Raw genomic sequence first — 85,211 nt, forward strand, 5'->3', positions numbered from 1 at the left:
GTAAAAAATTCTGGTTTTCCTAAAACCCTTCCTGCTTCTGTCCCAATTTCTGTCAGCGACACACTTCGCGTCATACGAACGCCCACTGATCTGGAGGCCTTTCCGGAGCCAAAATCGATCCTCTCCTGACAAAACAGCATGCCGTTGGGGAAATCGATGCAAAGTGTTTCTGCATTTTTGGTATGGTGCAGCACATTTTCACAAGGATTGATCTTTCATCCGCAGGACGCGGCGTCGACCTTCTTCAACGAGATGCTGTAGAAATGCCTGAACCGATACCGATCAAAGATCACGAAAAAGAAAACCGCCTGGTCAACAAGCGTTTACTCGCTTGCGCGCTGTTGGTGATTGGCATCACCTGTGCGCTGGTCGGGCGTATGTATTTCCTGCAGGTGGTGCAGTACGACTATCACTCGACGATTTCCGAAAACAACCGCGTCCACGTATTGCCGATTACGCCGACTCGCGGGCTGATTTATGACCGTAATGGCGTGGTGCTGGCCGACAACCGTCCCAGCTATAACCTGACTATCACTCGCGAGCGCACCACCGACCTCAAGGGCGAACTGGACGCCATCGTCAACTTGCTGCATTTGCCGGCCGAAGATCGCGCTGTGTTCGACAAGGCGCTGAAGCAGGCCCGACATCCTTTTGTGCCCGTTACGTTGTTCTACGAATTGACCGAAGAGCAGATCGCCTTATTGGCGGTTAACGAGTTCCGCCTGCCCGGTGTCGACGTCGAGCCGCAATTCGTGCGCCATTACCCTCTGGGCGCGCATTTCGCCCATTCGATTGGCTACGTCGGCCGAATCAATGAAAAAGAATCCAAGGCGCTTGATTCGGTGGAGTACCGTGGCACCCAGTCCATCGGCAAGACCGGTATCGAGCGCTTCTACGAGTCCGAACTGCACGGCCATGTCGGTTATGAAGAGGTCGAGACCAATGCCCAGGGTCGCGTATTACGCGTGCTCAAGCACACCGATCCGATCCCCGGCAAAAACATCGTCCTGAGCCTCGATGTCAAACTCCAGGAAGCCGCCGAAGAGGCCTTGGGCGACCGCCGTGGTTCGGTCGTCGCCCTCGACCCGCAAACCGGTGAAGTGCTGGCCATGGTCAGCAAGCCGAGCTTTGACCCGAACCTGTTCGTCACCGGTATCAGCTTCAAGGAATACGCTGCGCTGCACGACTCCATCGATCGGCCGCTGTTCAACCGCGTGCTGCGCGGGCTTTACGCGCCGGGTTCGACGATCAAGCCGGAAGTGGCCATCGCCGGTCTGGACAGTGGTGTGGTTACCGCACAAACCCGGGTGTTCGACCCCGGTTACTACCAGTTGCCCGATTTCGACCATAAATACCGCAACTGGAACCACAGCGGCGACGGCTGGGTGGACATGGACGCGGCCATCATGCGCTCCAATGACACCTACTTTTACGACCTGGCTCATAAACTGGGCATCGACCGCCTGCACGACTACCTGGCCGAATTTGGCCTCGGTCAGAAGGTCTCCCTCGACATGTTCGAAGAGTCGGCCGGCTTGATGCCTTCCCAGGCCTGGAAACGTGCGACACGCCGTCAACCCTGGTTCCCGGGCGAAACCGTAATCCTTGGCATTGGCCAGGGTTACATGCAGGTCACGCCGTTGCAGCTCGCGCAGGCCACAGCGTTGATCGCCAACAAAGGTGTATGGAACCGGCCGCACTTGGCCAAGACCATCAATGGCGTGCCGCCGGTCGACGAAAACCCCATGCCCAATGTGGTTCTGAAAGATCCGCGTGATTGGGAGCAGGTCAACCACGGCATGCAACTGGTGATGCACGACCCGCGGGGTATCGCCCGTGCGGCGGCGCTTGGCGCCCAATACCGGATTGCTGGCAAAAGTGGTACCGCGCAGGTGGTGGCGATCAAGCAAGGTGAGCGCTACAACCGTAACAAGACCCTTGAGCGCCATCGTGATAACGCGCTGTTCGTTGGCTTCGCGCCGGCTGAACACCCGAAAATCGTGATCTCGGTGATGATTGAGAACGGCGAGGCCGGTGGCCGCGTGGCAGGTCCCGTGGTGCGGCAAATCATGGACGCCTGGCTGCTCGACCAGGAAGGCCACCTGAAGCCGCAGTATGCGACGCCCGCCAAAGCGCCAGGTGACCCGCACGTTTAAGTCAGGCTTTCCACTCACCCCATTGTTCCAGGCTTTCATAAGCCAGCCAGGGCACGTCATGGGCTGTCCAGATGTGCGAGGTGGGCCGGACACCCGGATCATCATCCAGTGTCGCCACCCGCACGATCACATGGGGCTGATGCCCGCGCTCTGCCACCAGATGTGAGCCGCAGCGCGAGCAGAAATGCCTGAGTTTGCCCGGCGATGACTCAAACGCCGACAACAGGTCTTCACCCTGCGTCCAGCGAAAGTGCTCGCGCATCACCCCGGCCGTGCTCACAAATGCGGCGGCATGCACCTTGCGGCAGCTGTCGCAATGGCAGTGGCTGATGGGCATATCCAGGCTGTCAATTTGATAGCGCACCGCTTTGCAGAAGCAACTTCCATTCAATGGGTCAGTCATAAACGTAGTGTCGGATCAAGGATAGGGTCGTCATCATTGCGCACAATCCAAGGTTGCGCATTGGTCGATGTCGCCTACTGTCAATGGAGGAGGTGACTTATGCATGTATTAGATCGCATCGAACGAAAGGTCCTGCTCAACGCTTCACGCAAACAGGTCTGGGAAGCACTCACCGATGCTGAGCAATTCGGTAGCTGGTTCGGCATTGCCCTCAAGGGTAAAACCTTTGCTGCTGGGGAAACCATCGAGGCGCCGATAACCTACCCCGGCTACGAACATGTGGTGTGGAAGGCCAGGATCGAACGCGTCCTGCCACAAACGCTGTTCTCTTTCCGCTGGCATCCCTACGCGGTGGAGAAGGACGTGGACTACGACAAGGAAACACCGACCCTGGTCGAATTCACCCTCGAAGATCGTGCGCCCGGCATCCTGCTACGGGTAGTCGAATCAGGCTTCGATGCGGTGCCCGAGGCCCGACGCCAGAAAGCGTTCAAGATGAATTCCCGTGGCTGGGATGAGCAAATGAGCAACATCGAAACCTATCTCGGCCAGGCCCGTCGGGCTTGACCCAAACGGGCATCTCTAGGATGCCCGTCTTCGTTACTGTCAGCCTTCTTGAACCGTGGTGCCGGGTGACTAGAAATCCACCGTCGCCGACAACTTGGCCACCCGCGGATCGCCCTGGGTCAGATAGCCCCCCAACGCTGACTCCCAGTACTTGGTATTCGCCACGTTTTCCACGGTAGCGCCCACTGTCACATCGCGCTGAGCCACTTTGAAGTTGTAGCGAGCACCCACATCGAAGCGGTTCCAGGTCGGCAGGCTCAGGTTGTTTGCCGCATCGGCGTACTGGCCGCCGGTGCGTAACATGCGGCCGTTTACGCTCACGCCTTGCAGGCCGGGCACATCCCAGTCCACACCGGCGTTGAGTTGGAACGTCGGCACACCGATAGCACGGTTGCCGTCGTTGGCGCCGTTTTGCGTGCCGTTGACTTCAGTGTGAATAACCGTCGCGCCGCCCAGCAGGCGCAGGCCGTCGACCGGCTCACCGAAGACGCTCAGTTCTACGCCCTTGTTGACTTGCTCGCCCTGGAACACGAAGGTCGCACTTTGATCTGCGTTCAGTTGGGAGTAACCCTGAGTCGGTTGCTCGATTCGGTAGACACCCAAAGTCGCCCCATAGGCGCCCATATCCAGCTTGACGCCGGCCTCGGTCTGTTTCGAACGAGCCGGTGCAAAGGTCTGGTTGGCGTTGGTCACGGTGGCGCTGCCAAACGTGGTTGGCGCGGTTGGCCCTGAAGCCAGGCCTTCGATGTGGTTGGCGTAAAACGACACGTGGTCCCAGGGTTTGAATACCAGGCCATACACCGGCGTTGTGATGCCTTTGGCGTAGTTGGCGGTGCGCGTGCCTGTACCTTACGCATAGCCCTGAACCACCAGTTCCTGACGGCGCAGACCGGCAGTGAACAGCAGGCGGTCATCCATGAAACCAACGGTGTCTGACACCGCCGCGCTGCGGGCGAATGTCTTGGCAGTGATACCTGGATTGTTCAGGTCGCTGCCGGCGTTATAACCGCCCTTGGCGGGTGCGGCCACCTCGACAGGGTTGTACAGGTTGGTCGCCTGGGTGCCGGAGGCAAAGTCAAAGGCGTTGCGTGCCTGGGTCCAGATGCCAGTCAGGCCCAGGTTCAATTGGTGGCTGACCGATCCTGTCTGGAACTTGCCGTTCAGGCCGGCCATCAGGCTGGTGTTGTCTTCCTGGTGAGCAATGTTCGAGCCGCTGACGGTGGCATTACCCAATGCGTCTTTCAGGGTGACCGACGAGTAACGCCCGATCTCGTTGGTGTGCTTGGCGCCGCCAGCGATATAGGCGCTCCAGTGGTCGTTGAGGTCGTACTCGCCGCGCAGCATGCCGAAGGTGTCCTCGAGGCTGGTGGTGCCCCAGTTCGGCGCGTAGTTGGTAGCGGCGGATGGGGCGTTGGGGAGATGGGTCAGCCCACTGCCCAGCAACACCGTATTGCGGCCGCCGTTGACCTGTTGCTTCTGATAAACAAAGTCACCCGACAAACGCAGTGCATCACCGCGGTAATCGAGGCCGACGGAGAACAGCTTCGAACGCTGGTTCTCATCGTCGACCGCAGTATCGCCTTCACGCTGGGAAAGGTTCACCCGCGCACCAAAGCGGTTGTCCTCGCCAAAACGCTGTCCGATGTCGAGGTGCTCGCCAACTCGCCCATCGCTGCTGATATCCGTGCTGAAACGGCGCAGCGGCACCTCATCGGCGCGCTTGGGTTGCAGGTTTACGCCGCCGCCAATGCCCGAGCCGCCGGGCGTTACACCGTTGATAAAAGCGTTGGGGCCCTTGAACACTTCAACCCGTTCCAGGGCGTCGGTGGACATGATCTGGCGCGGCAGGATGCCGTACAAACCGTTGAACGAAATGTCGTCGCCATTGAGTGGCAAGCCGCGAATCACGAAGGCCTGGGCCTGGTTGGCATAGCCCGATGCCTGGCGCACGGAGGCGTCGTTGAGCAACACATCGCCGACGGTTTGCGCCTGCTGGTCGCGGATCAATTTTTCGGTGTAGGAGGACATGCTGAAGGGCACATCCATGATGTCCTGGTTACCCAGAACTCCCAATTGGCCACCGCGTGCAACCTGACCGCCAGCGTAAACCGGGGGCAGGGCATTCGGCGCGGGCGCATCGGCATCGATGCGGGTGGCGCCCAATTCCAGTGGCTTGCTATCCGAACGGTTGTCCGCATCCTGTAGGGGGGTTGCAGCATGAGCTGCGAGGCTCAGGGAGCAGCAAAGGGCGAGCAGGGTCGGGCGAAACGGTAAAGAAGGTCGGCTGCAGGTGGGCATGGTCGATCCTGACGGCTAACCGTCAATGTGAGGAAAAGGGCAACAGCGTTGCGCTTCCTCGCTGCGCGGATACGACTCCGGCGCGAATGATAGTGATTGTTATTAATGTTCTGCAACAAATTTGTGGGATTGCAGTCTGCGTGCGCGTTAACGTGCCGCGTTTGGCCGGATGCCGAGTAGAATCACGCCCTGAAAGCGATTCCTGAGGTGCGGTACGGTGGATTTACAGCAGGGTTTTGTCCTGACCCGGCATTGGCGCGACACCCCGGCGGGCACGGAGGTCAGTTTCTGGCTGGCCACGGATCTCGGGCCGCAGTGTATCCGCCTACCCATGCAAACCTCGGTCATGTTTATCCCCGAGGCCCATCGCAAGCATCTGGATTGGCTGCTCAAGGACGAGCGCGATATCGAACTGCGCCCGTTGCAACTGTGTGACTTCCATCATCGCCAGGTCCTGGGCCTCTACACCCGCCAACACCGCCAAATGATGGACCTGGAAAAACGCCTGCGTGCCGCGGGCGTTGATGTGTACGAAGGCGACGTGCGGCCGCCCGAGCGCTACATGATGGAGCGTTTCATCACCGCACCGGTATGGTTCGGTGGCACACCGGACGCCGATGGCACGGTACTCGACGCCCAGATGAAACCTGCGCCCGACTACCGCCCGCCGCTGAAACTGGTGTCCCTGGACATCGAGACCACCGCCCAAGGCGACCTGTATTCCATTGCCCTCGAAGGCTGCGGCGAGCGCCAGGTCTACATGCTCGGTCCGCCGAACAAGACCGACGCCGTCGACTTCAAACTCGACTACTGCGACACCCGCGCCCAATTGCTCGAACGCCTCAACGTGTGGCTCGCCGCCCATGACCCCGACGCGATCATCGGCTGGAATGTGGTGCAGTTCGACCTGCGTGTACTCCATGAACATGCCCAGCGCCTCAATGTGCCATTGCTGCTCGGCCGTGGAGGTGAAGCCATGGCCTGGCGTGAGCATGGCAGCCGCAATCACTATTTTGCTGCAGCAGCGGGGCGCCTGATTATCGACGGCATCGAAGCCCTGCGTTCGGCCACCTGGAGTTTCGAGTCCTTCAGCCTGGAAAACGTCGCACAAACCCTGCTTGGCGAAGGCAAGGATATCTCCACGCCGTACCAACGCATGGATGAGATCAACCGCATGTTCGCCGAGGACAAGCCCGCGCTGGCACGCTACAACCTCAAGGACTGCGAGCTGGTCACGCGGATTTTCGAGAAGACCGAGCTGCTCAAGTTCCTGCTGGAACGGGCCAGCGTCACCGGGTTGCCGGCCGACCGCAACGGCGGCTCCGTCGCCGCGTTCACCCATCTGTACATGCCGTTGATGCACCGCCAGGGCTTTGTCGCGCCGAACCTGGGCGACAAACCACCGCAGGCCAGCCCTGGCGGGTTTGTCATGGACTCGCGGCCCGGCCTCTACGAGTCGGTGCTGGTGCTGGATTACAAAAGCCTCTACCCGTCAATTATCCGCAGCTTCCTGATCGACCCGGTCGGTCTGATCGAAGGCCTCAAGCACCCCGACGACAGCGAGTCGGTGGAAGGTTTTCGCGGTGCGCGTTTTTCGCGTAGCCGGCACTGCTTGCCGTCCATCGTCGCACGCGTTTCCGAAGGGCGCGAAGTGGCTAAGCGCGAACACAACGCGCCACTGTCCCAAGCCCTGAAAATCATCATGAACGCCTTCTATGGTGTGCTCGGGTCCAGCGGCTGTCGGTTCTTCGACACCCGGTTGGCGTCGTCAATCACCCTGCGTGGCCACCAGATCATGCGCCAGACACGTGAGTTGGTTGAGACCAAGGGCTATGAGGTGATCTACGGCGATACCGACTCCACGTTCGTGTGGCTTGGCGGCGCTCATTCCCAAGAGGACGCCAGCCGCATCGGCCAGGAATTAGTGCAGTACGTCAATGCCTGGTGGCGTGCGCACTTGCTCAATGAGTTCGGCCTGCAAAGCGCCCTGGAACTGCAATACGAAACCCATTTCAGCCGCTTCCTCATGCCGACCATTCGCGGTGCGGAGGAGGGCAGCAAAAAGCGTTACGCCGGCTTGGTCGTGCGCGCCGATGGCAGCGAAGACATGATCTACAAAGGCCTGGAAACCGTGCGCAGTGACTGGTCGCCCCTGGCCCGGCAATTCCAGCAGGAACTCTACCAGCGCATCTTCCATCGTCAGCCTCACCAAGACTACGTGCGCGACTACGTGCGTCGAACCTTGAGCGGCGAACTCGACGACCTGCTGATCTACCGCAAGCGCCTGCGGCGTCAGCTGGATGACTACGAACGTAACGTCCCGCCCCATGTGCGTGCTGCGCGTCTGGCGGATGAATACAACGACCGCCTCGGGCGCCCACGTCAATACCAGCGCGGTGGCTGGATCCGTTATGTGATCAGCGTCAACGGCCCGGAACCGCTGGAGGTGCGGCAGGCGCCGATCGACTACGACCACTACGTTACGAGGCAATTGCAGCCGGTTGCCGATGCGATCCTGCCGTTCGTAAATGATGATTTCGGCACCTTGGTCGGCGGGCAAATGGGCCTGTTCTAAATCGCTTGCCTGGAGACGGTGAGAGCCTGCACTCTTGACCTCTGAACACCCCTCGGACGGCGCACCTTTCCATGACCCAGATCACGCTGACCGGCACTACGGTCGAACTCCAACCCCTGCAACGTGAACATGCGGCTGCGCTGGTCGAAGCTGCCGCCGACGGCGAGCTTTGGAACCTCAACGTCACCAACGTGCCCGGCCCCGAAACGGTCGGCAAGTACCTAGACCTCGCCCTGGCCGGGCGTGCGGCCGGCACCATGATCCCGTTTGCCATCGTGCGTCGCGACGGCGGCCAGGTGGTCGGCAGTACACGCTTCTGGAAGGTTGACCGGGTGAACCGCAAGCTCGAGATCGGCCATACCTTTTTGGCGCAATCGACGCAAAAAACCGCGGTCAACACCGAATCCAAATTGTTGCTGCTGACCTACGCCTTCGACGTGCTGGAGTGTGTGCGGGTGCAGTTCACCACCGATGAACTCAACGAAAAATCCCGTGCCGCCATCCTGCGTCTGGGGGCCGTGCAAGAAGGCATCGTGCGTCACGAACGCATCATGCCCGACGGGCGCAAGCGCAACTCGGTGCGCTTCAGCATCATCGATTCGGAATGGCCGCAGGTGAAGGCCAATTTGCAGGCCAAGCTGCTGCGATAAGGAGGAAACGCGCATGTACACGCTCTACGGCATTGATGAGTCCGGCTCCTGCATGATCGAAATTGCCCTGCAGCGTTGCGCAGTGCCGTGGCGCCGCATCGACGCCAGCTCCTGGGAACACAGCGAGGGCAGCGAAGCCCTCGCACGGATTAACCCGCTCAAACAGATACCGACCCTGGTCACCCCCGATGGGCAGGTGCTGACCGAAAGCGCCGCTATCCTGATCCACCTGGGCCTGGAATTTCCCGCTTCCCAGCTGCTGGCCGGCAACCGCGCGCAGATCCTGCGTGGCCTGGTGTACATCGCCGCCAATTGCTACTCGGCAATCGGCATCATCGACTACCCGCAGCGCTGGCTGGGGGATGCGGATGACGCGGTGCAGGCGCAATTGATCAGCGGTACGCGCCGTTATCTGCATCATGCGTGGGTGGTGTTCGCCGAGCAGTTTGCCGACCAGTTGTTCGCCCCGAGCGCGTTGCCGAATGCGCTCGGCATCATGGCCGCCGCGGTGTCGCGTTGGGACGAGGCGCGCGAGGTGTTGGGCAACTTGGCGCCAGGCTTTGCCCAGACACTGGCCCATGTGGATAGCGACCCGGTCGTGGCGCCCGTCTTTGCGCGACATTGGCCGGACTGGGACGTCTCGTAATGTTTCTGCAATCAGAAGAAACAATGACCGTTACCCCCACGCGGCCCCTTGCGTCGCGGGCGTCCTGACCTACGCTTCTTAACGTGGTGTAGGAATCATCCTTGAATTTGACTGTCGCAGACATGAAACTCAAGAACCCTGCATGGAATTCAAAGGAGGTGCGCATGCTCATCCGGTCGCTGACCCTGGCTACCTTGATGGCTTTTACGGGGCCGCTGTTGGCCGCGGATGATATCAACCCGCTCAAACAGGACTTGGGCAAGTCCCGTCCGTTGGTGGTGGTGGAGTTGGATTCCGGCAACGAAACGTTGGCCACCCTCAAGAAACAGCTGGACGAGCCTGCCAACAAGCAGTCCTTTGAAGAGCGCAGCATGGTCTTCTACACCGTCAAGTTCGGCAGTATCGGTGCTGAAGGGGAGAAGTTCGCCAAGGACCCGAAGGACAACAAAAAGCTCACGCCGCCTGAAACCAACGCGTTGATCCGCGCCCTCAAGTTGGGTGCCGGCAGCGGCACCAAGGTGATTCTGGTGGGTAAGGACGGCGAGAAGAAAGTCGAGAAAACCGTGCCACCGGATACCCTCGATCTGAAGGCGTTTTTCAGCGCCATCGACCAGATGCCCCAGGCCGAAAAAGACTTGGCCGCGCCTGCCGAACCGGAGCCTGCCGCCCCTGCTCCAGCCAAGGGTGCCAAAGCTGCCAAGCCGGCAAAACCCGGCAGCAAGCCTGCCGCGCAACCACTCGATGATTGAACACACCTAACCCCTGTGGGAGCGGGCTTGCCGGCTCCCACAGTTGTTTTGCGGCGGTTTCAGGTTTTTGGGGCTTTACGCACCGGGAACGGAAAGTAGAAAAACCGCAAGAACGCCACCCGCTTGATCACTTCGCCGATCAGCAACGGCACGACCACCGCCACCACCAGGCCCAGGCAAGCGGCCAGGAGGGGGTGCAGACCCAGGCGCTCCATCAGGTCGACGGTCTTGTGCTGGATTTCACCATGGAAGATCAACAGGATCAGGGTCGATTGGCCGATATACGTCATCGCCCGCGTGATCACGGCCGACACCATCAGTACCCGCGCGAATGCCCAGCACGCGTACACGCCAATCACCGCCAGCAGGCTGGTCCACAACCAGTGGTCGTAGCGCCGTTGTGCCAGGTCCATGGTGGCGTGGCTGTAGAGGAACACGGCGGCAAACAACGCTACCGCAATCACCATCGTCAGCAGCGAGCCCTCATGCCTGCGCAGCCAGTCGCGCAACAGGTAGCCGTAGATGAAATAGGTGCTGCTGATCAAGGTGATCTCAAGGCTGAAGGGCAGGCCGGGCAGCGTCCAGGTGTGCCCGCCGACGGTCACCGGGATTTGCCAGAACCACGGCAATACCCAAATACCGATCAGCAATTGCGCCACTATCAGCAGGCAGCTCACCGGCAGTGGCAGTTTCAGACGCTGGATCAGTCGCAGGATCAACCAACTGAACAGAATCGCCACCCAGAAATGCGGCAGAAACCACAGGGCTTGCCACGGAATGGTGTCCACCGAGGCGTACAGCACACCGCCGATATCCGGCAGCAGCGGTTGCCCGCGCAACACCGCGCGTACGATCACGTACACCAGCATGGTGAAGAAAAATGGCTTGAGCAGGCCGTCGGCCTTGCGTATCGCCATTTCCACAAACGGTTGTTCGGGCTTGAAGAACACCCCGGACAAGAAAAAGAACAACGGCAATATGAACGAGGCAATGATCGGATACTGCAGGTCCGGCGAGTTAGCGACAAACCAGCTGTGGCCATACACGATCATCAGGATGCCGATGCCTTTGGCAATATCCATCTGTATCCAACGATGTTTCACGTGACCACCCCCAAACGCTCATTCATGCCTTGCGCCATGGCTTTAGCCACAGCCCCATACTCAACAACACCACGGCGCCGGCCAGGGTGCTCAGACCCAGTTGCAGCCACACGCCTTGAATTCGAAACAACCCCAGCGCCGCCAGGCCCATCAACCCTGCGCTGAGCAGCCATTGCCGCGCCCAGGGCAGGGCGCCGAGCAACGACTGGCGCTGCATCAGCAGCAATGCGGTGCAAATCACACCTGCCAATGCGGCCAATGGAATACCCGCCAGGCCAAACACGAAGGGCAGGGCCCCGAGCAACAGCATATTGACCAGGCTACCGAGTAACTCGCAACGCAACGGCTGGCGTGTATCGCCGGCGGCATAGGCATACCGCGCCAGTAGCGCGTTCCACGCGCCAAATACCAGCGGCACGGCAAACCAGGCCAGCAGCAGGGGCAAGGGCGAGTCGGCCGATTGCTTGGGCAGCAACAACGCCACCAGGCTGGGGGCTGCGGCCACCAGGCCGACGCCGGCCGGCAACGTGAGCACGCTGGCGGTTTCCAGGCCGCGTTTGAGCAAGGCCAGGCGCTCATCGCCCTGGCGTCGGCTCATCATGCCCAGCAACACTTGGTTGAGGCTCATCAGCGCAATCAGCGGCAGGTTCATCAGTTTGCGGGCGAGGTTGACCCAGGTGACGGCGCCTTCGCCGAGCAACGACGCCACCAGGCGTTCGATCAACGCCAACCCCTGGCTGGCACCATTGCTGAGCAGCAGCGGCCCGATGCGTTGGCCGAGCTCGCGCAACGGCGTGAACGCCAACTGCCAGTGCCACGGCCGCCAGCCCTGACGCCAGATCGACGGCAGCAGTGCCAGTGGCATCAACAGGCTGCCGGCCAGGCACGCCAGCGCGAGGGCGTGCGGTTGCGTCGCGGTGCCCGCCAGGGCGAGGTATGTCACCGGCGGCAGGTTGAACAGCAGTGAACCCAGGCCCGCCAGCACAAATCGCTCACTGGCCTGCAACGGAATACTGAACAGCGCATGCAGCATCAACCCCGGCACGCACCAGGCCACGATCTGCAGGTTGCTGGCGGCAAGCGTGGTTGCGCTGGCCGCCAGACCCGGCCCCAGTAACTGCACCAGCCACGGCGCCAACAGTGTGAGCAACAGGCTGGTGACCAGCGCGATCAGCACCAGTGCCGGGAACAGCACCGCCAGCCAATCCAGGCGTTCAGCGTCCTTGCGTTGCAGGTACAGCGGCAGCGCGGCGGCGCTCAATACGCCACCGGCCAGCGACATGCGCAACGCCTCAGGCAAAAACAGCGCGATCAGGAACGCGTCGCTGCGTTCGCCCGCGCCCCAGGCGGCCACCAGCAACCACTCGCGGGCAAACCCAAGGCACAGGCCAAGCAAGGTCGCAAGCGTCAGCCAGACGGCAGAACCGAGCATGGCTAAGGCCGCGCGCCGTCAAGGATCGGTTTGCGATACACCACGGTCTTGAGCTGTGGCAGGCGTGCCGGAAACAGTCGGCGTGCCTCCAGCACGTTGAGGCCCACCATCAGCCAGAACAGCGCCACCATCACCACCGCGAAGCTGAAGTAGTGGTCAAACAAACCGCTGACCAGCGCCGAGAGAATCCCGGCCGTGCTGCCCAGCCACAACGCGTTGTCCTTGGTCAGGCGAATAGGGCCTTTTTCCGGGCGCGCCTCACGCCACCAGCGCACGGTGACGGCGACAAACAGCAGCATGCCGACAATGCCGATCTTGTAGATGAGGTTCAGCCACAGGTTGGAGATCCCCAGCAACAAAGTGCCCGGCACCGGAGGGTCGACCTTGAAGCCAATGCCGAACGGATACGCCGCCACCGCCTGCGGGAACATGCGGTATTCATCGACGCGCACTTCGGTACTGGCGTTGCTCGAGGAAAAAATCGTCGCCAGGCGATCCTGCAACGGTGGGTAAGCGATCACCAGTGCCACCGTCAGGGCGGCGCCGATCATCAACAGGCGCCCGGTGTACGGCACGCGGCGCGTCGCCATCCACATCAGCACCAGCGCCAGGCTGACCATCGCGCCACGGCTACTGGCCAGCAGCAAGGCCGCAGCGCCCAGGCACGCCACGCCCAGGCCCAGCGCGCGTTTCCAGCCTTGTTCGGTCATGCCGTAGCAGAACGCCAGGGGCAGCAGCAGCGCCATGATCCCGCCGATGGCATTCGGGTGCATCCACGGCGAGCCCATCCGCGATGCCATCGCCTCCAGGCCGAATTTCAACATGTCGAAGTTGCCGTAATTGAACACCGCCAGGATCGGCGCAATGCCCGCTCCCGAGCGGGTACGCACAAACACTGCAATCGACAGCACCAGCATCGCCAGCGTGCCCAGCAGCAGGGCGATGACCAGCGATTCGCGCTGCTTGTAGCCGGTCAGCAACTTGGCGCAGAGGAACACGCCCGAGAGGTTCAGCAACCAGCGCAGCCAGTTGGCCGTGCCGCTGGTGTCGGCGTGGATGCTGACCTGGCCGACGATAAACGGGAACACGCTGAACAGCATCAGCCACAACAGTGCCTGGTCGGTGGGGCGCCGTGACAGCCTGGGTGTCTCAGGCACGCGCGACAGAAAACTGTGCCACACCACCGCGCCCCAGGTCAGCGCGAGGACGGCTTCGCTCACCGTACTGCGAATGCCCAGGTTGAGGGTCGAATACGGCATAAAGGTCGCGACCCCGGCGAACAGCAACAAACCCCAGAACGGGAAGCGCAGGATGGTGACCGCCGCCGCCAGGCCGATCACGGCGAGGAACGCTTTGGCTGGCGACAGCATCAACGCGAGTGCGCCAAACAGCAGGCCGAAGAGGATGGCGACGAGGCTTGCCAGGGAGAGTCTCATTTCAATTCCTCGATCAGTTCGGCCAGGCGTCGACTGTAAGCCTGGTGGTTGAAACGTTGTGCCCACAGCTTGCGTTGTTCGGGGGAATCTTCGGTGGCACGACTCACCAGTTCGACCATCAATTGCACCAGCGCGGGGCCGTCGCTGGGCGAAAAGCGCGGGGCCGAAGGCGGCGTGATCTCATCCAGCGACGTGCCGCTGGCCACCGCTACCGGTGTGCCGACACTGAGGGCTTCAATCACCGGCAAGCCAAAACCTTCGGCATAGGACGGCTGCCACAGGCGCGACGCCTTGCGGTACAGCCCATGCAGTTGCGCATCTGACACCCCGCTCAGGGCGCGAATACCCGGCAGGCTGCGCTGGGCTTCGGGCAGGTGATCGAGGCTGCCTACCAGCACCAGCTCGGGTACGCGAGGAGACAGGCGCCGCGCCTGTTGCCAGGCGTCGACCAGAAACGGCACGTTCTTGCGCAACTCGCGGGTGCCGACCAGCAGCCAGTAATGTTCCGGCAACTGGCGTGCCAACAGGTCCGCAGCCAGGTCGACAAAACCCTCCACTTGATTGGGCAATACGCGAATTTTGCCCGCCGCCTTGGGGAACAGCCGCGCGGTTTCATCGGCGCTGTACTGCGAGGGCGTCCACACCCGATCGGCGCTGCGCACCGCATAGGCGATCGAGAGTCGATCGCTGGTCTTGTAGATCAGTGCCTTCAAACGGTTGGCGTGGTAGTTGTTCAGGGTGATCTGGAACAGGTCATGCAACAGCACCACGGTGCGCAGACCCTTCGGCTTGGGAGGCAGCGGCAGGCCCATATTGAACGTGCTGATGTACAGGTCGATGTGCTGCTCACGCAACGCGCGTGGCAGAAAACCAGCCTCGAAGCGCAGGCGATTCTGCGGCTGGTGCATGGCTGTCTTCGCGCAGCCCCACGCCGGGCAGTGGGCCTGCAGGCGGGTTTCATCGCCCAGCGGGGCCACCGTAAACCGTTCCAGCTCGACATCCGGCAGCGCGCGCAGGGCATTTTCCAGCGCGTACACCTGGCGACTGATCCCGGATTGCGGCGAGGTGCCGACGGTGCGGTAATCCAGGCCTATACGCATGCGGGTGCCTTTTGGCTTAGCGGCGACAGGCTTGCGTACACCTGCTCCAGTTGGCTGGCGGCGACGCTCCAGTCATGGGCCCGGCGCACATACGCGCGGCCCGCTTCACCCATCGGCGTGGCGGCGTCGGGAGATTGCAGCAGGCGCACCACCGCGTCCGCCAGGCTGTCGGCGGTTTGCCCGCCGAGGTAATCCAGGCCCTCCACCAGATCCAGGCCCGACACGCCTTGTTCGGTGCTCGCCAACGGCAACCCGGCGGCCAGCGCTTCCAGCACTTTCAATTTGGAACCGCCGCCATGGCGCAAGGGCGCCAGAAACACCGAACAGCTCGACTGCAGGCTCAACAGGTTCGGCACAAACCCTTGCCACTCAATGCGCGGGTCCTTCCAGCGTTCACGCCAGCTGTCGGGCATGCCGAAACCGCACACACTCATGCGCGCATCCGGGCAGCGTTCCCAGACCTTGGGCAGGATTTCATCCAGGGCCCATTCGATGGCGTCCACATTGGGCGCGTATTCATAGTTGCCGAGGAACAACACGCGGCGCGTCGATGGGTCGGGGTGAGCCGCAGCAAAGTGATCACAGTCCACGCCGTTGACCACCACCGGCACCGGTTTGCCGGCAATCCTGGCCAGCACCTGTGCATCGCTTTCGGTGACCGCCACCACCTGCGCTGCCTGGCGCATCACGCGGTGTTCCCAGCGCGCGTAGCGCCATTGATCGTAGCGAATGAACGGCAGCGCCCAGCGCGGCAGGCGATCGTAAGTGGCCGCGCCCAGCGCCGACTCAACGTTGTGTTCTGTCAGCACGAAAGGCTGGGATGTGCGTGCCAGGGCGTCTTCATAGGGCTGGAAGGCGTAGGTGTGCTCGATCTGCACCACGTCCCAGTGCTCTTTGAGCAATTGATTGAAGGTGTCTTGCAGCGCGCCCGACAAACCATTCACGCTGGCCAGCAGCGGGTAGGGCGCAAACAGCCCGGCCATCAGGGTTTTCACGCTGCGCAGCGGGCGGCGTGGCAGTACGATCAGTTGCTCCAGGAACGCTTCGAGTACGTGGCGGTCGGTCAGCGACACCGGGTGCTTGTCATGCAGCAGCAAGGTGATCCGATGCCCACGTGCAGCCAGGCTGCGCAGCAGGTGGAACTGGCGCGTCTTGCCGCCGCTTGTGGCGGGCCAGGGCGAGTAGGGCAGGATCCATAAAATGCGCATGGCGGGCTTTAATCCCATAACAGAATTTGCAGGTTCGACTTGACCGCAACGGTCAGCCCATTTGTGCCACTCACCGGCGTTTGCGTGCCGCGCAACGGGTCGTACAGGGTGGCGCTGGTGAGGTTGGGCAAGTGCGCGTTACCGCCTTGGGCCGACCAGAAAAACCATAGTTTGTGACCGTCGGCGCGGGTCCAGCCGATGCTGAACAGGCCGTCGGGCAATTGGTCGGCAGTGGGCGGGTCGCCGGGGGTGAGTTGTGGCCCACTCACGTCGAGGAAATTCTTCAAGGCGGTGTAGACCGGCTTGGGGTTGGCGTCGATGTCGAGTAAGCCATAAGACTGGTCGCGCACGCTGGCGCGTTGATCCAGGTCGCTCAGGGTGAACAGGAAGATCTTGTCGAAATCCATCGCGCTCATCAGCGCTACCCGGCGCACCACGTAATCGGCCTGGCCCTGCAAGGTTATGAGGTCCTGGGCTTCTTTCGGCCCAGGGTAGTTCGACCAGCCCCATTCGGTGCTCCACAGGGTTTTTACACCGCTGGCGCGCAGGGTCTGGTTGAGCGCGGTGGTCTTGGCGATAAAGTCCAGGTTCGCCGGGTCGTTGCCTTCGGGCAACTGGGTGTAGGGGTGATAGGAAATCACCGTGTTCAAGCCGGTCACACCCAGTGCGCCGAGGGCGGCGAGCATGGTTTGGCCGTTGGGCATTTCGCTGAAGAACGCCATGCCGGCAGCCACCACGGGTTTGTTGGCATCCACAGTGCGCAATGCAGCAGCGGTGGCGGTCAACAGGCTGGCGTAGCCTGCCGGGTCAGCTGCCGGGCGCCAAAACCCGAGCAGGTTGGGCTCATTCCAGACTTGCCAGGCATCCACGCTGGGGTAGCGTTGCGAGAGCAGTGCCATGCGGTTGGCGAAGACGTTCGGGTCCTTGGGCGGATACTGGTCCTGATACGGCGCGCCGGCCGGTGCGGTGGTGATGAAGGGCGCCGAGCCCACCAGGTAGAACACCGATTTGAGCTGATTGTCTTGCAGCTTGCCCACCAACTGATCAAGGGTTGCGATCTGATACTGGCCTGCGGCGGGTTCCAATTGATCCCAATGCAAATCCAGGCGTACCCATTGCAGGCCCAAGGCCTTGAGGCGGTCGATCTGCAACTGATACAGCGTGGGGCTGAACCACAGGAACTGCGCGTTCACGCCCAGGAAGTCCTTCCACACCACCACTTTGTTGCCCTTGAGTACATGGTTCTCGGCGTCAGCCTGGCGCCCCCACATGAAGGCCGTCAGGCCGAGCGCGGCAATCACCGCAAGGGTGGCGAGATAAGTCCGTTTACGCACCATAAGGGGCTCCTGCAATCGCCTGCTCGAAGAGTTGCTTGAACTGCTCTGCGGTCAACGGCCACAGGCGGTCACGGCCGATTTGCGCGGCGCGTTCGGCCCAGTCGCGCGCCAATGTCGGTGTGCGCGCCAGGCGCAAGAGTTGTTCACTCAACGCGGTCACATCGCCTTGGGGATAGATCGCGCCATTGCCACTGGCGACCTCTTCGGCAAACGCCCGCGCATCCGAGGTGATTGCCCCGCGCCCACAGGCGGCGGCCCAGGACAGCGCGCCACTGGTGCCGCGTTGGCGCCCCAGCAGGCCGAGCTTCTTCGATTCGCGGTACGGCAGCACCATCACGTGGTGTGCCTGGATGGTTTGGGCAATCTCGCTGGCCGGCAAGTTCAGCCGCCAGTCGATGGCGCCCGCCAGGCCGAGTTCGGCAATCTGGCTGTTCAACTGTTCCAGGTAGTTGCCGCCTGCGCCAAACGCCATTTCGGCGGCCGTGCCACCGGCCAGGGTCAGGCGCACACGGTCACGCAATTCGGGGGCTTGCTTGAACACATCGGCGAGGGCCTGCAACAGGTCTTCAATGCCTTTGCCACGGTAGATAAAACCGAAATACAGCAGGTGTAAGGTGTCCAGCGGCGGTAAGGGCGCCGGTGCAATCGCCAGGTTGGCGTGGTTGATAACCGCCACTTTGCCGGTCGGCAGGTGCATGCGCTGGCTCAGGCAATCAGCGCCGAGGCGGGTCAGGGTAATCAGCCGCGTCAGGCCTTGGGCGACATGGCGCTCTTCGCGCAAGGTGAGCGGGTCGGCGAGCACCACGGCCGCCTGCGGCAATGGGCTGGGCAAATGTTGCAGCAGGTTCAGCGGGAAGGGCAGGTGCTCGCGCCGCCACACCATGCGTTCCGGGTCATGCACGGTGGCGGTCAGCGGTAGCCTGGGGTAAGCCTTGCGCAACTCGCGCAGGGCCAGAAACTCCCCAAGCCGGCCGCCACCCAGCTCAGCGTGGACCAGGTCCACGCTGTGCCAGTCGAACGCGGCGATGGCCTGTTTGATCGCTTCGCTAGTGCCTTCCACGCCACTCAACGGTGTCGCCACCGTCACGCCCAGCTGTTCCAATGCCGTCTTGAAATGGTTCGCGTAGTCGGCGATACCATTTTTTTCCGGAGGCAAAGGCGCAAGCAAGGCGATGTGCATCAGAACGCTCCCCGGTACTTGGCGATCGTTTTAAGCACCTTGGCCGGCACTTCGAATTTGCGTCGGTTGATGATGATGCCATCCACCTTGCCGAACGCCGTGTTGAGGATCGACAGGGCGTGTTCCACCACCGGCACCGTGCTTTTTTGCGCTTCTACCACCAGGGCGATCAAGTCGGCACGGCGCAGGTTGATAAACGCATCGCGGTTATCCAGCAGCGCCGAGGCATCCAGCAGCACCAGTTCGCCCGGTGCAGCAGGCTCCGCGCCGCCGACCCGCACGGCAATGCCGTTTTCCTGCAGCAATTGGCGCAGTTGCTCGACCACGAAGGTCACCCCTTCACCATGACGCGCCGAGGTCAGCCCCAGGGTCATGCCTCGCTCGGCAATACGGTCCAACTGCAGCAACCCGTACAGCCGGTAAATACTCGCATTGAACGCGTTGGTACTTTGCGCGGTGCTGGTGTCCAGCTCCGGCAACGTGGTCCACAGTGGCAGACCGAACTTGCGCTCCACCAGGCCGCCGTCATGAATACGCTGGTCCAACAGGTAGCACAGGTAAATCACCAGCAAACCGACGACGATGGCAAACGGAATCGCCAGTAGCAGCATCACCAGGGTTTTCGGAAAGATGCGACCCGGGTTCAGGGTGGCTTCTTCGATCACCGCAATATTGCTGATCTGGCTCTTGTCCAGTTCACGGTCGATGCGTGACTTTTCCAGGTTGTCCACGTACAGCGCGTAGTTGCGTTCGGTAGCGCTCAGCTCGCGTGCCAGACGCGCCAGTTCCGGTTCGATCTCCATGGCCTCTTTGCGTTGGGCTTCGAGGTTCACCAGTTGTTTTTGCTGCTGCACAAGTTGGGTGCGCAGCGCCAGGTTGTTGCTCGACTCGTCCAGCAGCACGCGCTGCAAGTGGATTTCCAGGGTGTTCGGCGCCCGGTTTTCGGAAGATTGCACCGTGTTGCTCTCACTGGCGACCTGGGCTTGCATCGCACGAATCGACGCATCCAGGGCTTTGACCGGCGGCGCGTTGTCGGTGTAGGTACGCATCATGTCGGCTTTTTCCAGCAGCTTCTGGTTCAGCAGGCGACGCAAATCCTGCTGCTGCGGGTTCAGCGCGATCTGGCGTACGGTGGTGACTTCCTTGGGTTGGGTTTTCAGTTGATCGCGTGTGCTCTGGAGCGCGCTGTCGGACGAGGCGATCAGGCGGCTGGTGTTGAAGGTCTCGCCGCGCAGCACGTTGATGCGTTCGGACAAGTCTTCCAGGCGATCAGTGATGCTCGCCGCGCCGATCTCATTCAAGTGCTTGAGGATCTGCTCCTTATAGCTCTTGATCTCGGTGGCGCTGGTGTTCACCTGACCTTCATAGAACGCGTACAGGCTCTTGCGACCCAGCGCCTGGGTGCGTTCGGTGATGTAGGTCTCGACCCAGTCTTTGACCACGGCCTGGGCAATTTCCGGGTCGCCCCACCTGAAGCTGATATCCATCACCGTGGAACCTGCGGCGTGGCTGACCTCGAAGTTTTTTTCCAGGCTCGCGGCCAGGCGTTCCACCGGCGTGGTTTTTTCCACAATGCCAACGGTTTCAAGTACCACGCGAATACCATCGAACACCGCACCCACGCCGGCCTTGACGTAGTACTTGGTGCGCTTCCAGAAGCCTTCAGGCGGCGGCGCGTTGTCGATCAGTTCCAGATAATGCTCGGCGACGGTGCGCACAATCGGGCGCCCGGTCAGCAAGCGTTCCTCGTCGACAATCGGGTCGCGCTGGGTGCTGGGCATCACCAGCGCCTGACGGTTGCTGATCTCGATCGGCAAGGTGGAATCACGCCCCGGCTTGACCAACAGGCGCGCGGTGGATTCGTACTTGGCCGGCAGCAAAAATGCACCCAGCAGAATGATCACCAGCGCCGCGATGGCGGCCAGTTTGAACTCTTGCCGGAAGATGAAGAACAGGCGCAGAAGATCACGAAAAGAACGGATCTCGATCATGGGATGTCGCTCCTTTAGTTACTGGAACTGCTGCTGGTTCGCGTGTAGTTGTAGCCAACCCCGATCGACTTGGTGAACGGGATCAGTTGGTTCAAGTAGGTGTCCACGCCTTGGATACGCTCGCCCACGTTGGATTTAGGTACGAACACCACATCCCCGCGTTGCAGGCGCACCGATTTACGCCCGTTGGGACCGGGTTTGAGGTATTGGCTGAAATCCAGGAAGTAGGCGTGATAGGCGCCCTGGGCATCTTCACGCAGCAGTGCAACCATGCTCGCATCGCCCGAGGGGTTCACCCCGCCGGCGCCGACAATGGCTTGCTCCAGGGTGTTGGCCGTGCCGATCTGCACTGCGGTCGGGTTGTTCACCGCGCCGCCGACGATCACCGAGTTACCCGGAGCCTGGTTGATGTTCACCGTCACCCGTGGCTCGCGGTACACCGGCGCCAGCTTGTTAGTCAGCTCGCTGGCCAGTTCCGAGGGTTGGCGACCGGCGACCTGGATCGGGCCCAGGAACGGGTAATTGATCTTGCCGTCCGTTTGCACCGTGTACAGCGTCAGCTCGTAAATCGTGCTGACGTTGAACGCGGACAAGGTCGGCATCTCCCCGGCATCACGCACGATACGCAGCTGGTCGCCGACGCGGATGCGTTCCACGGCCACTGGCAGCTGTGCGAGTTGGTCGAGGGCGCGCTTGCCGTCTTCGATGGTCTGGTCGTCCGGTGGGACGATGCGTGCGGGCGTATTGCAGGCGGCCAACGCCATCATGGCCAGGACGAGCAAGGTTCTTTTCATCAAGGGGGACTTCCTGTGGGTCATGATGCTCACCTCCAATAACCGGGGAACATGCTGATGCGCCGCTTGAGGGCGAGGGGGAGCCGGCGTTCCAACTGGCCCAGCCGATAGCCGAGCAGCTTGAACGCGCTGCGCACCAGTACTTCGGGTACGCGGTGCAATGCACCGGCTGCGCGCAAGGCCGCGATCTCAGCCAGTACATAGCGTTTACCTTCACCACCTGCATCGCCAAAGGCCTGGCGAATCCACGTCTCGCGACCGTAGAACACGCCAATGTCGAAGTAGCGGTGAAACTCATCCATGAGTCGGTAATCGTGGGAGTGATACACCCGCGCGGTGGCGGCGTAGCGCACTGTGTAGTCCTGGAGAAGCATGCGCGCAGCGACGTAGGCGTCTTCGCTGCCGATCACATCGACGGGAAAGCCGCCGACGGCCTGCAATGCGCTGCGTCGGTAGACGCAAAAAGAGTCGGAGCTGAAGCAGGTCTTGATGCCCAGCTCCGGCGCATCGGCCAGGCGCTTGCTGCGACTCTGGGCCGGGTAGTTGAAATGCCGCGACTGCGCGCCCAGCACACCGGCGCCGGGGTGTGGCAATTGCCGGCCGTACGCCACGCCGCTGCGCGGGTCTTGCTGCAATTCGTCAAGCAGGTTGGCGAAGGTCTCGGGGCTGTCGGGGATCGCGTCCTGAGTCATCATGATCAGCGCATCACCACCCACCTGTTCACTGGCCCAGCGGCGCGTGCCGCCGTGGTTGAAGTCCCGCGCGTCGATCACCTCGACCCGGGCGCCGAAGTCGCGAAACCGCGCCACGGTGTCATCGCTGGAGGCGCTGTCGACCACCAGCATTTCGTCCGGTTGCAGGGTCTGCATTTTCAGCGCAGGCAGCAGGCGCGCCAGGTGACTGGACGCGTTGCGGGTCGGGATGATCAACGAAGTACGCATGTCACTTTTTCACGTCAAGGGGCGCACGCCCGTAGATGTCGTCAAAGCGCACGATGTCGTCCTCGCCCAGGTACTCACCGCTTTGCACCTCAATCATCACCAGGTCGATGATGCCGGGGTTGGTCAAGCGGTGCTTGTGCCCGGCCGGGATGTAGGTGGACTCGTTGGCGTTGATCAGAAATTCGCGGTCGCCATTGGTGATCTGGGCGGCGCCGCTGACCACCACCCAGTGCTCGCTGCGGTGATGGTGCATTTGCAACGACAGCGATGCCTGGGGCTTGACCACGATGCGCTTGATCTTGAACCGGGTGCTTTCCTCCAGCACGGTGTAGGTGCCCCACGGCCGCGTGACGGTGCGGTGCAGGCTGTACGCGGGATGATTCTGACGCTTGAGTTCGGCGACGATAAAACGCACGTCCTGGCTGCGGTGGGCGTCGGCGATCAGCAGCGCATCGGGGGTGTCAACGATGATCAGGTCGCGCACGCCGACGGCGCCGAGTACGCGCTTGGGCGAGTCGATGTAGCAGTTGTGCACGTCATGCAAAATCGCTTCGCCATTGACCTGGTTGCCATGCGCGTCGCTGGGTGTGAGTTGGCGCAAGGCTTCCCAGGAACCGATGTCGCTCCAGCCGATGTCGCACGGCACGACGGCGACTTGCTTGGACTTCTCCATTAACGCGACGTCGATGGAGATATCCGGCGCGCTGCCGAATGCGTCGGGGTCCAGTTCACGCTGGCGCGAGGTTTTGTTTTGCAGGTCATGGCTGTGTTCCAGTGCCGCGTTGGCCGCGGTCAGCACATCGGGGGCATGGGCGGCGAGTTCGTCGACCAGGGTGCTGGCCTTGAAGCAGAACATGCCGGCATTCCACAGGTGCTTGCCGCCGTCGAGGTAGCCTTGCGCGGTGGCCAGGTCGGGTTTCTCGACAAAGCGTTTGACCTGGAAGCCGGTGCCCAGCGCATCGCCTTTTTCGATGTAGCCGAAGCCGGTTTCCGGGTGGTCGGGCTGGATGCCGAAGGTGACCAGGTAGCCGGCTTCGGCCAGGTCGCGGGCCTGGACCACCGCTTCGGCGAACGCGACTTCATTGAGAATCAAATGGTCGGCGGGCATTACCAGCAACTGCGCGTCGTCGCCAAAATGCGCCTGCACATGCAGGGCCGCCACTGCAATGGCCGCCGCCGTGTTGCGGCCGAACGGTTCCAGCAACAGGTCCAGGGGCAGGTGAGCCTTGTTGACTGCGCGGTAGTCATCCAGGGTGCGAAACAGCAGGTCGCGGTTGGTCACGGTCAGCACGCTTTCCACGCCGGGCAGTTTGGCCGCGCGCTGGAAAGTCTTTTGCAACAGGCTCTGGCCGTCACGCATGCGCATGAAGGGCTTGGGCATGTTCTGACGGGAAACCGGCCACAGCCGTGTGCCCGAGCCACCGGAAATAATGCAGGGAATTAATCCGTTGAGGGTATTCATCAATAGACTTCCTTGGTGGAGAGGACGGCCGGGATCGTCATGAAGACGATGTACAAGTCAAACCACACCGACCACTTGGAGATGTACTCCAGGTCGTACTCGACACGTTTCTGGATCTTGATCAGGGTATCGGTTTCACCCCGGTAGCCGTTGATCTGCGCCCAGCCGGTGATGCCCGGCTTGACCCGATGCCGCGAACTGTACTCGCTCACCGCGACTTCGAACGGAATACCGGCGGCCTTGGTCGCAGTGGCGTGGGGGCGCGGGCCGACCATGGACATATTGCCCAGCAGCACATTGAATAACTGCGGCAGCTCGTCAATGCTGGTCTTGCGAATGATGCGGCCCACACGGGTGATGCGCGGGTCTTGGCGAGTGGTCTGTTGCTCAGCGGTGAAGTCGCTCTGGTCGGTGAACATCGAGCGGAATTTGAACACGCGAATCTCGTTGTCGTTGTAGCCGAAGCGGTTCTGGCGAAACAGCACCGGGCCTTTGGAGTCGAGCTTGATGGCGATTGCCGTCAGCACCATCACCGGTGACAGCGCCACCAAGGCAATGCTGGCCAGCAGCAAATCTTCACAGCGCTTGATGAATGGCGACCAACCGCGCAGCGGCAACTGCGAGGTGTTGAACATCAAAATGCCGCCCACGTCGGTGATGCGGCTGTGGCCATAGCGCAAGGCCGCCATGTCGGGCACCAGCATCACGTTCACCGACATCTGGCGCAGGCGATTGACCAGCCCGTGGATGCGTTGCTCGGCGGCCCACGGCAAGCAGATCATCACTTGGTTGACCTGTTCGGCACGGATCAGCTTTTCCAGGTCACGGGTATTGCCCAGTAAGGGCAGACGACTCAATTCCTTGGGAATGCGCTCGGTGCGGTCATCGATAAAACCGATCAGGCCGGAACGGATATCGCCGTTGCGTTGCAGGTGGTCGGCGACGTGCACGGCGGTGTCGGTGAAGCCCAAAATCACCGTACGTTGCAGGTATTTGCCTTTGCGCATCAGGTTGCGATACAGGCGCAGCATCACCAGGCGCTCAAGGCAGAACAGCCCGAGGCTGGCGAAGTACCACGCCACCAGGTTGCGCGGCGTCAATTGCGGGAAAAACTGCAGGATCTGGTACATGAACAGCAAGATGCAGAACGCCGAGGACCAGGCCACGATGCTGGTCCGCAGGCGCAGACGATTGCTGAACAACTCCTCTGAATAGATCCCCAGTGCATGGAAAAGAATCACGCTCAGCACTGCAAAAAACAGCAGCAGGCCGAGGAAGTGCGCACGCAACTGAGGGGCCATTGTGTCGAGGAAAAATACCAGGACCAGCGGTGGCAAGATAGCAGTCAGGCCGTGTACCAATTTGACGAAAACCACAAAAAATTCAACAAAACCCGCACGGGTCAGAAACAGGCTTACGACTGACGACTTTTCTCGCATAAAAACATCCCTCATTGCACTCCAGGCTCTCTGTTTCGCTGCTTTTGAGGGCACGCGAACGATGGCAACGCTGGGTAAAACGCAAGCCTTTCTCTTCCGAAACGAAGGAAATGCGTGGGGGCAGTGGCTAAAGGAGTTTTCTGGCTATTGGCTTTGTCAGTCAGAGAAAACGCCTTTTTGCTGGCCTTGTCAATAACTTGACTTTTTTTCGGATGGGCTGCCGCAGACACCTTGTTTAGTCTTCTTATGTGTCATTTTGTTGACTTTCCTTGTCAGTTCACTCGTTATTTGGGTGTGATTTTGAGTGTAGAAACAAATGTGAGAATTTTCCTGCCGGGCAGTAAAACCTTTTTTGGATGGAGGTAGGAAAGAGGGACAGGGAGTGATTTGAAAGGCGCGCCAAGTGCCCTGAAATGGGCGTTATAGCCAGTATGGGCGGCGTTGCAAACGCACGCGTAAAATTCGGGGAACTGGCTGTAAAGTGGCCCAAAAAGCCGTGCAGCCGGCCTGGCCGTCGCGCTGAATCTGTCACTTCTGAGCGCTGGTGCCGACCAGGGGATTTTTATTCAAAAGTATCAGCGCAATTTTTTGTTGTATCCGTTTGACTACTTTACCGGTCGCGCGCTCGGACGGTTGACGTGGAAGAAATGATCGATTTCGCGCATTCAGCCTTTTCTTCGCGCGCTACCGCGGCGCCAGGTCCGATTAACGGGCCGGGCGCTGATGAGAGGGGGCGGGCAAATCAGCGCAGCCGTGCAGCGGCGCGTGCCACCACCTCGGCACGCACCCGACGCGACTCCGCCGTGCGCTGGTTGGCGTCCTCCAGTACGTGCTTGGGGGCGGTCTGCGGGCTGCCCGCGTCGAAGGGCGGCGCCGGTGCGTATTCGATCTGTAGTTGCACGCGTTGCGCGACGTCCTCGCTGTACAACTCGGCGGCCAGGGTCAGGGCGAAGTCGATCCCGGCGGTGATGCCACCCCCGGTAAACAGGTTGCCGTCACGCACCACCCGCGCCTGCACCGCAATCGCGCCGAGCGGGGCGAGCAGGTCGTGGTAAGCCCAATGCGTGGTGGCCTTGCGGCCGCGCAGCAAACCCGCCGCGCCGAGTACCAGCGAACCGGTGCATACCGATGTTACGTAGCGCGCGGTCTGTGCCTGGTCCTTGAGGAAATCCAGGGTGTGCGGGTCCTCCATCAACGCGCCGACACCGGCTCCGCCGGGCACGCAAATCACATCCAGGCGCGGGCAATCGGCATAGGTCATGGTCGGGGTGAACACCAGCCCGGTGCTGGACGTGACCGGCGCCAAGTCTTTCCACAGCAGGTGCAGCGCCACATCCGGCAGTGAGCCCAACACGTCATAGGGGCCGGTGAGGTCCAGTTGCTGGATACCGGGAAACAAGAGAAAACCGATCTGCAGGGTCATGAGTGAAACTCCGATTACACGAGAGGTAGACGGCTTCACTCTAGAGGCCTAGGCTTTGGCGTATACGCCATTAAGCCCACCAATTACGCCAATCATGACTCGAATAATCCACGTACTCGCGTTTGATAACGCCCAGGTGCTCGACGTAACCGGGCCGCTGCAGGTGTTCGCCTCGACCAACGACCTGGCGCGTCAGCGCGGTTTGCCATTGCCCTACGCGGCCTCGGTGATCGCCGCGCAGACAACGCCGGTGATGACCTCCGCTGGCTTGGCGCTGTTGGCCGAGCCTTTGCCGGCGGCCGACACACCGTGCGATACGCTGGTAATCGCCGGCGGCTGGGGTGTGTACGGTGCCGCCGAAGACGCTGAGTTGGTGGCGTGGGTGAAGCAAAAAGCCCAGCACACCCGGCGCATGGCCTCGGTATGCACGGGCGCTTTTTTGCTGGCCGCCAGCGGCTTGCTCGATGGCTGTCGGGTGGCCACCCACTGGACCCGCTGTGAAGAACTGGCGCGCAAGTACCCTTTGCTGACGGTGGAGTCCAACCCGATTTTCATCCAGCAAGGCGCGGTGTGGACCTCTGCCGGTGTAACGGCCGGCATCGACCTGTGCCTGGCCCTGGTGGAGGAGGACCTTGGTCGGGCCGTCGCCCTGGAAGTCGCGCGGCATCTGGTGGTGTTTCTCAAGCGCCCGGGGGGCCAATCCCAATTCAGCGCGGCCTTGTCCCTGCAAAAAGGCGACACTCGCTTCGCCGATTTGCACGCCTGGATCGCCGAAAACCTCAGCCTCGATCTGAACATTCCCACACTGGCTGCCCAGGCGGGCATGAGCGAACGCAGTTTCGTACGCCACTATCGCGCTGAAACCGGGCAAACCCCGGCGCGTGCGGTCGAGTTGATACGCGTCGACGCCGCGCGCCGACAGTTGGCCGACAGCACCGCCTCGGTCAAGCGCATCGCCGTGCAGTGTGGTTTCGGTTGTGAGGAGACCCTGCGCCGCAGTTTTCTGCGCGCGCTGGACGTTACGCCCCAGGCCTATCGTGAACGCTTCTGCCAACCGGCCTGAATCAAACCGTACCGGGTTCAACCCAGGTAATGAGTTATCGCAGCGCTTTCAGAGCCGGCGCTTTCAGAAGATGAAATGATGTGTTTCGCCCAGTCCTGTCGCTCGTGCCACGCAGGTTGGTGTCGTCAGTTTCAGGCGCGCGGCAGCACGCTGACGTCACGTCCGATCCAGCAATTCGCAAATCGCTGCAAGGGTCGTCAGCGGTGCTTCCTGGGGAATATTGTGACCGACGCCGGGCAAGACTTCGCGTCGATAAACGCCGGTAAAATGTTCCACATCGTCATCCTCAACCGGGGCTGGGCCCACGCCATCATCGGCGCCGCATAACGAGATGCTCGGCACCGAAATGCACGGCTGCAACGCCAGGGCTCGCTCGATGGGCTCCAGCGCCGGGTCGCCGGGGACGTACATGAAACGGTGGCGGTAGGAATGAATCACCACCTCAACAAAGTCCGGGTTATCAAACGACGGCGCGCTCTTGTCATACTGGGCGGGTCCTTCGGCCCAGGTCGGCGACCACAGCTGCCACAATAACTGGCAGAGCTCGCTACGATTGGCGGTCAGACCGTCGACGCCGCGCTGGGTGTGAAAGTAGAACTGATACCACAGCCTATGCTCAGTCTCTGGCGCGCTCGGCGTCGGCGACTGGGCGATATCCTGAATGTTGTAGCCATCGCCGGTCACCAACCCGCGCACCCGCTCCGGCCACAGTGCCGCGACGATACAGGCGGCGCGCCCACCCCAGTCATAGCCTGCCAGGGTCGCTCGCGGGATACGCAGCGCATCCATGAAATCCAGCAAGTCCTTGGCCAGCGCCGCCTGTTGGCCCGAACGCATCACCTGCTCATCGATAAACTGCGTCGGGCCATAACCGCGCAGGTAGGGCACTAACACCCGGCACCCGCGCGCGGCCAGGGCCGGCGCAATCTCATCGTAGCCGCGTGGGTCGTAGGGGAAACCATGCAACAGAATAACCGGCTCACGGTCGTCGGGGCCGTGGGTTTCATAGGCCACATCCAGCATGGACGTGCGCACATAAAGCAGTGGGGCGAGTGGGGTCATGATGCGCTCGAACGAGGTGGCCGAAGGTGCTGGAACTCTAGCCGAAAGCGAATCACGATGGGGCCTGTACTTGTGGGCAATCGCTTTGCTGGTCTGACGCGGTAACCAGCAGGCCGGCGATTTTCACCACCGGCCAGGGTTCTCTGGCGGCGCCCCGTTCAGGGTTGCCAGACGGTCTTCTCGCCGCTGAGTTTGCGGTCCAGAAAGGTCGCCGCGCTGATCAGCGCCAGGTGGCTCAGCGCTTGCGGCGTATTGCCCAGGTGCCGGGCCTGGCTGTCGAACTCCTCGGCGTACAACCCCAGGGGGTTGGCGTAGCGCAGCAGTTGTTCGAACTCCAGGTGGGCTGTTTCGACTTGACCGGCCCGCGCCAGGCATTCGACGTACCAGAACGAGCAGGCGGCGAACGCGCCTTCGGTGCCTTGCAAGCCGTCGATCTGGCTGTCGTCGTTGCGGTAGCGATACACCATGCCGTCGCGCACCAGGCTTTTCTGGATCGCCTCCAATGTCGACAGCCAGCGTGGGTCAGTGGCCGCGACGAAGCGCACCAGCGGCATCAGCAACATCGAGCCATCGAGGGCAGTGCTGCCGATATGTTGCACAAAGTGCCCGCGTTCTTCGTTCCAGAAGTTGCTCCAGATATCCGCATAAATCGCCTGCCGCGTCTGATCCCAGCGCGCGAACGGGGCGGGCAGCGAGCGTTTGGAGGCCAGGCGGATTGCGCGGTCCAATGCCACCCAGCACATCAGGCGTGAGTGCAGGAAATGATGCTGCTCGCCGCGCATTTCCCAGATACCGACATCCTTCTGATTCCAGATTTCGCACACCTGGTCGGCGACTTCCACCGTGTGTTTCCAGCCTTCGTGGGAGATCGCTTCGCCGTATTTGTTAACCAGGTACACCGCGTCCATCAGCTCGCCGTAGATATCCAGCTGGACCTGGTCGAAGGCCTCGTTGCCGACGCGCACGGGCTTGGCGCCACCATGCCCGCTGAAGTGATCCAGCTCGGTTTCCGGCAGTTCCTGGCGACCGTCTATGCCGTAGAGGATGTTGATTTTGGTCGGCTGGCCGCAGCAGTCACTGACCCGGCCTTTGAGCCAGCGCATGTAGCTGTTGGCTTCCTCGGTAAAGCCCAGGCGCATGAATGCGTAGACGGTAAACGAGGCGTCGCGGATCCACGTGTAGCGGTAGTCCCAGTTGCGTTCGCCACCGGGTGTTTCCGGCAGGCCGAAGGTCGCGGCAGCGATGATGGCGCCGTGTTTGCGTGAGGTCAGCAGCTTGAGCGCCAGGGCCGAGCGGTTGACCATTTCGCGCCAGCGCCCGCGGTAATTCGACTGCGCGATCCAGCTGCGCCAGAACTTCAGGGTGCGCGCCAGGTACAGGTCGGTACAGTGGTTGGTCACGCGCAGATCGTCCTCACCGCCGAGGACAAATTCCGCGCCTTGCTCCTGGGTCAGGGTAAAGCTGGCGACTGCTGCATCATCGTCGAGGCTTAACGGGTGGCTGCCGACCAGGCGCAGGCCAGGCTGGCCATCGGCGGTGAACAGCACGCCGCCGTTGTCGGCCACGGCGTGCGTCGCCGCGCGCGCGTAGTCATGGCGCACGGCGCAGCGCAGATGCATCGTGGCCTTGCCGCTGACAACGCGCACCCGGCGGATCAACAGCGGCAGGTCATCGATTTCTTCGGTGACCGCCAGCAGGTCGGTGATTTCCACCACCGCTTCATCGCTCAGCCACCGGGTCTGCAGGACGTTGGTGTCGGGCAAATAGATTTGCTCACGGCGGGCGTTTGGCAGGTCGGGGGTGAGCTGGAAAGCCCCGGCCTCAGGTGTGTCCAGCAGCGAGCAAAAGATCGACGGGCTGTCGAATTCCGGCCAGCAGAAAAAGTCGATGCTGCCGGTGTCATTGACCAGCGCCGCGCTGCGCATATCACCGATGATGCCGTGGGCATCAATCGCGCTTTGGGGTTCGTTCTTGAAATCAACCATTGCCACGAAACTCCGGATAGAGGCTCATGCCGCCATCGATGAACAGGGTACTGCCGACCACGTAATCGGAGGCGTCGCTCGCCAGCCAGACCACTGCATTGGCGACGTCTTCCACGTCGCCGACCCGGCCATAGGGAATCAGCTTCAACAACGCCTGCAGCGCCGCGCCTTCAGTGGCCGCACGGTTGATCGCCGTACGAATCGCACCCGGTGCAATGCCATTGATGCGGATGCGCTGCTCACTGACTTCCTGGGCCAGGGTGCGCATCAGCATCTCGACGCCACCTTTGGAGGCTGCGTAATTTACGTGCCCGGCCCACGGGATAATTTGGTGCACCGAACTCATATGAATGATCTTGCCGGCTGCGCGCGACACGCCTTCGCGCACACCTTGGCGATTGAAGATACGTACGGCGGCGCGGGCGCACAGGAACTGGCCGGTGAGGTTGACGCCGATCACGCTGTTCCAGTCGTCGAGGGTCATGTCGACCAGGTTGGCGTCTTTTTGCAGGCCGGAGTTGGCGACCAGAATGTCCAGGTGGCCGAAGGTGTCGAGGGTCTGCGCGAACAGGCGTTCCACGTCGGCCTCTTTTGACACATCACCACCGATGGCCACCGCTCGACCGCCGTCGGCGTTGATCTGGGCAGCGAGCGCCTCGGCCGGTGCCGCCTGGGAGTTGTAATTGAGCACCACGGCCGCTCCCGCCTCAGCCAGGGCCTTGGCAGCGCCAGCGCCGATGCCGGAACTGGCGCCGGTGACCAGGGCCACTTGTTGTTGCAATGAAATCTGCATCGCCCACCCACCGTTTTATGAGAGTCCTTTCTGCTGACTGACGGCGCGGCGAGGAAGTTCATCCTCTGTTTTGGCGGTGTGGCGCCGCAGCATGGGCCGCGAGCTGTTAGTTCTGACAGTAGACGTGCGCTGTCAGCAGGATGAGCCTGACGGCATTTCGCGGCCCATAGGAAAGACGTCATGAACCCCCATTGGTTACTTGGGCTGTTTATTTGCCTTTGCCTTTGTCCTTTCGGCGTTGGCGCACAGGAGAACGCTTCGAAGGGCGTTTTTATCGACAACCTTTTAGGTCAAATGACGCTCGACGAAAAGGTTGGCCAATTGAACATGCTCGACCTGGACGCTATTGATCTCGACTCCAATGGTCCGGAGCTGATTGCCAAGGGCACGGTTGGCGGGCTCGGTGGCGTGCCCTTTGCCCCGTATGGGCATGTCTTGCAGCGTATTGCCGTGGAGCGCAGTCGGTTGAAGATACCGTTGCTGTTTGCTCAGGACGTGGACCATGGGTTGCACACAATCTTTCCGGTCAGTTTGGCCCTCGCTGCGAGTTGGGATATGCGGGCTATAGCCCTGGCGAGCAGGATCAGTGCCGAGGAGGCAAGTGCCGAGGGTATCAATCTGACCTTTAGCCCTATGGTCGATATCGCTCGCGACCCTCGCTGGGGCAGAGTCTCTGAAGGCTACGGCGAGGACCCTTTCCTGGTTTCACGCATCACCAAGACCGTGGTCGAGGCCTATCAAGGCAAGGACCTTGCTGCCGCTGACAGCTTGATGGCAACTGTCAAACATTTCGCCTTGTATGGCGCAGTGGAGGGGGGCAGGGATTACAACAGTGTCGATATGAGCACGGCTAATATGTATCAGTATTACTTCCCGCCGTATCGCGCTGCCGTCGAAGCAGGTGCTGGTGTGGTGATGATCGCGCTCAATAGCATAGGCGGCGTTCCGGCCATGGCCAATCCCTGGTTGATCCGGGACGTGTTGCGGCATGAATGGGGATTCGCCGGCGTGACCCTGGGAGACTGCGGCGCAATAGGTAATTTGGTTGACCATGGTGTGGCAATTGATCCAAGCCATGCGGCTGCCTTGGCATTGCGATCCGGTGTCGATATGGCGCTGTGCGACAGTGCAAATGTGGAGACGTTGCCAGGGTCGGTCAGATCGGGAAAAGTGCCGGTAGAGGTTCTGGATACGGCCGTGCGCCGGGTCCTGGGTATCAAATATGACATGGGGTTATTCGACGACCCTTATCGCAAACTCAATCCAGCGCCGTTACCGCCCATTGAGTCTCGGTTGCAGCGCGATGTGGCCCGCACGGTTGCCCGAAAAACCTTCGTGTTGTTGAAAAATCACCGCCAAACCCTGCCGTTGCGCAAGCAGGGCACAATCGCTTTGGTCGGCCCTTTGGCCAAAAGCCGGCGGGATCTGCTGGGCAGTTATTGTGGCGATTGTGAAGACACGCGCGTGGTGAGCATCCATGAAGGAGTCGCCCGCGCCGTTGCGGGCAAAGCGACGCTGCTCTATGCCAGAGGCGCCAATGTCAGCGACGACACGGCGTTGATCGCACGAATGAAGCAATACAAGTCCCCCTTGGATATCGACCCTCGGTCGTCGAACGAACGCTTGAACGAAGCGGTAGCGATCGCCCGCCGGGCTGATGTCATTGTGGCGGTGGTCGGCGAGCCTTGGGGGTTTAACGATGAAGCGACCAGTCGCGCGCGCATCGACTTGCCTGCCAGTCAAAAACAGTTACTCAGGCGCTTGAGGGCATTGGGTAAACCGCTGGTGATTGTCCTTGTGAACGGCCGTCCGTTGGACCTGACGTTGGAGCAAACCCAGGCCAGCGCGCTGTTGGAAACCTGGTACAGCGGCACCGAAGGGGGGAATGCCGTTGCTGATGTGCTGTTCGGCGACTACAACCCATCGGGGAAACTGCCGATGACCTTCCCCCGATCTGTTGGCCAGATCCCGATGTACTACAACCACTTAAACACTGGCCGGCCCTACAACAACGTTGCGCCCTATAAGTACACCACGCAGTACATCGACGAAGACGAGACGCCGCTCTATCCCTTTGGCTATGGCTTGAGCTACACCCGGTTCAAACTGTCGAAGCTGCTGTTGTCCACGCCCATTTTGCGCCGAGGAGACCGACTTGACGTCAGTGTCGAGCTGACTAACACCGGCACGCGGGCAGGCGATACGGTGGTCCAGCTTTATCTGCAGGATGTGGTGGCCTCCATCAGCCGACCGGTCAAAGAGCTGAAAGGTTTTCAGAAAGTGATGCTCAAGGCGGGAGAACGCACACTCGTCACGTTCACTCTGGATGAAAATGATTTGAAGTTTTACGACGCCCAATTGCGCTACGCCGCCGAGCCGGGTGAATTCAAGGTACAGATAGGCCTGGACTCTAACGACGTCATTGAGCAGGGCTTCGAGTTTCGGGACGCAGACCTCGATCATCAGTAACGCGCCGGGATTCAATTGCCCCGCTTAATAGGAAGCATTACTATTCACGCCCCGCCTCTCCAGTGCTCTCGCGATGATTCCTCAGCCGCCCCGCAGAACAGGCTTTTTCGAGCATTACGAAGAGTTGATCGGCACCTGGACACGTCGCCTGAAAAACCGTCATCAGGCCGAAGATCTGGCCCACGACACCTTCGTACGGGTGCTCGAGTCACGTTCGACCGAGGTTGAGCAACCGCGCGCTTATCTGCATCAAACAGCACGTAATATCGCCGTTGACGCTTACCGTCGCGAAGATCGCCGCGAGGCGCTGGCGCTGGAAGCCTTTGATCAGCGTTCGCCCCATAGCGGCGACCCGGAGCATTTCATGCACGCGATCCAGTTGGCGGGCTCTGTCGAGCGGGCCTTGGCCGAGTTGCCAGTCAACTGCCGCAAGGTTTTCATCTGGCAGAAGATCGAGGGCCTTACCCAGCAGGAAATCGCCGTACGCCTTGGGCTGTCAAAAAACATGGTGGAAAAGTATATGATCCGCACCTTGCGGCATCTGCGTGACCGCCTGGATACGATGGCTCCATGACCCGCTTTGAAACAGGATCTTCCATCATGGATAACCGTTCTCGCGACGAAGCCGCGCAATGGTTTGTACGCCTGCAAGAGGCCGAGTTGAGCGTCGAAGAGCGCCAACGTTTCGACGCCTGGCGCACTCAGTGTGCGGAGCACCAATACGAATTTGACCTGCTGCAAGGCATGTGGAGCGCCACCGACCTGTTGCCCAAGGCGCGTTTGCAGGCCTTGTGCGACGTACCGGTGGAGCGCCCTGAGCGCCGGGCAATCTGGCGTTATGCCGTCGCCGCGAGTGTGGTCGCCGCTGCCTTGGGGTTGGGATTACTCAGCACGCTTGATCACCCGAAACCCTACAGCGCGCAGTTCAGCACTCGCCTGGGCGAGCATCGCCAGGTGGCCTTGCCCGACGGTTCGACGATAGACCTCAACAGCCGCAGCGTCGTCGCAGTGCACTATGAAAAGGGGCGGCGCAGCGTCGAGCTGAAGCAGGGCGAAGCCATGTTCAGCGTCGAACATGACGCCCATCGGCCGTTTATCGTCGCTGCCGGGGCCGGGCAGGTGACGGTTACCGGTACGCGTTTTGATGTGCGCCGCGATGACGACCAGACCCGCGTGGTGGTCGAGGACGGCACGGTCAAGGTACAGGGGCGCGCGTCGGCTCAAATCGTCACGCTCACGGCAGGGCGGGGCACGCATGTCGATCCCCGTGGGCAAGTCGCAGCGGCGTATGCGGTGAATGCCGATGAGCTGACGGCCTGGCGCAGCGGCAAGTTGGTGTTCAACAACGCCACCCTCGGCGAAGTGGTGCGGGAAGTGTCGCGCTACCGCGAGCAACCGTTGCGGGTCAACACGGCTGCGGTCAGCAACCTGCGCCTGACCAGCGTGTTCAACTCCAGCGACACCGACGCCTTGCTCAAAGCCTTGCCGCACATCCTGCCGGTCGCGGTGCGTGCCTTGCCGGACGGCAGTCAGGAAATTATTTCGCGCTGAGATTCAGGTTTTTTTCGAGTTCTTCGTCTTCTCTTGTAACTGCAACTGGTTTGCATTAACAGCCGCACACCCTTGCGATCACAGGATTAGGTTCGACGTGAAAAAACTCGCCGTGTACAACAATAAAGTGAGCCAGACTAAACTCGCCTGCTGGGCTCCACTGGCCCTGGCGTTGGCTGTCAGTGCTGCGTTGCCTGCCGCCTACGCGGCCGATGGCATCCATATTCGGGCCCAGCCGTTGGGCGCAGCCTTGAGCCAGCTGGGCCAGCAAACCTCCCTGCAGGTGTTTTTCAGCCCTGAGATGGTCGCGGGCAAACAAGCCCCTGCGGTAGAGGGCAATGTCTCGCCGGAACAAGCACTGGGCCAATTGCTGCAAGGCAGCGGCCTGGCTTATCAGATGGACGCAGGCTCAGTGACCCTGCGCCCGCTGCGCAACGGCACCGGCGAAGCCGGCTCGCCGCTGGAGCTGGGCGTCACCGACATCAAGGTGGTCGGCGACTGGCTGGGCGATGCCAATGCCGAAGTGGTGCAGAACCACCCTGGCGCGCGGACGGTCATCCGCCGCGAAGCCATGGTGGAGCAGGGCGCGATGAACGTCGGTGACGTATTGCGCCGTGTGCCTGGCGTACAGGTGCAGGAAGCCAACGGCACCGGCGGCAGCGACATTTCCCTGAACGTAGGCGTTCGCGGCCTGACCTCGCGTCTGTCGCCACGCTCCACCGTACTGATCGACGGCGTGCCGGCGGCGTTCGCCCCGTATGGCCAGCCGCAACTGTCGATGGCACCGATTTCTGCCGGTAACCTTGACAGCATCGACGTGGTGCGCGGCGCCGGCTCAGTGCGGTATGGGCCACAGAACGTCGGTGGTGTGATCAACTTCGTGACCCGCGCCATCCCGGAGAAGTTCTCCGGCGACGTCGGTACCACCCTGGAAACTTCGGCCCACGGCGGTTGGAAACACATTGAAAACGCCTTTGTCGGTGGAACGGCCGACAACGGTATCGGCGCAGCGCTGCTGTATTCCGGGGTCAAGGGCGATGGCTATCGCAGCAGTAACAACGGCAACGACATTGAGGATGTGATCTTCAAGACCCACTGGGCACCGACCGATCAAGACGATTTTTCGCTGAACTTCCACTACTACGATGCCAGCGCCGACATGCCCGGTGGCCTGACCCAGCAGCAGTTCCGCGCCAACCCGTACCAGTCGGTGCGTGACTGGGACAGCTTCAGCGGCCGGCGCAAGGACGTGTCCTTCAAGTACATCCGTCAGATCGACGACCGTACCCAGGCCGAAGTGCTGACTTACTACGCCGACAGCTTCCGCGGCAGCAACATCGCCAACCGCGACCTGAAGACCATCAGCTCCTACCCGCGCACTTACTACACCTTCGGCATCGAGCCACGGGTATCCCATGTGTTCGACGTGGGGCCGAGCACCCAGGAAGTCAGCCTGGGTTATCGCTACCTCAAGGAAGGCATGCACGAACAGGCCACCAGCCTGAACCTGGTCAATAACGTCCCGACACCGGGCGGCCAGAACGATGGTCATGTGTATCAGGACCGCACCGGCGGCACCGAGGCCAACGCCTTCTACATCGATAACAAGATCGATATCGGTAAGTGGACCATTACCCCGGGCATTCGCTTCGAAGACATCAAGACCACTTGGCACGACCGCCCGGTAGTCGCCTTGAACGGGGTGCGCACCCAGGAAAAAAATCGCGAGGTCAGCAACAACGAACCACTGCCGGCCCTGAGCGTGATGTACCACGTCTCCGATGCCTGGAAACTGTTCGCCAACTACGAAACGTCCTTCGGCAGCCTGCAGTACTTCCAACTCGGGCAGGGCGGTAACGGCGACCAGACCGCCAACGGTCTGAACCCGGAGAAAGCCAAGACCTACGAAATCGGCACGCGCTACAACGACAGCGTCTGGGGGGGCGAAGTGACGCTGTTCTACATCGACTTCTCGGATGAGCTGCAATACGTCAGCAACGACGTGGGCTGGACCAACCTCGGCGCCACCAAACACCAGGGTATCGAAACCTCGGCCCACTACGACCTGTCCAGCCTGGACCCGCGCCTGGACGGCCTGACCGCCAGCGCCGGCCTCACCTACACCAAGGCCACCTCCGAGGGCGATGTACCGTTCAAGGGCCGCGACCTGCCACTGTACTCTCGTAAAGTGGCTACGCTGGGCCTGCGTTACGACATCAACCACTGGACCCATAACCTGGACGTCTACGCCCAGTCCGGTCAACGCGCGCCAGGCACCGGCAGCACTTACCTTACCCAGGGCACCGCCGATGGCCAATACGGCGATATCGCAGGTTATGTGTCAGTGAACACGCGTAGCGGGTATGACTTCGGTGAGCAACTGTCGAACCTTAAACTGGGGGTGGGCGTGAAAAACGTTTTCGACCAGCAGCACTACACACGTTCCAGTGACAACAATTCCGGTTTGTACCTCGGCGAGCCGCGTACGTTCTTCGTGCAGGCAAGCGTCGGGTTCTGACCGGCCGCGGAAATGAAAAATCGCAGCCCATGGCTGCGATTTTTTTTGCCTGTTGACCCTGCGGCCAGCCACCTGCCTATGGGCTGTGCAGGAACTGTTTTTGTGGGTTTTGCCACACAGCCTGTAACCAGCGGATTTGATCGTACTGGTCGCTTTTCAGACGCTGAGCCAAGGTCCAGACATGACTTCAACTTCGTTTCAATCCGGCCAATCCGGTGGCTGTGGTGCATTTCACAGCCAACATATCCTGGCTTGCTCAACCTCGGTAAACGCGCAAGGGGCCTCAGCAGCGCTGCGCAAGGTGTACGCCAGCGAAGCGCTGCGCGTGAAAGCCTTTGTGGGCCAGCGCAAATTCCAGGCGCCTGTCGCGGACGATTTTATCCGTGGCTTGCGTGCGCCGGGGCAGGCAAGCCACCCGGATGCCCAAGTGGCGAGGCAAGCCCATTGGGTGTGGGGGGCGCTGACCAATGGCCTCGCCGCCTGGTGGCGTGGGTAAAGGCCCGCTTGATGCGGCGGCTCAGGGCTTTTTACATGCTGTTATTGGTATTCGGCTGTTGACCGGAACTATTGCGCGCCACTCACCACACATCCGCTGCTTGCTGCCCAGGCGTCAATTCGATGATTGGGGGCTCCTTGAGGGTGACTTTCAGGCAAGCACATATCTGCAACAGGTGGGAGATGACGTATGAAGATTGAGGGTGCAATACCGTGCGGGCAGTCAATGACGATGGGCGGGCCAGAGGCACGTTGGGGTTCGCCGCAACCCGTTTTTCATCCGCCTTGCGACGCGCAATACGCAACGAAGGGAGGGCGAGTACGGCGGCCGGCCTTGTGGCGTGCGGGCTTGACTTCGCTGCGCCATCAGGCGCTGCAGAATGTACCCGCTGCTCGCGCGAACACCACACCGCCCGGTCCGAACTCGACGGACAGCCAATTGGCGGGCGAGTTGGAGAGACACTTTGGCGACCTGCATGCGTTCTTGAAAGCAGGTCGCTTGACGCAGGCGTCGCTGCGCCAGATCGCAGCCCAAGCGTTGACGGGAGAGTAAGGTGCGGGACCGCATAATCCTGGTGATCCGGGAAATTCTCAATCGCCCGTCGCTGAACGACGCGATCATCGATTGCGCGGGGTATATCACCCGCGACAGCTTGAACGCGGCCGCTGCCGTCTTAAGGGGTAACAGTTCCTCCAGCGCCTTTAGCCAGGACCCTTTTCATGGCCAGGGCAACGCCGAGGTCGTGCAGGCTTTACAAGGCTATTTCAAGCCACTGAGGGACACGTCCAAAGACCGCACGGTTTTTTTTGAAAGCGTTGAATACTTGGACATTGCACTGCTTGAATGGGTGATGAGTGACCCCGACGATACCGATTCACGGGGCTTGCCCATTCTGGAGCCCGCCACCGGGTTGCCCAAAAAGAAGTACAGCGAACACTGCGTGTACACGGCAAAAAACATCATTGAGCGCCCGGGTTTACTACGGTCATTGGAGCGCGCCACTCACATGCGTATGTTCGGGCGCCCCAGGCACGAGGGATGGCTTTGCAACAGAGGCCTCGAGCGCTGGCTGCAACAGTACGCCGCACGCAAAGCCAGGTAACGCCCTGGCGTTGCGCGCTGAGCGGGTTTACACCTTGAGAATTTTGCCGCTGATAGCCACACCGGCCAACAGCACTGCAATCAGCACAAAGGCGCTGCTCAAACTGCTGCCGTGAGCAATAAAACCGATGACTGCAGGGCCGGCGAGAATGCCGGCATACCCCAGGGTGGTAATGGCCGGCACTGCGATGTGTTCCGGCATGACCGTCTGCTTGCCGACGGCGGTGTACAGCACCGGTACGATATTCGAACAACCGGCACCTACCAACGCATACCCCAGCAGTGCTGTTTCCCAGGACGGGATTAATGTCGCGAGCAACATGCCGGCGGTGGCCAGCGCGCCGCCAGTCACGATCACTCGGGTGGCGCCGAGGCGTCGGACAATAGCATCGCCGGTCAGGCGCCCCGCAGTCATGGTCAAGGCGAACGCCGCATAACCCAGGCCGGCATACGCCTCATCGAGGCCACGCTCGGCACTGAGGAACACGGCGCTCCAATCCAGCACCGCACCTTCGGCCAGAAACACGATGAAACACAGGCAGCCGATAAACAGCACCACACCGTGCGGTACGGCAAACGCCGGGCCTGAGCTTTCACTGCCATAGGGCAACAGGTGCGGTCCGGCTTTGAGCAGTGCCGCCGCCATGATGACGATCACTACCAGAGTCGCCTGCAGCGGCGACAGGCCCAGCCCCAGCAACCCGGCCACTCCCGCCGCGCCGACAATGCCGCCGAGGCTGAACAAACCGTGAAAGCCCGACATCATGGTTTTGCCGCTGGCGCGCTCAACGATCACCGCTTGCAGGTTGACCGTCGAATCCACGGTACCCAGGCCTGCCCCGAACAGGAACAGCCCGGCCATCAGCAATGGAATCGAACTGACCGTGGCGAGCATTGGCAGCGCAAGGCAGATCAGGATCGTGCCGGCTGTCAGTACGCGTCGGCAGCCATAGCGGGAGGCCAGGGCGCCCGCGACCGGCATGGCGATGATTGACCCGACGCCCAGGCACAACAGCAACAGGCCCAGCGTGCCTTCATTCAGATTTGCGCGCGCTTTGGCATACGGCACCAGCGGCGCCCAGGCCGCGATGCCGAAGCCGGCGATGAAAAACGCGATACGGGTCGACATTTGCTCCAGCCGCCCGGGAACCACGGGCGCTGGAGTGGGGATGGCAGTCATGAAAAATCCTTGGTTTTGCGTTCAGCGAACGATGTCCGGCGCGACATCCTTGCACATCAGGCCCTGTCGAGCGAGCCGGGTTCCCTAGGCGATCGGGATTGGCGCTCAGGTGGGGAATTTATGTTTAGACCCTCGGAACGCATTCGAGGGTCGCGACCACACACAGGCTATCGAGTGTTCAGGCGGTGCTCTGGAAGGTGCGTAATCTGCGCGAGAATGGATGAACCCCAGCTATCTTGCGTTGGATTACCACCTTCCAGCTCACCTCCCACGGGACGAGCGTTCTGTAATACGCTGCCGCCAAGTGTGTATGCAATTGGACGGATGGGCCGATGAAGATTTTCAGTCAGGTAGCGATATGACCCTGTTCTACGACGCGCGGGGTAATATCTATGGGGTGGTCAGCCCGGGTTATTTGCGCAACCGGGGCGTCGATGTGCCCGAGCGTGCCGACCTTGCCGCGCGTACGCGCAAGGACTGGGCATCGGCGGCCATTGCGTCCGAATGTGGATGGGGCGCGTTGCCGCGTGCAGCGGATGCCAAGGCACACCGCTGCGATGGTTTGTTGGTCGGGCCGTTCCAGGCGGCGCCGCCGTTTGACGTGTTGATCGTCAATACGGACGGCACACTCGCCGAGCGCAGTGGTAATGGGCTGACGATTTTTTCTCAGGCGCTGACGGATCAGGGCTTGATAACTCACGGCTGTGAGTTGCGGGTGCATCACGACAACGCGGGTACCGCATCACCCCTGGCGACCTCTGTGGAACCTGCGGTTTACGAACAGCGTGCGGGATTCTGGCTGGCCCTGGGGCAGCCGATGTTTGGGCCATCAGCAGTGGGTGCTTGCGATGTCGATCCGGTTGCCATGGGGGCGCGTGAATTCAGCCACGTCGCCGCGTTGGCGGTGATCAACCGGCAATGGGCGCGAAGCCAGTTTGTCCGTGTCGGAAATCCCCACTGTGTGACGCTTGTCGAGCACGCCAGCGCGTTACCTGACAATCAGTCGATGCACCACCCCTCGCTGTTTGAGCCGTTGCAGGCAATTGCTTTTGCGCCACCTGTCGGGCGCGGCCAACCGTGTTTGGCCGGGGTTAATCTGCAATGGGCCGCCCGGTCTACACGCAATCAGGTTATCGCGCGCGTGTTTGAGCGAGGTGAGGGGCCCACCGCGTCCTCCGGGACCAGCGCCAGTGCAGTGGCATGCGCCGCGTGGCGAGCAGGGTGGGTCGAGGCGGGGGACGTGGCGGTGGTCATGCCGGGTGGCACGGCGCCGGTACGCTTGCAGAGTGAAGGTGAAACGCTGCTGAGTGTCAGTTTGTTCGGGGCTGCACGCCCGCAAACCTGAAGTTGGAAGTGCAGCTGATATCTTTAACAAGTGTCAGCTGTTTCCTCGTCTGTTAGTTAATTTTGTAAAGTTGATGTGGGACTGTTCTCGTTGTTGGAGGCGGGCGGTTAACTATTTGTCTTATTCTGTAAAAGACACTTCCGTCTGCATCGTACGAAACTTCTTTTTTATTTTCAAAGGGTCGTTTTTCGCCTGGAATCGCTAAGCTTCAGAGCGTTCAGGCGCTTTTTCCCGGCCGTTAAAACAGCCTCCGAGGGAGAAAGCCTTTCAATCAAATTCTTGATGATGGGTAACTTGCGGATGGTTGATGCGTTTGCTCTTTCACGTTTCAAATTGATACTTCCAGAATTAAACAACGACTTTCAGGTGCTCGCGTTCAAAGGCCGCGAAGTCGTTGATCAGCCGTATTTTATTAAACTGCAGTTAGTCAGTGAGCATCCCTCCCTGGATCTGGAGGCGCTGCTCCACCAGCCCGCTTACCTGGATTTCGGCGAAGCCGGCGCCGGGCTGCACGGGCAGGTCTACGCAGTCGGCCGGTGTGACCCAGGTGTTCGACTCACCCGCTACCATCTCACTTTGGCTCCGCGCCTGGCGTGTCTTGCCCATCGGCGCGACCAGCGAATTTTCCAACAACGCAGCGTGCCGCAGATCATTGCGGCGGTCCTTGAGCACCACGGCATCCTTGCCGACGCCTATGCCTTCGAACTCGGCCCGGTGGTCTACCCGCCACGCACGTTCTGCGTGCAGTACGCGGAAACCGATCTGCACTTTATCCAGCGGTTGTGTGAGGAGGAGGGCATTCATTACCACTTTCGCCACAGCCCGAACAATCATCTGCTGGTGTTCGGCGATGACCAGACGGTGTTTCGGCGCTTGGCCGCGCAGCGCTTTTGCTCGACGGGCGAGCTGGCGGCGCAAGCGAGAGCGATCCGGCGCTTCGACCTGTGCCTGGAAACCCGCACTCGGCAAGTGGTGCTGCGCGATCATGATTTCCAGCATCCGTCGTTGCGCCTGCAAGACACGGCGGGTCCTGCATCGGCGCACCCCCTTGAAGACTATCGTTATCCCGCCGGTTTCACCGCTCATGCACGGGGCCGGCAATTGGCGCGTCGTGGCGTGGAGCGCCATCAGAGCGACCGTCATCGCGCACTGGGCACGAGCGACCAACCGGCGTTATGCAGCGGCCATTTTCTTGAGCTGTGCGAACACCCCGATCCTGCCTGCAATGACTTGTGGTTGCTCACCTCGGTGCGTCATGAAGGCTATCAGCCGCAGGTGCTGGAGGAAGCGGTGTTTGCCGCGGACACCGTCCAGGGGTATCGCAACCGATTCACCGCAACACCCTGGGGCGCAGTGCACAGGCCGGCCCTCAAACACGCGAAGCCGACCATTCAAGGCAGCCAGACTGCCACTGTGACGGGGCCGGCAGGCGAGGAGGTGCATTGCGACGCCTATGGCCGGGTGAAGGTGCGCTTTCATTGGGACCGTCTGGATAACAGCGACGACAAAAGCAGTGGCTGGGTGCGGGTGGCATCCGGTTGGGCAGGCGATGGCTATGGCGCAATGCTGATTCCGCGCGTGGGCATGGAGGTACTGGTGACCTTCCTGGAGGGCGACCCTGACCAGCCGTTGATCAACGGATGCTTACCCAACGCGTCGCACCGGCCTGCTTATCCGTTGCCGCAACACAAGACGCGCAGTGTATTGCGCAGCCGCAGTTCCCTGGGTGGCGCGGGTGCCAATGAGTTGCACCTTGAAGACCGCCACGGCGAGGAACTCATCTACCTGCGCGCCCAACGTGATCTGGAGCAGCGAGTGGGCCATGACAGCCGCCTGGAGGTGGCCGGAGAGCGCCGTGAAATCATTCGCGGATTAAGCACGGTTCAGCTGGAAAACGGCGAGTATCGATCCATCACGGGTGATCGCAAGGTCGAGCTCAAAGCGAGCGATCATTTGCACGTTCAAGATCACAGCCAGACACATATTGGTCAGTCCATGGTCATCGAGGCTGGGCAGCAGATCTACCTCAAGGCTGGCGCCAGCCTTGTCATCGATGCCGGTGCACAGCTGAGTTTCAAGGCCGGGGGCGAGCACCTGCTGATCCAGGCGGGTGGCATTTTCAGCAGCAGGCCAATCACCGTCGGTGGCTTACCTGCTGTGCGGCCAGCTAACCCTTTGTGGGCAGCGGGTGTACCGAACCTCTCGGCGGCGCAGGGTGCCATTCTGGACATGGCCCGACAGTTGGGCGCGGACTTCTGCCCTGTGTGCGAGCAATGCCGCGAAGGACGTTGCACCGTCACGCAGAGGGCCGCTTGATGCCGAGTGAGCCAGGCCAGTGGATGGCCCAACAGCACCAGGCGGGGCGCCGACTGTGCTTGATCCTTGACGGTAATCACGACGCACGCCAGTCGCTGTTGGCGGGCCGCAACCTGGCGCAGTATTGCAGCCTGTACGGTGAAACAGCCGTGGCCGAGCTGGTAGCGGCAGGCCCGGTTATTTTGCTGCTGGAACAGGTGAATGAGCCCGCGCTGGTCGATCTGTTGCAGCATCCAGAGGCGAACTGGGGCTGGCTGGGCAGCCTGCCCGGCGACGACCTGTTCGAGGTGGTCCGACACTGGCGCGATCGCCTGGTGGTAGGCGCGACGGGAAGCCAGGCTCTGTATCGCTTTCATGATAACCGTACCTTGGCCCGTGCCCTGGCCCATTTGCCGAACGCGCAGTGGCCGGCGTTCCTCGGCCCGCTGGTCAGTGTGTGTTATTGGCACGCCGGCCATTGGTGTCAGAGCGAAAACCCGATGCCCGGCGAGTATCCGGTCCCTGTCCCCGCACCTTGGCTGAACACGCCCAATCCTCAGGCCGAAGTCATCCTGCACGCGAATATCCTGCGCTACCTGCTGACCGAGCACAGCGAAAGCCTCGCGACGCTGGTTGAGTTCCAGGACCCCAGGGTCTGGCTAAACCAAGTGCTGCAACACGCCCGTGCCTGGCAATGGCGGGAGCCACACCAGCTTGAATTTTTGGTCGTGCACAGGTTGGAAGAGGCGACGCAAGGCAGCGTGATTCGTTGGCCGCCGATGGAGGGCGAGGCGCCAGCTGATCATTTTGAACGGGTGGTGGAGCAGTGGCAAAGGTTGGGAGATAAACATGAGTAGGTGGGTACGCAGCGTTTGGCTTGCACTTGGAATCGGGTGGCTATCGGGGTGTGCGGTGGGGCCGGTTGATCGCTTTACGCTGGAGGTGGATTTACCGGCGGATTTCGAACTTAAAACTGCTGCTAATTACCGTCCAGCTACAGGTGAGACGTGCACGTTGCCAGCACGTAGAGGCAAGCGACCAGAGCGGAAAGTCTTTTTTACAGAATTCAGCCCGGTGGCCAATCGGGTGAGTTATGAGCTGCCGTTAAGCGAAACCATTGAAGGATGCCCTTCGGTGCTGCACAGCGTTCAGTTCGAGTTTTATGGGAAGTGGGGGAAGCGGGACACGGACGTCGGCAGGGATTTTGGAAGTATCGCTATTCGAGATCGCTTACCAGATGATTTCCCGACCATGCCCGAGTCTGGAATTCAGGTGTTGCAAGGGCAATGTCGATGGCATTTTCGAACAGTGGGCCCTTTGCATGCGATCAGGAAAATTTTGCAATGCCATTCGTTGGATGCAATGGGGCTGCCACAAAAAACAAAGCCGGGCGGTGGCGCTCAACGTGATCACATCAAGGGTAAAAATCTCCGATTGGTGCTGACTGTTACCAAGCAAGAGTTACCTGCCTTTAAAGACAGATGGATAGCGGTTCCGAGAGGGTGGAAGCGTTGCAGAGGCACGAGTTTCGAAGACCTGACGGGGGCTTGTGGCGGCTTTACTACAGACTTTAAACCCATACAAATGCCGGATGGGCGCACATGTGATGTCTATCCAACGTGTAATGACTAAGGAGCGAGTTCATGAAACTGGACGCATGGAAGCAACCATTTTTCAGTGGGAGGATGCCCGCTTGTGCATTGAAAGGGCACTGGGTAAGTTTTTGTTTGGTAGATGAAGCTGGCAGTGGGAAGGCCTATGGCGGGCTTCCATACACCCTTTACGACAGCACAGGATGTCAGTACGACGGCAGATTGGATGGTGAGGGGTTCGCAAGACTACAAGGTTTTCACTGCGGTCCGGTCGTACTCAAATTTGATGGTCTGTATTCCGGAGTGCAGGCACCTTATTACCAACTGCGGACTCGCGTTGCGTACGAGCTGCCTATCACCGAGCTTCAAATTCGCGCCGAGCAGACCCGGTTCTCTACTCAAGATGGCCGGCGTACCGAAGGTAATCCGGCACAGCCGCAAGCAGACAGGTTTTACCAGGTTGAGGTGCGGGATTTAGTTCGCCATGTCGCCCATCTTCCACCGGTCACGCCTCGAACTCATCGCCCCCAACGTCACGCATTGAAAATGATGGCTGACCTGGGATTTGGACCACCTCAACCCACTTTATCAGGGGTGGTGTTATTCCCTAATCAGCACTCTGTACTGGAAGTCAGACCGCTGCGAGCACTGCGTCCGATGCTGTCTACAGAGGACAGCTTCTGCGCGTTGAACCTGTATCAATTGGCCCTGATGTCTACTTTGAGTTACTGCGACTTTGGTCAGCAACCGCCCAAGAAACCTGTGGATCAAGTGTCCTTCCCGCTGGAACCAACGGTTGGGAATCTGTTTGCTGAAAAACTGTCGCTATTTGAGGATGCCTGGCGAGTTGATCCCGAGCAAGTTCAGCGTTTTTATCCGCTTTATCAAGAGGTTCCTTACTCCCTGCGTTTTGAAATCCTTCCCTTCGATCCGGAACTATACCCACAGAATCGTCCGGCATTGGAGCATGAGCAGGAGCATCCTGCGCGCTTACATTTTTTCGATGATGAAAAATTCGGTACTGACACTCAAGCTTTCATCACTCACCACGATGAAATAGTCCTGATCGCCGTACGAGGTACCGCCAGTGGTGCCGACGCACTGCGAGACGCAAATGCCCACCAAGTGCCCTTTTCCGAAGGTGTTGGCAAAGCCCATGAGGGCTTTTACCAAGCCTATCGAGCGATGCGAGATTTCGTATTGCACTACCTCGACCTGTTCCACAGCGGCCAGCGCATTGTGATTTGCGGTCACAGCCTGGGAGGCGCCATCGCTTTGCTGTTGGCGGAAGGGCTGCGTCGAGTTCCCGGCTCGCAGTACAACATCCTCCTCTACACCTATGGCGCGCCTCGCGCCGCTGATTCAGAGTTCGCCGACGGCGCCTCATCCCTGATCCACCACCGCATCGTCAACCACAACGACCCAGTGCCCAGCGTGCCCGCCACGTGGATGAATACCACCGCCAAACTGTGGGTCCCGGGCGCCGTCACGCTTTTCAGTGCCCCCGCAGCGGGTGGCCTGCTGTTCGCGGCGGGCCTGGTACGCGTGGGGGGTAATGCTTACCAGCATCACGGCGAACAACAGCACTTCATGCCGCTCAAACTGCCGGACGGTACGCGCTCCTCGGTGTTATGGAAGCCTGGCTGCGAGTCCATCCTGGAGGCCGGCTGTAACCGTGCGTTGCAACTGCAGGGCGATATGCCAGGCCGCGACAACTTGCTCAAACAGCTGTTCCAGGCGGACCAGCACTTTATGACCGCCAGCTACATACCGGCAGCCTGGGCCACCTTGCGCCGCTGGCAACAAACCCTGGAGAGCCAGGGGCCCTTGGTCACACCGAGAGAGTTTGAGTTACTCGACCTTGCGCTGGAAACCATGACTCGACAGTTGCGCAACAAGAACCGTGAACTTGAGCGTCACCGCCCCGCGAACCAGCGCGGCTATGGGCACGAACACAACCAGGCACTCAACGCGGAAATTGACCGCTTGCACACCAGCCGTCGCCGCCTGGAATCCTTGCGTTGGCGCCGCTTGGATGCGCAAGACGTGTATGGAAGTCAGGCTGATTCCCTGCAGTTGCAGCCCAGCCTGAAGCGTTGGTTCAGCCACCGTGAAAACCGTGAATTGGCGCAAGTCGCCAGTATTCCTGCGCCTATTCACGGCAGCCCGTTGAACCCACAACCGTTGGATATCGACTCGATCGTCTAGTGGTTGGTTTTACAAAAACTCCACCTGCGCCGGTTGCCGCTTCATCAGCACCTTGCCATTACGGATCGAGTAGAGCGGCAGGCCCTGGCTGCGGATCACCTCGTAGTCGCTGTTTGCCGAAAGGATCAACAGATTGGCCGGGCGCCCGGGCTCCAGGCCATACCGGTCACCCAAGGCCATGGCCTTGGCGCTGTTGTCGGTCACCAGGTCCAGGGCGCTTTGCAGGGTGCGGTAACCGAGCATGTGGCAGATGTGCAAACCGGCTTCCAGCACACGCAGGATGTTGCCATTACCCAGCGGGTACCACGGGTCGACGATGGAGTCCTGGCCGAAGCAGACGTTCATGCCGGCCTCAAGCAGCTCGTTGACGCGCGTGACGCCACGGCGTTTTGGAAAATTGTCGAAGCGACCTTGCAGGTGGATGCTTTCGGTGGGGCAGGAGACGAAGCTGATTCCTGAGTGCCCCAACAGACGAAACAGTTTGGCGCAGTAAGCGTTGTCGTAGGAACCCATGGCCGTGGTGTGGCTGGCGGTGACGCGCGTGCCCATGTCGCGGCTGCGGGCTTCTTCGGCAAGGACCTCGAGAAAACGCGAGTGCGGATCATCGGTTTCGTCGCAGTGCACGTCCACCAGGCAGCCGGTACGTTCGGCCAGGTCCATGAGAAACTTCACCGAGCTCACGCCTTGGTCGCGGGTGTATTCAAAGTGCGGGATACCACCGACCACGTCGGCGCCCAGGCGAATGGCTTCCTGCATCAGCTCGCGGCCATTGCGGTAGGACTCGATACCCTCCTGCGGAAACGCCACGATTTGAAGGTCGATCAGGTGCGTGCTTTCTTCGCGGACTTCCAGCATGGCTTTCAGCGCGGTCAGGTCTGGGTCGGTGACGTCGACATGGGTGCGGACATGCTGGATGCCGTGAGCGGCCAGGGCCTGAATAGTTTGCTTGGCGCGGGTCTTGGTGTCTTCCTGGGTGATGGTGGCCTTGCGCTCGCCCCAGCACTCAATGCCCTCGAACAATGTTCCACTCATATTCCAGCGCGGTTCGCCGGCAGTAAGGGTGGCATCAAGGTGGATATGCGGTTCGACGAAGGGCGGTATCACCAGGTTACCGGCGGCGTCCAGATCGCCAGGCCTTAACATCGGCGCCGCGGTGTGTGGCGTGATACTGGCGATCCGGCCGTGTTCCAGGTGCAGATCATGCAGGCCTTCACGGTTGCGCAGGCGAGCGTTGATGATATGCATGGGCAAGTTCCTCTTGGCTAATGACAATCAGGCAGACAGCGCCAGATTATCCGGGCTGTTGCGATGTTCTGCCTGGCGCGTCGGCCATCAGGTTACCATCCCCGTGACGCCAGCCAGACTCATACCTGTGCGTCGGCCAGCGGTGCCCGTACGCGCAGCACGGCGCTCAGGCCAATGTAGGTGAGGGACGCGGCAACAATCCCCACCAACGGTGCCACCCAGGGTGAGTGGAACGCCAGCACGGTGCCCACGGCATATGCCACCAGCCCAGGCCAGTTGAAGGCCGGCAAGCGGGTGTCGGCCAGGCGCGGATATTGGCCGCGATACCGGTAGAAGAAGTCCGCCATGATCACCCCGCCAATCGGCGGGATCACGGTGCCCAGCAGAATCAGGTAAGGCACCAGCAGGTCGTACATGCCGAGCAACGCCAGCAGGGTGCCGATTACCGCGCCGGCCAGGGTCACCGTCTTGCGCCTGCGGGTGCGCAGCAAATTGCAGCCTGCCACGGCGAAATTGTAGATGGTGTTGTCCTGGGTGCTCCAGATGTTGAGCAGCAACATGGCCATCGCGGCCATCGCGAAACCTTGCAGCAGCAAGACTTCGACCACGTCCGGCTGCTGATAGACGATGGCGCCGTAGGCCCCGATCAATACCATCAAACCGTTGCCGATAAAGAAGCCGATCAGGCTCGCCAGCACCGCGACTTTGGCCGAGCGAGAAAACCGCGTCCAGTTGGTGGCCTGTGTCGCGCCGCTGACAAAGGTGCCGAACACCAGCGTGATCGCGGTGGACAAGTCCAGCTCGCCGGTCGGCACCACCGCCAACAGGCCGTCCAGGCCGCCGATTTTGTGGGTGGCAACCGCCATCGACAGAAACAGCAAGATGCCCATGGCCGGCACCGCAATGTACGAGAGTATCTCCAGCCCGCGATAGCCCACATAGGCCGTGGCGCAGAACATCAGGCCGAACACCACCATCAATGCCAGCACCGTGCCTTGGCTCAGTTCGAAATATTTACCCAGCACCACGGCGGCAGTGGCGGTGCCCCAGGCGTACCAGCCAATCTGAGTGAAGCCTAAGATCAAGTCACTGAGCTTGCTGCCCACCTCGCCGAAGCAGAAACGCCCCATCAACACCGAGTTCAAGCCGCTTTTAAAGGCGATGTAGCCCAGGCCTGCCGCGTAAATACCCAGCAACAGGTTACCCAACGCCACGACACCGAGCAGGTCGGTGAAACTGAAGGCTACGCCCAGCTTGCCGCCGGCAAACATAGTCGCGGTAAAAAACGTAAACCCCAACAGGACCATGGCAGTGGACGCCAGGCCTTTGCGCGCATGCATCGGCACTTCGCTGAGGGGGTAATCGTTGCCCGGTTCTTGCTGCGTCATGGCCTTGCTCCCTGGATGACTGACGCAAGGCTGTTGCACTGCGCGTGCCAAACCAACAGTGCAGTGTAGAGGGCGTCAAACAGGTACGTATCGTCGCAAGGCCTGTCCGTTGTGCCCGGTCGGGCACGAAAGCAGTGCAGCGGTGATACACATTGGATCAGTCGAACAGCGTTTGGGTGAGCTCGCCGCGATGAAACGCAAAGGCTGCTTCAAGATCGCTTTCGATGGTGCGCCCACGGGACAGCGGCGGCAGGTCGTGCAGGGCAAAAAAGCCCACTTCAGTGGTTTCCAAACCCGCCATCGGTGCCAGTTGGTCCACCCGTTCGCAGAGGAAATACAGCTTGTAGAAGTCCCGCACGTCGGGGCGATAGAGGCCCTTGGCCTTGTGCATGACGCTATACAGCGTGCGTGCCGTCACGCTTAGCCCGGCTTCCTCGCGGATCTCCTTGACGATGTTTTCCGCCGCCGATAAACCGATATCGGCGTAACCACCTGGCAGCGCCCAGCAACCATCCGTCGATTCGCGCACCAGCAGAATCCGATCGCCATCGATCACAGCGCCGCGCACTTCAATCATCGGCGTTGAATAGCGCTTGGCAAAATCCGACACCAGCCCGGTGATGCGCTCCAACGGCACATCTGCCAACTGTGCCAGCATGCTGTGGGCGATTTCGGCGATTTCTTCAAGGCGCTCACGCTCGAAATCGTCGGTGCAAAAGTGCAGCCCTGTGGACGCCAGTGCCTGTAAGCGCTTGGCCTGGGCCAGCCAGATGTTTTCCATGGGGTTCTCCTAAAGACGCTTGGTCATGTACACACGGTGCAGGCCGTGTTCCTCGACGCGATGGGTTTCCACATAGCCGCGGCGCGTGTACAGCGTGATGTTTTCAGTCATCGCTACGTGGGTATACAGGCGGATGGTCGCGTAACCCGCAGCGAGTGCCTCTTGTTCGGCAAAGTCCATCAACTGCCGTCCGAACCCCTGGCCCTGGGCATCGGGGGTGACGGCCAGGTTTGCCAACAGCAAGTCGTCATCGGTATTGAGCAAGATGATAAAACCCTGGACCCGCCCGGCGTAGTCCAGCACGTGCACGTGTCCTGCCGCGACCCACTGGCGATAGTCCTCAAGCATCGGCCCAGGCTTGCGACCGATCCGTTCGATGTAAGGCGAATAGGCGGCCTGGACGATGGCCTCGATGGTCGCAACATCAGCAGCAGTGGCGGGGCGCATCATTGCAGCGGGCTCCTGTCAAAATCGATCAGTTGTTCGGCGCCTCGAAGATCACCTCGATACGGCGTTCGAACACCTTGGAGATCTTGAACGCCAGAGGCAAGCTCGGATCATGCCGGCCGGTGTTGATCGCATGCAAGGTGGCGCGCGATACACCCAGGTGCCGCCCATGACTGCCCACACCCAGTGGAGGCGGGTACATGCTTTATCGAGGACGCTTGCCAGGCATAAAAAAACCACCCGCAGGTGGTTCTTCAGCACGTCATCGCTTATTCGCCGCGATAGATACAGCCACTGGTGCAGGTCTCATGGATACGAATTGCACTGAGTTCCGGCAGCAAGGGTTTGAGCTCAGTCCAGATCCACTTGGCCAGCACTTCGCTGGTCGGGTTTTCCAGGCCTGGGATGTCATTGAGGTAGTTGTGGTCGAGGCGTTCATAGAGCGGCTTGAAAATCGCCTTGATCTCCGAGAAGTCGCGAATCCAGCCGGTATGGGGATCCAGGTCGCCGCTCAGGTGGATCGCCACTTTGAACGAATGCCCGTGCAGGCGCCCGCATTTGTGGCCCTCCGGTACGTGGGGCAGGCGGTGGGCGGACTCGAAGGTAAACTCTTTGAAGATTTCCACGGTGTGACCTGTAGGGCTTGTGTTGCGTGGGTTTGAAGTGATTGTCAGTGTTTGATGCACTGATCAATGTACTGATAGGTCGTTGCTGGGCGTGATTGAGGCCATCCATTCGGCGCTTGCCGACTGGCGCCAGGCGACCGAGTTGGGGCGTATTCTAACCTGTTTTGGCAACGCGCTCTTCCTGCTCGCCGATAAACCCGCACAATACCCACCGTTTCAAGGCTCGCCACTGAGCGTTTTTTGCCTCGGGGGCAACCATGGCCTTTACCAACACAAATGCTACCGAGCCGAATGGTTCGAGCGATCGTTCAGACCTTACCTGGTGTGGAAGGCTGGGTAAAACCCTGAAGCGTTGGGCCGGCATGAAAGCGGCGCACGCCGGCACCTCGGCGCAGAAACCGTCGGCCCTTGAGCACCCGCCTGAAACCGCTGGTCTCGCACTGGTGCCGGTTGATCGAGAACCGCAACAGACCGCTGCCGATGTGGCGATATTTTCCAACCTGGGCAATTTGGACCGGCTCAATGCGGCTATTTCCGAGGGCACCGTACGCATTGCTTTTGCGGGCGATTCAATTGTCGAAGGCGATCGCGACGGCCTTTACGAGCACTCGGTTGTGCCCACGCTGATGCGGGCTTTGCGCGAGCAGAACCCTGCGACATCTAACGGTCCTGGATATTAACCGACTGTTCAATATTCACCGCGCCGGTGTCGATGTCGATAAGCTCAGTTTTATTCGCGACGATAACCTTGCGAGTTACCCCTCCGGCTGGAGTCCGGAAACAGGCACGACATTCGCGGTGTCCGGTTCGCCTGAGCAATACGCCCTCAAGGGGCGTGGCGCTGCGATGTTCAACAGGGCGTGCCAGGATGTCAGTTTGTCGGCTATTTTCACGATGCCCAGTTGGTCTGGACAAATTGGCGCTATTCGCTATCGGTCCATGGGCTCAGGCCTGAGTCAGTACACTGCGCAAGTCACAGCCAACCAGGTCCTGCTTTACTGGGGCGGCACTGTGATTGGTCGGTCAGCCGTTTACGCAGCCATCCCGGATGGAACGTCGGTCAGCATGAACGTGACGGTTCGCGGGGCCAGGCACGAGGTGTATCTGAATGGCGTTAACGTTATTTCCGTGTATGACTTCAACAACCTGCGGTTCGGTAAAGTCGGCTTGGTAGTGTCAGGCGCAGAGGGCACCATCTCCAATTGGGTGGCGAATTTGGGTGTTCCTGAGGCTCACGGTGCGCCCGATTTAAACGACATTGAAATCTATGGATTAGGGGATTTCGGCACCAACCCCGGCAGTGTGGGCGGAAACACCATCAACCACCCCACCAAACTCGCCAACGCTGTTATTTGGGGCGGTGCGTTGAGTCCTTTGCTGCAGCATATCCGGTCGCAGCCAAGGGGCGGCATGCCAGCCTCGACTCAAGCCAGTCACTGACGCTCGACGCTTGGCAATGTGGGGCGGCGTGCATTCAGTACGCTGCCTCATCCGTTTTGGGCGCGTGATACGCGTCTGCCTGACGCCCGCATAGTGCGTGAAGCTAGAACGCTGGCAATCTTAGTTTTTGCATCGAAATGTCAACGGCGGGGCGCTGCAGTAACGGCCTGAGCGTGCGGCGAGGACACCGCTCACGCTGAGAAGATCGCTGTTGCGTTAAAGGGCCTGCAAGTGCTCGCCCAATTTGCCGTTGTCCGCCCACTCCAGAAACTCATCCCCCAACCGTTGGCTCTCGCTCATCGCGGTTTGCCAGTATTTGTTGCGGCTCGGGTCGTCGCCCATGAAACGCTTGAAATCGCTGCGGTCCGGCAATTTGCCGTGGGGCAGGCGGGCCAGGTAGTCCTTGGACGGTGCCAGCAGTAATACATCCTGCAAACCCTGTTGATTGCTGCGTCGCCATGGCAGGCCCTTGTCGAACCAGCCGGGGATAACCCGGTCGGTAAAGTGCGGGTACAGCACGATGTCATCGCCGTGGTAGGGCAGGTCGAGGTGGTAGTCCAGCAGGCCGCCGTCACGGTAAGTGCCGGCGCCCGCGCCGGGCAGGTCGCGCACGCCTTGCATCACCATGGGGATCGAGCCGGAGGCCAGCAGTGCCTGGCGCAGGTTGCCCAGTTCCAGGTCAAGGAAGCGCGATGGGAAATCCTTCAGCGGATGTACCGGCGGCGCCTGGCGTGGGTCATGGATGATCAGCCGCTCGAAATGCCGCGACAGCCGCGCGCGGCCCCGCAGGTTGTCGGCAATCACCGACGACAGGCCCAGGCCCAGCCGCCCACGGTGGTCATCGGCAAGCAGCCCGTGGCTCTTGACCACCATGATGTTCAGGCGATAGTTGGGGTTGTCCAGCACCCGAGCGTCGCGGCCGGCCAGCAGGTCATCGAGCATGCGCTGGCAGCTATGGCTGACGTCGGCCATGGTCACGCCTTTGGCAAAGCGCTGTTCGTTATACAGGCGGCCGAGGTCGAGCAGGCCTTGCACCGGGTCGGGCAGGCACGCGCTGGCAAACCGCCAGGAGCCGATGGACGCGCCGATCAGTGCGCGTTCGCGCGGCGCGCGGGGCAGCCACTCGCCGAACAGCGCCAGGTCCAGGCCCTGAATACCCAGGGCTTTGGGGCCACCGGCCGCGCCGGGGAGAATGCCGACATCTGCCGGCGCAAGGCCGTGTTCGCGAATGCGCGTAAAGGCGCGTTTGCCGGCCTTGAGGGTCAGGGCGGGAAACTTGATGTGGATGGCTGTCATACCGGTCTCTTTTGACGCGAGGAGGGCAGTATAGAAAATCTGGCGCGATGAGGGAAAAGCGCTTGGCTAAAATTGCCATGGTGGCAATTCAGTTTCAGTTAAGTTGCCAGGGTTAACGTGGGGTCGCGTAGGACATGCCCCCGGAAACGCACGCTTACGTGAAAACCCTCACGGGTTGGTTCGCCCCCCGTATCATTGTCCCATCGCCTATTTGGCCCCAGCCCATCACCGGGCCGCCCTCAAGGAACATCAGGACACGCAATGAAGGTAAATCTAAGCGCAGGCCGGCAGGTGGTGTTGGTATTGATACTCACCAGCTCAAGCCTGTCGGCCCACGACCTTGGTCAGGACGAAGCCTTGCGCCTGCGCCAAACGGGCGTTATCGCCCCGCTGGAGCACTTGTTGGGCCCGGCGTTCGAACGCTACCCAGGCGCCAAGCTGCTGGATGCCGAACTTGAAGAGCACAAGGAGCGCCCGGTGCGCTATATCTACGAAATCGAGCTGTTGACCGTCGAAGGTGTGGTACGTGAAATCGAGCTCGACGCCAGCACCGGTGAGTTACTCAAAGATAAGGAAGACGACTGATGCGCCTGCTTCTGGTGGAAGACAACGTACCGCTGGCCGATGAACTGTTGGCGGGCCTGCAGCGCCAGGGGTACGCCGTCGACTGGCTGGCCGATGGGCGCGACGCCGCGTATCAAGGCCGCAGCGAACCCTATGACTTGATCATCCTCGACCTCGGCTTGCCAGGGCTGCCCGGGCTGGAGGTGCTCGCGCAGTGGCGCGCAGCCGCCCTGGCCACCCCGGTGCTGGTGCTGACCGCACGCGATTCATGGGCCGAGCGTATCGAAGGGCTCAAGGCCGGCGCCGACGACTACCTGAGCAAACCTTTTCACCCTGAAGAACTGCACTTGCGCATCCAGGCCCTGTTGCGCCGCTCCCATGGCCAGGCCAACCAGCCGACTTTGCAAGCGGCCGGCTTGCATTTGGATGAAGGGCGCCAGTGTGTGCTGCGTGACGGTGACGAGATCCAACTGACGGCCGCCGAATTCCGCCTGCTGCGCTACTTCATGCTGCACCCGGAACAGATTCTGTCGAAAAGCCACTTGGCTGAACATTTGTATGATGGTGAGACCGAGCGTGACTCCAATGTATTGGAGGTGCACGTCAACCACCTGCGCCGCAAGCTGGGGCGCAGCGTGATTGAAACCCGGCGCGGCCAGGGTTACCGATTTGGCGCCGCCCCGGCATGAGGTCGATCCAGCGGCGCCTGAGCCTGGGGCTGATCAGCGTGATGGTGGTGGTGGGCGTGGTGCTCGCGCAGACCAGTTTGTGGCTGTTCGAGGCCGGCTTGCAGCGCTACCTGGATGCTGGGTTGCGCAACGACAGCGAGAACCTGCTGGTGGCACTGGTGCGCGGGCCGAACGGTGTGCAACTGGATGAGCAACGCCTGTCACCGGCGTATCAGCGACCGTTTTCCGGGCACTATTTCCGCATTGATTTTGCCGACGAGCACTGGCGTTCACGCTCGCTCTGGGACCAGGAGTTGCCGCGCCTGCCCGAGGCCGGGCTCAAGGGTAACCTGCAATTGGGGCCGGAAGGTCAGCAACTGCTGGTGTTGCGTTCGGACTACAAGCGCTTCGGCCAGTCGATTTCAATCAGCGTGGCTCAGGACTACACGCCTGTGCGGGAAAGCTTTCGCCTGATGCGCCAGATTGGTCTGGTGCTGGGGCTGGCGGCGCTGTTACTGGTGCTGATCCTGCAACGGGTCACGGTGCGCCGCGCCTTGCGGCCGCTGGAAACCGCCCGTGAGCAGATTGCTCAGCTGCAACAGGGCCAGCGCTCGCAACTTGATACTCAAGTGCCGCTGGAACTCGAGCCGCTGGTGGCGCAGATCAACCACCTGTTGGCCCACACCGAAGACAGCCTCAAGCGTTCGCGCAATGCCTTGGGCAACCTCGGCCACGCGCTGAAAACGCCGTTGGCGGTGTTATTGAGTGCGGCGTCAAGCGAGGTGCTCAAGGACCATCCGCAGCTGAGCAAGTTGCTGCGTGACCAGCTTGAGCAGGTGCAACAACGCCTCAACCGCGAACTTAACCGTGCCCGTCTTGCCGGTGAAACGCTGCCGGGGACCTTGTTTGATTGTGAAAAGGAACTGCCCGGCCTGCTGGCCACGTTGAACATGATTCACGGCGAACACTTGGACTTGAGCTACCACGTTGCGCCCGGCCTGCAACTGCCCTGGGACCGCGAAGATCTGCTGGAGTTGTTGGGCAACCTGCTGGACAACGCCTGCAAATGGGCGGACGCCGAAGTGCGCTTGAATGTCAGCGAAACCGCGCACAGCTATCTGCTGGCGATCGAGGACGACGGCCCGGGCATCCCGCAGGCCCAGCGCGACCAGGTGTTCAGCCGTGGCACGCGCCTGGATGAACAGGTCGACGGCCATGGCCTCGGTCTAGGGATTGTGCGGGATATCGTCGAGGTGTGGGGCGGGGTGCTGCAGTTGCAGGAGAGTGAGCAGGGTGGGCTCAAAGTGCTGATCGAGCTGCCCAAGCGCCACGGTTGACACCGCGCAGGTCAACCCGTGGGCGGGGGCTTTCACTCACCTGGGCCCTTCATCGGGCCCAGGGTGTGTGCCATTCGCTTAAACGCGGAACTGATCCATCAGCCCCTGCTGCTGATTCGCCAGGCTGTTCAACGCCTGGCTGACCCGCGCCGATTCGTTCGCTTGCTCCGACAACGACTCGGTCACATCTCGAATCGTCGCGACATTGCTGTTGATCTCTTCGGCCACCGCGCTTTGTTCTTCGGCGGCGCTGGCGATTTGCAGGTTCATGTCGCTGATGACCGTGACGGCCTCGCCGATCTGGCGCAGGGCGGTGACCGCCTGGCCGACCTGCTCGACACTGCCCTGAGCCTGGCGATAGCTGTTGCCCATGGAACTGACCACCTCGGTGGTGCCGCTTTGCAGATGCTCGATCACCAGGCGGGTTTCTTCTACCGACTCCTGGGTGCGTCGCGCCAGGTTGCGGACCTCGTCGGCGACCACCGCAAAGCCACGGCCGGCCTCACCGGCGCGCGCGGCTTCGATGGCAGCGTTGAGCGCCAGCAGATTGGTCTGCTCGGCAATGCCGCGAATCACTTCCAACACCGAACCGATTTTCTCGCTATTGGCGGCCAGGCCTTCGACCTGGGCCATGGCCGTACTCATATCGGCCGCCAGGTGGCCGATGTTGGTGGTGGTGCGGTCGATCACGGTCAAGCCTTCACGGGTGGCCTGGTCGGCGTCGCGCGCAGCCTGTGCCGCTTGGGCGGCGCTGCGGGCCACATCCTGGGCGGTGGCGCTCATTTCGTGGGAGGCGGTCGCCACCTGATCGACCTGGCGGTATTGCTGCTCCATGCCGGCGCTGGTTTCGCTGGCAATCGCGGCGGACTGGTCGGCGGTGCCACGGGCGTCCTGCACCGAGCGTTTCACCTGGGCAATAATCGGTTGCAGCTTGTCCAGGAAGCGGTTGAACCAGCCGGCCAGTTGCCCCAGCTCATCCTTTTTGTCATAGGCCAGGCGGCGGGTCAGGTCGCCTTCGCCGCTGGCGATGTCTTCCAGCATGCGGGCCACGCCGAGGATCGGTCGGGTTACGCTGCGCGCCATCAGCCACACCAGGATCAAGCCAATCACCGCGGCCAGCAGGCCCAGGCTCAGTTCCAGCCAGGTGCCACGGGCGTTATCGGCGTCCAACTGTGTCTTGAGCGCTTCGGCCGGGCCGACCAGGACTTTTTCCGGCACATCCAGCAACACACCCCACGGTTTGCCGCCGGGAATCGGTGTGAAGGGCGCCAGCACCTTGAGTTGGTGGTCGGCGCGCAGGCTGCGGGTCTGCGTGCTGCTGGCCAGGGCATTGATCAATTGCGCACCGCTGGCGGGGTCGACCTTGTCCAGGCGCTGGCTGAGTTTGCTGGCGTCCGCGCTGTAGCCGGCGAGCAAGCCGGTGGGGCTGAGGATACTGACCTGGGTCTGGCCGTCATACAGCTTCTGGCTGGCCTGTTGGCTAACGGCTTGCAGGCTGTTGAGGTTGATGTCCGCCGACAACGAGGCGATGACTTTGCCATTGACCATCAGCGGGAAGACTATGCTGGTCATCAGCACGTTTTGCCCGTCGATCATATAAAAGTACGGTTCGATGACGCAGGGTTTCAGGGTGGTGCGCGGGCAGGTGAACCAGGCGTTGGCTTTCTCGCCGCTGGGGCCTGTGCTGGTGTCGGACATGTCGCTTTCGGGCAATGCCATGGAGGTCAGTTTGCCGGGTGTCGGCTGCGACCAGTAGAGAGCGAATCGGCCCTTGTCGTTGCTGCCCAGTTCGGCCTGGTTGGCGAACAACTCATCCTTGCCGTCCAGCGCATTGGCTTCGAACACCAGCGACAAACCGAGCAAGTCCGGGTTGGCCTGCAGCGCAGCCTTGACCTGGCGGGTCAGGTCTTCGCGCGTGTCGAAGGCGTCGAGAAAGCGTTTTTCAGCCTGTTCGCGCAAAAACAGCACCTGGCGTGCAAAGCCATGGCCGTACTGGAAGGCATCCATGAATTGCTGGCGAATACCCAGCGCCTGTCCTTCACCTTGCGCCTCGATGCGGGCCTGGGCGGACTCGTCGAGCATCTGCATGCTGGAGGCCTTGACCTGTTGCGAGCTCTGCTCCATGCGGTACAGCGACAGACCCACCAGCAGGGTCACGATTCCCAGCAGGCAGAGGCCGGCGAGCAGGGTGATTTTCCATTGTATGGAGAGCTGTCTGAGGGACATCGAGGAGCATCCTTAGCCTGAAAACACAGAGAGTCAGGCTATCGGCCGCTTTTCGGCTTTCTTTATTTTTTAAACGTTCAATTGAAAGCTGAAAAGCGACGCCGTTTTTTGACATGCGCGCCCGGCTGCTGCAAAGTGCGCGCCCTCTAATAAGACCTCTTAAAGCCTGCACGCTGGCGCCACCTCAATGGCCGCCCGGGCGCGGGTATGCCTGGTTTTTGTGTTTCTGTCTTGAGGTAACCATGATTAACGCAGTCATCGCCGCGGTCGGCACCATGCTGGTGCTCAGCCTGTCCCGCGTGCATGTGGTCATCGCCATTATTGTCGGCGCCCTGGTGGGTGGCTTGACCGGTGGCCTTGGCATCGAGGCCACGCTCAAGGCGTTCAACGGTGGTTTGGGCGGCGGTGCGACCGTGGCGCTGTCCTACGCCTTGCTCGGCGCTTTCGCGGTGGCGATTGCCAAATCCGGCTTGGCTCATGCCTTGGCGGACAAGGCGCTGCTATTAGTCGATCGTCAGGAAGCCAGCGGCGGCAGCCACGTCAAATGGCTGCTGATCGGCCTGTTGTGGGTGGTAGCGATTGCGTCGCAGAACATCCTGCCGATCCATATCGCGTTTATCCCGTTGCTGGTGCCGCCGCTGTTATACGTGTTGACCAAGCTGCAACTGGACCGCCGCCTGATCGCCTGCGTGATGACCTTCGGCCTGATCACGCCTTACATGTTCCTGCCGGTAGGCTTCGGGAATATCTTCCTTAACCAGATCCTGCTGGCCAATGTGGCCAAGAGCGGCGTGGACATCAGCCAGGTCAATGTCACCCACGCCATGGGCCTGCCCGCGTTAGGCATGGTGGTCGGCCTGCTGGTGGCGGTGTTTGTCAGCTATCGCAAAAAGCGCGTGTACGACCTGGAAAAAATCGAGCGGGTCGAGCAAGTCGCGGTGCAGTACAACCCGCTGACCTTGCTGGTGGCCGGGCTGGCGATTGCTTCGGCGTTCATTATTCAACTGTGGCTGGACTCGATGATTATCGGTGCCCTGGCCGGCTTCCTGATCTTCTCGGTGTCGGGCATCGTGCGCTGGCGTGAGACCGACGACCTGTTTACCGAAGGCATGAAAATGATGGCGATGATCGGCTTCATCATGATCGCCTCTTCGGGGTTTGCCGAAGTGCTCAAAGCCACCGGTGATGTGCGTTCGCTGGTGGAAACGTCGGCGGCATTCATCGGCCATAGCCGTGGGGTGGGCGCGTTGCTGATGCTGCTGGTAGGCCTGCTGGTGACCATGGGCATTGGTTCGTCGTTTTCCACGGTGCCGATTCTTGCCGCGATTTTCGTACCGCTTTGTGTGCAACTGGGCTTCAGCCCGTTGGCCATCGTGTGCATTGTCGGCACGGCCGGTGCGCTGGGCGACGCCGGCTCGCCTGCGTCAGACTCAACGCTCGGCCCGACCTCCGGCTTGAACATCGACGGCCAGCACCACCATATCTGGGACACGGTGGTGCCGACTTTCCTGCACTACAACATTCCATTGCTGGCGTTTGGCTGGATTGCTGCGATGACGCTCTAACCTACAGATAATTTGTAACTGGCCGTTAACCTCTCAAGTCGCCACGAATAAGAGAGAAAAGCCATGCGTCTGAGTTTGAAGGCCAAAGTCCTGTCCCTCGCCGTAGTGCCGGTGTTGCTGTTTGCGGTGGTCATCAGCCTGACCACCGTGTGGATGCTCCAGGGCCAGGCGCGCAACGAGGTGGATGAAACCCGCCAGCGCCTGCTCAACGACGCCAAAACCACGCTGAAAAGTTATGTGGAAGTGGCCATGACCACCGTCAAGCCGCTCTACGATGCTGCCGCGCCGGGCGACACCGTCGCGCGGGCGGAGGTGGTCAAACTGCTCTCCAACACCACCTACGGCAAGGACGGCTACTTCTTCGGCTACGACTCCGAGACCATTCGCCTGTTCAAGGGCAACAGCCCGGACGGCGTTGGCAAGAGCTTCAAGGACAACCGCGACCCCAATGGGGTCTACGTCAACCGCGACCTGGTCAAGGTCGGTAAAGACGGCACTCACTATCTGCAATACAGCTCGACCCAGCCGGGGCAGACCGAACTGGTGCCCAAGCTGGGTTACACCGAGTACCTGCCGAAGTGGGACATGGTGATCGGTACGTCGGTCAACCTCGACGGCATTGAAGCCCAGGTGGCGGTGGTCGAGGCCAAGGTCGAGAAACGCATGGAAGGCGTGCTGCTGAGTATTCTCGGCGTGGCCGTGGTGGTGCTGTTGGTGATTGCTGCCGTGGGCATGGTGACGGCCAATACCATCCTGCGTCCGCTGAACCTGATGAAAGCCAACCTCGACGATATCGCGGCGGGCGAGGGCGACTTGACCCGCCGCCTGGCCATTACCAGTCAGGACGAACTGGGCGATCTGGCCGGCGCATTCAACCGTTTTGTCGACAAGATCCACAGCCTGGTGCGCCAGATCACCGAGATGACTGCGCAGCTCACCGGCCTGGTGAGCCAGGTGTCGGACCAGGCCCAGCGTTCCGAGCAGGCCATGGAGCGCCAGCGCCATGAAACCGATCAGGTCGCTACCGCGATCAACCAGATGTCTTCCGCTGCGCAAGAAGTTGCGCGCAGTGCGCAGGGTGCGTCGGTGGCGGCACAGCAAACCGATGTGGAAGGCCAGGCCGCCAAGCGTGTGGTGGACGGCAGCATCGCGCAGATCCATGCCCTGGTGAACGATATTCGCAGCAGCGGCGTGTCCCTCGACAGCCTGCAACAGGACGTGTCGTCGATTGTCAGTGTGCTTGGCGTAATCCGCTCGATTGCCGAGCAGACCAACCTGCTGGCGCTCAACGCTGCCATCGAAGCCGCGCGGGCCGGCGAGGCCGGGCGTGGTTTTGCCGTGGTCGCCGACGAGGTCCGCGCCCTGGCCAGTCGCACCCAGACCAGCACCCAGGAAATCCAGGGCATGATCGACCGCCTGCAAAAAGGCACCGAAGCCGCTGTAGATTCGATGCGCCGCTCCAGCGATGCGGGCGACGGCACCTCAGCCCGCGCCAACGAAGCCGGGGCCTCGCTGGACACCATGGCCCAATTGATCGGCACGATTAATTCCATGAACGCGCAGATTGCCAGCGCGGCGGAAGAACAGACCGCCGTGGCCGAAGAGATCAACCGCAGCGTGCATCAGATCGCCGTGGCGGTGGACAGCGTGGCTGATGAAACCCAACTGGGTGCCCAGACCTCACGTAGCCTGGCGGACCTCGGCCAGCGGTTGGGGCAGCTTGTCGGTCAGTTCCGGATCTGACCACATCTGGCTTGGCGGCAGGGTTGTCTGGCGTTAAAACCAGGCCGGCGCCCTGTCAGATATCCCGCATCAGCAAGCCAAACTGCAGGTCCATCTGCGCCGGCAGCGGCACATAAACGGTGTGCCCATCCCCAGGCGCCACCTCGATGGCTTCGCCCTGGGCGTTGTGCAGCGTGGCCAGGTCGAAGTGAAAGTTTCCGGCGGGGGTCATCAGTTCCAGGTGATGACCCACGGCAAAGCGGTTTTTCACCTTGACCTCGGCCAGCTCGCCCCGGCGCTCGCCGGTCAATTCGCCGACAAACTGCTGACGTTCCGATACCGAGCTGCCGTTCTGGTAGTTCTGGTATTCGTCATGCACATGACGGCGCAAAAAACCTTCGGTGTAGCCGCGTTGCGCCAGGGACTCCAGGTCGGTCATCAGGTTACGGTCAAAGGCTCGGCCGGCCACCGCATCATCAATGGCTTTGCGATACACCTGGGTGGTGCGCGCGCAGTAGAAGTGGGATTTGGTACGGCCTTCGATCTTCAGCGAATGCACGCCCATGTGGGTCAGGCGTTCCACATGCTGCACCGCGCGCAGGTCCTTGGCGTTCATGATGTAGGTGCCGTGCTCGTCCTCGAACGCGGGCATCTGTTCATCGGGGCGCTGGGTTTCTTGGAGCAGAAACACCTGATCGGTCGGCGCGCCGATTCCCAGCGTAGGCTGAAATTCCTGGACGATATCGCCGGTGGCGTTCTCCACCGCCGGCATGGCCTGGTATTTCCAACGGCAGGCATTGGTGCAGGTGCCCTGGTTGGCGTCGCGTTTGTTCATGTACCCGGACAGCAGGCAGCGCCCGGAATAGGCCATGCATAAAGCACCGTGCACGAACACTTCCAGCTCCATCGCCGGCACGTGCTGGCGAATTTCACCGATCTCTTCCAGTGACAGCTCCCGCGACAGAATCACCCGGCAGATGCCTTGCTGCTGCCAGAACTCCACACTGGCCCAATTCACCGTGTTGGCCTGCACCGACAAGTGAATCGGCATCGAGGGGAAGTGGCGCCGCACCAGCATGATCAGCCCCGGGTCGGACATGATCAGCGCATCCGGGCCCATCGCGATGACGGGGGCCAGGTCTTTGAGGAAGGTTTTCAGTTTGGCGTTGTGCGGCGCGATATTCACCACCACGTAGAAACGTTTGCCCAGCGCGTGGGATTCGTGGATGCCGAGCGCCAGGTTGGCATGGTCGAACTCATTGTTACGCACCCGCAGGCTGTAACGCGGCTGGCCGGCGTAGACCGCATCGGCGCCGTAGGCGAAGGCATAGCGCATGTTTTTCAGGGTGCCGGCGGGGGCGAGCAACTCGGGGGCGATCACAGGGGGCATGGGCTCAAGTCGTAAAAGGTCGCGAGGGTAAAGGAGCCGGCAGCCGCTTTTATTGATCCAGATCGTCCTTTTGCTGATTTTGTATCGCCAGCGGGTTCGTGACGCGCGCGCGATACCTCAAGCGCCTCCGAGCCGTACGTAAAGCCCTGGACGCAGCGCTCCGAAACGGATCGCCTGATGGGCACCGGCGTGCGCCCTGCGGAATAAGTGCTCTATTGAGTGAGGCGCGGTCGGATGCCTCAAGCCATTGAGCGATGCGGTCTATGCTCGTTCTATAAACAAGGGCACTCCCAGGTTTCGCAGCGGACTAAGCATCAGGGCTTACGAAGGCCCTTTGCTTTTCTGACATGGACCGGACATGAACCAAACGAACCTGCAATTCAAAACCCTGCTGTTGTTGCTGGCCCTGGTGACCATCGCCTTTATCTGGATATTGCTGCCGTTCTACGGCGCGGTGTTCTGGGCGGTGATCCTCGGCATTATCTTTGCCCCGATGCAGCGGCGCCTGCAGCTGCGGTTTGGCTGGAACCGCAACCTGACATCCCTGGCCACCCTGACGGTGTGCCTGCTGATTGCCATTTTGCCGGTGATCATTACCAGCGTGCTGCTGGTGCAAGAAGGCGCGACCCTCTATAACAATATCGAGAGCGGAAAGCTGGATGTGGCGGGGTATATCGAGCAGTTCAAAAACGTGCTGCCGCCGTACTTCCAGCACCTGCTTGACCGCTTCGGCATGGGCAACCTGGAAGGCCTGCGGGAAAAAATCGTCAAGAGTGCAATGCAAGGCAGCCAGTTCTTTGCAACCCAGGCATTCAGCTTCGGCCAGGGTACGTTTGATTTCCTGGTGAGCTTTTTCATCATGCTGTATCTGCTGTTTTTCCTGCTGCGCGACGGCCCGGAACTGGTGCGCAAGGTCCGTACGGCGGTGCCGCTGGCCGAGCCGCAAAAGCGTCGGTTGCAGCTCAAGTTCAACCGGGTGGTACGCGCGACGGTCAAGGGCAACGTGCTGGTGGCGGTGACCCAAGGTGCGCTGGGAGGGTTGATCTTCTGGTTTCTGGACATTCCCAGTGCGTTGCTCTGGGCGGTGCTGATGGCGTTTCTTTCGCTGTTGCCGGCGGTCGGCGCAGGAATAGTATGGGCGCCGGTGGCTGCCTACTTCCTCTTGAGCGGGTCGATCTGGCAGGGCGTGGTGCTGGGACTGTTCGGCGTGTTCGTGATTGGCTTGGTGGACAATGTGCTGCGCCCGATCCTGGTAGGTAAGGACACCAAGATGCCGGATTATCTGATTTTGATCTCGACCTTGGGCGGCCTGTCGGTGTTCGGCCTGAACGGGTTTGTGATCGGCCCGCTGGTAGCGGCGCTGTTTATGTCCAGTTGGGCGTTGTTCGTGGAAAGCAAACCACGGGTCAAACTGCCGTTGCCCTAGACGTTACAGCGAGTGACGCTCAAGCGTGGAGCCTGAAGTTCGACGCTTGCTGCAGCTGTTTTTCGGCGGCGGACAACGAGGTGAGCGGGCCGCTGATGGGCTCGCCATCGCGCACCAGATACCAACAGGCCAGCAAGCCGTGCTCACGAAGAGGGGCGGGGACTGCGCTGCCGATGACGGACATGATCTGAACAGTAGGCATAAATACCTCCAATGGCGATGGAGTTCACCATACTGGCTGTTTGCCCGTAGGAAAAATCACCAGTCTCGATAGTCGACATTAACGCCAGGCGTCAATCCACCACTTGATCGAGCATGGAAACCACTTCCTGTTCACTGAGCAGCCCCTTACGCACCAGGTTTTCCGCCAGCAGCGAGAGGAATTTTGCGCTGCGGTGGCCCTCAAGGTGCTTGAGTTCGGTCAGTGCGCTGTAGACCTTGCTGGATGTGCACAGGCCAGCGGTTCGATGGGGGTTTTGCGTGGGCATGGTCAGTCGTCCTTGTTGTTATTGGGTGGACAGTGTCGATAGTGAGAGTGTTGGGTGACACAAACATGACAGCGCGAGGCGCCTTCGAGCAAGGGGTCATTGGCCATAATCATGTGCGATTACTCGCGGAACATTGTCCTCATAGCGACCTTGGCAGGACGAATCCGGACTTTTCAGGCAAAAAAAGGCCCCGCGTGTCGGCGAGGCCTGTGTCTGTCAGCTCAATTGCGTGTTACCAGCCGCGACCATAGTAGCCGTGGGGAGGGCCGTAATAGCCGCGCGGTGGGCCGTAATAGACCGGCGCCGGGCGGTAATAAACCTGTTGTTGCACATACACCGGCGGTGGCGGTGCGTAGTAGACCGGCGGCGGCGCGGCGTACACCGGTTGCGGCTGGACATACACCGGTTGCTGCACGTAGACCGGCTGGGATTGGCTGGCAACCACGGAGCCCACTACGGCGGCGCCGACCAAAGCACCCAACACGGCCGGGCCACCCCAACCACCACCGTGGGCGGAGGCTTGGCCTGCCATAGCGAGTGCGCCGATAAGCAAGGCGATTTTGGGGATTTTACGGATCATGGTCATTCCTCGGTTAGCCCCTGCGCTTGTGGTCTGCAATCAATAGACTCAAGGATTGTCGCGGGGATACTTTTAAGACAACGTATTTCTGAAAAACAGCACGGCCGATAGGTAAAGGTTGTGTAAGGATCTGTACCGAATTGCTTACTTAAGGAGTTACCCATGCAGATGCACCCCAACAAGGACACCCAACTGTGCATGTCATTGTCGGCGCGGCCTGGGAATTTTGGCTTGCGTTTCCATAACCATCTGTACGAACAGCTGGGTTTGAATTTTTATTATAAAGCGTTCAGTAGCCAGGATTTGCCCGGTGCGATCGGTGGTATTCGGGCGCTGGGCATTCGTGGTTGCGGTGTGTCCATGCCCTTCAAGGAGGCCAGTATCGCCTTGGTCGACGAGCTGGACGAGTCGGTCAAGGCCATCACCTCCCTTAACACCATCGTCAACACCAACGGCCATCTCAAGGCCTACAACACTGACTATATTGCTATCGAACAACTGCTGAAAAAGCACGCGGTGCCAAAAGACTCGAGCTTTGCCCTGCGTGGCAGCGGCGGCATGGCCAAGGCCGTGGCCAGTGCCTTGCGCGACGGTGGTTATGCCAACGGCGTGATTGTCGCGCGCAATGAGGCGGCAGGCCGGGCGTTGGCACAAGGTCTGGGGTATGAGTGGCAAGCGCAATTGGGTGATTTGCGCCCGCAGATGTTGGTCAACGTGACGCCGATTGGCATGACCGGCGGGGCGGAAGCCGACCAGTTAGCCTTTGAGGCTGACGCTGTGGATGCTGCTGACACCGTCTTTGATGTGGTGGCGATCCCGGCCGAAACACCGCTGATTGTGCGTGGCCGCGCCCAGGGTAAGCGGGTGATTACCGGGCTGGAAGTGATCGCGATTCAGGCGTTGGAGCAGTTTGTGCTGTACACCGGCGTGCGGCCGACGCAGGCGCAGTTTGAACAAGCCGTGGCGTTTGCCCGAGCCTAGCGAACCCGGCAAAACCCATGTGGGGGCTGGCAAGCCAGCGCCCACAGGTTGACCGTGTTAAGCCTGTTCCAGCTGCGTGAGGCGCTCTTCCAATGCGGCAATTCGGGCTTCAAGTTCTTCGATACGATCCGAAGAGACGGCACCGGCCGAGCGCTCCACCGCATGACCCCGCGCCGACAGAATCACCTCAATATCCGCCGGATCGCCCAGCGCATGGGTGTAACGATCTTCCCGTTGCCCTGCCTGACGCGGCACCAATAGCGCCAGCCCGCGCGCAATCAGGCGCTCCAGCTGGTGCACCACCTGCTCGGCATCTTCAAAATCATGCATGCGCCCGCTGCGGGTCAGCAGTTCATTGACCGTCTGCGGCCCGCGCAGAAACAGCAGCCCGATCAGTATCACCTGGGCCGGCACCAACTCCAGTGCCTTGTCGACGCGATGCTCCCAGCGGTCGGCCCGGCTGCCCATGACCAGGCGCGTGAAACCTTGGCCTTCCAGCGCGCGCAGGCTTTGCCCGACTTGGCCCTGGCTGAGGTTCGTCACCGGCTCGCGGCTGGTTTTCTGGTTGCAGGCCAGCACCAATGCATTCAGGGTCAGGGGGTAGGTTTCCGGGTTGGTCGCCTGTTTTTCGATCAGGCAGCCCAGGATGCGGATTTCCGTGCTGTTCAGGCGTGGTTCCGGGGTGTCGGTAGCGTGCTCGGCGGTCATCGCGCTTTCCCTATGCAGTAAGAGGGGGCGCTCTCAATGAGTGTTCCCGTCGTGTTGTCGCCTCAAAGCGGGCCTGGCAAGACGCAGGCCGCTGGGAATGGTTGTTCCCTTTCCAAGGCCGGCAACGCAGGGCCCGCGTTAAGGCACAACCCGGCGCGACGGGGAAACTCATTGAGAGCGCCCGCACCTAGCCTAATCCTGAAAAAATAAAAGACAAGCTGCACACGCAGCTGGCATGTCTATAATCGGCGCTGGTTACACACCCTGCCATCACCGCGAGACTGTCATGACTATTTCCCTGTACGCCGCCTCCATCCCGGTCTTCAAGCAAATGCTCAACGCCCTGAGCGATGTGCTGAACAAAGCCGAAGCCCATGCCACCGCCAAGAACATCGAGCCCAATGCTCTGTTGCAGGCGCGTCTGTTCCCGGACATGTTCCAACTGGTGCGCCAGGTGCAGATCGCCGTCGACTTCGCCAAGGGCGTTTCCGCACGCCTGGCCGAGATTGAAGTGCCGAAGTACGAAGACAGCGAAGTGACCTTTGCCGACCTGCAAGCCCTGATCGCCAAGGTGCTGGCGTTTGTCGACACGATCAAGCCCGAGCAAATCGACGGCAAGGAAGGCATCGAGATCATCACCCGCCCAGGCACCCCGAAAGAGAAGCGCTTCAGCGGCCAGTCCTACCTGCTGACCTACGGCCTGCCGCAGTTCTTCTTCCACGTCACCACCGCTTACGCCTTGCTGCGTCACAACGGTGTCGAAGTGGGCAAGCGCGATTACATGGGCGCGTTCTAAGCACCCAGGTACAAAAAAGCCCGGGGCGGTTCTTCAACGAACCGCCCCGGGCTTTTTTACGCCTGATGGTTAAGCCGGCTGTTCTTCCTGGCCCAGGCATGCGGCGGCGGTAAACAGCACATCGGTGGACGAATTGAGCGCGGTTTCCGCCGAATCCTGCAACACACCAATGATGAAACCTACGGCGACGACCTGCATGGCGATCTCGCTGGGAATACCGAACAGGCTGCACGCCAGGGGAATCAACAGCAACGAGCCACCGGCCACGCCCGACGCCCCGCAGGCACACACCGCTGCCACCACGCTGAGCAATACGGCGGTCGGCAGGTCGACGGTGATACCCAAGGTATGCACGGCCGCCAGGGTCAGTACGGTGATGGTGATTGCGGCACCGGCCATATTGATGGTGGCGCCCAGTGGGATCGATACCGAATAGGTGTCTTCATGCAGGCCCAGGCGTTTGCTCAACGCCAGGTTCACCGGGATATTCGCCGCGGAGCTGCGGGTGAAGAAAGCGGTGATGCCGCTCTCACGCAGGCACATCAGCACCAGCGGGTAGGGGTTGCGGCGCAGCTTCCAGAACACGATGGCCGGGTTGACCACCAATGCCACGAACAGCATGCAGCCGATCAACACCACCAGCAGGTGAGCGTAGCCGAGCAGGGCACCAAAACCGGAGGTGGCCAGGGTTGAGGCCACGAGACCTAAGATCCCCAGCGGCGCGAAACGAATCACCACGCGCACGATCAGCGTTACGCCGTTGGACAGGTCGTCGAGCACGGTGCGGGTGGTTTCGCCGGCATGGCGAATCGCGATGCCCATGCCGATGGCCCACGCCAGAATGCCGATAAAGTTGGCATTCATCAGCGCGCTCACCGGGTTATCCACCACGCTCAACAGCAGGCTTTGCAACACCTCGCCGATGCCGCCGGGAGCACTTACCGCGACGTCATGGGTGGCAAGCACCAGGGACGACGGGAACAGCGTGCTGGCGACCACCGCCACGACGGCAGCCGCAAAGGTACCGAGCAGGTACAAGAAGAGGATCGGCTTGATATGGGTTTCCTGGCCGTGTTTATGGTTGGCGATCGACGCCATGACCAGTACGAACACCAGGATCGGCGCAACGGCTTTCAGGGCCGTGACGAACACCTTGCCGATAAACCCGGTAGCGCGGGCAGCCTCGGGCATCCACAGGGCCAATAGAATCCCGGCAAGCAAGCCCAAGACAATTTGGGTAACCAGGCTGACGCGCATAAGTCGTTGTAACAGGGAAGGGGCAGCAGTCATAAACAGTTGTCTCTAGTTTTTTTAATAGAACGCAGCATTGCAGGCGGAAAGTGCTGTAGGCAGTAGGTGCGGAGTCTAACATGCTGTAGGAAGCGTCCCGTTCGGTGCGGCATTGCGTCACCCGCACCCGCAGGCTTTGGCAAAATCCAGACATACTCTGTTAACATTCTTGCCTCTCATCTTTCCTCTCCGTCAGCGAGCCCTTCGGGCTGTCGTTGATGTCGTCGTTTCTGGAGTTTTTATGTTGTTTCCCATCCTGCTGCTGTCGGCCGCCGGCTTTACTGTGTTGACCACAGAATTCGTCATCGTGGGCCTGCTGCCGTCGATTGCCCGGGACCTGAATGTCAGCGTGTCCCAGGCGGGGTTGTTGGTGACCTTGTTCGCCTTTACCGTGGCGGCGTTCGGTCCGTTCCTGACGGCGTACTGCGCGCGTTTCCCACGCAAGCGCTTGTTTATCAGCATCCTGATCATGTTCGGCGTGGCCAATACCCTGGCGGCGCTGGCGCCGAATATTTGGGTGATGGCATTCGCGCGGTTGATTCCGGCATTGGGGTTGCCGGTATTCTGGGCCTTGGCCAGCGAGACGGCGGTGGACATTGTTGGCCCCGAATACGCCGGACGAGCCATTGAAAAAATCGGCTTCGGCATCGTCTGTGCCACGGTGTTCGGCATTCCGGTCGGCACGCTGATTTCCGACATGTTCGGCTGGCGTATCGCGTTTGCGATTCTGGCGGTGGTGGCGTTGGCCAAGGCATTGCTGCTGTTTATCTACCTGCCGGTGACCCAGCCGAAGAACGACCAAGTGACACTGCGCTCGCAATTCAAGATCCTGCGCAACCCGTTGATGCAGGGGCATATCCTGCTGTCAGTGCTGGTGTTCAGCGGCATGTTCACCGCTTACACCTACCTGGCGGACATTCTTGAGCGTCTGGCCGGCTTTGACGGCACATTGGTCGGCTGGTGCCTGATGGGGTTTGGCGCGGTAGGCCTGATCGGCAACTCACTCGGCGGGCGCGCAGTGGACCGCCACCCGTTGATCGCGTCCATGGTGTTCTGTGGGTTCATGATCGCGGGCATGGTGGCGTTGGTCCCGGCGATTCATTCCACCGTCGGCCTCGCGGCGGCGATGGCGGTGTGGGGCGTGACCCAGGCGGCGCTGTTCCTGGTCAGCCACGTGCGGCTGATGAAGGCCGCGCCCCATGCACCGGCGTTTGCGGCGTCGTTGAATATTGCCGGGGCCAACCTGGGGATTGGCCTGGGGGCAATGGTCGGTGGGCATGTGATCGACACCCTAGGCCTTGGCAGCCTGGGCTTTGCGGCGTCCGGGTTTATCCTGGTGTCGATCCTGCTGGCGTTGTGGCTGATGACCGCCAGGCAGCCGGTCGCATCCAACGCCTGAATCGTCAGGGCAGGGCGGTAAACAACTCGCGTCGAGCGCCTTCGGTAATCGCCACAATGCCGGGGTGCTTGACCTTGCGCTCCACCGAGATCGCGTAGAACGACTCGGTCACCGCATCGGTCTGGCCAATCAGCGCCACCCCGTACTGGCGCACCACCTCGTCGGCAATCACGCTGGGGGCGATAAAGATCCCGCTGCCGGATTGGCCAAACGCCTGCATTAACGCACTGTCATCGAACTCGCCGATGATCTTCGGTTGAATCTGCTGCTCGGCGAACCAGCGCTGCAAGCGGCTGCGCACCACCGTCTCGGCCCCCGGAATCAAGAGCGGCGCGCCCTGCAGACATTGTGGGAAATCACCACCGTACTGGTCGGCCAACGCCTGGGTGGCGAAAAAACTGATGCCACACTCCCCCAGTTTCTGGCTGTAGCCTTTGATGTCCAAGTGAGTGGGCATGGGGCTGTCGGAGATCACCAGGTCGAGGCGCTGAATCGCCAGGTCGGCCAATAAACGTTCGAGTTTGTCCTCGCGGCAGGTGATACGGATTTGTTCGCTCAGCTCCATCGTGGGGGCGATCAGCCGGTAAACGATGGATTTGGGCACCACATCCGCCACGCCGACCCTGAACAGGATCTGCTGCTCATTGGGCTGCGCGCGCAACATCGCCTCCAGTTCGTTGCCGGTTTGGAACATTTGCTCGGCGTAGGGCAAGGCCTGGCGCCCGGCTTCGGTGAGTTCAAGCTGGCGGCCGACGCGCTGAAACAGCGCGATACCAAAGGTCTGCTCCAGCAGGCTGATCTGCCCGCTGATGGTCTGGGGCGTGAGGTTCAATTGCTCACAGGCGCGCACGATGCTGCCGGTCTTGGCCACCACCCAAAAATAATGCAGTTGTCGATAATTAAGCATCGTGGACTACACTTCGTAAAAATCGAAGTATATACGAGAAAAATACGAATTTTACTGAACTGTTCGACTGCATAGAATGCCTCGCTATCGAGGGGCCACTATTTGGACCCACTGGTTCTAACGAGGAATACAGCATGCAACTCAATTCTCTGGGCGCGGCGGCCTTACTTGCGCTTTCATTGGTGGTGATCAGCGGCTGTGATCAAGTCGAAAAAAGCGCCCAGCAAGTCATGGGCAAGGCCACCGAGTCGGCCAAGCAAGCCATTGATGACACCCACAAAGCCGCCGAGCAGGCATTGAGTGAGGCGACGCAAGGCCTGATCAGTCCGCAAAAAAAGGCGGATCAGGAAGACAAAGAACCTGAAACCGGCAATAAAGAAGCCTAATTCCCCAGCACAACGTCAGGACTGACCTATGGATTACCTTTTACAACTGGCCGCCAGCCCCACCGCCTGGGTGGCACTGGCCACCTTGATCGTCATGGAAATCGTGCTGGGCATCGATAACCTGATCTTTATTTCGATCCTCACCAACAAGTTGCCCGAGAAGCACCGAGCCAAGGCGCGCCGTATCGGCATCAGCATGGCGCTGGTGTTGCGCCTGGGCCTGTTGAGCACTATCGCGTTTATCGTGCAGTTGACGACCCCGGTATTTGAGATCTTCGGCCAGGCGTTTTCGTGGAAAGACATGATCCTGATCGCTGGTGGCCTGTTCCTGGTGTGGAAGGCAACGACCGAGATCCATCACAGCATGGACCCCGAGCCGGAAGAAAAGGCAACCACCGGCAACGTGGTGACCATCGGTTTTGCTGCGGCGATTGGTCAGATCCTGATGCTCGACCTGGTGTTCTCCATCGACAGCATCATCACCGCCGTGGGCATGACCGAGCATTTGCCGATCATGATCATTGCTGTGGTGACCTCGGTCATCGTGATGCTGGTGGCGGCTGAACCGTTGGCCAAGTTCATCAACGACAACCCGACGGTCGTGATGCTGGCCCTGGGCTTCCTGATCATGATCGGCATGACGTTGATCGCTGAAGGCTTCGGCGCTCACGTGCCCAAAGGCTACGTGTATGCGGCCATGGCGTTCTCGGCGGTGATCGAGTGCCTGAACATCGCGCGGCGTAATCGCCACAAGCGTTTGCTCGCCGCCAGGCAGTAACCGCTGAACCCGAAAGCCGGCTGAACGCTCAAGAGTCCAGCCGGCTTTTTGCTGTCTGATAGAATCCGCCCACTTGTTACCTTGAGGTCCACCATGAACGAGCCGATTCGCCTCACCCAGTACAGCCACGGCGCGGGTTGCGGCTGCAAGATTTCGCCCCAGGTGCTGGAAGTGATCCTCGCCGGCAGTGGCGCGCAGAACCTCGACCCCAATCTGTGGGTCGGCAACGCCTCACGCGACGATGCGGCGGTGTACGCCATCGACGACGAACGCGGTGTGGTTTCCACCACCGACTTTTTCATGCCGATCGTCGATGACCCCTTTGACTTTGGGCGCATTGCCGCCACCAACGCGATCAGCGACATCTACGCCATGGGGGGCGACCCGTTGATGGCCATTGCCATTCTGGGCTGGCCGGTGAATGTGCTGGCGCCAGAGGTTGCCCGCGAAGTGATCCGTGGCGGCCGTTCGGTGTGCGATGCCGCCGGTATCCCCTTGGCAGGTGGCCACTCCATTGATGCACCGGAGCCGATTTTCGGCCTGGCCGTGACCGGCATCGTGCAAAAGCGCCATATGAAACGCAACGACACCGCTACCGCCGGCTGCAAACTGTACCTGACCAAACCGCTGGGCATCGGCATCCTCACTACCGCCGAGAAGAAGGGCAAATTGCGCGAGGCGGATGTCGGCGTGGCCCGTGACTGGATGTGCACGCTCAACAAACCGGGCAGCCGTTTCGGTAAGTTGGCTGGCGTCACGGCCATGACCGATGTCACCGGTTTCGGCCTGTTGGGCCACCTGGTGGAAATGGCTGACGGCAGTGGTCTCACAGCCCGCATTGAGTACAAAAAAGTCCCACTCTTGGCCGGGATTGAGGATTACCTGGATCAGGGCTGCATGCCCGGTGGCACCTTGCGCAACTTCGACAGCTACTCGAGCAAAGTCGGGCGCTTGCAGGAGCTGCACAAACGCGTGCTGTGCGACCCGCAGACCAGTGGCGGCCTGTTGATCGCCGTTACCGTGGAAGGTGACGCTGAGTTCCACGCGGTGGCTGCCGAGCTGCGCCTGAGCCTGGAGCCGATCGGTGCACTGGTTGAGCGACAGACACACGCGGTAGAGGTGTTTTGATGGCAACCGACATCACCGACTACCGCGACATCTTCCTCAACGACCGGCCGATGATGGATACCCGCGCACCGATCGAATTCATCAAGGGCGCGTTTCCCGGGGTGATCAACTTGCCGTTGATGACCGATGACGAGCGCCAACGGGTCGGCACCTGTTACAAGCAGCAGGGCCAGCAAGCCGCGATTGTGCTGGGGCATGAGCTGGTCTCGGGGGCGATCAAGGCTGAGCGTATCGAACAGTGGGCGCAGTTCGCCAAGGCCAATCCTGACGGTTACTTGTACTGCTTTCGCGGCGGGCTGCGCTCGCAGATCGTGCTGCAATGGTTGAAAACCGAAGCCGGTATCGAGTACCCCCGCGTCGGCGGTGGCTACAAGGCCATGCGGACCTTTTTGTTGGAGACCGTGGAGCAGGCGACCGCCGAGTGTGATTTCGTATTGCTGGGCGGCATGACCGGCACCGGTAAAACCGAGGTGCTTGGCCAGTTGCATAACGCCCTGGACCTTGAGGGCCACGCCAACCATCGCGGTTCCAGCTTCGGCAAACGCGCCACGACACAACCGTCCAACATCGACTTCGAAAACCGCTTGGCGGTGGACCTGCTGAAAAAACGCGCGGCGGGGATCGAACAATTTGTCGTTGAGGATGAGAGCCGCATGATCGGCAGTTGTGCGCTGCCCTTGCCGTTACACAAAGGCATGCAGACATTCCCGATGGTGTGGCTGGAGGACAGCGTTGAAGGCCGGGTCGAAAGGATCTTGCGCGATTACGTGGTCGACCTGTGCGCCGAGTTTATCCAGGTGTTTGGCGAAAATGGTCAGGCGCTGTTTGCCGAGCGCCTGACCCAGAGCCTGGCCAATATCCATAAACGCCTGGGCGGCGAGCGCTTCCAGCGCTTGCAGGCTGTTTTGCAGGACGCTTTGGCTGAACAGGCCCGCAGCGCTGCCGTGGACTTGCACCGCGTATGGATCGAAGGGTTGCTGCGCGAGTATTACGACCCGATGTACGCCTTCCAGCGTGAAAGCAAGGGCGCACGGATCGAGTTCGCGGGGGAGCAGGGCGCGGTGGTGGAGTATTTGCGCGAGCGGAGTGCCAGGCGAGCATAGTCGCTGGTTTTGAGGGCCTCTTCACGAGCAAGCCCGCTCCTACATTACGACCGCGATCCTACAGGATGAGCACGGTTGGATGTGGGAGCGGGCTTGCTCGCGAAAGGGCCCTCAACGTCGCCAGAAATCTAAAGAAGGACCGCCCCGATCAACCCACACACCACGCCCATCAGCATGGTCAACCCGGCCACCGTCACCAGTACGCGCGCGTCGAAATCCTTGCGCAGCATCAGCAGTGACGGCAGGCTCACGCTGGGCAGGGTCATCAGCAAGGCCACGGCCGGCCCGGTGCCCATGCCCAGGGTCATCATGGTTTGTACGATTGGGATCTCGGCGGCGGTAGGAATCACGAACAGCGTACCAACGATCGCCAGCGGCACCAGCCACATCAGGCTGTTGGCCATGGCCCCGTCAATATGAGGGAACAGCCAGACCCGCGCAGCTCCCAGCACCAGCACGGCGACGATATAGATCGGGATCGTGCTCCAGAACAACTGCCACAGGGTACGTAACCAACGGCTCAGGAACGGCTGCGACTCGACCTGGCTGACGTCGGCCACTGCTTCCAGTGCGGCTTCCGGCACTTGGTCGGGCCGGGCAATCCGCTGCGCCACCAGGGACACGCCGACCACCAGCACAATCCCTGCGACCAGCCGCAATGCGGTAAAGCCCCAGCCCAGCACAAAGCCCATGAACACCAGGGTCGCCGGGTTCAATACCGGGTTGGCGATCCAGAACGCCAGGGCCGCACCCACCGACACCTGCTGACGGCGCATGCCGGCTGCCACCGGGGCCGCGCAGCAACTGCACATCATCCCCGGCAAGGCGAACAGCCCGCCACGTACGGTCGAACCCAGCCCGGCGCGGCCGAACAGGCGCAACAGCCAGTCGCGGGGAATCAACACTTGCAGCAGCGAGCCCAGAATGACCGCTAGCACGGCGGCCTTCCAGATCGCCAGGAAATACACCTGGGCATAGGCCAGCGCCGCTGCCAGTGGCGAGCTTTGCTGGTCATTCAGAATCGAGGCGCCGATGCTGTGGTTATCCGCCGCCACGAACGCCTTGAGGTAGTAGGGCGACCACTTCACATAGTAGAGGCCTATGCAGGCCACCAGCACGAACAGCGCTGGTTTCCACCAGAAGGACCAGCCCCGGTTGGGCTGCTGGGAGATGAGGTTGGGCATGGTGCAGATCCGCAGATGGTTCAATAGCGGGGCATCATACGCCTGTGGCGCGCAAGCTTCAGATATCTGCGCTGACTTGAGTGGCGTCCGGGCATGTCCGCTCGCCGTTATTCAGGCCTTGCTTGTAATTGCGGCTCAGCAGTGAGGCTTTGCCGTTGTGCCAGGTCAGGGTCAGGACATAGAGCGTGTCGTAGTCGTCGCCCGACCAATCCTCAGTGATCGTGTGTTTTTCCCCCGAGGCTTCACTGGCCACCTTGTTGATCAGCTCTGGCAGGTAGCCATGGGACCAGGCGGTGTAGATGATCGCGTTGTGGTACTTGTCTTCGACCAACTCGTCGGCGAGGGCGCTGGTGTCGTTGGCTGAAAACTTGATGTTCACCGGCAGGCCGAGCTTGATGGCGCTGGGGCTGATGGTCATCAGTGGCCGGATGTAGCTGTAGGAATTGTCGTGTTCACCTTCCTCGACATTGCGCGTCGGGTTGGCGGCGAATACGTAGTTGGCCTTGCCGAATTTTTCCGGCAAGACGCTCGCCAGGTTCATCGCGCGATTCAGGCCCTGGCAGTTGAGCTGGCCGAGGCCGCCGGCCGGTTTTTCACCGTGGCGCAGGAAGACCAGGGTTTGTACGCCATCCACCGGCTCGGCGCGACTGATCCGCGACTCCAGCGTCAGGCCGATTGCGCCGCCAACCAGCAGCAGCGGCAACATGATGTATGAATAGCGTTTAAGGCGTTTAGTAAGGCACAGAGGCTTGATTGTCATTGTCGTGTCGAGTCTTCGTGCTTGGGTTGAAGTCGTACAGGCCCGGCGCCAGTGACGCATGCGGCGTCCTGCGGTTTTCCGTGTCGTTGTAACGAGTGTCTCCATTCACCCTGATGGCGCACTTAAGAGTGTGTATCGGCTCTTTGGTTCGTCAGCGCGCGAGATTAGCGCAGTAATGTTGCGCAATGATGACCCATGCAGGACGGCGAGCCGCTGGCTATTATGGGGACTTTCCGCCTGGGGACTTTCCGATGAACGCACTTGCCGCTTTCCCGATCAACAGCAAATGGCCCGCCCAATACCCGGAACGCTTGCAGCTGTATTCGTTGCCCACGCCCAATGGGGTCAAAGTGTCGATCATGCTCGAAGAGCTGGGCCTGCCTTATGAAGCGCACAAGGTCAGTTTCGAAACCCAGGACCAGCTGTCTCCCGAGTTTCTGTCCCTGAACCCCAACAACAAAATCCCCGCGATCATCGACCCCAATGGCCCGAGCGGTCAGCCGCTGGCGCTGTTCGAGTCCGGCGCGATTCTGATTTACCTGGCCGAAAAAACCAGCCAGTTACTCTCCGAAGACCCGGCCACCCGCTATGAAACCCTTCAATGGCTGATGTTTCAAATGGCGGGTATCGGCCCGATGTTCGGCCAGGTCGGGTTCTTCAACAAATTCGCCGGCAAGGCATACGAAGATAAGCGCCCGCGTGATCGCTACGCCGCCGAGTCTCGGCGTTTGCTGGGCGTGCTGGAACAACACCTGCTGGGTCGCACCTGGATCATGGGCGACGAATACAGCATCGCCGACATCGCCACGTTCCCATGGGTTCGCAACCTGATTGGCTTCTACGAAGCCGGCGACCTGGTGGGCATTGCTGATTTCCCTAATGTGCTGCGCGCGCTGGACGGCTTTGTTGCCCGCCCTGCGGTGATCCGCGGCCTGAACATACCGAGCTGAAGCATGCAGACGTTCGATTTCAAACAGCTGGATGTATTCAGCAGCGTTTCACTCAAAGGTAACCCGTTGGCCGTGGTGCTGGGCGCTGATAGCCTCACCGACCAGCAAATGGCCGACTTCGCTAACTGGACCAACCTCAGCGAAACCACGTTTTTGCTGACGCCGCGTGATCCGCGGGCGGATTATCGGGTGAGAATCTTTACCACGCTCAACGAGCTGCCGTTCGCCGGGCACCCGACCTTGGGCAGTTGCCATGCCTGGTTGCACGCGGGCGGCGTGCCCAAAGGCGAGGAGATCATCCAGGAGTGCGAAATCGGCCTGGTGCGTGTCCGTCGCGAAGGCGATCAACTGGCGTTCATTGCTCCGCCGTTATTGCGTTCCGGCGCGGTGGAAACTCCCGTGCTCGAACGCGTGCGCCTGGCGCTGGGGCTGGCGCCCGAGGCCATTGTGCGCAGCCAGTGGGTGGACAATGGTGGGGGCTGGCTGGCGCTGATGCTGGCCGATCGCGAACAGGTGCTGGGTTTGCAGCCGGATTACTCGCAACTCCACGGTTTGGCCGTTGGCGTCATCGCGCCCTGTGACCCGGCGCGCGACGATGTGGACACGCACTTCGAAGTCCGCGGTTTTATCGCCGGCGACGGCGCCCCGGAAGACCCGGCCACCGGCAGCCTGAACGCCGGCCTTGCCCAATGGTTGCTGAGTGAAGGCCTGGCGCCAAGCCGTTACGTGGTCAGCCAAGGTACGGCCATGGGACGCGCCGGGCGTATTCGCGTCGAGCATCATGGCGATGAAATCTGGATCGGCGGCGAGGTAGCGGTATGCATCGAAGGGCGTGTACAGCTCTAGATCAATGAATTGTTACGGGCCACGCAATACACTGTTGGCCCCTCGGCATTTGTGCTGCCGGGGCCTGGAGGCATAAGCTTTGGCCCCAAAGATTTTTGCCTCTACTGTTTTAGCATCCAGTCAGGAAAACCATGACCAGCCAGTTCCCCCAAGCCCGCCCACGTCGCCTGCGCCGCTCCCCGGAGCTGCGTGGCTTGTTTCAGGAAACCGAATTTACCCTCAACGATCTGGTGTTGCCGATTTTCGTCGAAGAAGAAATCGACGACTTCGTACCGATCACCAGTATGCCGGGCGTGGTGCGAATCCCCGAGAAGAAACTGGCCGGTGAGATCGAGCGTTTTGCCCGTGCCGGGATCAAGTCGGTGATGACATTCGGCGTGTCCCACCACTTGGACGCGAACGGCAGCGACACCTGGAAAGAACGCGGCCTGGTTTCGCGCATGTCCTCGATTATCAAGGACGCCGTGCCGGAAATGATCGTCATGTCCGACACGTGCTTCTGCGAATACACCGACCACGGCCACTGCGGCGTGATGCACGGTGCTCATGTCGACAACGACGCAACACTGGTCAACCTCGGCAAGCAAGCCGTGGCCGCCGCCCGTGCCGGCGCCGATGTGATCGCCCCTTCGGCAGCGATGGACGGCCAGGTCCAGGCGATTCGCCGCGCCCTGGACGACGCGGGTTTCACCCATATTCCGATCATGGCCTACTCCACCAAATTCGCCTCGGCCCTCTACGGCCCGTTCCGTGAAGCGGGTGGCAGCGCCCTCAAGGGCGACCGCAAAAGCTACCAGATGAACCCGATGAACCGCCGCGAAGCCGTGCGCGAATCGCTGCTGGACGAGCAAGAGGGCGCAGACGCGCTGATGGTCAAGCCCGCTGGTGCCTACCTCGACATCATCCGCGACATCCGCGAAGCCTCACGCTTACCGGTCGCGGCCTATCAGGTGAGTGGTGAGTACGCGATGATCAAGTTTGGCGCCCAGGCCGGCGCGATTGATGAGGCGCGGGTGGTGCGGGAGACGTTGGGGTCGATCAAGCGTGCGGGGGCGGATTTGATCTTTACGTATTTTGCGATGGATTTGGCGTTGGCTGGGATCTGAGTCCGGTCTGTGGTCCTGTGGCGGGGAGGACTCGTCACAGGTGCTCCGTGCTACACCGGTACCGATTCAGACCAGCGTTGGCAAAAGTCGTGTTGTTCCTGTATATCGTTGGTGAGATTGTTTTCCTCTAACGCAAAGATATGCACAAGTTCAGTGTTTGCCTGTCCCATTGTCAACTCATAAGCGATAAGTCCATTTGACATGTGTGAAGACATGCCTGATGTGTGCACGTTAATCTTTGCGCCTTTGCATAAAAACTTTATATCTTTTAAGTCTGCCCTCAATAAACCGAAGCAATCATACAGGTCCAGTGCTGTGTAGCTTTTTCGTGTTTCATCGTTTAGCAGTAGGTGAAGTGTCGGCTTGCATCCTTCATATTCGATTACTGCATTTTCACTTATACCGTTTTTGATGATGAAGATGTTTTTTCTGGAAATTGACTTAGCTGAATTTTTCATAGTCCTCCGCACCTAATGATTTTAGCCAGTTCTTGAAGAAGTCCACCTGTTCTTGTGGGTTGTTTGTTAGGTTATTTTCTTCATAATCAAATAGATGGACGATATCGTCTCGTGATGCTTGTTTACCTAGTGTCATTTCATATGCAATAAGACCGGCGCTCATTTGAGATGCCATCCTTGAGGGCATGACGTTTATTTTTGCGCCCTTACAAAGGAATACTATATGCGGGAAATCCGCTCTAACTTTTGCTAAACAAGTATAGATGTCCTTTCCCCTGTAGGTTTTCTTGAAGTTGTCAGCTTCGGAAAATGTCATCGAAAGTTTTTCGAGATCATATCTTACGGTGACTTCCGAACTTTTGTTGTTGATAATTACCTTTATTATTTGCGTATTCATACTATTTCCTATTCGGATTTGGGATTGAGTATCCTACATAGCTTCCGTCGCGCTTTACAGGTGTCATGCCCAAAATATCCTCTGGGTGTATTTTGTGATGGACTGCGAATTCTTTCTCGTTAGAGAATGGCGTCATTTTACCGAGTTCTAAGTTTACGTCATGACCAGGTATGCTTTTTATAACGTATAAATAACCTTTTCTTGTGCCGTATCCGGTTGCAAAATCTATAGCGGTGAGCCTCGAGGGAGAGGTGCTTATAAAGTTACTTGGTGGATCGTTGCTGTTTAGGGCGTGCAGATAAAGGTCATTGCTTTCTCCCTTACTCTTAAAGCCAGTTTTAAAGGCTTCTTCTGGATGTTTTCTATCCCCTCGAAATAAATACTCCTCTTCATCGCTCGTTTTCGGTGGTTCGGGTTCGCTTTTGTAAGCTTTTGCTTTTGCCGAAGGCTCATCAACTGTGTCTGCGGGCTTACACCCGTCTCCACCAGGGCATGTGTTTAAGCCTAGCGGATCAACCCACCCCGTAGGGTTGGGCACGTACTGGTACGCGTTAATCCCACCCGCCAGCTTCACCGGGTCAGGCGTCAGGTAACGACCACTGTCCGGATTGTAGTAGCGGTGACGGTTGTAGTGCAGCCCGCTTTCCGGGTCGAAGTATTGGCCTTGGAAGCGCAGCGGGTTGTCGATTTTGCTGACGTCGAGGCGGGCAATCTCGCCGTAGGCGCGGTAGTGCGCCGACCAGACGATTTCGCCGTCGGGGGCGGTGAGTTCCTGTGGGGTGCCGAGGTGGTCGAGTTGGTAGTGGAAGGGCTGGGTGTCTTTAGGGCCAAAGCCTTCCAGCAGTGCCAAAGGCCTAAAACTGTCCGGTTCGTAGAGGTAACTGCGATGGCGATCCGCGTGATGCTCGGCAATCAGCTTGTCGCCTTGCCAGAAAAACTCGGTGGTGATGTCGTCGACAGTTTTGCTGATCCGTCGACCAAACGGGTCATAGCGATAGCTGGCTGTTTGCCCATTGGGCTGGGTGATGCCTATCAACCGGTGCTGGCAGTCGTAGCGGTATTCGGTGACAAGTTGGTTACCCTTACCGCGCCTTTGGCGGATCAGGTTGCCAAAGGCGTCATAGTCGTAATGATGATCGCCCTGGATCATCAGGCGGTTGCCGGCAACGATGTCCGGGCCGGGTCGATCCTGCATCAGCAGGTTGCCCGCCGGGTCGTGGCCGAAGCGTTCTTGCACGTCTTGTGAGTGATCGGCCCGAGTCAGGCGGGCGAGGGGATCGTAGTGGTAGTCGTGTTGGCCTTTACGGGTGTCGAGCAGGCGGGTGAGGTTGCCGGTGTTGTCGTAGTCGTAGTGGCGCTGGTAGAGGGTGTGTTGCTGTTGGCTGACGGCGTGGGCGTGCAGGCGGTTTTGTTCGTCGTAGTGGTAGTGGCTGAGGAGCTGGCCTTGTTGGCGCTGGTGTTCGCGACCGGCTTTGAACAGGTGAGAAGTGAGTGTTTCACCATTCAGTTCGACGCTGGCAAGGTGGCCGCCTTTGTCGTGGTTGAAGGTCAGGCGGTTGTTGTCGGGCAGACGGAGGTTTTGCAACTGGCCGCAGGCGTCGTAGCCATAGCGCAAGGTGCCCCAGCCCTGGTGTTCGGCGGTGAGGCGGTTTTGTGGGTCGTATTCGTAGGCCAGCGCCCAGTGGCCGTCGTCAACGCTGAGGAGGTTGCCCTGGCGGTCGTAGGCATAATCAACAAGGTTGCCGTCGGGCAGGGTTTTTCGTACAAGGCGGCCGGCGTGGTCTCGCTCGTAGCGGGTGACTAGCTGACTGCCGTCATCGCCATATTCGGTCTTTTCCGCCAGGTTACCGTTGAGGTCGTAAACGTAGGCGGTGCGCTGGCCGTCAAAACCGATTTCCTGCTGGATCAAGCCGTTAGGGTGGTAAGCGAGCTGGTAGGTTTCGCCGACTTCGTTTTCGATGGCGGTCAGCAGCAACCGTACGTTGTCGTAGCGGTAGTTGACTTGGCTGCCGTCGGCATTGATGCGGCGGCTGATCAGGTGCAGACCGTCGGCGTACTCGTAGCGGGTGACGTGGCCCCGTTCATCGCGTTCGGCCGTGATTTTTCTGTAGGGGTTGTAGCTGTATTCCCGCGTAGCTCCATCGTGCCGGGTCAGTTTCAGCAGACGCCCGGCGGCGTCCCACTGATACTGCGTCAGCGCACCCTGTTCATCCTCGTGCGCAACTTTCCGCCCAAGATCGTCATAGCGATAGCGCTTGATAGCGCCATTCGGCAGCTGTTCCTCAAGCAGATGACCA

75 protein-coding genes and 4 pseudogenes are annotated in these 85,211 nt (G+C 60.5%); 38 read left to right on the forward strand and 41 right to left on the reverse strand.

The window, feature by feature from the left end:
* Positions 1-194: hypothetical protein (locus A7D21_RS36065; RefSeq protein ID WP_218188693.1), on the reverse strand; the 194-nt coding region annotated here is incomplete at its 3' end.
* A 69-nt stretch (positions 195-263) separates the two neighbouring features.
* Between A7D21_RS36065 and mrdA the strand changes: the two genes are divergently transcribed.
* Positions 264-2,156 carry a penicillin-binding protein 2 gene (gene mrdA, locus A7D21_RS20145; RefSeq protein WP_053255369.1) on the forward strand — a complete coding sequence of 631 codons (1,893 nt, stop codon included), beginning with the start codon at positions 264-266 and terminating at the stop codon, positions 2,154-2,156.
* A 1-nt stretch (position 2,157) separates the two neighbouring features.
* Here the strand turns inward: mrdA and A7D21_RS20150 are convergent, their stop codons facing one another.
* Positions 2,158-2,559: a GFA family protein gene (locus A7D21_RS20150; RefSeq protein ID WP_069552510.1), complete on the reverse strand. Its 402-nt coding sequence runs from the start codon at positions 2,557-2,559 to the stop codon at positions 2,158-2,160.
* A gap of 99 nt (positions 2,560-2,658) precedes the next feature.
* Here A7D21_RS20150 and A7D21_RS20155 point away from each other — a divergent pair, with 99 nt between their 5' ends.
* Entirely contained in the window at positions 2,659-3,126 is a 468-nt protein-coding gene (locus A7D21_RS20155) for an SRPBCC family protein (protein WP_053255371.1), read from the forward strand.
* Between the two features lie 69 nt (positions 3,127-3,195).
* Here the strand turns inward: A7D21_RS20155 and A7D21_RS20160 are convergent.
* A pseudogene (locus tag A7D21_RS20160) lies at positions 3,196-5,424 on the reverse strand (TonB-dependent receptor).
* 217 nt (positions 5,425-5,641) lie between these two features.
* Between A7D21_RS20160 and A7D21_RS20165 the strand changes: the two are divergent.
* From A7D21_RS20165 to A7D21_RS20180, 4 genes are all read left to right on the forward strand, one after another.
* A complete protein-coding gene (locus A7D21_RS20165) occupies positions 5,642-7,999 on the forward strand; it encodes a DNA polymerase II (RefSeq protein WP_069552511.1) in 2,358 nt (785 codons plus the stop codon).
* Between the two features lie 71 nt (positions 8,000-8,070).
* On the forward strand, positions 8,071-8,649 hold the full coding sequence (locus A7D21_RS20170; RefSeq protein WP_053255374.1) for a GNAT family N-acetyltransferase: 579 nt from the start codon (positions 8,071-8,073) through the stop codon (positions 8,647-8,649).
* Between the two features lie 13 nt (positions 8,650-8,662).
* Entirely contained in the window at positions 8,663-9,295 is a 633-nt protein-coding gene (locus A7D21_RS20175; protein ID WP_069552512.1) for a glutathione S-transferase N-terminal domain-containing protein, read from the forward strand.
* Between the two features lie 164 nt (positions 9,296-9,459).
* Positions 9,460-10,044, forward strand: coding sequence for a DUF4174 domain-containing protein (locus tag A7D21_RS20180; protein ID WP_053255376.1), 585 nt, complete (start codon positions 9,460-9,462; stop codon positions 10,042-10,044).
* Between the two features lie 59 nt (positions 10,045-10,103).
* Here the strand turns inward: A7D21_RS20180 and A7D21_RS20185 are convergent, their stop codons facing one another.
* The 13 genes from A7D21_RS20185 to A7D21_RS20245 form a co-directional block, all read right to left on the reverse strand.
* Positions 10,104-11,126, reverse strand: coding sequence for an acyltransferase family protein (locus A7D21_RS20185; protein ID WP_069552513.1), 1,023 nt, complete (start codon positions 11,124-11,126; stop codon positions 10,104-10,106).
* A 43-nt stretch (positions 11,127-11,169) separates the two neighbouring features.
* On the reverse strand, positions 11,170-12,579 hold the full coding sequence (gene murJ, locus A7D21_RS20190) for a murein biosynthesis integral membrane protein MurJ (protein WP_069552514.1): 1,410 nt from the start codon (positions 12,577-12,579) through the stop codon (positions 11,170-11,172).
* 2 nt (positions 12,580-12,581) lie between these two features.
* A complete protein-coding gene (locus A7D21_RS20195) occupies positions 12,582-14,015 on the reverse strand; it encodes an O-antigen ligase (protein ID WP_053255379.1) in 1,434 nt (477 codons plus the stop codon).
* A complete protein-coding gene (locus A7D21_RS20200; protein ID WP_069552515.1) occupies positions 14,012-15,115 on the reverse strand; it encodes a glycosyltransferase family 1 protein in 1,104 nt (367 codons plus the stop codon). The genes A7D21_RS20195 and A7D21_RS20200 overlap by 4 nt, the downstream gene beginning before the upstream one ends.
* Positions 15,106-16,323: a glycosyltransferase family 4 protein gene (locus tag A7D21_RS20205; protein ID WP_069552516.1), complete on the reverse strand. Its 1,218-nt coding sequence runs from the start codon at positions 16,321-16,323 to the stop codon at positions 15,106-15,108. Before A7D21_RS20205 ends, A7D21_RS20200 begins: the two co-directional genes overlap by 10 nt.
* Positions 16,324-16,331: 8 nt before the next feature.
* Positions 16,332-17,660 carry a cellulase family glycosylhydrolase gene (locus A7D21_RS20210; protein WP_053255382.1) on the reverse strand — a complete coding sequence of 443 codons (1,329 nt, stop codon included), beginning with the start codon at positions 17,658-17,660 and terminating at the stop codon, positions 16,332-16,334.
* Positions 17,650-18,840, reverse strand: coding sequence for a glycosyltransferase (locus A7D21_RS20215; protein ID WP_053255383.1), 1,191 nt, complete (start codon positions 18,838-18,840; stop codon positions 17,650-17,652). The genes A7D21_RS20210 and A7D21_RS20215 overlap by 11 nt, the downstream gene beginning before the upstream one ends.
* Positions 18,840-20,831 carry an exopolysaccharide transport family protein gene (locus A7D21_RS20220; protein ID WP_053255384.1) on the reverse strand — a complete coding sequence of 664 codons (1,992 nt, stop codon included), beginning with the start codon at positions 20,829-20,831 and terminating at the stop codon, positions 18,840-18,842. Before A7D21_RS20220 ends, A7D21_RS20215 begins: the two co-directional genes overlap by 1 nt.
* Before the next feature lie 14 nt (positions 20,832-20,845).
* Positions 20,846-21,625: a polysaccharide biosynthesis/export family protein gene (locus tag A7D21_RS20225; protein WP_069552517.1), complete on the reverse strand. Its 780-nt coding sequence runs from the start codon at positions 21,623-21,625 to the stop codon at positions 20,846-20,848.
* A gap of 29 nt (positions 21,626-21,654) precedes the next feature.
* Positions 21,655-22,566, reverse strand: coding sequence for a glycosyltransferase family 2 protein (locus A7D21_RS20230; protein WP_053255386.1), 912 nt, complete (start codon positions 22,564-22,566; stop codon positions 21,655-21,657).
* Position 22,567: 1 nt separating this feature from the next.
* Complete coding sequence (locus A7D21_RS20235) at positions 22,568-24,028, reverse strand: mannose-1-phosphate guanylyltransferase/mannose-6-phosphate isomerase (protein ID WP_069552518.1); 1,461 nt, start codon at positions 24,026-24,028, stop codon at positions 22,568-22,570.
* Positions 24,028-25,467, reverse strand: a complete 1,440-nt coding sequence (locus A7D21_RS20240) for an undecaprenyl-phosphate glucose phosphotransferase (protein WP_053255388.1) — start codon at positions 25,465-25,467, stop codon at positions 24,028-24,030. The genes A7D21_RS20235 and A7D21_RS20240 overlap by 1 nt, the downstream gene beginning before the upstream one ends.
* 742 nt (positions 25,468-26,209) lie before the next feature.
* A complete protein-coding gene (locus A7D21_RS20245) occupies positions 26,210-26,890 on the reverse strand; it encodes a DJ-1/PfpI family protein (RefSeq protein WP_053255389.1) in 681 nt (226 codons plus the stop codon).
* A gap of 94 nt (positions 26,891-26,984) precedes the next feature.
* Here A7D21_RS20245 and A7D21_RS20250 point away from each other — a divergent pair, with 94 nt between their 5' ends.
* Entirely contained in the window at positions 26,985-27,953 is a 969-nt protein-coding gene (locus tag A7D21_RS20250) for a GlxA family transcriptional regulator (RefSeq protein WP_053255390.1), read from the forward strand.
* Positions 27,954-28,109: 156 nt separating this feature from the next.
* On the opposite strand, the gene A7D21_RS20255 is transcribed toward A7D21_RS20250, so the two are convergent.
* From A7D21_RS20255 to A7D21_RS20265, 3 genes are all read right to left on the reverse strand, one after another.
* Positions 28,110-29,015, reverse strand: a complete 906-nt coding sequence (locus A7D21_RS20255; protein WP_069552519.1) for an alpha/beta fold hydrolase — start codon at positions 29,013-29,015, stop codon at positions 28,110-28,112.
* A 158-nt stretch (positions 29,016-29,173) separates the two neighbouring features.
* Positions 29,174-31,000 (reverse strand): glycoside hydrolase family 15 protein, encoded by a 1,827-nt coding sequence (locus A7D21_RS20260; RefSeq protein WP_069552520.1) that lies wholly within the window; start codon positions 30,998-31,000, stop codon positions 29,174-29,176.
* Positions 30,993-31,793 carry a glucose 1-dehydrogenase gene (locus A7D21_RS20265; protein WP_069552521.1) on the reverse strand — a complete coding sequence of 267 codons (801 nt, stop codon included), beginning with the start codon at positions 31,791-31,793 and terminating at the stop codon, positions 30,993-30,995. Before A7D21_RS20265 ends, A7D21_RS20260 begins: the two co-directional genes overlap by 8 nt.
* Positions 31,794-31,973: 180 nt before the next feature.
* Between A7D21_RS20265 and bglX the strand changes: the two genes are divergently transcribed.
* The 7 genes from bglX to A7D21_RS20300 all read left to right on the forward strand — a co-directional run bounded on the left by bglX (position 31,974) and on the right by A7D21_RS20300 (position 39,929).
* Positions 31,974-34,262, forward strand: coding sequence for a beta-glucosidase BglX (gene bglX / locus A7D21_RS20270; protein ID WP_069552522.1), 2,289 nt, complete (start codon positions 31,974-31,976; stop codon positions 34,260-34,262).
* A 73-nt stretch (positions 34,263-34,335) separates the two neighbouring features.
* Entirely contained in the window at positions 34,336-34,836 is a 501-nt protein-coding gene (locus tag A7D21_RS20275; RefSeq protein ID WP_069552523.1) for a sigma-70 family RNA polymerase sigma factor, read from the forward strand.
* Between the two features lie 26 nt (positions 34,837-34,862).
* Positions 34,863-35,813: a FecR family protein gene (locus A7D21_RS20280; protein WP_069552524.1), complete on the forward strand. Its 951-nt coding sequence runs from the start codon at positions 34,863-34,865 to the stop codon at positions 35,811-35,813.
* Positions 35,814-35,910: 97 nt separating this feature from the next.
* Positions 35,911-38,331 (forward strand): TonB-dependent receptor, encoded by a 2,421-nt coding sequence (locus A7D21_RS20285; RefSeq protein ID WP_069552525.1) that lies wholly within the window; start codon positions 35,911-35,913, stop codon positions 38,329-38,331.
* 181 nt (positions 38,332-38,512) lie between these two features.
* The gene (locus tag A7D21_RS36285; protein WP_053255398.1) at positions 38,513-38,827 is read left to right on the forward strand and encodes a hypothetical protein; all 315 of its coding nucleotides are present in this window, start codon (positions 38,513-38,515) and stop codon (positions 38,825-38,827) included.
* Between the two features lie 348 nt (positions 38,828-39,175).
* Positions 39,176-39,379 carry a hypothetical protein gene (locus tag A7D21_RS20295; RefSeq protein WP_141125168.1) on the forward strand — a complete coding sequence of 68 codons (204 nt, stop codon included), beginning with the start codon at positions 39,176-39,178 and terminating at the stop codon, positions 39,377-39,379.
* Between the two features lies 1 nt (position 39,380).
* Positions 39,381-39,929 (forward strand): type III secretion effector protein, encoded by a 549-nt coding sequence (locus tag A7D21_RS20300; RefSeq protein WP_069552526.1) that lies wholly within the window; start codon positions 39,381-39,383, stop codon positions 39,927-39,929.
* A 27-nt stretch (positions 39,930-39,956) separates the two neighbouring features.
* Here A7D21_RS20300 and A7D21_RS20305 read toward each other — a convergent pair whose 3' ends face one another.
* On the reverse strand, positions 39,957-41,108 hold the full coding sequence (locus A7D21_RS20305) for an MFS transporter (RefSeq protein ID WP_069552527.1): 1,152 nt from the start codon (positions 41,106-41,108) through the stop codon (positions 39,957-39,959).
* A gap of 358 nt (positions 41,109-41,466) precedes the next feature.
* On the opposite strand from A7D21_RS20305, the gene A7D21_RS20310 reads away from it, so the two are divergent.
* The 5 genes from A7D21_RS20310 (at position 41,467) to A7D21_RS20330 (ending at position 48,548) form a co-directional block, all read left to right on the forward strand.
* Entirely contained in the window at positions 41,467-42,453 is a 987-nt protein-coding gene (locus A7D21_RS20310; protein WP_053255402.1) for a DeoR family transcriptional regulator, read from the forward strand.
* Positions 42,454-42,753: 300 nt separating this feature from the next.
* Complete coding sequence (gene tssI / locus A7D21_RS20315; RefSeq protein WP_069552547.1) at positions 42,754-44,769, forward strand: type VI secretion system tip protein TssI/VgrG; 2,016 nt, start codon at positions 42,754-42,756, stop codon at positions 44,767-44,769.
* A complete protein-coding gene (locus A7D21_RS20320; protein ID WP_069552528.1) occupies positions 44,769-45,605 on the forward strand; it encodes a DUF4123 domain-containing protein in 837 nt (278 codons plus the stop codon). The genes tssI and A7D21_RS20320 overlap by 1 nt, the downstream gene beginning before the upstream one ends.
* Entirely contained in the window at positions 45,598-46,380 is a 783-nt protein-coding gene (locus tag A7D21_RS20325) for a hypothetical protein (protein WP_069552529.1), read from the forward strand. The genes A7D21_RS20320 and A7D21_RS20325 overlap by 8 nt, the downstream gene beginning before the upstream one ends.
* An 11-nt stretch (positions 46,381-46,391) precedes the next feature.
* The gene (locus A7D21_RS20330; protein WP_069552530.1) at positions 46,392-48,548 is read left to right on the forward strand and encodes a lipase family protein; all 2,157 of its coding nucleotides are present in this window, start codon (positions 46,392-46,394) and stop codon (positions 48,546-48,548) included.
* Between the two features lie 9 nt (positions 48,549-48,557).
* On the opposite strand, the gene codA is transcribed toward A7D21_RS20330, so the two are convergent.
* The 6 genes from codA to queD form a co-directional block, all read right to left on the reverse strand.
* Positions 48,558-49,793, reverse strand: coding sequence for a cytosine deaminase (gene codA / locus A7D21_RS20335; protein ID WP_069552531.1), 1,236 nt, complete (start codon positions 49,791-49,793; stop codon positions 48,558-48,560).
* 119 nt (positions 49,794-49,912) lie between these two features.
* Positions 49,913-51,181, reverse strand: a complete 1,269-nt coding sequence (codB, locus tag A7D21_RS20340; RefSeq protein WP_053255407.1) for a cytosine permease — start codon at positions 51,179-51,181, stop codon at positions 49,913-49,915.
* A gap of 157 nt (positions 51,182-51,338) precedes the next feature.
* Positions 51,339-51,962, reverse strand: coding sequence for an NUDIX hydrolase (locus tag A7D21_RS20345; protein ID WP_053255408.1), 624 nt, complete (start codon positions 51,960-51,962; stop codon positions 51,339-51,341).
* Between the two features lie 9 nt (positions 51,963-51,971).
* Positions 51,972-52,412: a GNAT family N-acetyltransferase gene (locus A7D21_RS20350; protein ID WP_069552532.1), complete on the reverse strand. Its 441-nt coding sequence runs from the start codon at positions 52,410-52,412 to the stop codon at positions 51,972-51,974.
* 25 nt (positions 52,413-52,437) lie between these two features.
* On the reverse strand, positions 52,438-52,611 hold the full coding sequence (locus A7D21_RS35845; protein ID WP_167422754.1) for a helix-turn-helix transcriptional regulator: 174 nt from the start codon (positions 52,609-52,611) through the stop codon (positions 52,438-52,440).
* A 67-nt stretch (positions 52,612-52,678) separates the two neighbouring features.
* Positions 52,679-53,035, reverse strand: a complete 357-nt coding sequence (queD, locus tag A7D21_RS20355; protein ID WP_003237990.1) for a 6-carboxytetrahydropterin synthase QueD — start codon at positions 53,033-53,035, stop codon at positions 52,679-52,681.
* Positions 53,036-53,292: 257 nt separating this feature from the next.
* On the opposite strand from queD, the gene A7D21_RS20365 reads away from it, so the two are divergent.
* Positions 53,293-53,715, forward strand: a complete 423-nt coding sequence (locus tag A7D21_RS20365; RefSeq protein WP_141125167.1) for a hypothetical protein — start codon at positions 53,293-53,295, stop codon at positions 53,713-53,715.
* Positions 53,716-53,911: 196 nt separating this feature from the next.
* A complete protein-coding gene (locus A7D21_RS20370) occupies positions 53,912-54,475 on the forward strand; it encodes a hypothetical protein (protein ID WP_141718250.1) in 564 nt (187 codons plus the stop codon).
* 216 nt (positions 54,476-54,691) lie between these two features.
* Here A7D21_RS20370 and A7D21_RS20375 read toward each other — a convergent pair whose 3' ends face one another.
* Positions 54,692-55,771, reverse strand: coding sequence for a patatin-like phospholipase family protein (locus tag A7D21_RS20375; protein ID WP_053255413.1), 1,080 nt, complete (start codon positions 55,769-55,771; stop codon positions 54,692-54,694).
* Positions 55,772-56,032: 261 nt separating this feature from the next.
* Here A7D21_RS20375 and A7D21_RS20380 point away from each other — a divergent pair, with 261 nt between their 5' ends.
* The 3 genes from A7D21_RS20380 to A7D21_RS20390 are packed head-to-tail and all read left to right on the forward strand — an operon-like array spanning position 56,033 to position 58,340.
* Complete coding sequence (locus tag A7D21_RS20380; RefSeq protein ID WP_053255414.1) at positions 56,033-56,356, forward strand: PepSY domain-containing protein; 324 nt, start codon at positions 56,033-56,035, stop codon at positions 56,354-56,356.
* Positions 56,356-57,024 carry a response regulator transcription factor gene (locus A7D21_RS20385; protein ID WP_053255415.1) on the forward strand — a complete coding sequence of 223 codons (669 nt, stop codon included), beginning with the start codon at positions 56,356-56,358 and terminating at the stop codon, positions 57,022-57,024. Before A7D21_RS20380 ends, A7D21_RS20385 begins: the two co-directional genes overlap by 1 nt.
* On the forward strand, positions 57,021-58,340 hold the full coding sequence (locus A7D21_RS20390; RefSeq protein ID WP_069552534.1) for a sensor histidine kinase: 1,320 nt from the start codon (positions 57,021-57,023) through the stop codon (positions 58,338-58,340). Before A7D21_RS20385 ends, A7D21_RS20390 begins: the two co-directional genes overlap by 4 nt.
* Positions 58,341-58,418: 78 nt before the next feature.
* Here A7D21_RS20390 and A7D21_RS36660 read toward each other — a convergent pair.
* Positions 58,419-58,928, reverse strand: a pseudogene (locus A7D21_RS36660) (methyl-accepting chemotaxis protein); the annotation flags it as partial.
* A gap of 348 nt (positions 58,929-59,276) precedes the next feature.
* A pseudogene (locus tag A7D21_RS36665) lies at positions 59,277-60,566 on the reverse strand (HAMP domain-containing protein); the annotation flags it as partial.
* A 245-nt stretch (positions 60,567-60,811) separates the two neighbouring features.
* Here A7D21_RS36665 and A7D21_RS20400 point away from each other — a divergent pair.
* The 3 genes and pseudogenes from A7D21_RS20400 (at position 60,812) to A7D21_RS36675 (ending at position 63,874) form a co-directional block, all read left to right on the forward strand.
* Positions 60,812-62,131, forward strand: a complete 1,320-nt coding sequence (locus A7D21_RS20400; RefSeq protein WP_169876524.1) for a Na+/H+ antiporter family protein — start codon at positions 60,812-60,814, stop codon at positions 62,129-62,131.
* A gap of 153 nt (positions 62,132-62,284) precedes the next feature.
* Positions 62,285-63,016: pseudogene (locus A7D21_RS36670) on the forward strand (cache domain-containing protein); the annotation flags it as partial.
* A 102-nt stretch (positions 63,017-63,118) separates the two neighbouring features.
* Positions 63,119-63,874, forward strand: coding sequence for a methyl-accepting chemotaxis protein (locus A7D21_RS36675; RefSeq protein WP_371859229.1), 756 nt, complete (start codon positions 63,119-63,121; stop codon positions 63,872-63,874).
* Positions 63,875-63,929: 55 nt separating this feature from the next.
* On the opposite strand, the gene yegQ is transcribed toward A7D21_RS36675, so the two are convergent.
* The gene (yegQ, locus tag A7D21_RS20410; protein ID WP_069552538.1) at positions 63,930-65,243 is read right to left on the reverse strand and encodes a tRNA 5-hydroxyuridine modification protein YegQ; all 1,314 of its coding nucleotides are present in this window, start codon (positions 65,241-65,243) and stop codon (positions 63,930-63,932) included.
* Positions 65,244-65,601: 358 nt separating this feature from the next.
* On the opposite strand from yegQ, the gene A7D21_RS20415 reads away from it, so the two are divergent.
* Positions 65,602-66,669: an AI-2E family transporter gene (locus A7D21_RS20415; protein ID WP_053255421.1), complete on the forward strand. Its 1,068-nt coding sequence runs from the start codon at positions 65,602-65,604 to the stop codon at positions 66,667-66,669.
* Between the two features lie 19 nt (positions 66,670-66,688).
* Here the strand turns inward: A7D21_RS20415 and A7D21_RS20420 are convergent, their stop codons facing one another.
* The 3 genes from A7D21_RS20420 to A7D21_RS20430 form a co-directional block, all read right to left on the reverse strand.
* Positions 66,689-66,871 carry a hypothetical protein gene (locus A7D21_RS20420; protein ID WP_053255422.1) on the reverse strand — a complete coding sequence of 61 codons (183 nt, stop codon included), beginning with the start codon at positions 66,869-66,871 and terminating at the stop codon, positions 66,689-66,691.
* Between the two features lie 91 nt (positions 66,872-66,962).
* Positions 66,963-67,157 carry a hypothetical protein gene (locus A7D21_RS20425; RefSeq protein WP_053255423.1) on the reverse strand — a complete coding sequence of 65 codons (195 nt, stop codon included), beginning with the start codon at positions 67,155-67,157 and terminating at the stop codon, positions 66,963-66,965.
* A 232-nt stretch (positions 67,158-67,389) separates the two neighbouring features.
* Entirely contained in the window at positions 67,390-67,743 is a 354-nt protein-coding gene (locus tag A7D21_RS20430; protein WP_053255424.1) for a hypothetical protein, read from the reverse strand.
* Between the two features lie 156 nt (positions 67,744-67,899).
* On the opposite strand from A7D21_RS20430, the gene A7D21_RS20435 reads away from it, so the two are divergent.
* Positions 67,900-68,718, forward strand: a complete 819-nt coding sequence (locus A7D21_RS20435; RefSeq protein WP_069552539.1) for a shikimate 5-dehydrogenase — start codon at positions 67,900-67,902, stop codon at positions 68,716-68,718.
* A gap of 57 nt (positions 68,719-68,775) precedes the next feature.
* On the opposite strand, the gene A7D21_RS20440 is transcribed toward A7D21_RS20435, so the two are convergent.
* The gene (locus A7D21_RS20440; RefSeq protein ID WP_053255426.1) at positions 68,776-69,426 is read right to left on the reverse strand and encodes a YceH family protein; all 651 of its coding nucleotides are present in this window, start codon (positions 69,424-69,426) and stop codon (positions 68,776-68,778) included.
* A 286-nt stretch (positions 69,427-69,712) separates the two neighbouring features.
* Between A7D21_RS20440 and A7D21_RS20445 the strand changes: the two genes are divergently transcribed.
* Complete coding sequence (locus A7D21_RS20445; RefSeq protein WP_053255427.1) at positions 69,713-70,222, forward strand: DUF1993 family protein; 510 nt, start codon at positions 69,713-69,715, stop codon at positions 70,220-70,222.
* Positions 70,223-70,291: 69 nt separating this feature from the next.
* On the opposite strand, the gene sstT is transcribed toward A7D21_RS20445, so the two are convergent.
* Positions 70,292-71,512, reverse strand: a complete 1,221-nt coding sequence (gene sstT / locus A7D21_RS20450; protein WP_069552540.1) for a serine/threonine transporter SstT — start codon at positions 71,510-71,512, stop codon at positions 70,292-70,294.
* A gap of 241 nt (positions 71,513-71,753) precedes the next feature.
* Here sstT and A7D21_RS20455 point away from each other — a divergent pair, with 241 nt between their 5' ends.
* Positions 71,754-72,911 (forward strand): MFS transporter, encoded by a 1,158-nt coding sequence (locus tag A7D21_RS20455; RefSeq protein ID WP_069552541.1) that lies wholly within the window; start codon positions 71,754-71,756, stop codon positions 72,909-72,911.
* 4 nt (positions 72,912-72,915) lie between these two features.
* On the opposite strand, the gene nhaR is transcribed toward A7D21_RS20455, so the two are convergent.
* Positions 72,916-73,818, reverse strand: coding sequence for a transcriptional activator NhaR (gene nhaR / locus A7D21_RS20460; RefSeq protein ID WP_069552542.1), 903 nt, complete (start codon positions 73,816-73,818; stop codon positions 72,916-72,918).
* A 134-nt stretch (positions 73,819-73,952) separates the two neighbouring features.
* On the opposite strand from nhaR, the gene A7D21_RS20465 reads away from it, so the two are divergent.
* The 4 genes from A7D21_RS20465 to mnmH all read left to right on the forward strand — a co-directional run bounded on the left by A7D21_RS20465 (position 73,953) and on the right by mnmH (position 77,213).
* The gene (locus tag A7D21_RS20465; RefSeq protein WP_053255431.1) at positions 73,953-74,204 is read left to right on the forward strand and encodes a hypothetical protein; all 252 of its coding nucleotides are present in this window, start codon (positions 73,953-73,955) and stop codon (positions 74,202-74,204) included.
* A gap of 28 nt (positions 74,205-74,232) precedes the next feature.
* Positions 74,233-74,982, forward strand: a complete 750-nt coding sequence (locus A7D21_RS20470) for a TerC family protein (RefSeq protein ID WP_053255432.1) — start codon at positions 74,233-74,235, stop codon at positions 74,980-74,982.
* Between the two features lie 93 nt (positions 74,983-75,075).
* Positions 75,076-76,110 (forward strand): selenide, water dikinase SelD, encoded by a 1,035-nt coding sequence (gene selD / locus A7D21_RS20475; protein ID WP_069552543.1) that lies wholly within the window; start codon positions 75,076-75,078, stop codon positions 76,108-76,110.
* The gene (mnmH, locus tag A7D21_RS20480; protein WP_069552544.1) at positions 76,110-77,213 is read left to right on the forward strand and encodes a tRNA 2-selenouridine(34) synthase MnmH; all 1,104 of its coding nucleotides are present in this window, start codon (positions 76,110-76,112) and stop codon (positions 77,211-77,213) included. Before selD ends, mnmH begins: the two co-directional genes overlap by 1 nt.
* A 128-nt stretch (positions 77,214-77,341) precedes the next feature.
* Here mnmH and A7D21_RS20485 read toward each other — a convergent pair whose 3' ends face one another.
* Together A7D21_RS20485 and A7D21_RS20490 are read right to left on the reverse strand one after the other, a co-directional pair.
* Complete coding sequence (locus A7D21_RS20485; protein WP_069552545.1) at positions 77,342-78,397, reverse strand: permease; 1,056 nt, start codon at positions 78,395-78,397, stop codon at positions 77,342-77,344.
* A gap of 58 nt (positions 78,398-78,455) precedes the next feature.
* A complete protein-coding gene (locus A7D21_RS20490) occupies positions 78,456-79,157 on the reverse strand; it encodes a hypothetical protein (protein ID WP_053255436.1) in 702 nt (233 codons plus the stop codon).
* Between the two features lie 251 nt (positions 79,158-79,408).
* On the opposite strand from A7D21_RS20490, the gene A7D21_RS20495 reads away from it, so the two are divergent.
* From A7D21_RS20495 to hemB, 3 genes are all read left to right on the forward strand, one after another.
* A complete protein-coding gene (locus A7D21_RS20495) occupies positions 79,409-80,107 on the forward strand; it encodes a glutathione S-transferase N-terminal domain-containing protein (protein WP_053255437.1) in 699 nt (232 codons plus the stop codon).
* Between the two features lie 3 nt (positions 80,108-80,110).
* Complete coding sequence (locus A7D21_RS20500; RefSeq protein WP_053255438.1) at positions 80,111-80,953, forward strand: PhzF family phenazine biosynthesis protein; 843 nt, start codon at positions 80,111-80,113, stop codon at positions 80,951-80,953.
* 131 nt (positions 80,954-81,084) lie between these two features.
* Positions 81,085-82,059 carry a porphobilinogen synthase gene (gene hemB / locus A7D21_RS20505; RefSeq protein ID WP_053255439.1) on the forward strand — a complete coding sequence of 325 codons (975 nt, stop codon included), beginning with the start codon at positions 81,085-81,087 and terminating at the stop codon, positions 82,057-82,059.
* A gap of 50 nt (positions 82,060-82,109) precedes the next feature.
* Here hemB and A7D21_RS20510 read toward each other — a convergent pair whose 3' ends face one another.
* The 3 genes from A7D21_RS20510 to A7D21_RS20520 all read right to left on the reverse strand — a co-directional run.
* Positions 82,110-82,517 (reverse strand): hypothetical protein, encoded by a 408-nt coding sequence (locus tag A7D21_RS20510; RefSeq protein WP_083272217.1) that lies wholly within the window; start codon positions 82,515-82,517, stop codon positions 82,110-82,112.
* Complete coding sequence (locus A7D21_RS20515; protein ID WP_069552546.1) at positions 82,501-82,914, reverse strand: hypothetical protein; 414 nt, start codon at positions 82,912-82,914, stop codon at positions 82,501-82,503. The genes A7D21_RS20510 and A7D21_RS20515 overlap by 17 nt, the downstream gene beginning before the upstream one ends.
* A 1-nt stretch (position 82,915) precedes the next feature.
* Positions 82,916-85,211: RHS repeat-associated core domain-containing protein (locus tag A7D21_RS20520; RefSeq protein WP_171902625.1), on the reverse strand; the 2,296-nt coding region annotated here is incomplete at its 5' end.

This window comes from Pseudomonas sp. AP19 (assembly GCF_001728855.1).
GTDB lineage: Bacteria > Pseudomonadota > Gammaproteobacteria > Pseudomonadales > Pseudomonadaceae > Aquipseudomonas > Aquipseudomonas fluorescens.

Coding starts and splice junctions, on each gene's coding strand:
- A7D21_RS20465 (WP_053255431.1), top strand. CDS start 73,953: ATGCAACTCAATTCTCTGGGCGCGGCGGCCTTACTTGCGCTTTCATTG.
- A7D21_RS20440 (WP_053255426.1), bottom strand. CDS start 69,426: ATGACCGCCGAGCACGCTACCGACACCCCGGAACCACGCCTGAACAGC.
- A7D21_RS20185 (WP_069552513.1), bottom strand. CDS start 11,126: ATGGATATTGCCAAAGGCATCGGCATCCTGATGATCGTGTATGGCCAC.
- A7D21_RS20345 (WP_053255408.1), bottom strand. CDS start 51,962: ATGGAAAACATCTGGCTGGCCCAGGCCAAGCGCTTACAGGCACTGGCG.
- A7D21_RS20435 (WP_069552539.1), top strand. CDS start 67,900: ATGCAGATGCACCCCAACAAGGACACCCAACTGTGCATGTCATTGTCG.
- A7D21_RS20455 (WP_069552541.1), top strand. CDS start 71,754: ATGTTGTTTCCCATCCTGCTGCTGTCGGCCGCCGGCTTTACTGTGTTG.
- sstT (WP_069552540.1), bottom strand. CDS start 71,512: ATGACTGCTGCCCCTTCCCTGTTACAACGACTTATGCGCGTCAGCCTG.
- A7D21_RS20235 (WP_069552518.1), bottom strand. CDS start 24,028: ATGAATACCCTCAACGGATTAATTCCCTGCATTATTTCCGGTGGCTCG.
- A7D21_RS20265 (WP_069552521.1), bottom strand. CDS start 31,793: ATGCAGATTTCATTGCAACAACAAGTGGCCCTGGTCACCGGCGCCAGT.
- A7D21_RS20330 (WP_069552530.1), top strand. CDS start 46,392: ATGAAACTGGACGCATGGAAGCAACCATTTTTCAGTGGGAGGATGCCC.
- A7D21_RS20430 (WP_053255424.1), bottom strand. CDS start 67,743: ATGACCATGATCCGTAAAATCCCCAAAATCGCCTTGCTTATCGGCGCA.
- A7D21_RS20310 (WP_053255402.1), top strand. CDS start 41,467: ATGACCCTGTTCTACGACGCGCGGGGTAATATCTATGGGGTGGTCAGC.
- A7D21_RS20350 (WP_069552532.1), bottom strand. CDS start 52,412: ATGATGCGCCCCGCCACTGCTGCTGATGTTGCGACCATCGAGGCCATC.
- A7D21_RS20500 (WP_053255438.1), top strand. CDS start 80,111: ATGCAGACGTTCGATTTCAAACAGCTGGATGTATTCAGCAGCGTTTCA.
- A7D21_RS20515 (WP_069552546.1), bottom strand. CDS start 82,914: ATGAATACGCAAATAATAAAGGTAATTATCAACAACAAAAGTTCGGAA.
- A7D21_RS20250 (WP_053255390.1), top strand. CDS start 26,985: ATGACTCGAATAATCCACGTACTCGCGTTTGATAACGCCCAGGTGCTC.
- A7D21_RS20420 (WP_053255422.1), bottom strand. CDS start 66,871: ATGCCTACTGTTCAGATCATGTCCGTCATCGGCAGCGCAGTCCCCGCC.
- A7D21_RS20470 (WP_053255432.1), top strand. CDS start 74,233: ATGGATTACCTTTTACAACTGGCCGCCAGCCCCACCGCCTGGGTGGCA.
- A7D21_RS20155 (WP_053255371.1), top strand. CDS start 2,659: ATGCATGTATTAGATCGCATCGAACGAAAGGTCCTGCTCAACGCTTCA.
- A7D21_RS20365 (WP_141125167.1), top strand. CDS start 53,293: ATGGCCTTTACCAACACAAATGCTACCGAGCCGAATGGTTCGAGCGAT.
- A7D21_RS20170 (WP_053255374.1), top strand. CDS start 8,071: ATGACCCAGATCACGCTGACCGGCACTACGGTCGAACTCCAACCCCTG.
- A7D21_RS36285 (WP_053255398.1), top strand. CDS start 38,513: ATGACTTCAACTTCGTTTCAATCCGGCCAATCCGGTGGCTGTGGTGCA.
- codB (WP_053255407.1), bottom strand. CDS start 51,181: ATGACGCAGCAAGAACCGGGCAACGATTACCCCCTCAGCGAAGTGCCG.
- A7D21_RS20380 (WP_053255414.1), top strand. CDS start 56,033: ATGAAGGTAAATCTAAGCGCAGGCCGGCAGGTGGTGTTGGTATTGATA.
- bglX (WP_069552522.1), top strand. CDS start 31,974: ATGAACCCCCATTGGTTACTTGGGCTGTTTATTTGCCTTTGCCTTTGT.
- A7D21_RS20320 (WP_069552528.1), top strand. CDS start 44,769: ATGCCGAGTGAGCCAGGCCAGTGGATGGCCCAACAGCACCAGGCGGGG.
- A7D21_RS20245 (WP_053255389.1), bottom strand. CDS start 26,890: ATGACCCTGCAGATCGGTTTTCTCTTGTTTCCCGGTATCCAGCAACTG.
- mnmH (WP_069552544.1), top strand. CDS start 76,110: ATGGCAACCGACATCACCGACTACCGCGACATCTTCCTCAACGACCGG.
- A7D21_RS20215 (WP_053255383.1), bottom strand. CDS start 18,840: ATGCACATCGCCTTGCTTGCGCCTTTGCCTCCGGAAAAAAATGGTATC.
- mrdA (WP_053255369.1), top strand. CDS start 264: ATGCCTGAACCGATACCGATCAAAGATCACGAAAAAGAAAACCGCCTG.
- tssI (WP_069552547.1), top strand. CDS start 42,754: ATGGTTGATGCGTTTGCTCTTTCACGTTTCAAATTGATACTTCCAGAA.
- A7D21_RS20200 (WP_069552515.1), bottom strand. CDS start 15,115: ATGCGTATAGGCCTGGATTACCGCACCGTCGGCACCTCGCCGCAATCC.
- selD (WP_069552543.1), top strand. CDS start 75,076: ATGAACGAGCCGATTCGCCTCACCCAGTACAGCCACGGCGCGGGTTGC.
- A7D21_RS20175 (WP_069552512.1), top strand. CDS start 8,663: ATGTACACGCTCTACGGCATTGATGAGTCCGGCTCCTGCATGATCGAA.
- A7D21_RS20275 (WP_069552523.1), top strand. CDS start 34,336: ATGATTCCTCAGCCGCCCCGCAGAACAGGCTTTTTCGAGCATTACGAA.
- A7D21_RS20305 (WP_069552527.1), bottom strand. CDS start 41,108: ATGACTGCCATCCCCACTCCAGCGCCCGTGGTTCCCGGGCGGCTGGAG.
- A7D21_RS20240 (WP_053255388.1), bottom strand. CDS start 25,467: ATGCGAGAAAAGTCGTCAGTCGTAAGCCTGTTTCTGACCCGTGCGGGT.
- A7D21_RS35845 (WP_167422754.1), bottom strand. CDS start 52,611: ATGTACCCGCCTCCACTGGGTGTGGGCAGTCATGGGCGGCACCTGGGT.
- A7D21_RS20180 (WP_053255376.1), top strand. CDS start 9,460: ATGCTCATCCGGTCGCTGACCCTGGCTACCTTGATGGCTTTTACGGGG.
- hemB (WP_053255439.1), top strand. CDS start 81,085: ATGACCAGCCAGTTCCCCCAAGCCCGCCCACGTCGCCTGCGCCGCTCC.
- A7D21_RS20495 (WP_053255437.1), top strand. CDS start 79,409: ATGAACGCACTTGCCGCTTTCCCGATCAACAGCAAATGGCCCGCCCAA.
- A7D21_RS20445 (WP_053255427.1), top strand. CDS start 69,713: ATGACTATTTCCCTGTACGCCGCCTCCATCCCGGTCTTCAAGCAAATG.
- A7D21_RS20255 (WP_069552519.1), bottom strand. CDS start 29,015: ATGACCCCACTCGCCCCACTGCTTTATGTGCGCACGTCCATGCTGGAT.
- A7D21_RS20510 (WP_083272217.1), bottom strand. CDS start 82,517: ATGAAAAATTCAGCTAAGTCAATTTCCAGAAAAAACATCTTCATCATC.
- yegQ (WP_069552538.1), bottom strand. CDS start 65,243: ATGCCCCCTGTGATCGCCCCCGAGTTGCTCGCCCCCGCCGGCACCCTG.
- A7D21_RS20225 (WP_069552517.1), bottom strand. CDS start 21,625: ATGAAAAGAACCTTGCTCGTCCTGGCCATGATGGCGTTGGCCGCCTGC.
- A7D21_RS20280 (WP_069552524.1), top strand. CDS start 34,863: ATGGATAACCGTTCTCGCGACGAAGCCGCGCAATGGTTTGTACGCCTG.
- A7D21_RS20195 (WP_053255379.1), bottom strand. CDS start 14,015: ATGAGACTCTCCCTGGCAAGCCTCGTCGCCATCCTCTTCGGCCTGCTG.
- codA (WP_069552531.1), bottom strand. CDS start 49,793: ATGCATATCATCAACGCTCGCCTGCGCAACCGTGAAGGCCTGCATGAT.
- A7D21_RS20325 (WP_069552529.1), top strand. CDS start 45,598: ATGAGTAGGTGGGTACGCAGCGTTTGGCTTGCACTTGGAATCGGGTGG.
- A7D21_RS20260 (WP_069552520.1), bottom strand. CDS start 31,000: ATGGTTGATTTCAAGAACGAACCCCAAAGCGCGATTGATGCCCACGGC.
- A7D21_RS20150 (WP_069552510.1), bottom strand. CDS start 2,559: ATGACTGACCCATTGAATGGAAGTTGCTTCTGCAAAGCGGTGCGCTAT.
- A7D21_RS20485 (WP_069552545.1), bottom strand. CDS start 78,397: ATGCCCAACCTCATCTCCCAGCAGCCCAACCGGGGCTGGTCCTTCTGG.
- A7D21_RS20390 (WP_069552534.1), top strand. CDS start 57,021: ATGAGGTCGATCCAGCGGCGCCTGAGCCTGGGGCTGATCAGCGTGATG.
- A7D21_RS36675 (WP_371859229.1), top strand. CDS start 63,119: ATGGAGCGCCAGCGCCATGAAACCGATCAGGTCGCTACCGCGATCAAC.
- A7D21_RS20385 (WP_053255415.1), top strand. CDS start 56,356: ATGCGCCTGCTTCTGGTGGAAGACAACGTACCGCTGGCCGATGAACTG.
- A7D21_RS20220 (WP_053255384.1), bottom strand. CDS start 20,831: ATGATCGAGATCCGTTCTTTTCGTGATCTTCTGCGCCTGTTCTTCATC.
- A7D21_RS20415 (WP_053255421.1), top strand. CDS start 65,602: ATGAACCAAACGAACCTGCAATTCAAAACCCTGCTGTTGTTGCTGGCC.
- murJ (WP_069552514.1), bottom strand. CDS start 12,579: ATGCTCGGTTCTGCCGTCTGGCTGACGCTTGCGACCTTGCTTGGCCTG.
- A7D21_RS20230 (WP_053255386.1), bottom strand. CDS start 22,566: ATGCGTACTTCGTTGATCATCCCGACCCGCAACGCGTCCAGTCACCTG.
- A7D21_RS20375 (WP_053255413.1), bottom strand. CDS start 55,771: ATGACAGCCATCCACATCAAGTTTCCCGCCCTGACCCTCAAGGCCGGC.
- nhaR (WP_069552542.1), bottom strand. CDS start 73,818: ATGCTTAATTATCGACAACTGCATTATTTTTGGGTGGTGGCCAAGACC.
- A7D21_RS20205 (WP_069552516.1), bottom strand. CDS start 16,323: ATGCGCATTTTATGGATCCTGCCCTACTCGCCCTGGCCCGCCACAAGC.
- A7D21_RS20210 (WP_053255382.1), bottom strand. CDS start 17,660: ATGGTGCGTAAACGGACTTATCTCGCCACCCTTGCGGTGATTGCCGCG.
- A7D21_RS20490 (WP_053255436.1), bottom strand. CDS start 79,157: ATGACAATCAAGCCTCTGTGCCTTACTAAACGCCTTAAACGCTATTCA.
- A7D21_RS20425 (WP_053255423.1), bottom strand. CDS start 67,157: ATGCCCACGCAAAACCCCCATCGAACCGCTGGCCTGTGCACATCCAGC.